Source organism: Nostoc sp. (assembly GCF_036916985.1).
Taxonomy (GTDB): domain Bacteria; phylum Cyanobacteriota; class Cyanobacteriia; order Cyanobacteriales; family Nostocaceae; genus Nostoc.
The window spans coordinates 115,343-230,685 of the sequence record NZ_JBALFD010000079.1 but is presented as its reverse complement, the minus strand read 5'-3'; the positions used below and the strand labels follow the sequence as shown (position 1 = coordinate 230,685).

At 41.7% G+C, this 115,343-nt stretch carries 92 protein-coding genes and 1 pseudogene (2 of these 93 running past the window's edge); 47 read left to right on the top strand and 46 right to left on the bottom strand.

What is annotated here, in order from left to right:
- The 3 genes from V7L07_RS26010 to V7L07_RS26000 form a co-directional block, all read left to right on the top strand.
- On the top strand, window positions 1-4,755 hold the 3' portion of the coding sequence (locus tag V7L07_RS26010; protein WP_335061707.1) for a CHAT domain-containing protein. Its footprint begins 105 nt before the window's first position; the window shows 4,755 of its 4,860 coding nt (coding positions 106-4,860); its start codon lies beyond the left edge, outside the window; the stop codon is at window positions 4,753-4,755.
- A 460-nt stretch (window positions 4,756-5,215) separates the two neighbouring features.
- Entirely contained in the window at window positions 5,216-5,695 is a 480-nt protein-coding gene (locus tag V7L07_RS26005) for a YbjN domain-containing protein (RefSeq protein WP_335061705.1), read from the top strand.
- Between the two features lie 827 nt (window positions 5,696-6,522).
- Window positions 6,523-6,870 carry a hypothetical protein gene (locus tag V7L07_RS26000; protein WP_335061703.1) on the top strand — a complete coding sequence of 116 codons (348 nt, stop codon included), beginning with the start codon at window positions 6,523-6,525 and terminating at the stop codon, window positions 6,868-6,870.
- Window positions 6,871-6,919: 49 nt separating this feature from the next.
- On the opposite strand, the gene V7L07_RS25995 is transcribed toward V7L07_RS26000, so the two are convergent.
- Complete coding sequence (locus V7L07_RS25995; RefSeq protein ID WP_335061701.1) at window positions 6,920-7,930, bottom strand: cyanophycin synthetase; 1,011 nt, start codon at window positions 7,928-7,930, stop codon at window positions 6,920-6,922.
- Between the two features lie 634 nt (window positions 7,931-8,564).
- Between V7L07_RS25995 and V7L07_RS25990 the strand changes: the two genes are divergently transcribed.
- Window positions 8,565-8,801, top strand: a complete 237-nt coding sequence (locus V7L07_RS25990; protein WP_335061699.1) for a hypothetical protein — start codon at window positions 8,565-8,567, stop codon at window positions 8,799-8,801.
- Window positions 8,802-9,666: 865 nt separating this feature from the next.
- On the opposite strand, the gene V7L07_RS25985 is transcribed toward V7L07_RS25990, so the two are convergent.
- Window positions 9,667-9,801 (bottom strand): hypothetical protein, encoded by a 135-nt coding sequence (locus V7L07_RS25985; protein ID WP_335061697.1) that lies wholly within the window; start codon window positions 9,799-9,801, stop codon window positions 9,667-9,669.
- Between the two features lie 48 nt (window positions 9,802-9,849).
- Between V7L07_RS25985 and V7L07_RS25980 the strand changes: the two genes are divergently transcribed.
- From V7L07_RS25980 to V7L07_RS25965, 4 genes are all read left to right on the top strand, one after another.
- Window positions 9,850-14,178 carry a PAS domain S-box protein gene (locus V7L07_RS25980; RefSeq protein WP_335061696.1) on the top strand — a complete coding sequence of 1,443 codons (4,329 nt, stop codon included), beginning with the start codon at window positions 9,850-9,852 and terminating at the stop codon, window positions 14,176-14,178.
- Entirely contained in the window at window positions 14,175-15,143 is a 969-nt protein-coding gene (locus tag V7L07_RS25975; RefSeq protein WP_335061694.1) for a GGDEF domain-containing protein, read from the top strand. Before V7L07_RS25980 ends, V7L07_RS25975 begins: the two co-directional genes overlap by 4 nt.
- 95 nt (window positions 15,144-15,238) lie before the next feature.
- Complete coding sequence (locus V7L07_RS25970) at window positions 15,239-15,640, top strand: transposase (protein WP_335061692.1); 402 nt, start codon at window positions 15,239-15,241, stop codon at window positions 15,638-15,640.
- Window positions 15,594-16,112: a transposase gene (locus V7L07_RS25965; RefSeq protein ID WP_335061690.1), complete on the top strand. Its 519-nt coding sequence runs from the start codon at window positions 15,594-15,596 to the stop codon at window positions 16,110-16,112. Before V7L07_RS25970 ends, V7L07_RS25965 begins: the two co-directional genes overlap by 47 nt.
- A gap of 241 nt (window positions 16,113-16,353) precedes the next feature.
- On the opposite strand, the gene V7L07_RS25960 is transcribed toward V7L07_RS25965, so the two are convergent.
- Window positions 16,354-17,490 (bottom strand): cob(I)yrinic acid a,c-diamide adenosyltransferase, encoded by a 1,137-nt coding sequence (locus V7L07_RS25960; RefSeq protein WP_292846879.1) that lies wholly within the window; start codon window positions 17,488-17,490, stop codon window positions 16,354-16,356.
- A 362-nt stretch (window positions 17,491-17,852) separates the two neighbouring features.
- Between V7L07_RS25960 and fraC the strand changes: the two genes are divergently transcribed.
- The 3 genes from fraC to V7L07_RS25945 all read left to right on the top strand — a co-directional run bounded on the left by fraC (window position 17,853) and on the right by V7L07_RS25945 (window position 20,363).
- Window positions 17,853-18,404: a filament integrity protein FraC gene (gene fraC / locus V7L07_RS25955; protein ID WP_335061688.1), complete on the top strand. Its 552-nt coding sequence runs from the start codon at window positions 17,853-17,855 to the stop codon at window positions 18,402-18,404.
- Between the two features lie 63 nt (window positions 18,405-18,467).
- Complete coding sequence (gene fraD / locus V7L07_RS25950) at window positions 18,468-19,484, top strand: septal junction protein FraD (protein WP_335061686.1); 1,017 nt, start codon at window positions 18,468-18,470, stop codon at window positions 19,482-19,484.
- A gap of 99 nt (window positions 19,485-19,583) precedes the next feature.
- A complete protein-coding gene (locus V7L07_RS25945) occupies window positions 19,584-20,363 on the top strand; it encodes an ABC transporter permease (protein ID WP_335061684.1) in 780 nt (259 codons plus the stop codon).
- A 68-nt stretch (window positions 20,364-20,431) separates the two neighbouring features.
- On the opposite strand, the gene V7L07_RS25940 is transcribed toward V7L07_RS25945, so the two are convergent.
- The 7 genes from V7L07_RS25940 to V7L07_RS25910 form a co-directional block, all read right to left on the bottom strand.
- Window positions 20,432-21,091, bottom strand: coding sequence for a pentapeptide repeat-containing protein (locus V7L07_RS25940; protein ID WP_335061682.1), 660 nt, complete (start codon window positions 21,089-21,091; stop codon window positions 20,432-20,434).
- A 709-nt stretch (window positions 21,092-21,800) separates the two neighbouring features.
- Window positions 21,801-24,593: a beta strand repeat-containing protein gene (locus tag V7L07_RS25935; protein ID WP_335061680.1), complete on the bottom strand. Its 2,793-nt coding sequence runs from the start codon at window positions 24,591-24,593 to the stop codon at window positions 21,801-21,803.
- Between the two features lie 671 nt (window positions 24,594-25,264).
- Window positions 25,265-27,064, bottom strand: a complete 1,800-nt coding sequence (locus V7L07_RS25930; RefSeq protein ID WP_335061679.1) for an asparagine synthetase B family protein — start codon at window positions 27,062-27,064, stop codon at window positions 25,265-25,267.
- An 88-nt stretch (window positions 27,065-27,152) separates the two neighbouring features.
- Window positions 27,153-28,361: a PDDEXK-like family protein gene (locus V7L07_RS25925; protein ID WP_335061677.1), complete on the bottom strand. Its 1,209-nt coding sequence runs from the start codon at window positions 28,359-28,361 to the stop codon at window positions 27,153-27,155.
- 623 nt (window positions 28,362-28,984) lie between these two features.
- The gene (locus tag V7L07_RS25920) at window positions 28,985-29,467 is read right to left on the bottom strand and encodes a DUF3368 domain-containing protein (RefSeq protein ID WP_335061676.1); all 483 of its coding nucleotides are present in this window, start codon (window positions 29,465-29,467) and stop codon (window positions 28,985-28,987) included.
- Window positions 29,464-29,784, bottom strand: a complete 321-nt coding sequence (locus V7L07_RS25915) for a UPF0175 family protein (RefSeq protein WP_335061674.1) — start codon at window positions 29,782-29,784, stop codon at window positions 29,464-29,466. The genes V7L07_RS25920 and V7L07_RS25915 overlap by 4 nt, the downstream gene beginning before the upstream one ends.
- A 176-nt stretch (window positions 29,785-29,960) precedes the next feature.
- A complete protein-coding gene (locus V7L07_RS25910; RefSeq protein ID WP_335061672.1) occupies window positions 29,961-30,923 on the bottom strand; it encodes an orange carotenoid protein N-terminal domain-containing protein in 963 nt (320 codons plus the stop codon).
- A gap of 536 nt (window positions 30,924-31,459) precedes the next feature.
- Between V7L07_RS25910 and V7L07_RS25905 the strand changes: the two genes are divergently transcribed.
- Both V7L07_RS25905 and V7L07_RS25900 read left to right on the top strand, forming a co-directional pair.
- Entirely contained in the window at window positions 31,460-31,672 is a 213-nt protein-coding gene (locus tag V7L07_RS25905) for a high light inducible protein (protein WP_335061670.1), read from the top strand.
- Window positions 31,673-31,737: 65 nt separating this feature from the next.
- A complete protein-coding gene (locus V7L07_RS25900; protein WP_335061668.1) occupies window positions 31,738-31,977 on the top strand; it encodes a hypothetical protein in 240 nt (79 codons plus the stop codon).
- 801 nt (window positions 31,978-32,778) lie between these two features.
- Here V7L07_RS25900 and trpE read toward each other — a convergent pair.
- The 3 genes from trpE to V7L07_RS25885 all read right to left on the bottom strand — a co-directional run bounded on the left by trpE (window position 32,779) and on the right by V7L07_RS25885 (window position 37,138).
- Window positions 32,779-34,308, bottom strand: a complete 1,530-nt coding sequence (gene trpE / locus V7L07_RS25895) for an anthranilate synthase component I (RefSeq protein ID WP_335061802.1) — start codon at window positions 34,306-34,308, stop codon at window positions 32,779-32,781.
- Window positions 34,309-34,554: 246 nt separating this feature from the next.
- Window positions 34,555-34,974, bottom strand: a complete 420-nt coding sequence (locus V7L07_RS25890; protein WP_335061667.1) for a photosystem I reaction center subunit II PsaD — start codon at window positions 34,972-34,974, stop codon at window positions 34,555-34,557.
- A 154-nt stretch (window positions 34,975-35,128) separates the two neighbouring features.
- Window positions 35,129-37,138, bottom strand: coding sequence for a DICT sensory domain-containing protein (locus tag V7L07_RS25885; RefSeq protein ID WP_335061666.1), 2,010 nt, complete (start codon window positions 37,136-37,138; stop codon window positions 35,129-35,131).
- 1,100 nt (window positions 37,139-38,238) lie between these two features.
- Here V7L07_RS25885 and V7L07_RS25880 point away from each other — a divergent pair.
- Window positions 38,239-40,530, top strand: coding sequence for an amylo-alpha-1,6-glucosidase (locus tag V7L07_RS25880; protein ID WP_335061665.1), 2,292 nt, complete (start codon window positions 38,239-38,241; stop codon window positions 40,528-40,530).
- A gap of 179 nt (window positions 40,531-40,709) precedes the next feature.
- Here the strand turns inward: V7L07_RS25880 and V7L07_RS25875 are convergent, their stop codons facing one another.
- The 3 genes from V7L07_RS25875 to V7L07_RS25865 all read right to left on the bottom strand — a co-directional run bounded on the left by V7L07_RS25875 (window position 40,710) and on the right by V7L07_RS25865 (window position 42,694).
- Window positions 40,710-41,381, bottom strand: coding sequence for a DUF1877 family protein (locus tag V7L07_RS25875; RefSeq protein WP_335061664.1), 672 nt, complete (start codon window positions 41,379-41,381; stop codon window positions 40,710-40,712).
- Between the two features lie 340 nt (window positions 41,382-41,721).
- Window positions 41,722-42,051 carry a DUF2973 domain-containing protein gene (locus V7L07_RS25870; protein ID WP_094352259.1) on the bottom strand — a complete coding sequence of 110 codons (330 nt, stop codon included), beginning with the start codon at window positions 42,049-42,051 and terminating at the stop codon, window positions 41,722-41,724.
- Between the two features lie 325 nt (window positions 42,052-42,376).
- A complete protein-coding gene (locus V7L07_RS25865) occupies window positions 42,377-42,694 on the bottom strand; it encodes a DUF2605 domain-containing protein (protein ID WP_335061662.1) in 318 nt (105 codons plus the stop codon).
- A 415-nt stretch (window positions 42,695-43,109) separates the two neighbouring features.
- Here V7L07_RS25865 and thrS point away from each other — a divergent pair, with 415 nt between their 5' ends.
- The gene (gene thrS, locus V7L07_RS25860; protein WP_335061661.1) at window positions 43,110-44,990 is read left to right on the top strand and encodes a threonine--tRNA ligase; all 1,881 of its coding nucleotides are present in this window, start codon (window positions 43,110-43,112) and stop codon (window positions 44,988-44,990) included.
- A gap of 132 nt (window positions 44,991-45,122) precedes the next feature.
- Here the strand turns inward: thrS and V7L07_RS25855 are convergent, their stop codons facing one another.
- Window positions 45,123-45,731, bottom strand: a complete 609-nt coding sequence (locus tag V7L07_RS25855; RefSeq protein ID WP_335061660.1) for a DUF1963 domain-containing protein — start codon at window positions 45,729-45,731, stop codon at window positions 45,123-45,125.
- A gap of 315 nt (window positions 45,732-46,046) precedes the next feature.
- On the opposite strand from V7L07_RS25855, the gene V7L07_RS25850 reads away from it, so the two are divergent.
- A complete protein-coding gene (locus tag V7L07_RS25850) occupies window positions 46,047-46,502 on the top strand; it encodes a hypothetical protein (RefSeq protein WP_335061659.1) in 456 nt (151 codons plus the stop codon).
- Window positions 46,503-46,626: 124 nt separating this feature from the next.
- Here the strand turns inward: V7L07_RS25850 and V7L07_RS25845 are convergent, their stop codons facing one another.
- The 3 genes from V7L07_RS25845 to V7L07_RS25835 all read right to left on the bottom strand — a co-directional run bounded on the left by V7L07_RS25845 (window position 46,627) and on the right by V7L07_RS25835 (window position 51,579).
- Window positions 46,627-47,706: a hybrid sensor histidine kinase/response regulator gene (locus V7L07_RS25845; protein ID WP_335061657.1), complete on the bottom strand. Its 1,080-nt coding sequence runs from the start codon at window positions 47,704-47,706 to the stop codon at window positions 46,627-46,629.
- 12 nt (window positions 47,707-47,718) lie between these two features.
- On the bottom strand, window positions 47,719-51,318 hold the full coding sequence (locus V7L07_RS25840) for a response regulator (protein WP_335061655.1): 3,600 nt from the start codon (window positions 51,316-51,318) through the stop codon (window positions 47,719-47,721).
- A 114-nt stretch (window positions 51,319-51,432) separates the two neighbouring features.
- On the bottom strand, window positions 51,433-51,579 hold the full coding sequence (locus V7L07_RS25835; protein ID WP_335061653.1) for a hypothetical protein: 147 nt from the start codon (window positions 51,577-51,579) through the stop codon (window positions 51,433-51,435).
- Window positions 51,580-52,525: 946 nt separating this feature from the next.
- On the opposite strand from V7L07_RS25835, the gene V7L07_RS25830 reads away from it, so the two are divergent.
- The 3 genes from V7L07_RS25830 (at window position 52,526) to V7L07_RS25820 (ending at window position 58,389) form a co-directional block, all read left to right on the top strand.
- The gene (locus V7L07_RS25830; protein ID WP_335061651.1) at window positions 52,526-55,888 is read left to right on the top strand and encodes a PAS domain S-box protein; all 3,363 of its coding nucleotides are present in this window, start codon (window positions 52,526-52,528) and stop codon (window positions 55,886-55,888) included.
- 133 nt (window positions 55,889-56,021) lie between these two features.
- Entirely contained in the window at window positions 56,022-56,756 is a 735-nt protein-coding gene (locus tag V7L07_RS25825) for a response regulator transcription factor (protein ID WP_335061649.1), read from the top strand.
- Window positions 56,757-57,297: 541 nt separating this feature from the next.
- On the top strand, window positions 57,298-58,389 hold the full coding sequence (locus V7L07_RS25820; RefSeq protein ID WP_335061648.1) for a hybrid sensor histidine kinase/response regulator: 1,092 nt from the start codon (window positions 57,298-57,300) through the stop codon (window positions 58,387-58,389).
- Window positions 58,390-58,520: 131 nt separating this feature from the next.
- Here V7L07_RS25820 and trxB read toward each other — a convergent pair whose 3' ends face one another.
- Complete coding sequence (trxB, locus tag V7L07_RS25815) at window positions 58,521-59,891, bottom strand: thioredoxin-disulfide reductase (RefSeq protein WP_335061646.1); 1,371 nt, start codon at window positions 59,889-59,891, stop codon at window positions 58,521-58,523.
- Window positions 59,892-60,174: 283 nt separating this feature from the next.
- Between trxB and V7L07_RS25810 the strand changes: the two genes are divergently transcribed.
- Both V7L07_RS25810 and V7L07_RS25805 read left to right on the top strand, forming a co-directional pair.
- The gene (locus tag V7L07_RS25810) at window positions 60,175-60,471 is read left to right on the top strand and encodes a hypothetical protein (RefSeq protein ID WP_179067437.1); all 297 of its coding nucleotides are present in this window, start codon (window positions 60,175-60,177) and stop codon (window positions 60,469-60,471) included.
- Between the two features lie 253 nt (window positions 60,472-60,724).
- Window positions 60,725-61,114: a hypothetical protein gene (locus tag V7L07_RS25805; protein WP_335061645.1), complete on the top strand. Its 390-nt coding sequence runs from the start codon at window positions 60,725-60,727 to the stop codon at window positions 61,112-61,114.
- A 180-nt stretch (window positions 61,115-61,294) separates the two neighbouring features.
- Here the strand turns inward: V7L07_RS25805 and V7L07_RS25800 are convergent, their stop codons facing one another.
- Complete coding sequence (locus V7L07_RS25800; protein ID WP_335061644.1) at window positions 61,295-62,050, bottom strand: thioesterase II family protein; 756 nt, start codon at window positions 62,048-62,050, stop codon at window positions 61,295-61,297.
- A gap of 313 nt (window positions 62,051-62,363) precedes the next feature.
- Between V7L07_RS25800 and V7L07_RS25795 the strand changes: the two genes are divergently transcribed.
- The 3 genes from V7L07_RS25795 to V7L07_RS25785 all read left to right on the top strand — a co-directional run bounded on the left by V7L07_RS25795 (window position 62,364) and on the right by V7L07_RS25785 (window position 65,413).
- Window positions 62,364-64,106: a sensor histidine kinase gene (locus V7L07_RS25795; RefSeq protein ID WP_335061643.1), complete on the top strand. Its 1,743-nt coding sequence runs from the start codon at window positions 62,364-62,366 to the stop codon at window positions 64,104-64,106.
- Window positions 64,107-64,227: 121 nt separating this feature from the next.
- Window positions 64,228-64,752, top strand: coding sequence for a DUF937 domain-containing protein (locus tag V7L07_RS25790; RefSeq protein WP_335061642.1), 525 nt, complete (start codon window positions 64,228-64,230; stop codon window positions 64,750-64,752).
- A gap of 106 nt (window positions 64,753-64,858) precedes the next feature.
- Window positions 64,859-65,413 carry a pyridoxamine 5'-phosphate oxidase family protein gene (locus V7L07_RS25785; RefSeq protein WP_334775281.1) on the top strand — a complete coding sequence of 185 codons (555 nt, stop codon included), beginning with the start codon at window positions 64,859-64,861 and terminating at the stop codon, window positions 65,411-65,413.
- Window positions 65,414-65,698: 285 nt separating this feature from the next.
- Here the strand turns inward: V7L07_RS25785 and V7L07_RS25780 are convergent, their stop codons facing one another.
- A complete protein-coding gene (locus V7L07_RS25780; protein ID WP_335061641.1) occupies window positions 65,699-66,355 on the bottom strand; it encodes a glutathione S-transferase family protein in 657 nt (218 codons plus the stop codon).
- Window positions 66,356-66,359: 4 nt separating this feature from the next.
- The gene (locus V7L07_RS25775) at window positions 66,360-66,644 is read right to left on the bottom strand and encodes a hypothetical protein (protein WP_335061640.1); all 285 of its coding nucleotides are present in this window, start codon (window positions 66,642-66,644) and stop codon (window positions 66,360-66,362) included.
- Window positions 66,645-66,821: 177 nt separating this feature from the next.
- Between V7L07_RS25775 and V7L07_RS25770 the strand changes: the two genes are divergently transcribed.
- A complete protein-coding gene (locus tag V7L07_RS25770) occupies window positions 66,822-67,715 on the top strand; it encodes a LysR family transcriptional regulator (RefSeq protein ID WP_335061639.1) in 894 nt (297 codons plus the stop codon).
- An 11-nt stretch (window positions 67,716-67,726) separates the two neighbouring features.
- Here the strand turns inward: V7L07_RS25770 and V7L07_RS25765 are convergent, their stop codons facing one another.
- Window positions 67,727-68,368, bottom strand: a complete 642-nt coding sequence (locus V7L07_RS25765; protein ID WP_335061638.1) for a transaldolase family protein — start codon at window positions 68,366-68,368, stop codon at window positions 67,727-67,729.
- 160 nt (window positions 68,369-68,528) lie between these two features.
- Window positions 68,529-69,059: a Uma2 family endonuclease gene (locus V7L07_RS25760; protein WP_335061637.1), complete on the bottom strand. Its 531-nt coding sequence runs from the start codon at window positions 69,057-69,059 to the stop codon at window positions 68,529-68,531.
- 291 nt (window positions 69,060-69,350) lie between these two features.
- On the opposite strand from V7L07_RS25760, the gene V7L07_RS25755 reads away from it, so the two are divergent.
- From V7L07_RS25755 to V7L07_RS25730, 6 genes are all read left to right on the top strand, one after another.
- A complete protein-coding gene (locus tag V7L07_RS25755; RefSeq protein ID WP_335061636.1) occupies window positions 69,351-71,867 on the top strand; it encodes a sigma 54-interacting transcriptional regulator in 2,517 nt (838 codons plus the stop codon).
- Between the two features lie 141 nt (window positions 71,868-72,008).
- Window positions 72,009-72,347: a hypothetical protein gene (locus tag V7L07_RS25750; protein ID WP_335061635.1), complete on the top strand. Its 339-nt coding sequence runs from the start codon at window positions 72,009-72,011 to the stop codon at window positions 72,345-72,347.
- 317 nt (window positions 72,348-72,664) lie between these two features.
- On the top strand, window positions 72,665-73,561 hold the full coding sequence (locus tag V7L07_RS25745; RefSeq protein WP_179069241.1) for an ABC transporter permease: 897 nt from the start codon (window positions 72,665-72,667) through the stop codon (window positions 73,559-73,561).
- Between the two features lie 80 nt (window positions 73,562-73,641).
- Entirely contained in the window at window positions 73,642-73,851 is a 210-nt protein-coding gene (locus tag V7L07_RS25740; protein ID WP_335061634.1) for a hypothetical protein, read from the top strand.
- Between the two features lie 145 nt (window positions 73,852-73,996).
- Window positions 73,997-74,893, top strand: a complete 897-nt coding sequence (locus V7L07_RS25735) for an ROK family protein (RefSeq protein ID WP_335061633.1) — start codon at window positions 73,997-73,999, stop codon at window positions 74,891-74,893.
- A gap of 3 nt (window positions 74,894-74,896) precedes the next feature.
- Entirely contained in the window at window positions 74,897-75,538 is a 642-nt protein-coding gene (locus V7L07_RS25730) for a type I restriction endonuclease (protein WP_335061632.1), read from the top strand.
- Window positions 75,539-75,559: 21 nt separating this feature from the next.
- On the opposite strand, the gene V7L07_RS25725 is transcribed toward V7L07_RS25730, so the two are convergent.
- The 3 genes from V7L07_RS25725 to V7L07_RS25715 all read right to left on the bottom strand — a co-directional run bounded on the left by V7L07_RS25725 (window position 75,560) and on the right by V7L07_RS25715 (window position 78,426).
- Entirely contained in the window at window positions 75,560-76,123 is a 564-nt protein-coding gene (locus V7L07_RS25725; protein ID WP_179067441.1) for a Uma2 family endonuclease, read from the bottom strand.
- Between the two features lie 79 nt (window positions 76,124-76,202).
- On the bottom strand, window positions 76,203-76,625 hold the full coding sequence (locus tag V7L07_RS25720; protein WP_334958944.1) for a hypothetical protein: 423 nt from the start codon (window positions 76,623-76,625) through the stop codon (window positions 76,203-76,205).
- A 163-nt stretch (window positions 76,626-76,788) separates the two neighbouring features.
- Window positions 76,789-78,426 (bottom strand): CTP synthase, encoded by a 1,638-nt coding sequence (locus V7L07_RS25715; protein ID WP_335061631.1) that lies wholly within the window; start codon window positions 78,424-78,426, stop codon window positions 76,789-76,791.
- A gap of 84 nt (window positions 78,427-78,510) precedes the next feature.
- On the opposite strand from V7L07_RS25715, the gene V7L07_RS25710 reads away from it, so the two are divergent.
- A complete protein-coding gene (locus V7L07_RS25710; protein ID WP_335061630.1) occupies window positions 78,511-80,265 on the top strand; it encodes an N-acetylmuramoyl-L-alanine amidase in 1,755 nt (584 codons plus the stop codon).
- A 60-nt stretch (window positions 80,266-80,325) separates the two neighbouring features.
- On the opposite strand, the gene V7L07_RS25705 is transcribed toward V7L07_RS25710, so the two are convergent.
- Together V7L07_RS25705 and V7L07_RS25700 are read right to left on the bottom strand one after the other, a co-directional pair.
- Entirely contained in the window at window positions 80,326-82,872 is a 2,547-nt protein-coding gene (locus V7L07_RS25705) for a DEAD/DEAH box helicase family protein (RefSeq protein ID WP_335061629.1), read from the bottom strand.
- Between the two features lie 165 nt (window positions 82,873-83,037).
- Window positions 83,038-83,241, bottom strand: coding sequence for a hypothetical protein (locus tag V7L07_RS25700; RefSeq protein WP_335061628.1), 204 nt, complete (start codon window positions 83,239-83,241; stop codon window positions 83,038-83,040).
- Window positions 83,242-83,419: 178 nt separating this feature from the next.
- Here V7L07_RS25700 and V7L07_RS25695 point away from each other — a divergent pair, with 178 nt between their 5' ends.
- Window positions 83,420-83,797 (top strand): hypothetical protein, encoded by a 378-nt coding sequence (locus V7L07_RS25695; protein ID WP_335061627.1) that lies wholly within the window; start codon window positions 83,420-83,422, stop codon window positions 83,795-83,797.
- 115 nt (window positions 83,798-83,912) lie between these two features.
- On the opposite strand, the gene V7L07_RS25690 is transcribed toward V7L07_RS25695, so the two are convergent.
- Entirely contained in the window at window positions 83,913-84,422 is a 510-nt protein-coding gene (locus tag V7L07_RS25690) for a pentapeptide repeat-containing protein (RefSeq protein WP_334780473.1), read from the bottom strand.
- Window positions 84,423-84,509: 87 nt separating this feature from the next.
- On the opposite strand from V7L07_RS25690, the gene V7L07_RS25685 reads away from it, so the two are divergent.
- Window positions 84,510-85,025, top strand: a complete 516-nt coding sequence (locus tag V7L07_RS25685; protein ID WP_334780474.1) for a hypothetical protein — start codon at window positions 84,510-84,512, stop codon at window positions 85,023-85,025.
- Between the two features lie 86 nt (window positions 85,026-85,111).
- A complete protein-coding gene (locus V7L07_RS25680) occupies window positions 85,112-85,600 on the top strand; it encodes a YraN family protein (RefSeq protein WP_335061626.1) in 489 nt (162 codons plus the stop codon).
- Window positions 85,601-85,669: 69 nt separating this feature from the next.
- On the opposite strand, the gene V7L07_RS25675 is transcribed toward V7L07_RS25680, so the two are convergent.
- Complete coding sequence (locus V7L07_RS25675; protein WP_099103349.1) at window positions 85,670-86,059, bottom strand: hypothetical protein; 390 nt, start codon at window positions 86,057-86,059, stop codon at window positions 85,670-85,672.
- A gap of 245 nt (window positions 86,060-86,304) precedes the next feature.
- Here V7L07_RS25675 and queA point away from each other — a divergent pair, with 245 nt between their 5' ends.
- Together queA and V7L07_RS25665 are read left to right on the top strand one after the other, a co-directional pair.
- Window positions 86,305-87,537 (top strand): tRNA preQ1(34) S-adenosylmethionine ribosyltransferase-isomerase QueA, encoded by a 1,233-nt coding sequence (gene queA, locus V7L07_RS25670; protein ID WP_335061800.1) that lies wholly within the window; start codon window positions 86,305-86,307, stop codon window positions 87,535-87,537.
- 140 nt (window positions 87,538-87,677) lie between these two features.
- Window positions 87,678-88,787, top strand: a complete 1,110-nt coding sequence (locus tag V7L07_RS25665) for a tetratricopeptide repeat protein (protein WP_335061625.1) — start codon at window positions 87,678-87,680, stop codon at window positions 88,785-88,787.
- 119 nt (window positions 88,788-88,906) lie between these two features.
- Here the strand turns inward: V7L07_RS25665 and V7L07_RS25660 are convergent, their stop codons facing one another.
- Together V7L07_RS25660 and V7L07_RS25655 are read right to left on the bottom strand one after the other, a co-directional pair.
- Window positions 88,907-89,602 carry a potassium channel family protein gene (locus V7L07_RS25660; protein ID WP_335061624.1) on the bottom strand — a complete coding sequence of 232 codons (696 nt, stop codon included), beginning with the start codon at window positions 89,600-89,602 and terminating at the stop codon, window positions 88,907-88,909.
- 168 nt (window positions 89,603-89,770) lie between these two features.
- Window positions 89,771-91,108 carry a TrkH family potassium uptake protein gene (locus tag V7L07_RS25655; RefSeq protein ID WP_335061623.1) on the bottom strand — a complete coding sequence of 446 codons (1,338 nt, stop codon included), beginning with the start codon at window positions 91,106-91,108 and terminating at the stop codon, window positions 89,771-89,773.
- A gap of 153 nt (window positions 91,109-91,261) precedes the next feature.
- Here V7L07_RS25655 and V7L07_RS25650 point away from each other — a divergent pair, with 153 nt between their 5' ends.
- Window positions 91,262-92,104 (top strand): methyltransferase domain-containing protein, encoded by an 843-nt coding sequence (locus V7L07_RS25650; RefSeq protein ID WP_335061622.1) that lies wholly within the window; start codon window positions 91,262-91,264, stop codon window positions 92,102-92,104.
- A 371-nt stretch (window positions 92,105-92,475) separates the two neighbouring features.
- Here the strand turns inward: V7L07_RS25650 and V7L07_RS25645 are convergent, their stop codons facing one another.
- Window positions 92,476-93,999, bottom strand: coding sequence for a trehalase family glycosidase (locus V7L07_RS25645; protein WP_335061621.1), 1,524 nt, complete (start codon window positions 93,997-93,999; stop codon window positions 92,476-92,478).
- A 55-nt stretch (window positions 94,000-94,054) separates the two neighbouring features.
- Window positions 94,055-96,853 (bottom strand): malto-oligosyltrehalose synthase, encoded by a 2,799-nt coding sequence (gene treY / locus V7L07_RS25640; protein ID WP_335061620.1) that lies wholly within the window; start codon window positions 96,851-96,853, stop codon window positions 94,055-94,057.
- 228 nt (window positions 96,854-97,081) lie between these two features.
- Here treY and V7L07_RS25635 point away from each other — a divergent pair, with 228 nt between their 5' ends.
- Window positions 97,082-97,387, top strand: coding sequence for a hypothetical protein (locus V7L07_RS25635; protein ID WP_335061619.1), 306 nt, complete (start codon window positions 97,082-97,084; stop codon window positions 97,385-97,387).
- 55 nt (window positions 97,388-97,442) lie between these two features.
- Here V7L07_RS25635 and treZ read toward each other — a convergent pair whose 3' ends face one another.
- The 4 genes and pseudogenes from treZ to V7L07_RS25615 all read right to left on the bottom strand — a co-directional run bounded on the left by treZ (window position 97,443) and on the right by V7L07_RS25615 (window position 101,267).
- Window positions 97,443-99,290 carry a malto-oligosyltrehalose trehalohydrolase gene (gene treZ, locus V7L07_RS25630; RefSeq protein ID WP_335061618.1) on the bottom strand — a complete coding sequence of 616 codons (1,848 nt, stop codon included), beginning with the start codon at window positions 99,288-99,290 and terminating at the stop codon, window positions 97,443-97,445.
- A 464-nt stretch (window positions 99,291-99,754) separates the two neighbouring features.
- Window positions 99,755-100,162, bottom strand: coding sequence for a thiol-disulfide oxidoreductase DCC family protein (locus V7L07_RS25625; RefSeq protein WP_335061617.1), 408 nt, complete (start codon window positions 100,160-100,162; stop codon window positions 99,755-99,757).
- A gap of 136 nt (window positions 100,163-100,298) precedes the next feature.
- Window positions 100,299-101,005 (bottom strand): annotated as a pseudogene (locus V7L07_RS25620) (Uma2 family endonuclease).
- Window positions 101,006-101,072: 67 nt separating this feature from the next.
- Window positions 101,073-101,267: a hypothetical protein gene (locus V7L07_RS25615; protein ID WP_335061615.1), complete on the bottom strand. Its 195-nt coding sequence runs from the start codon at window positions 101,265-101,267 to the stop codon at window positions 101,073-101,075.
- Window positions 101,268-101,402: 135 nt separating this feature from the next.
- Here V7L07_RS25615 and V7L07_RS25610 point away from each other — a divergent pair, with 135 nt between their 5' ends.
- The 5 genes from V7L07_RS25610 to V7L07_RS25590 all read left to right on the top strand — a co-directional run bounded on the left by V7L07_RS25610 (window position 101,403) and on the right by V7L07_RS25590 (window position 106,427).
- A complete protein-coding gene (locus tag V7L07_RS25610; RefSeq protein ID WP_335061614.1) occupies window positions 101,403-102,455 on the top strand; it encodes an aldo/keto reductase in 1,053 nt (350 codons plus the stop codon).
- Between the two features lie 115 nt (window positions 102,456-102,570).
- On the top strand, window positions 102,571-103,146 hold the full coding sequence (dps, locus tag V7L07_RS25605; RefSeq protein ID WP_335061613.1) for a DNA starvation/stationary phase protection protein Dps: 576 nt from the start codon (window positions 102,571-102,573) through the stop codon (window positions 103,144-103,146).
- Between the two features lie 545 nt (window positions 103,147-103,691).
- Window positions 103,692-104,408 (top strand): pirin family protein, encoded by a 717-nt coding sequence (locus tag V7L07_RS25600; RefSeq protein ID WP_335061612.1) that lies wholly within the window; start codon window positions 103,692-103,694, stop codon window positions 104,406-104,408.
- Between the two features lie 356 nt (window positions 104,409-104,764).
- A complete protein-coding gene (locus V7L07_RS25595) occupies window positions 104,765-105,469 on the top strand; it encodes a mobilization protein (RefSeq protein ID WP_335061611.1) in 705 nt (234 codons plus the stop codon).
- 235 nt (window positions 105,470-105,704) lie between these two features.
- Complete coding sequence (locus V7L07_RS25590; protein WP_335061610.1) at window positions 105,705-106,427, top strand: class I SAM-dependent methyltransferase; 723 nt, start codon at window positions 105,705-105,707, stop codon at window positions 106,425-106,427.
- Window positions 106,428-106,567: 140 nt separating this feature from the next.
- On the opposite strand, the gene V7L07_RS25585 is transcribed toward V7L07_RS25590, so the two are convergent.
- The 3 genes from V7L07_RS25585 to V7L07_RS25575 all read right to left on the bottom strand — a co-directional run bounded on the left by V7L07_RS25585 (window position 106,568) and on the right by V7L07_RS25575 (window position 108,804).
- Window positions 106,568-106,996 carry a YidH family protein gene (locus tag V7L07_RS25585; RefSeq protein WP_335061609.1) on the bottom strand — a complete coding sequence of 143 codons (429 nt, stop codon included), beginning with the start codon at window positions 106,994-106,996 and terminating at the stop codon, window positions 106,568-106,570.
- 395 nt (window positions 106,997-107,391) lie between these two features.
- Window positions 107,392-108,048: a hypothetical protein gene (locus V7L07_RS25580; RefSeq protein ID WP_335061608.1), complete on the bottom strand. Its 657-nt coding sequence runs from the start codon at window positions 108,046-108,048 to the stop codon at window positions 107,392-107,394.
- A gap of 48 nt (window positions 108,049-108,096) precedes the next feature.
- On the bottom strand, window positions 108,097-108,804 hold the full coding sequence (locus tag V7L07_RS25575; RefSeq protein ID WP_335061607.1) for a cadmium resistance transporter: 708 nt from the start codon (window positions 108,802-108,804) through the stop codon (window positions 108,097-108,099).
- A 255-nt stretch (window positions 108,805-109,059) separates the two neighbouring features.
- On the opposite strand from V7L07_RS25575, the gene V7L07_RS25570 reads away from it, so the two are divergent.
- Entirely contained in the window at window positions 109,060-110,031 is a 972-nt protein-coding gene (locus tag V7L07_RS25570) for a LysR substrate-binding domain-containing protein (protein ID WP_335061606.1), read from the top strand.
- Window positions 110,032-110,463: 432 nt separating this feature from the next.
- On the opposite strand, the gene glpK is transcribed toward V7L07_RS25570, so the two are convergent.
- Entirely contained in the window at window positions 110,464-111,978 is a 1,515-nt protein-coding gene (gene glpK, locus V7L07_RS25565; RefSeq protein ID WP_335061799.1) for a glycerol kinase GlpK, read from the bottom strand.
- Between the two features lie 279 nt (window positions 111,979-112,257).
- Window positions 112,258-113,550, bottom strand: coding sequence for a hypothetical protein (locus V7L07_RS25560; protein WP_335061605.1), 1,293 nt, complete (start codon window positions 113,548-113,550; stop codon window positions 112,258-112,260).
- A gap of 569 nt (window positions 113,551-114,119) precedes the next feature.
- Between V7L07_RS25560 and thrB the strand changes: the two genes are divergently transcribed.
- The gene (gene thrB, locus V7L07_RS25555; RefSeq protein WP_335061604.1) at window positions 114,120-115,034 is read left to right on the top strand and encodes a homoserine kinase; all 915 of its coding nucleotides are present in this window, start codon (window positions 114,120-114,122) and stop codon (window positions 115,032-115,034) included.
- Between the two features lie 42 nt (window positions 115,035-115,076).
- Window positions 115,077-115,343 carry the 5' portion of a hypothetical protein gene (locus tag V7L07_RS25550; RefSeq protein ID WP_335061603.1) on the top strand. 243 nt of this gene lie beyond the right edge of the window, so only the first 267 of its 510 coding nucleotides appear in the window; it begins with the start codon at window positions 115,077-115,079; its stop codon lies off the right edge, out of view.

Genomic DNA, 115,343 nt, shown 5'->3' with positions numbered 1-115,343 from the left:
CTAATTTGGGATAATGGCTCTACAGATAGATCGGTGGCGATCGCTCACGTCTATGCTCAACAAGATGGGCGAGTGCGGGTAGTGGAGGCAGAGAATCAAGGAGTTGCTGCGGCTTGTAAGGCAGCGATCGCCCAAACTAGGGGAACTTACATCGGTATATTAGACAATGATGATATCCTCGCCCCTACCGCCCTTGCCCAAACCGCCACAGTCCTAAACCGCCATCCAGAAGCAGGATTTGTTTACACCGACTATTTAAATATCGATCAAGACGGCAAAGTTATCAGCTACGGTCATCGTTGTAACATTCCTTACTCTCAAGCAGGTCTGTTGGTGAACTTCATGACGTTTCACTTCCGCTTGATGCGGCGATCGATTTACGACCGAGTGGGAGGTGTTAACGAATCATTCTCTTGCAGTGCCTATGATTATGACTTATGTCTGCGACTTTCAGAAGTAGCCCAGGTACGCCGAGTCAAAGAGCCACTCTATTTTTACCGAAATCATTCTCAAAGCATCTCTGTTACTAGACAAAAAGAACAAATACTCTGGTCTAAACGAGCGATCGCACAAGCACTCTGGCGACGCGGATTAGCAGATAAGTTACAAATCGATGTAGAATTCCTTACAGGTCGCTTTATATTACGGCGCAAAAAATCCTTATTGTCTAATATCGCCGCTTCAGTCCTAGTTATTGCCTCGCTGATAAGTCCCAGATTAGCCCAAGCACAACAAATAGTTCCTGCTGCCGATGGGACAAACACAATTGTTACACCTAACGGCAATCGACTTGATATTACTGGCGGCACAACTTCTAGAGATGGTGCAAATCTCTTTCACAGCTTTCAGCAATTTGGAATTTCACCAGAACAAATCGCCAACTTTCAAGCTAGTCCGGCGCTGCAAAATATCCTTGGTCGAATTACAGGCGGGAATGCCTCGGTTATTAATGGCTTAATTCAAGTAACAGGTGGCAATCCTAACCTTTTTTTGATGAATCCAGCCGGATTTATTTTTGGAGCAAACGCCAGTTTAAATGTGCCTGGTGCTTTCACGGTGACAACAGCTAACGGCATTGGTTTTGGCAGCAGTTGGTTTAACGCTATCGGTGTTAATGAATACAGTAATCTAGTTGGAAACCCCAACGGATTTGCCTTTAGTACGAACCAGCCAGGAGCGATCGCCAATGCTGGAAATTTGACAGTAGGTGCTGGACAAAATTTGAATTTATTGGGCGGGACTGTAGTTAACACTGGGCAACTTTCAGCACCGGGAGGACAAATTTCTGTCACATCCGTACCAGGGGAAAATTGGGTGCGTCTTAGTCAGCCAGGAAATCTCTTGAGTCTAGAAATTCAGCCCCTCACCTCTAGTAGCAGCCAACCCAATAACTGGACAATTCCCATTATATCTTTACCCGAATTGCTCACAGTTGGGAACACAGGGTTAACTGCTAATCCTGATGGGACTGTAAAATTAACAGCCTCTAATGTGACAATTCCCACAACTCCAGGGACAACTATTGTTTCCGGCAAAGTGGATGTATCGAGTCAAACAGGCGGTACGGTAACTGCTTTGGGTAAACGAGTCGCGGTGATTAATGCCAACATTAACGCCTCTGGAAGCAATGGCGGCGGTATTGTGCTAATTGGCGGTGATTATCAAGGTAAGGGGACTTTACCCAACGCCGATCAGACTGATGTTAACTCCTACTCCGTCATTAATGCTGATAGTAATTTGAATGGAAACGGCGGACGCGTAATTGTTTGGGGTAACGACACAACCCAATATTATGGCAACATCTCGGCTCGTGGAGGAGCAAATGCCGGCAATGGTGGAAATGTCGAAGTATCAGGCAAAAATTCCTTGACCTTCAACGGTTTGGTAAATACTTCAGCAGTCAATGGTAACTTTGGCACGTTATTGATAGACCCCAGCACACTTACCATTATCGATAGTGCAGCAGGGACAGGTAGTTTTGATGGCACAGCTGGTAATATTGCTTTTGGTGATGCAGATATTGGGGCTAATACCGTTTCTTGGGGTGCGATCGCAGCATCAGGCACAAATATCAACTTACAAGCCATAGGTAATATTACCATCAACGACATCACCGGAGCTACGCCCTTAGTAACTACTCTTGGTGTCGCTACATTAAACTTGGGTAATGGCGGTAGCTTCAACCTGGCTTCACAAAATGGTTCTGTAAACTTTGCCAATCCTGCCAACACAATCAAGACAACCGGGGGAGCCATTACCATATCGGGAGCCAGCCTATTATTGGGAAATTTGGATACAACTGGGTTTGGATATGGTGGTATATCTGCTGGAACAGTGAATTTAAGTGCCACAGGCGACATCATCACAGGTCGAATTAATTCCTCTGCAACTAATGGTACTAACTCAGGTACAGGTGGAAATGTAATCGTAACAACCACAGCAGGCAGTATTACCACAGGGGCCATTAACTCATTTGCATCAAAGACAGTACCAGGTGGAGATTTTACAGCTAAATCTGGTGCAATTAGTTTAACTGCCAGAGATAATATCACTGTGAATGACGGCATTGACGCCTCAGCAACAGCCACTAACGTCGATGGTACTGCAAGCGCCACAGGTGGCAACGTTACTTTACAAACTACCAATCCCTTTGGCAGCACAATTCGCTTTAACAGCATTAACACACAGGCCACAACGGATTTTGGTAATGCCAACACTGTTCAAGGTGGCAATGTCCAAGTGCTGACAAATGGACTAGTGCAAGGAAGAAGCACAGGTACTACCATCGCTACTGGCGGAATTTTGGATTTTGGAGGAGGAGGAACCACTAGCATTGCGGGAGGCACTGTCGCAATTCGACATGATGGTGGTCAAAATAATGTCCCATTTATCGTAGGTGATGCGACGAGTACCAATGGCACAGCCGGAACAATTAATGCGGGAGACACTTCAATCCTCGCTTCTGGCAACTTTCCAGTCTTGCCAAATGGTGGAGATGCTAGTGGCACTCCAACCCGAATCACTATTACATCTGTCAACACCCCGCCGATATTAACGGCAAACTCATCGCTACCCAATACCCAGACTAATCAAGCTGTGACCTTGACGTTCTCTAGTTTGGCTCCACTCGTTAGCGATGCTAATAATGACATCACCTCCATCCAGGTTGATGTAGTGAATACAGGAAATCTGACTGTCAATGGGCTTCCTGTCATCCCTGGTGTAACTACCTTATCTAGCGGCGATACTTTAGTGTATACCCCTCCAACTGATGTGAATGGTTCACTAAATGCCTTTGTAATTAGTGCAAATGACCGCGTTTCGTCTTCTGCACCTGTACAGATAGGAATCAATGTCAGTCAGACTCCTAACACGAACCCTACCCCGAATCCTCCCCCTTGCTCATTCCAATGTACTCCAGGTCAACCGAATGTCCCTGGCCCCAATAATCCCAAGATTGACAACCCCATTATTAATACTGATCCCACACCCGAAGATAAATTCACAGATGATTTTGCCGACCATTTAGGCATACCCATTCCTCAAATCAAAACACTGGATGAGTCCAAAGAAATTGCTCGCAAAATTGAAGAAGCTACTGGCGTTAAACCTGCATTTATCTATATCAGCTTTGTTCCTGTAGAGGTTATACCAGAGGGAAGTTTTGGCAAAGCTCAAAAATCTACTAAACAATTGAATACTCTCGCAGAACAAGATAGCGACCAACTGGAAATAGTCGTAGTAACAGGAAAAGGCGATCCTATCCGCAAGCGCATCCCAGAAACAAGCAGAGCCAAAGTTCTCCAAGTAGCTCAAGAATTTCGTGACCAAATAGTTAGTCCACAAAACCGTCGCCGCACGGGTTACTTGCGTTCATCCCAACAACTTTATCGCTGGATTATTGCACCACTACAAGCAGATTTACAGGCAAGACAAATCAATAATCTGGTTTTTCTACCAGACATTGGCTTACGTTCAACTCCAATGGCAGCGCTTCATGATGGTAAAGGGTTTCTAGTAGAAAAATATAGTATCGGCTTGATGCCGAGTATTAGCTTGACTAACACCCTTTATAAAGACATTAAAAAATCTCAAATTTTAGCTTTGGGGGTTTCTCAGAGTACACAAGGACAAGAGCCTTTACCAGCAGTTCCCTTGGAATTATCAACACTGGTGTCTAAACTCTGGCAGGGCAAATTATTGTTAGACAAGCAAGCCACCTTAGACAATCTCAAAACCATCCGCCGCCAACAACCTTTTGGTATTATTCATATAGCAAGCCATGCCGATTTTGCTACTGGCGCTTTGAGTAATTCCTATATTCAACTGTGGGAAGACAAGTTACGCTTAAATCAACTACGACAGTTGCGGCTGAATGAACCCGAAGTTGAAATGCTGGTGCTGAGTGCTTGTAGAACAGCTTTAGGTGATGAAGAATCCGAACTAGGATTTGCAGGTTTAGCAGTGCTGGCAGGTGTGAAAACTAGTGTTGCTAGTCTTTGGTCGGTTAATGATGCTGGGACAGCAGCGTTGATGACGAAATTTTATGAGAACTTAAAGACAGCCCCGATTAAGGCAGAAGCCCTCAGAGAGGCTCAGGTAGCTATGGCCAAAGGGCAGATTTACGTAAAGGATGGACAAGTGCAAGGTTTGGGAGTAGTCGGGAACTTGCCTTTACCTGCTGACAGTGCTGATGAATCCCTGATGCATCCTTATTACTGGGCTGGATTTACAATGGTTGGTAATCCTTGGTGAAGATCGAGAATAGGGAGTAATCGCTTGCGATCGCTTTCTGGTGATATAGCAGTGACTCTAGTACAACACGGCATAAATAAACCACCGATTCAAAATCAATGAAACGCTTACGCTGTATTCATTTTGAATTTTGAATTTTGTTAGCGCAGCGTAAAGCCTTCTCTACGAGAGGCTCCGCCAACGGCATGGCTTCTCTACGAGACGCTGCGCGAACGCTTAGAGCGAATCTGCGTACCCTTACAGGGAAGCAAGCTACGCTTTTAGCGTCTGTCTGCGACACGCTGCGCGAACGTAGAGAGCGTGATTTTGAATTCTGCCTTGCGGTACTAGTTTCCTTACCGTCACTCCCACCCAAATACTGCTTCCAGACAACATTTACCATTTGCCGCATTCTTTTTTCAAATTGGTATTATCAGATATGTGTAGATAAAATAGCGAGTATGTTGAGAAAAAAATCTGTATGACAAGCTACCCAGAAACCCTAACTAGTAACGAATCCATTAATGGGCTAATTACCGAGACAACCAGCATTAACCATGTGGAGGTAATTGAAAATGTCATCGACTCTTTGGAACAAGATGATAGTGCGATGGTTAGCCACACTCCAGAAGGTGGTTATCTCTGGAAGTTTAAGTACGGAAGTGTAGAAGTCTTTGTCCAACTCAATGGCACAACCGATGAAGACACCATAACGGTTTGGTCTACAGTGCTAAATCTACCTGCTAAAGATGAACCTAGATTGCTGCGTTATCTTTTAGAGTTGAACTGCTCTAGCACTTTTGAAGCACGTTTCGGTATTATTGAAAATCGCGTAGTTGTAATATCGACACGCACCCTAGCAGAATTAGCTCCTGGCGAAGTGTCTCGGATAATTACCATTGTGGCAACGATCGCTGATAATAATGATGAAGCTTTACAGTCGGAATTTGGTGCTACTTAAGGAATTTTGGATTTTGGATTTTGGATTTTAGATTTGGCTATTGCTGCATCGGATGCCGACCTGTTTGTTTCAGTATTTGGTGCAGAATCTTTTACCAACGTGTAGATCGAGCGCGCTTCATACCATGAATGCACCAAGTTTTGCTTTAAGTTTACTGATTATGCAGCAAAGGCTGTATACGATATTTTAAACTTTAGGTGATTATCTCAAAAACTTTTTCTGTATACCAATTAAAAAGCGTCTGGGAGTGTTGCCGTGTTTCCACCCCAGACGCTTTTTATTTTTAACTTGCTCCTCACACAAATAAATCGTATCACTGCTTCAATCAAAAGGCGAGTATGGTAAGTGACACTTTCAGAACTGCACCACCAATTTAAGTAGGTGGATGAGAAAATTTATAACTATGTCATTGCGAATGGAACGAAGTGGAATCAAGCAATCGCAAGGCTTTCACCGTTTTTACTTTTCGTTACATAGTTAGGTTTATTTGTGTCTACCTACTTACACCGCTTTTCAAGTTATATCTTAGGAGTACTTTGTTCGCATTAGCATCTTGCAGACAAGATAGAGACTTACACAAAATATTAAATAATTATTAAAAATATATACATTCCTTGAATTAATGCCTGAAACTCTTTAATAATCAATCAAACTCCTAAATAAATATTAGCACTCAACGGTTGCCAGTGCTAATTTATGACTGAGGTTTAATGCCGATGATCTAAACCAAATCTAAACTTTTTCTAGATGCTTTAGTTCCTTTCCAGATGTGATTTTATAAAAAACTAAATCTTCCCTACAAATAGTTTAAAACTGGGAGTACTAGCATGAAATACACTTTTGATATTGTAGGAGTCTCTCCACTTTTGCAGTTTTTTAATCACCAACAGCAAAGTGGACAAAAATCACACCACCAAGGTGTGGAATATTTGGGAATGCATACATGTACACTAGATACATTTCTAGAATCGGTAGAATCAGTTCCAGCAAAATGGGGTTGGAATCTAGATCAAGTAGTAGATACCGTAATTCAGTTTTGGTTGAACAACTCAGACAGTATTCGTTATTGGAAAGTACGTTTAAGTGATGCTGGTAAGGATAATTTACTAGTCGCAAGATTAGCGGATATAACTGCCTTACAAGCTGAGTTTGAATCCTTACTAGATAAGGAATAGTAAAGAGATAGCTAAAGCGGAGTAAGAGTTACTCCGCCTCCAATTAAAATCAATGCTTTTCTCTATTATTCTCGTTTTCAAGTACTTTAAGAACTTTGAAGTATAAATTTTCTACTCTTTTCGTTTGAACTTCACCAAATGAAGCATAGTGAGTTAAGCTAGGAGCGCCATTTACTTCAATGAGTGTGTAATCTAGCATTGGTGACGTTAGATCATTAGTCAGAATATCCACACCTGCTAATCTCAATTCCATATCTTTTGTAATATTTATTGCTAATTTTTGAAAATCAGGATGTATATTTTCAGTGAAATCTACTGCCTCACCTCCAGTTGATAAATTTGCATTGTCTAAAAGATAGACTATATTGTTCTTGGGTATAACAGTATTAAACTTTAATTTCCGTCTTCGCAAGTTTGTTTTGATTCTATAATCTTCAAAATCTATAATTTCTTTTCTACCATTCTTGATAAAACTTTCCTGTTTTTGTTGCATAAGTTCCAAAACATTAGATTTACCATCTCCTATGATAAATAAAGGAATTCTTTGATATGCTGAAACTACTTCATCATCAAGTACTACAATTCTATAATCATTGCCACTATAGAATCGCTCAACAATAAATCCTGAAGTTTTTCGCAATATTTTCTTGGCTGCTTGATAATATTCTTGCTTGCTATGAACCTTTGTAACAAATGTTCCTTCACTGAGATTAATCGGCTTGACAATTACAGGAAATCCTAACTCTTGAGCATAATAAAATCCGGCATCTATATTTTTTAGATCGGCTATTTCTTCGCATAATTCTTCACAAAAAAATGTTTTTCCTTCAGTAACTTTATAACCAAATTTACTCAGAAAAAAGTTTGAAGCCCCTTTATCTTTAGCGATTGCTACAGAAGCAAAAGAATTAATGCTAAACCTGCTATTACGAAAAAAAGTTTTATTGCCATTCTTAAACGTAATCATTCCTAAAACTGTACATTCTGGGTCTACCAAAACTACTGCTTCCATTTCCTCTGCTAGTTTTTGAATTATTGATGTTACAAATGGTGTTTTCATTATCAAAACTATATTTTTGTCGGGAAAATCTTACCTATTTTATTGCAGTTAGTCAAGATGTTTTAAATTAAATAATTGGAACACATATTTTTCCTACATATATACTACATATATAATAAAATTTTTAGGAAAAATTCATTTTTTTTATATCTAAATAAACTATGAAAATTTAAAGATTCTAAACTAACTATAAAAAACGTAAATGCCCGCAATATAGCTTGACCTTAGGTATCGCACTATAAAAAAATTAAGAGGTTGTCTGCACCTATTAATTCTACGCACGTTATTATTCTTTTTTCAGTGAGTTTCTAATAGTACTTTTTCAGACATTGATGTTCGCTTTACCACTGATGCGGACTTTACTTATGTGTAGGCATACAAATCATGCAAACCCAATAATTGCCAAACTATTTGCTTGAGCATTGTTGTGTGCTGGAAACAATTGCAGATTAAGGATTTGAGATTCCTAACTACCTGAAAATTTCGACTAAGTTGGTCTAAAATATAGCGCTAAGTGTTGACAATTTATTAATAATCGAATAACAAGGTGGCAGCAGCATAAAAAAAGCGTTAGTGCATTCCTAGCTAGAAACTAATTAACGCCCTTCATTAAACTTCATACGGGTAACAAATTATGCCAGAAAATACGGATAACAAAGCTTCTAAATCAGACAATCAGGCTATTGCTTATAAAGAACGCCTCAATTCTTGGGCGATCGCTCGTCTAGTTCCTAATACACAACAGGAAATTGTTGCTCGCTTCCGCAGCCGATCTGATGCTGATGGCTATATGCGACACCTCCCTCAGGAAATACCAAATGCTTCCTATATGGTTATTTTTGATTGTCAACGACAAGAAGCTGTAATTTAAAATATAAGTACAGAAATAGACCTATTTTAAAAAATAGGTAACAGCTTACAGGTGACAATAACCCAATACGCTTGAGTTTACGCTAAAAACTAAAACTGCCGTAATTCAGCACTCAGGAGTCAGAATTTATAAGAACTACAGAATAATTAGCATATTTATTCATCAAATGTTCTTCTTATTCTTTAAGTATTCTAACTCCTGAATTCTGTTCGATAAAATAAGCTAATGTACTTTTAATTTGCATAACTAGAGCGGGCAAGATGCCCACCCCACAAGAGTTTTAATTCCAGGTAATATGCAAGTTAAATCTCCAACAGCTAGCCCTTTCAAGGTGACTCGTAAAATCTCTGTTTTTCTCTCTGTGCCTCTGCGGTTTAAAAGTAATTTATTTAACCACTCCACACGCAGATAACACAGAGTTAAGAGATTAAAGAGGAATTTTTTGAGCAAAATTTTTACTTACCTTGAAAGAGGTAGTACAACACAGCGTAAATAAACCACCCATTTAAAATAGCCAGAAAGCTTACAAAATAGGCATTGTTTCTTTTTACTTTTTACTTTTGCCTTCTTGTACTAGTCTTAATAACTATAAATTATTAAGTTTTTTGCCAAGATTATATACAAATGTTTTAATCAAAAACTCCGTAATTGTACCCTTGACATTGATATTTTAAATTCTTTAGAAGTAAAAGTTAGTGTATTCAGTAGGAAGGAGTAACTCACTTTTAAAAGCGTGGAATTGAAGCAAGACTGGAAGCTTTGTATCAAGACCTATAGCGCGAGATACAATTCTTCTTTTGAAACTGGGTAATAGTCCAGAAATCATTTATAGTTCTTTACTCCTGCAATAGCTGCCTGACGCTCTCTAAGAGATGCTGCGCTGTCTACCTCCTGACTTGAAGGTGCTGGGGGAATTTAGCCCGTGCTGAGGGCTGAGTAAAAATACCAGTCCCCAGTCCCCAGTTATTCTTTCATTCAAGGCTTTTGAAACTTGTTTCATCGGGACTGCCTTCTCTAATAAGCCCTGAAAGTGCTGGAGGGTTAATAAATGGTCAAACAGCACTTATATGACTGGTTTAAAGCTGTGAAATTTTTCCGCAAACAAGAATTACTAGCGCTGTTGCTGGGGATTATCTTTTCAATCTCTGTAGTCCTACTTTGGCAGAGACTTTTAATCCAAACTCCGGGGTTATTCGCACAAATAGTATTGATTGCAGGGTTATTTATTGTTATTACCCTGATATTATCAATCTATTTCACCTTGATGATGAAAGCAAGTAACCAACAGATAAAAGCAATAAATCAGGAATTAAGTCATCGGATTCTTGAACAGAAACAGACAGAAATTGCCCTCCGCACCAGTGAAAATCATTTGCGACAGCTGTTGGAAACTGTCAAAGTCATCCCTTGGGAATTAGATTTGAAGACTTGGCGATTTACTTACGTTGGGCCGCAAGCGGTAGACTTGCTAAATTATGCGATCGCAGAATGGTACAAGGAAAATTTTTGGGTTAATCATCTGCATCCACATGACAAGCAAAAGTCTGTTTGTTTTCGCCAAGAAGCAACTGCTAGGTGCGAAAATCACGAATTAGAATACCGAATGTTAGCAGCCGATGGGCGAGTTATTTGGCTACGCGACATTGTTCGTGTAGTTGAAGAAGCAGGAACTCCTACCATGCTGAGGGGGTTTATGTTTGACATTACTGATTTAAAGATGGTTGAAGAAACCTTGAGACTGAGGGAGAGGGCGCTTGCTGCTACCAGTAATGGAATTATTATTGCCGATGCTAGACTCGCTTACAATCCGGTTATTTACGTCAACCACGCCTTTGAGCAAATAACAGGCTACAGTGCGACTGAGGTGATTGGGCAAAACTGTCGATTTTTGCAACGCACAGATACCCAGCAACCAGTACTCAATGAATTGCGATCATCTCTTCAAGCTGGAACGAGTTGTAAAGTGGTTCTTCGCAACTATCGCAAAGATGGTACTTTGTTTTGGAATGAATTGAGTATTTCTCCGATCTATGATGAAAATGGCAAGTTAAGCCACTTTATTGGAATTCAGACAGATATTAGCGATGTCTACGAGGAGCTGCGCTTACGCAAGCTTGCCGAAGCAAGTCTACGTCGGCAAGCCCTTACTTTTGAAAACATGCATGATAGTGTAATTATCACAGATTTAATCGGCAATATTATTGACTGGAATCCTGCTGCCGAAACTATGTATGGCTATAGCAAAGCAGAGGTTTTAGCTAAAACTCCCAGTATTCTGCAACAGCCGGAAGTAGCCCCAACATTAAGCAGCAAAATTCTCGAAACAATCAACCAGCAGGGACGCTGGTCGGGGGAAATACACTTTATTCGTAAAGATGGTAGTGAGGGAATTTCTGAAACAACCGTAGTTTCCTTACAGGATGAACAGGGAGAAACGATCGCCACTGTTAGCATTAATCACGACATTACCGAAAACAAACGGGCTAAAGAGGCGCTGCAAAGGCAATTGCATCGCACTCTACTACTTGAACAAATTACTCAGGAAATTCGGCAAAGTCTTGATACTAGTAAAATCTTTGAGACGGCTGCTACCCAAATTGGACAAGCCTTTGAAGTTGAACGCTGTCTGATTCATTCTTATATTAGTTACCCTACACCCCGAATTCCATTCGTGGCAGAGTATAATACACTCCCCGATCGCTGCAATATGTTGAAATCGGAAGTTTCCCTGACTAATAATCCCTATGCAGAGCAGATGATGGCACAAGAAAGTGCGATCGCTTCTTGTGATGTGTACGTTGATCCTTTACTCCAGGGGGCTGAAGCGATCTGCCGAAAAATTGGGTTGAAGTCTATGCTGTCAATCCGTACATCCTATCAAGGAGAACCCAATGGTGCGATCGTTTTACATCAGTGCAGCTATTTTCGCCAGTGGACACAAGACGAAATCGAATTACTAGAAGCAGTGGCGGCTCAATTAGGTATTGCTCTAGCACAAGCTCAATTACTGGAACAAGAAACACGCCGACGGGAAGAACTTACCGTGAAAAACTTTGCCTTGGAGCAGGCAAAACGTCACGCAGAAGCCGCAAATCGGGCAAAAAGTGAGTTTTTGGCGATGATGAGCCACGAAATTCGGACTCCAATGAATGCTGTTATTGCTATGACAGGTTTACTGCTGGATACTGACCTCACACCTCAACAGCAAGACTTTGTGGAAACAGTCCGCAGTAGCGGAGATGCTTTACTCACCATCATTAACGACATTTTAGATTTCTCCAAAATTGAGTCGGGCAAACTGGAATTAGAAGAACAGCCTTTTGATTTAAGGGCTTGTGTGGAGCAGGCTATTTCCTTTTTAGCTCCGAAAGCTGCTCAAAAGAATATCGAATTAGTTTACCTGATCCAGCCCCAAGTTCCAACTCAGATTATCAGCGACATGACTCGTCTACGCCAAGTCTTGATGAATCTTCTCAACAATGCCATTAAATTTACTGAACACGGAGAAGTGCTACTCTCTGTGGAACTGGGGACTGGGGATCGGGGATTCGGGATAAAGAGTCATGGGGATTTGGATCAAGAAACTTCTTCCCAATCCTTAGTCCTCAATTTCCAATTTCCAGTCCCCAGTACCCAATCCCCAGTCCCCAATCCCCAGTACCCAATCCCCAGTACCCAGTCCCCAGTCCCCAGTCCCCAATCTCCAATTCCCAATCCCCAATCCCCAGTCCCTAGTACCCAGTCCCCAGTACCCAGTCCCCAGTACCCAGTCCAAATTCAATTTGCTATCAAAGATACAGGTATTGGCATCGCACCAGATAAAATAGAGCGATTATTTCAACCTTTCACTCAGGCTGATGTCTCCATGACTAGACGATATGGCGGCACAGGGCTAGGACTAGTAATCAGCAAGCGGCTTAGTAAGATGATGGGTGGCACTCTTTGGGTAGAAAGCCAGGGATTTGTCGGTGGCAATCCTAGCCCTAGATGGAAAAATGGAAAATTATTATCATCTCCTGATTCTTCCCAAGGTTCAACATTTTACTTCACTATTACAACCAAAATAGCTGCTCAGTCAGAACAACCGGAATTAAGCACTCCGCCAGTGCATCTGGCATCCAAGCGAATCTTGATTGTGGATGACAATCTGACCAACTGCCAAATTCTCTGTTTGCAAGTAGAGTCTTGGAAGATGGAAACTTATGCTGCCAAATCTGCGAAAGAAGCTTTAGCTGAACTTGCTCAGGGAACACAGTTTGATATTGCCATTTTAGATATGCAGATGCCAGAAATGGATGGCATATCCCTAGCTCGTCAAATCCGTAAGCAATCTAGTTATCAAAATCTGCCTTTAGTGATTATGACTTCTTTGGGTAAAGTAGAAACTTTCTCTGACTTTAATGATGTTCAGTTTGCTGCCTCTTTGAGTAAACCCATAAAACAGTCTCAACTCTACGATGTTATTACCCGTCTTTTGGGAAATCAACCGATCCAAGCCAGTGTTTCTCATTTTCCCTTGGTTGATCGGGATTTAGCCCATCGACTGCCACTGCGGATTCTTTTGGCAGAGGATACGGTTGTCAATCAGAAAGTTGCCCTATTGATGCTGCAAAAAATAGGTTATGGAGCAGATGTAGTCACGAATGGGCTAGAAGCGATCGCAGCCTTGCGAAAACAGCCTTATGACGTAGTGTTGATGGATGTCAATATGCCAGAAATGGATGGGTTAGAAGCAACTCGGAGAATCTGTCAAGAATGGGGAGTGGGTTTTCGTCCTTATATCATTGCCATAACTGCTAATGCAGTGCGGGGCGATCGCCAAATTTGTCTTGCTGCTGGTATGGATGACTACATTAGCAAACCGATTCAGCTTCCAGAGTTAGCTCAGGCTCTCAGCAAATGTCCACCTCAAAGAAGTTCTGAATTCACTTCCATAGTCAAACAAGAGAAAGTGATGTACCCAGAATTGCAACCTTCGCCAAATATTCTACAGTCAGGGCAAAACCAGAGATTAAAAAGCGCTAATAATATTGATGCCAAAATCCTCCAATCCTTGCGGAATATGGTCAGAGGAGATCGTTTGGTATTTGCTCAACTAATTGAGTGTTATCTTACAGAAACACCGAGACTAGTTGAAAATATAAACACAGCTATTATAAATCAGGATACCGAAACCCTATGGAAGACAGCCCATCAACTCAAGTCCAGCAGTGCTTCTGTTGGGGCGATCGCCTTGGCGCAGCTTTGCAGGCTGTTAGAAGCACAGGGACGTAGCTGTAAATTAGAAAACATCCTAGAATTATTTTCACAATTATATCAGGAATATGAACAAGTTAAAACTGCCTTAGAAAAAGAACTTGCGAAGGAAGCACCATGAAAGCCACTGCTCAAGAAAGCCAATCTTTAGTTTTAATTGTTGATGATGAACCTTTTATTCGCCTGATACTGCGGCATTTCTTGGAGCGGGAAGGCTATCAAATAGCAGAGGCTCAAAATGGTATAGAGGCTTTAACTGTTTTTAAGCAACTGCACCCTGATATAGTACTCCTTGATGCCATAATGCCGGATCTGGATGGGTTCGAGTGTTGCACTCAGTTACAGCTTTTGGATTATAACAAGCACACTCCAGTTTTAATGATTACAGGACTTGAGGATCAAGAGTCAGTTGACCGTGCATTTGCAGTGGGAGCAATGGATTATGTTACCAAACCGGTTCACTGGCCAGTTTTGCGACAACGGGTCAAACGCTTGATTGAGCAATCTCAGTTACAGCAAAAACTGGAAGCCGTGAATACGGAATTGCAGAGATTAGTTACTATCGATGGATTAACTCAAGTAGCTAATCGCCGACGTTTTGAAGAGTATTTCAACCAAGAATGGCAACGCCTAAAACGCGAACAAAGTCCGCTTTCCTTGATTCTTTGCGATGTTGATTTCTTCAAATTATATAATGATACTTATGGTCATCGGATAGGCGATCGCTGTCTTCAAGAAATTGCTCAAGCCGTCAAAGATATTATTAAACGCCCAGGAGATTTAGTTGCCCGTTATGGCGGCGAAGAATTTGCTGTCATTTTACCTAACACAGACACCGAGGGGGCGACTCATGTTGCCGACAAAATTTGTCATGCTGTCCGAACACTAGCAATTCCTCATAAAAATTCCCAAGTTAGTCCTCATGTAACCATTAGCGTTGGGTTTACGACAGAAATTCCTCAAGCTGATTCTGACTTAGAAGAAATGATTGCCGCAGCGGATCGGGCGTTGTATAAAGCAAAGGCAGCAGGACGCGATCGCTTTGTGCAAAATATTTTACTACCCAGAAGTAAAAATTCCTACTAATACGCAAACTTCATACATTTCCAGCCTGTTTTTAATGTATTGGTTGGTATTAGCGTCTGCTTATTCTATGCTTTGAAAATGAACCTATCCCACTAATGCCAGATTGTAGTAATCTATTTTTTGGCAAGAGGTTGGATGTATTAGTGATGGCTGGACGTTTTGAGGGATTGAGCGACCTAGAATGGAAGCTATTTGAGGATATATTTCCTAAGCAGGCATCCAAACGTGGTAAAGGAATGCCTCATGCACCGTATCGCTATGTATTAAATAGTCTGTTATACATTCTGATAACTGGATGTCGATGGTGTGACCTTCCACGAGGGGATATATGGGCATCGAAAAGCTCATCCCATCGATGGTTAAAGCGATGGCGTTCTGATGGGACATTTGAATATATACAAGGACGTGTATTAGCGATCGCTAATGAGAAGGGGCTTATAAACTGGGACTTTGGGGCTGTTGACGGCTCTTTTTCCCCCTGGAAAGGGAGGAGGTGAAGAAGTTGCGTATGGAGGGAAAGGGAAAGGTGTTCTTATCCATACACTTACCGAAGGTGGTGGAATGCCCTTGGCTAATTGCACTACCCCAGCCAATGGCAACGAGAGAGAACAAGTAATACCTCTACTCGATAAAGTTAAACTTAAAACATTAAAACGTGGCAGACCACGTAAGCGAATCAAAGTACTAGCTGCTGATAAAGGTTACGACTCGAAACAAAAACGCGCTGACCTGCGGAAACGAGGTATTCGTCCTCAAATCCCGAAACGAGTTTGGAAAACCAAGAAAAATAGAGGAAGACCAATCAAAATCTCTGTTCCTAGATTTCAGCAAGAACGGTGTTTTGCTTGGTATCAGCGCAAATACCGCCGTCTCGTTGTTAGATGGGAACGTCAAAAAGTTTACTTCGATGCATTCATTGACCTTGCTACAATCCACATCTGGATTAACAAAATATTATTAGTGGGATAGGTTCATGCAAACCGACCTTTAAACTATTCATCCAAGATGGATCAATTAGATGATCGTGTTGCAGCCGACCCACAACAATAGCCGAATGAATACCGATACGTTCCGCAAAATCAATCACATCAGTTTTAGGTTTAAGCTCCGCTAATTCCCATGCGTTACTAGACTAATACAAGTTTACCAAAATGGTAAACAAATTTGTTATTTTTCCAGATAATCTAGCATATAAACTAATCAGCAAAGCTTAAAAATCTACGCCTCGTTTGAGTTCTACACCTTGATTAGCATAGTGTTTGTGGCAATAAACCTCTGAGTGGACGCTAGCCAAGTCGAAGTAGGCTGGTGGATTTTGACAGCGGCCAGTGATGATGATTTCGGTGTCGCGGGGTTTGCGGAGTAAAGCTTGAACAATGGGTTCAACGGGGAGTAGTTCTAAATCAACGGTGGGATTGAGTTCATCGAGAATAATAGTTTTATACAATCCAGAGGCGATCGCAACTTTCGCAATTTCCCAACCCCGTTCGGCTTCTACATAATCTAATTCTTGCCGGGAATTTCGCCAGACGATGGCATCTCCACCGCAGCGCTGATGATCCACCACTTCTGGATATGACTGCTGCAAAGCGGCGATCGCAGCATCTTCTGTGTAGCCACTACCACCTTTAAGCCACTGCATAATCAATACACGCGTAGACCCTGGATGATTAATTCCTCTACCAATGGCCTGCAAAGCTTTGCCCAAAGCACTAGTAGACTTACCTTTACCAGCACCAGTATAAATTTCAATCCCTTCAAGTAAGAGGGCTTTGGCTGTTGGGTGGTGATGAGGTTTCATTTCTGAGTGCAAATCTGCAATATCAAGCAATTTTTGCGGTGCAGCGCGTCCAGTGGCGATGATTTCTAACTCTTGGGGTTTGGATTTTAATGTCCGTACCACTTCATCTACTGGTAGCAAACCTAAATCCAAAACGGGATTAATTTCATCCAAGACAACAACTGAATATAGGCCGCTAGCGATCGCACCTTTGGCTACATCCCAACCCCGCGTCGCTTCATCTCGATCAAAGATGGTAATTTCATCATGCCCAAAAAATTCGGCTCTCCCCGTGCGAACCTGGTCAATTAAATGAGGAAATCCGCGTTGCAAAGCTGCGATCGCGCCATCTTCGTCATAATCACGTTCTGGCCCTTTTAAAAACCGCAACAGCAAAACGCGGTTAGAATTGCTAGGCGTATTTATCCCCAAGCCAATAGAGCGCAAAACCACCCCTAAAGCCGCTTGGGACTTACCTTTACCCACGCCATCATAGACGTGAATTTGACCAACGAGCCGTTCCTGACGCACTTGCGCCGTGCGAATACCAATACCGTTCCTTGTCATTTCTCGAAAAGTTATAACGTGGCAGTCTTTAATCTTACCTAACGTCTTGTCTTCTCAGGTAGAGAAACTGCCGCTCAAAAGAGTCCGTACAATGGCTCAATTAATGTATTAAAAATATCAAGGGAACTACAAGAAATAAATTATCCAATATTGTGGGGTGGGCGTCTCGCTCGCCCTATGGACTAGGCGCTCATGTTGCCCACCCCACAGGAGCTAATTGGATATTTTTCTATATGGAAGTCCTAATAATGGAATACTCGCACACCAGCATAGTAAAGGACAAAAACAATGAGATAATTTCCCCCATTACCCTCACTATCCCAGTTATACTCTCTACAGTTAACCCTTACCCTTGACGATTTATGCCTGAAAATTGGATGCTTCCGAGGATTTTTCCCATTGGTGGAATCTTGTTTGACCTTTTATTTGTAATGATTGCCATCCCCATCGAAGCTTATGTTTTGCACTCTCGACTCAAATTTGACAAAAAAACCAGTACTTTTTATGCCATTTCTATTAATCTTTTTTCTAGTGTAATTGGTTGGTTCATATTTTTTGTATCGGAACCAATGTTGCCGATACAGATTAAATCAGAATTAATTAACTATATGCTTTTTAATAGTTTTAAATTGCCAAGTACCCAAACTTTAATTATATTAACTGCCTGTATAATTTTCTTCGCTACTTTTTTGATGAAATTTTTTATTTTAAGAGTTTTGCTATTATCATTACATGAACCATCTGCTAAAAAAGAAGCTAAAGAAGAAGAAGAAACTAAAATATCTCAGAGACAGCAAAGGCTCCGTCTGAGCAGCGTTAACTTTCAAAATACCAATTTAGTTACTACTATATTAATAGCAAATTCTCTGAGCTATACTGCTATAACCATTGTTTTATTATTTCGGTCAAAATAGCAATATTTACTTGTTTAATTCAGAGGAAGATGAGCGATCAATTAATCAGGTGTAGAGAGGAATATGAATACGCTATTTAAAGATGTATTTGGGGTTTTTAAATTTGCGGAAGGGCTTTATGCGGGAATTAGAAAAATATTAGTTCCACCGAAAGCTTATTCTTGGCAGACATTTATTTATATGAGTGTTTTTTCTTGGGGAATCTCATATTTTGCCACAGGTTATATTAAAGATATCATTGCCTTTTTTGGTTGGTTATTTTTAATTGCTGGCACAGCTTGGTATACAACTGAAGATCCTTTAAGAGTTCCTGGTACTTTTATGCCAGTTGGTGCAGTCATCACTGGATTCTTAGTAAGTGTTTTTGCTTTTGGAAATCAACAGGATGTAATTACAGCAAGAACAATCGTTTTTTGGCCGACACTTTCAGCACTAATTACGGCAATACCAGAATTTATTGAAGGAAATGACACCGACGCTAAAGCTCGAATTCCTAAACCACAAGACCGCCAAAGAATCATAATTTTGGTTGCTAGTAGTATGCTGCTAAGTTGCTGGATTCAGTTTTATTTTGTGATGGATAATTGGTTACAACAATATCCTAGTTTGCAGGCAGATACTTTTAAACGTAGTACCTTTGTTGTCAGAACAGAAGAACCAGTAAAAATCCCACGAAACGGCGCTATAATTCTAGAGAAACTTCAACCAATAGTAGAAGAAGAAATAGCTAAAAGACCTTGGTCAGAAGTAGAGAAATGGCTGATCCCTCAGAAAGACCGGGAACATCGCGTAGTCACTCTGGGTAGGGAAGTAATTCAAAAAAACCTGGGGAAATATGAAGAAAGGAAACTATGGCGTGTTGAACCGCGTGTAGATAATAATAAGTCTGGATATATATTAGATTTACTAAGTATTTGGATAGGCCCAAGTTCTAACCCACGAGGCTATTACTTGAAAAAATCTTGTCGGATTAAACAACTTCCAGCAACCAGCGATTCCGGCAATAAGATTACAGTTGCAGACATTGAATGCGATGTCGCCAGTAAATTGATTCCTGGTTCACCACTTCCGCAACTGTGAGGAGTGGGGGAGAGGGGCAGGGGGGAGAATAGAATTCCTCTTTCCCCTCCGCTACCTCTTCCCAATAACAAATAACAAATGACAAATGACAAATGACAAATGACTATTAACAGAATTTTTGTATTGGCAAAGAATGTCTTTCAGGAAGTGGTACGCGATCGCATACTATATATTATTGGTTTTTATGCGCTAATACTCGCCATTGCCTTCCGCGCCCTTCCTGAATTTGCAGCTACGACTGAAGGCAAAATGTTTTTAGACTTTGGGATGGCAGCGATGAATGCCATCGGGTTAATTATTACGATATTTATTGGTACAGGATTAGTTAATAAAGAAATTGAAAAGCGCACTATCTTGATGTTGATTGCTAAACCTGTCAGTCGCAGCGAAATTATCGTTGGCAAATACTTGGGTTTATCCGCAGTACTAGCTGTACTGATCGCTATAATGACAGTAATTTATCTGCTATTTCTGCAATTTGGTAATATTCCTCATCCAACGGCGAGTATTTTCATTGCAGCAATTTTCTTATTTTTGCAGTTGTCATTAATCACTGCTGTGGCTATTACCTTCGGTGTTTTTACTGCTTCTCTGTTAGCGACTGTTTTAACCTTTGCGGTATATTTAATCGGCAATATTACTCAAGATTTAGTACAACTTGGTCGTCTTAGCCGCAACCCTGGCATAGAACGTCTAACTCAAGGTTTATTTCTCATCTTGCCAGATTTATCTCGATTAGATTTGAAAAATGATGCCGTTTATGGTCTACAAGCACTACCTGATACAACTACACTGATTCTGAATGCTGGCTATGGTTTACTTTATAGTGCCATATTGTTAGCGATCGCCATTTTTATCTTTTCACAACGCGAATTTTAGGTATGGGGCATGGGGCATTGAAAAGAGACAGAGGGGTAAACAGAAAGTTCTTCCCTCCTGACAAATGACTAATGACAAATGACTATCTGAGGTTGCTCAACCGTGCCATCAGGCATAATAGTATCCCGGAATTTTGCATAAATCAGATTTGTCTTCCAGAGGTTTGCCTTACTCAAGTTTGCCTTGGTTAAATTAGCCCATGTCAAATCTGCACCAGTTAAATTAGCCTCGGTCAAATTAGCTTCTAGTAATTTTGCTCCTGCAAGATTTGCTCCTGCGAGATTTGCAAAACTTAAGTTAGCTTCAATCAGCGATGCTTCAATTAATTTAGCTTCACTTAAGTCTGCTTCTCTCAAATCCACATCACACAAAGAAGCACCCCAAAGATTACTACCTGTAAATTTCACGCGCCATAAAAAAGTTCCGCACAAATTTGCTCCTTTTAAATCAGCATTAGTCAAATTGGCTTCACACAAAGATGCTTCATACAAATTAGCTTCACGTAAGCTAGCTTGCATCAAATTTGCGCCACTTAAATTAGCACGAGTGAGAACACAGCCAGACAAATTTGCACCGCGCAAATCCGCTCCGATAAAGTTAATACCACTTAAATCAATTCCTTTCAGGTCGATTCCACTCAAGTCACATCCACTGAAATCTCGACGCTGAAAATATTTATTTGTAATTTGACTTAATATAAATTCCTGTTGTTGGGCATAATTGTTCATGGTATTCACCTCTGGGTGTAATTTATCTTAAAGGTCGAGTGTGATAGTTACCGTATATTGAGAGTACACCCCAAATGGAGATCGGTTCAGTAAATAATCAAAAATAAATTGACGAGAAATCGCCAATCACCTGAAAATACGCTTTTTCAACAGTTTTTAAAACAAAAAATGCTGACATAAGTCAGGAAATATTCACACAACAGGAGTCACGTCGCTTCTCTACGAGACGCCAAGGGCAAACGCTCCGAATTTAAAATTCAAAATTAATGATCCCCCTAAATTTATTTATGGGCTTGTATCATGAGTCGTTTTCGGTCATACCAATTCTGTATGAAAATGTATAGAAAAAACCCCACCACTTGCGACACTTCTCCTGAGTAAGGAGAGGTTGGGAGGGGTCAAAATAATGTGCAGGTTTACAGAGAATTGGTATCAGGAGTCAAACAGTTTTGGTCGTTTTAGTAGTGACTGTCTTGACTTCTGAACTCACTAATTCTGACTCCTGAATTCTGCTGTAAGTAGTAGTGCAAAATTAAACATACATTTGTCATTGCGAATGAAGCAAAGCGAAATGAAGTAATCGCAAGGGTTTGGGATTGCTTTGCTACATTTCATTTCGTAACCTTCTCTACGAGAGGCTACGCCAACGGGAACGCCAAGGGCGAACGCAATGACATAAATAATTTTGCGTAACCACTTATCATTCCACTCAGGTAACAATTGTGAAGTCAGTCGTTGTCAAGGTGGGAATATTCAGGAGATTGATCAATTCGGCTCCAGTTCCTAAGCCTGCTGTATTGCCATTTTGGTTATAGTAGAGACTGCCACTATTGCGACTGTAAACCAGGAAAGCATTGCTGGTTGCAGCTAAATCATCATCGTCTACAGTAGTAAAATCAGAAACTTGACTCAATCCATTACCGACAATACTACTCAAAGCAGTAAAAGTACTTTTACTGAATACCAGCTTATCGCTTCCAGAAGTAAAATCAGTCAGGATATCGCTACCGAAATCACTACTAGCAAAAGCTCGTCCGCTACTATACAAAAAGCGATCGCTATCTGCTCCACCAGTAAGAATATCATTTCCAGACCCACCGATTAAAGTATCTGCTCCACTTCCACCTGTTAACACATCATTACCAGTCCCCCCATTCAGGGTATTATTGAGGCTATTGCCAATCAAGCGATCGCTACCATTACCACCAATCACATTTTCAATGACATTATTCGCTGATAGGGTCAATTTCAAGTTACTATTGACCGTCTGGGTGGTAGCGATACCTAAATTCACTCGTGTATCTGTGCTAGTACCACTAAAATTTAAAGAATCATTGCCGCCTGTGGTGGTTTCTTGAATGCGATCGCTACCTAGTGGGGTAGAAGCATTGAATGCATAAGTATCATCCCCCGTACCACCTGTCAATATATTATTTCCACTATTACCCGTCAATATATTATTGCCACTATTGCCAGTGCCATTAATATTGCTGGTTCCAGTCAGAGTTAAATTTTCGACACCAGCAGCTAAGGTTGTTGTGGTACTAGCTTGTAAGGTGTCAGTGATGGTGACAGTTCCACTAGCTTTTTGTAAAGCGGCATTGGTAGGGCTAGAAAGGTTAACATTAAAAGTTTCGTTGGCTTCGTTGAGATTATCATTCAGGATAGGAACAGTAATTGTGGCAGTGGTAGTATTCGCCGCAAAAGTCAAAGTACCATTGCGACTGGTATAGTCTGTGTTAGCAGTGGCAGTACCAGGGGTTGTAGCGTAGTTAACTGTGACTGCTTGACTAGATGCACTGCTGAGGGTGACAGTTAAGACAGCTTGCGGGGTTTGCCCTTCGACAACGGTGATGTCATTGATGGAGAGTGTGGGAAGATTGGCATCATCATTGAGTATGGTTCCCAGCCCTTGATTATCGGCAATGGTGGAATTGGTGGCGTTGCTGAGATTGACAAAGAAGGTTTCGTTAGGTTCAAATATTGTATCCCCAGTGACGGCAACAGTGAGGGTTTTACTGGTATTTCCGGGATTGAAGGTTAATGTCCCAGTGGTGGCGGTGTAATCGCTGCCAGCTATAGCTGTGCCGTTAGCGGTAGCATAGTTAACTGTGACAGCAGAGGTACTAGCGGCGGAGAGAGTGACAGTAAAGGTAGCGTTGGTTGTACCTGTATTGCCTTCGGTAACGCTAATATTGTTGATGCTGAGGGTTGGTAAGGCGGCTGCTTGTACTTCAAATGCACCAATATCAACCTTACCGCCAACAACCCGTGCCAAGCCCCGTTCATCGTAGGGAATGGGTTCTGAAGTGTTACCATCGCCGTCAAGGTCTTGTGTATCAACAGGAATCAAGTTGTTGTTGCCGGCGTTAATGGCTGGGCTACCAGTCAGGAGGGCATGGGTAAGGGTGAGTCCGCCATTGTTTTGTAAGGGGCCAAGTCCGGGGTTAGGGTTGATGATATCTGTACCAGTGCCTATAGTTCCACTGGCTCCAGTTAAGCTGCCGATGAGGTTGTTATTATTGCCATTGAATGTGCCAGAGAGATCGGGGTATAACTGAAGCCTGCCATCAAGAGACAAATTTCCAGCTACAATCGTATTCTTGAGATTTACAGTCCCGCTCCTATTACTAACTCCACCGGCATAACCCAGAATGCCGGAAAAAGTGTTATTAGTAACGGTACTGTTCAATAGATTAATTATTCCACCGTCGTTACTTACACCACCAGCACCACCCAAACTCGCACTATTACCACTGACTGTAGTATTGACTAAGGCGGCTGAAGCATTACTAAAATTGTTGTTTATCCCCCCGCCTGTATTAGCAGTATTGCCACTCACCGTTGTATTGATTAAGGTAAGTGTTTTAGAGTTGTATATACCACCACCAAAAGTAGCACCATTATTATTACTAATTGTGGAGTCAATCACAGTCAATGTGCCAGCGTTATTTATACCACCACCACTAGGAACCGTTCCACTGACGCTATTGTTACTAACTGTACTGCCGTTACGCAGGTGGGTATCGCCGGCGTTGTAGATACCCCCTCCATTCTCTGCACTATTGTTACTGACGGTCGTATTGTATAAGTCTAATAAGCCTGTCGAAGCAACTTGAATTCCTCCACCATTTTTACCGGAAATGGCTCCTCCTTTGACTACTAAATTCTGTAAGCTTAATTCTCCTCCAGCCAGTACATCAAAAACGCGATCGCTATTTAATAAATTGGAAGCATCAATAGTTGCTTTTTGTCCACCAACTGCCACAATATAAAGTACATTATTGCGACTTTTAATATCTAAATCTCCAGTGAGGGCATTATCTTCATTAATGCCGTTCGATGTGAGGTTGTAAGTTGCTCCTCCTGTTAACTGGATTTCATAGTCAGTATTCGGGTTTGCATTGGCAATTAAAATCGCATCCCGCAGAGATAACCCATTAGCAGCACTGCCATCATTTTGATCGGCTGTGGTATTGACTGTCAAAATAGTAGGAGGCATTTGAGATTTCCTTGTAGCAAAAGTAGCATTTTATATCATATCCGTTTGATTACTTATTAAACCCAGAGAACTCCACCCCGCCAAAGCTATGCTTTGTTTCCCTTGCCCTTAATAAGGGGTTAGGGGTAGTTTTTTTATGAGTAATTTAGCGGATATGATATTACAACTAATATCATGCCAATCCTAATTATTTATGCGTATCTATAGAGGTTCTCGGCCCCTGTGAGGTACAATAACCCCACCCCTAAACCCTCCCAGCAAGCGAGGCTATGGTGTACACACAAGTCGGAAAAACTTCATCCACCAAAGATTTGCGGTGCTTGACGCTAGGGTGACAAAGCTAAATTGTTGCAATCATGGCGAACGCATTTGTTATTTCGGCGTGTCCATAACGCACCCTAGTGGCGTGGCAAGCTTAAAATAGTGCATTAGATATATGTTGGGTTACGCAAAGCCTCCACCCAACCTACAATTTTTGTAACTTTACCCACGTTTCCTTCTCTACGAGAGGCTGCGCTAACGGAACGCTACGAAAACGTGGGTTGCAAATTCTTTGAGTCCGCGTAGGCGGACTTAGTTTGTGTAGCCGCGATTTCTAATCGCCTGGTATATTTGCAAAGGTGAGATGCTCCCAACACTGATAGCATCAGCGTATTCTTTTGTTACTTTCACTACTGCCCTTTTTGATTTACTTGTAACCAAATTTCTAAACTAGCAAGCAACCACAGCTTTACTCCATAACGACTCCAAGTATCTCCTTGATAGTTTAACCAATTACGAATTGGCAACTGGTTCAAGTAAGGAGTGATAGCTGCATTCGGATTGAGTAATAAATCTCTGGCTTCTTGCTGCCAATATTTGCGAAATCCTAGCTGTACCGGTACCATCATGCCACTTTTAGGACGATGAATAATTGTTTCTGGTAAAATATCTGCGATTGTCGATCGCGCAGCGTCTCCTACAGAAGATGTACTGTATGTAATTGCTTGCTTTAAAACTGCTTTTTCTTCTACTCCAGAAAGCTTATACTTTGGAGGTATTTCCATACTTAAATCTACTATTCGCTGGTCAAACAAGGGAGAACGACCTTGCAAACGAGCAGCTTGAGTCAAGTTACTGACTTTTGTCAGAATTTGGTCAGCGCCTTTAAATTTGATGTTCATTGCCATCAAACGATTAAGATAGTTAGCTTGAGAATATAAGTCTTCTTCAAAAACCCAAGGTGCTGTTTGTATTGCTTGCCAAACTTCTGGTTTTAAAAGTTGCGGTAAGTCAACAGCGCACTTTTGAAAGGAAATTAAATAAGCTTGCAATGCATCTTGATTGGTGACAGAACCATATAAACTATTGATTAACATTGGCTGATTTTTTGGCCCACCAAAACAAGGGTCCCCACCTTCACCATTTAAAACTACTTCTACATTTTCTCTCGCCAGTCGTCCTAGCAGAAGATTGGGAACAGTCAGGGGGTCGCCAATGGGGTCATCTAAATAGGCCATTGTTTCCGGCAAGCGCTCCCACATATCCTTAAAAGTAATTTCTAAAATGTGGTGCTGCGTCTGACAATGGGATGCAACGAGATTGGAAAATTCTAACTCATTGGGAGATTCAGCACCAAAATGAATCGAGAAGGTGTGAACTGGTGCTTTGTGAAATTTTGCCACTAAAGCAGTGATACTGCTAGAATCCAAACCGCCAGAAAGGAAAACACCAACGGGTTCATTTGCCGGTGGTAAATATTCTTGAACAACTTGGTCTAGAAGTTCTCGCAAGCGATCGCCATGCCATGCTAAAGGCTTATCTATTGCTATAATCTTTTCTTGAAGCTGCCAATAAGCTTCAACTTTCTGGCCGGGAAATTCTAAAACGGTTCCAGGTCGCAGTTCTCGCACCTGTTCCCAAAGGGTTCGTTCTCCGGGAACAAAGGCACAACAAAGATAATCTCGCAACGCCACCAAATCTAAATCAGATGAACGATGAGGTGATAAAGTTCTCAACTGAGGTGCAATCCAACGAACCGAACCAGTGGTAGTGTAATAGAGGGTACGAACACCGATGCGATCGCGAACCAACTTTAACACCTGTTTGTCTCTATCCCAAACCACCAGCGCAAACATCCCCACAAGTTGCCTAAGACATTCAAAGCCCTGTCGTTCCCAAAGATTGGCAACTAGTTGCAAATAATTTCCTTGAAAGCTATCCGGTTCAATTCCCAAATTTTGCAGCAATTGCACTTGGTTAGTTAACCAAATATCACCAACAACAACAAATCGTCCTCCAGAACTGATTGCTAATTTCTCCGTCGGAAATTCAGAATTTGTACGTGGTAGAATTACAGAAATTTTATCATCTCGCCAAGCTATATCCTCATAATTTGCATCAACTGTTCCCCATGCTACGCGCCAGCTTGGGTTAGTCTTGATGAATTTGATTTTAGGAGATTTATATTTTTTAAACGCATCAAATAGCATGAGAAATTTCTAACGCATAATCAGTAATTTTAAAGCATTAATGGATTTTTGAGAGATCGCTCTTTGTAAGGTAAGATTGGTGCGATCGCTAAACTTTATCTTCAGGATGAACGGAGATATCTTTACAAATTATCTCATCTATATTTGTATTAATTAAATTCTCGATAGTTACAAAGTCATTTTTAATAAAGTGTCGCCAAAATTCCTGCACTTTATTCATTAATTCCTCAAGATCAGCATCTTCATAATCTTTAGGATTGAGAACAGATTTTTTATAAATAGTTGTCCATTTTGGTGTTAAGGGTTTCTTCTGAAAAGGAGGTATATTTTTCTGGGATATTTTATATATTTTTTCACGGATGGATTTATCCTCATGAGGACAAATTAGCACTTTTATTATTAACCCTTTAGGATAATTTTCAAATTGCAAATGCAGATTTAATTTATTGTCTTCCCATTTTTTAGGGATGATAGCTATGCATGTCTTACCCCAAAAATATACAGATATTTTTTGAGAGTCAATCTCACGAATTACTAATTCGTGAATTCTTGTAGCAATTTCTAATTGTAAGTCTGGACGATGCTCAAAAATTAAATCCAGAGCTTGTTTATGCTTAGTGTATATTTTACGGCAGAGTTCAGCGACTTCTGAATCACTCACAATATGTCTCCTAATTAATGTAGAATAATGAGTCATCAAGGTGTAAACATCTGTACCAAGTGTAGATTTATAACTTATACAAATGCTATCGATTATCTCAGCTATTTTAGAATAGTTATATATTCTCCAATTTTTCTTAGAAGGTGGATCACCTTCTGGTGTTAGATAAATTAAAATTGCTTGACAATCTTTAAATTCTTGCTCAACAGTATTTTGATATTTTATTAATTGATCCATACCTTCTCCAGCGTCAATTTTATTTTCTATGGCACATACTAGTTTATTGCGCGGAGAATGTATGAGAATATCAATGTTTTGCCACTCGCGTCTAACATCTGCATCTGTGAAATCAGCTATATCTATATCAACGGGACTAATTTTTGTATATTTTTCGTCTTTAGGCTCATACTGTTCTAACAGCACTCGCTTAAGAAATCGCTTGAGGAAAATATCATCAAGTCTATGGTTTTCAGATGGATTTAACAGAAATGCTAAAAAATTTGAATGACGTAATTCTTGACGGACTACACCAATCGCTTCAAAAATATTAAATTGAGCGAGTTTTAATTCCAGTTTTTCTAAATCTTCATTATCAACAATCAAACTTTCCAGCAATGCTCGTTCTGTGGGGGGCATTGTCATTACTACTGAATTTTTTACTGGTACGACAGCTGTATTATTCCCATAAATTCAGCAAAAGTTACTCTTGTAGATTAAGAAATAGGCACTCCAATTGGAAAAGTAAAATGAAACTGCTACGCAGTCGCTCATGAGGAAAATCCCCAGGCACTCACAGACTCGTTAACGCCAAGCGATATCAGCAAAATCTAAAATCCAAATAGGAATAAGAATTAAATAACATACAATTTATTTCCCTAACTTACCTCACCCTCAATCCCTCTCCCCGCTTCGGCTACGGTGTACACACAAGTCCTAAAAACCTTGTTTGATACGACTTTTCTCGTTCCCAGTCTCCGACTGGGAATGCCTTCATTGAGTCTCTGACTCAATGTCTGACTGGAGGCAGAGCCTCTAAATCAGGGATTCCTATGCAGAGCATGGGAACGAGAGCAACAAGAGAAGCATTACTTAAGAGAGCTTTCAAATCAATATAGCGGTGTGTAGTTGAATGAGATACAAAGTCCTTGCTGAAATGATATTACAGCAAGGACTCTGGTGTTTTCATCCAATCGATAACCGCTATATGGCGGTTTTGACTTAAGTTCAAATGTACTATCAAAATGTCATTTGTGCGATCGCTATTCTCCCGCCAACAATAAGACTTCTGCATACAATTGTTCACGAATCCAAAAGCCGTTAGCAATCAAATCATCTAATATCGGCTGTACTTGTGACACAAACCCTTGTTGTTTAGCTGCTAGCAAAATGCCCAATAGTCCAGTGACTTGCAGACCAGCCTGAATTGCCTCATTTCTGCCTCTTCGTTCATCGATAATCAGTCGATCGGCATTTAACTCGACAGCAAGGGCGATCGCTTCAGCTTCACCCGGATCTAAGTTAATTTGTAAAGTCTGAAGTAGAACAAGATTTGTAACTGGTATAGTTTGAATCCAATTTAGATTTTTAATTGCCAGTGTACCTGGATCTGTGGCACCAGAGTTAAGAATTTCCTGATAAACTGCCGATGGAATAATCACCTTACCATAGAGTTGCTGCAACAAAGCTAACTGTCCAATGGCAGCGAGGTTGCTGATAGGTGATGTATTGCTGACAACAATCATCGCCAATCGTTAGCTGACAAACTTTTTACATCCTCCTTTAGTTCAGCTATATCGTAGTGCAGAGAAATTTTGCGACTAGCGAGTAACCTCTGAAACTCAAGTTGATTCATCAGAGCAAAATTACTCGCCTGTCCCAATGTAAAACGCTCTTGTTCAAAGAGCATGATTGCAATTTCCTGAAGCAATTCTGTGTCAGACATCTGAATTGTCTGTAAGACTTTATCTGAGATGACAATACTCATAGTCTTAATTAGCTCATTAACGCCTCTAGATTTAGGATAAGCTAAATCGAAGCTTTTAACAGATATATTAGACATCTCCGAAAAAGAACGTAGAGACGTAGCAGTGCTACGTCTCTACAAGGGTTCTGGGTAATGCATATTTAATTTCTGGAGATGTCTATTGCGGCTAAAAAAGCCGTTATCAATTTCTTTTGCTTAAGCGTGGCCAGATGCCCACTCATCCACGCTTAAGCAGCAACTAATCTAGCGCTCTATTTACGTACCAGGTTCAGCAGTTCTTTCGGAGAAGCCAGCAAGTCAATCGCAACAAAGAAGATTTTGCCTTGGGGGTCTAGCAAAAACCGCCATGCAATATTCATTCCCACACTGGCACCGAACCAAGGGGTTTGGACTTTGCCTGTAACTTTAATTTGAGTATAGCCATCTTCCACAGGCTCAGATATACCGCGCTCTGGAATCATCTTCAATCCCTGGCATTCTTCACGCATATAGGCGCGAATTGCATCTTGACCAACAATCGGTCTTTCAAAGGGAGGTTGCAACGCACCTTCAGAGGTAAACAGAGAAACCGCAGCATCAAAGTCATTGGCATTCATGTTGTTGATATAGCCCAACACCGTAGTATTGTTGATGCCCTCGATGTTGACTTTAGTCCGAAACGCTGGTGCAGTCGGAGGAGACACAGGCTCCGAAACTTTTTTGTAACTACCGGGAGCGTTCGGGTCAAATCCCATGCTAATTACGGTATTGCGTAGGATGGTGATTTGTTGACCGGAATCTGCACTGCGGATGGCTTGCAACACATCAGCAGCTTTAGCAGAAAGCTTGTAACCTTCTGGGATTGGAGCAACGATTCCCTGGGCCATCCATTCACCTAACTGATACCAGAAGCCCAATTTGATGTTTACGGTGAAGGATGCATAGGAACGACAGAGAGGAGTGTCAGCACGGTTAGCCAAATCGTACATGACTTGTGTTTGAGCCTCAAAAGGCATCTGCTTAATTTGTTCGAGTAAGCCTTGTGCGAGGATCATATTAGCTGCCCCAGGAGCAGCAACCGTAATACTTCTACCCATCTCGGTATAGGCAAACCAAAGTAATGCTAGTTGATCTTCAGCATTGAGCTTAGAGAATGATTCAACAACGGTTGGAACAACGTCAGCAATTAGGGTGCCGGGAAAAATACTTTGAGCCGACTGGATGGTAAAAGACATAGCAGAAATTCCCAAAAGAAAATTACAGTTCTACCGAATGTGAAAAGATAAGGCGTTTAGCTGTTAATCAAGGCACTCAGCAGTTTTCGCATCACTGGATAGCCCATTGTAGTCATAGCTGTACTAAAGGCATAGCGATGTTGTTGCCGTTGAGTTGAAATACTCGGCAAAGCACATTGCAGGCTCAACTGTATAGTTAGAAAGCCTTGATTAACGGTGCTTTAACGCATTGATGTTGCTCTTGTATCCTTATGTAAAGAAACATAACAACTTCGTTACAAATAAGCAATACTTTCTCAGCCATATATTGATAACTTCTGTTTATATAGCTGGTAAGTTTTACTGAAGTTAAGTTAAACGTAATTGGCGCTTTTATGTGTATTCACTTCCAAGAGCGATCGCATCTCGTACAAATCCGAAATACCGTACTTACTTTGTACGGCTCTCACTACTTTTATTGCCAAGTCAAGTGGTTGCAAAAAATATTTACAATCATTAATATTAGTTCATGGAATAAAACAAACAAAGAATAAAAGATGACAAGTAAAGGTTTTACGATTAACGAACGCGGTCAACTTAACAGATTTGCGATCGAACCTAAGGTTTATGTTGATGAAACCCCGCGAGTAGGCTTCACCAAATATGCCGAAAAACTCAATGGTCGTTTGGCAATGATTGGCTTTGTCTCACTCATCGCTTTAGAAGCTATCACCGGAAATGGTTTAGTTGGATGGCTAACCAGCCTTTAGAGAAGACATTTTGAGATTTATGAATTTTCTTCACTTGACGAATAAACTAATTTAGAGGCAAACTTATGAAAACTGATTTTGATTATCCCAACAAAGATTTGATTGGGGCCGTCGTTTTTAGACCTGATTTCAACAACTTTGAGACTATCAATGCAAATCAAGCTTGGTCATTGTTTTTTACAGCAGGTCAAGATGATAAGGGACTAGGACAAGAAATTGAGTTCGGCAGATTTTTCACTAACCTTTTAATTGCCATTGGAGTAACTGGAATTCTTTGGGCAACGTACTTTAGCCAATTGGGATGAACAAGTTTGTTCATTACTAGTGTGTGGTAAATTTAACAGAGGTCTTGGATTTGGATACCAGGACTTCTTTGCGCTTTTTAATAGCTGTAAAAAACTCTGTTTAGCCTTGGAAAAAGTTTGATGTTAATTGGATTTATAAAGCTTCCTAATTTGTCACGGTATTGTGGATACGTAGGCTTAGAAGTAGCACAAATTGTTTCCAAACATCTTGCAGTTCAAAGTAAAACCTATGTAATTCAAAATAGAAGATTATTGATATATCAACTTTTAAAGTCTGGACTGGATTCTCATACAGCAGATCGAACTGTTACTGTACTTATATCAAGTCCAGTTTTACAATTGAACAACAAAAACCAGTGTGCAATTAATTGTATGCGAAATTGACTATACCAATCCTGAATCATGGTGAGAAACAAGATCCCCGAATTCTTTGAGAAGTCGGGGATCTGCTTGTATATACTAGTACAACACGGCAGAAATAAACCACCCCTGACGCTCGATGACTCGCTAACGCTGCGCTAACGGGTGACGCTCGCAGACTCGCTAACGCTGCGCTAACGGCAGTTCCTCATGGGGGGAACCCCCAAGACCGGACTGCCTCACCATTCCAAATCAATGAAACGCTTAGGTTGTAAGCTGTTTCACATTCAACTTGCATAATTAGGGCGGGCAAGATGCCCACCCCACAAGAGTGATATGAATTTTGGATATGCAAACTAGATGTGGTTTAGCTTATTCATTTTTAATTTTTAATTTTTAATTTTTAATTTTTAATTCCGCCTTGCGGTACTAGTCGCCAGTTCAACGCAAAGAACGAATCGCCTCTAATAGACCTCTAGCTTTATTTAGCGTCTCTTCATATTCTTTCTCTGGCTCAGAGTCGGCCACCAAACCCGCTCCAGCTTGTACGCTTACAGTATTATCATGCACCACCATTGTGCGAATGGCGATCGCAGTATTTAATTGTCCTTCAAAATCGTAATATCCATACACACCAGAATAAACGCCCCGGCGACTAGACTCTAATTCGTGAATAATTTCCATCGCCCTAATCTTAGGTGCGCCGCTTACCGTACCTGCTGGGAAGGAAGCTTTTAGTAAATCCCATGCTGTTTTACCAACTGCTAATTTACCCACAACATTGCTGACAATGTGCATCACATGGGAGTAGCGCTCAACTACCATTAATTCATCGACTTTGACGCTACCACTTTGACAAACACGCCCCAAATCATTCCGCCCTAAATCCACAAGCATGACGTGTTCAGCAACTTCTTTGGGGTCTTGGAGTAAATCCTCAGCGAAGGCTGCGTCTTCCTTCGTGGTTTTACCCCGTGGACGTGTACCTGCAATTGGCCGTACCGTTGCTATGACTCCACCATCTGAATCTATTTCGGCTTTCACCATCACTTCGGGACTGGAACCGATGATTTGCCAATCTTGGAAGTTAAAGTAAGCCATGTAAGGCGAAGGATTTATCTGGCGTAGGGAACGGTAAAGGGCAAAGGGGTCGCCTGTGTATGTTGTTGATAGTCGTTGAGAAATTACTACTTGAAAAATATCGCCTGCTTGAATATGGTCTTTGGCTTTTTGGACGCTGGCACAAAAATCAGGGCGGGTAAAGTTACTCTTATACTCCTCTGCCCCTCTGCTCCCCTGCTCCTCTGCCCCTCTGCTCCCTGGCGGTTTCCATTCTAATTTAGTTTTTTCCGGCGATAGGGGTAGAGATAGCTTTTCGAGCATTTGGGTGACGCGATCGCTCGCTTGTTGATATGCTGCCTGTAAATCTACATTTTCTTCACGTAAATCAGCATAAGCGATCGCCCAAATTTTCCGCTTCACCTGGTCAAAAATCAATAGGTGGTCTACCTGCATCCACAACCCATCAGGGATATTTCGCTCATCTGGTGGATGAATGGGCACACGCGGTTCAATCCAGTTAATCAATTCATAGCCCCAAAACCCAAACAAACCCCCAATTCCTGGCGGTAGCTGTGGTAATTTTACGGGGTGATAAGGTGCTAAACATTCAGCTAAGGCTGTAAAAGGGTCGCCTGCAAAAACCACCTGCGAACCGTCGCGGTTTTTCTGTGTGGTGCGATCGCCCCTGGCTTCCAAAACCCACACCGGATCGCAACCCACTAAACTATAGCGCCCCAGCTTTTCCCCGCCTTCTATGGATTCCAACAAAAAGCTATAGGGCTGACCTGCACACACTTTATACCAAGCAGATACGGGCGTATCTAAATCCGCCACCCATTCTTGATATACCGGGACGAAGTTGCCTTGTAGAGCTAGCTGAGAAAATTCGGAGAAATCGGGGAATACCATAAATTGCTTGGGGATTGGGGATTGGGCATAGGGCATTGGGCAAAACAGTTCCGAGTTCCGAGTTCCGAGTGCTGAGTAAAGAAATGAGATTCCCCACTCAGCACTCAGCACTCATTACTCAGCACTTTTGAGGGGCATTGAAAAGAGGCAGAGGGGCGGGGTGCAGGGGACAGATGGGAAAATTCTTCTCCCTTGCTCCCTGCTCCCTGCTCCCTTGCTTCTTCCCCAGTCCCCAGTCCCTAGTCCTTATGCGTCGTGGGTAGCTTTACCACTGAACTTGAGTTGTGCTGGATTGGGGTTTTGCCCAATGCTGCGAGGTACATAACGTACTTTTTCGCGACCTGCATTCACTTTTTCAGGGAAGACACCATCGGCTGGGTGAATTAAAGTAGTTTCTCCGCTGGGCAAAATCCGATAAATTTTGTAGTCTGTGATTTTGAGTTTGCGGAGTTGACCACCTAAAGCGATGCCTTGTTCTTTGCGGGCTAAATACAGCAAGTTTTCGCCTTTCCGAGCAGTAGCAGCACCACCTGTAGGTAATTCAAATACTTGCTCTTTCGGGCTAGTCCAAGTGATGGCGTACTTTTCTTCCACTTCCGCTTTTCTGAGCAAGCCACCAGTGTTGCCAGCAAATAGCGGGGTTTGTCCAGAGAGTTTTTCTGTCATAGAGTCTGATTCTCTCAACGTTTTTAGGGAATCCTAACACCGCAATCAGGATCATATTGCGATCGCGTTATAGACTGTAACAGTTTTTAGTCTTTTAGTCATTGGTCATTGGTCATTGGTCATTAGTCTTTTGTTAAAAACCAATCCCCAATCCCTATCTAATCTTAACTTTTGTCCGCTTTTCCTCTTGGCTATTCTGAACAATCGGGATGGTGAAGTGAAACTGACTACCCTGATCTTTACCAGTTGACTCTGCCCAAATTTCCCCACCCCAGCCATTAACTATTTGACGGCAAATTGCTAAACCAAGTCCAGTGCCGCCAGTGGTGCGACGTAGCGCTCCCTCTTCTTGATAAAAGCGGTCAAAAACTATTTCTAAACGATTCGGTTCAATGCCGCGTCCAGTGTCAGCCACAGTTACCTCGACCATTTGACGGCTGTTGTAAATCGCTTTAATGGTAATTTCGCCTTGGGGTGGCGTAAATTTACAAGCATTGTCCATGAGTTTTGCCAGTACTTCTACTAGCCAATCACCATCAGCTCTAACCAGAGGTAGGTTTTCAGCTATTTGAGTTTTGATTTGGGGCGGCTTTTCCGTTGAGGAACGCGTGCGATTTCGGCTGAGTGATAAATCTATACACTCTTGTAAGCTGAGTGATTCTGGATGCCATTGCACTCGACCGCTTTCTAGGTTGGAAAGTGTGAGGAAATCTTGCACCAGTTTTCGCATCCGCTCTGAGTCAGAAAGAGCAGTGTTGAGCATGATTTGCTGCAACTCCAAGGGCATATCCGGCTCACTGGCGAGACTTTCTAAGCAGACTTGAATTGTAGATAAGGGGGTACGCAGTTCATGTCCAGTGATGGCTATAAGGTTGCTGCGGGTACGGTCTAGGGCTTCTAGCTGCTGGTTAAGTTCTTCTAGGTTAGCGTAAGCTTCCGCTTGAATGAGAGCGGCTCCTACCTGGGTAGCGATCGCTTCTACCAAATCCAATTCCCCTGGTTGGCACTCGTGCGGTGGCATTCGGCAGTAATGTAACTCCACAATGCCCAATAATCGCCCTTGATAAAATACTGGTTCCATCAACCAAGAGCGAATGGCAAACTTTTTGGCGATCGTGGAAAGTCCTGGCGAATTGATAACGCGAGGATCGCTCAACGTATCGCTCACACAAACGCCTTCACCAAGTTCTACTATGTCTCGAAATAGGGAATTTTTCTCTAACTCCCAGGTTTGCCCAGACACAGATAAAGTACCAGGCGTTAAAAACTCGTGTTCAATTATGGCTTGGCGATCTGCGGCTTGAGCGCGGTAAATTAAACAGCGACAAGCTTCTAAGTGTTGTCCTAATTCTTGTGCCGCCACCTGGAGAACTTCGTGAGGATCGAGCGATCGCCGAATAGCAGTACTAATTGAGTTGACTAATCGCTCTTTTCGTGCTTGGGCAGCAATGGAACGATAGGCTTTGTGCAATTTGTATTGACTCGCTTGCAAATAAGTTACTAATCGCTGCACAAAGGGATCTGTATCAATGTCACAGGCATATTCATTGACCTGTTCTGCTCCAGAGTAGTTTCGTGGCTGCCCGATGCCAAACCTCTGACGTGCCTCCTCAATTTTACTTACTAGTTCTGGTCTGTAAACCAAAATCCTATCTAACAGCAATTCGGCGGCTTTCAGGCTAGCTCCCCTTTCCGATGTCCAAATTCCCTCAAATCTTCGCGCTGTGTCGATATCCAGATTAGGGCTTAGTTCTGGTAGTTGCTTGTTTTTAGCAATAGAACTAAGGTTTTCCCGGCAAACCAGACAAGTAGCGTAATTGTCAGCAATCACTACCAAATGCCACTCGTGACTTAAGCCATCCGTTGGCTCAAAAGCCACTTTTTCGTAGTGTTCCGAACTGTTAGTGAAATCCGTTTCTGGAGCAGATAAAACGTATATTTGATTACTCCGCAAGGCAAGTCGCTGGTAGCGATGAGCTTCTTGGCGGTAGAATCGCTCTCGCTGAAAACTAGCAATTACAAGGGGTTGGGCTAAAGTCCCAGCCAAAACTTGATCTTCCATCGCGTGGGAGAGCGCCGTTAGTGAAGCCTTAAAATATAGCTGGGGCCGCAAGTAGGGTAGGGACTTTAGCAGATCACTCAGCACAGAAGTCGAAATGCTCATGAATTATTGTTAAACGCTCAACCTCGACAAGATTCAAGTCACAGCTGCATTGTACAAATTCCAAGGGACTCTCAAGTTAAATAGACAGTTGCAATATGTAAAGAACGCTAAAAAAGCGCTTTTCGACAAAGCAGGCGCAACACTTCGTTACCAACTAGGAGGGGTACATACAAAACTTAATTGGTTGATTGACAACTTACTACTACAACACGGCGTAAATAAACCACCCTTGACGCTCGATGACTCGCTAACGGCAGTTCCTCATGGGGGGAACCCTCTTTTCTACGAGACGCTCCGCGTTGGCGTCAGCCTCTCGCAGAGAAGGCGCTAGCCTCTCCCTTTAGGAGAAGACCGGACTGCCTCACCATTCAAAATCAATGAAACGCTTACGCTGTATTAATTTTGAATTTTGAATTCCGCCTTGCGGTACTAGTTTGTCAAATTCATTTTGACGGTTAGAGAGACGCGATAAATCGCCGTCTATACAGGGCATTTGTCCATCAATTATTTATTGACAGACTACTACTACGCCCAATATACATTCTTGACCAACTTTAGCTAGTGCCTGCATAGGCAAAATCTTTCAGGAGCTATGATACTAAAATACTAATTATTGTATGGTTTTAAGGATCATTAATTGCATAGCCCACGACTAAGACGGGAAATTAGGGAGTGAGGAGTAGTATATGGCAGTTCTCGCTTGAGTAGAGGTACAAGAACCCACTCCCCGCAAACGAGGAGAGGGCTATGATGTACTTTATATGATTAGAAAACGCTATAGTTCAATTACTTGAAAAAGGCTGTGAGAATAACTGGACTTCCGTACCTTGGTATCTCTCCAGGATACGCTATTATTTGTTTGCACTGTGTATCTCTACACAAATCTTTCTTTTTTCGATCTAAATAAGTTTAGTTGCTCTGTCTCAAAGCAAGAGGGTATTTCTTCTTTCCCCTCTGACTTGAAAGAGTCATTTACTATTTGTCTCCCTTGTCCCTCTTTCATACAAGGCTTTAGAAACTTGTTTCATCGGGACTACCCCTCTGCCTTTTGGTTAAGAGACTTCTACTCAAAAATAGACCCATACACGGAACTTTGACTAATGACACCGGATACACTCATAACCCCGGAAAAAATTTTCCTGGATGGAAAAACTTTTATTCCTGCTGAACAATTACCTATCCCGGAGTGGCCTTGTGTTGTGGCTGAAAGATCGCAACCAACACTGACAGTTAAAGATGATGATTTATTTTTTGTAACAGATACTATCGGGAATATTTCTGGCTGTTCCCTCAACGATGGCAATCCTAGTATGGGACTGTTTTGTTGTGATACGAGATTTCTTAATCGCTTGGAGTTGCAAATTGAAGGGCGATCGCCTGTACTCCTCAGTAGTACTGCTGAGAAAGGTTTTTCACTCTCAGTTTTGTGTACTACTCCCAAAATCGACGAACGCCTGAAAGCTGAGACTATCGGAATTCGCCGAGAAATTGTGCTGAATGGCGCACTATTTGAAGAAATAGAAGTATCTAACTACAGCACAACCACTGTCAGTTTTGAACTAAGCATCAGCTTTGATGCGGATTTTGTTGATTTATTTGAAGTCCGGGGCTATGACAGAGAAAAACGAGGTCGGCTTTTACGCCTAGTAGAACCGACGACTGAGGAAGGAACATTTTCTCAGGTTGATGGCGTTGCGCCAGTACCCAAAGAGCCATCCGCCTTTAGGGAAGAATCCTTAACCCTTGCCTATCAAGGTTTGGATGGCTCGGTGATGGAATCCCGGATTCTATTCCAGCATCGACAACCAGACTCTTTCAAGGGTTATACTGCGGTTTGGCAGCTAGAGTTGGCTTCTCACGAAACTCAAAAGCTGGGCTACCGCGTGAATATGTTGAAAAACAACCAGTCCAGTTCAACCGTCAGCGCCGCTACTACCTTAGGACAGGCGAAAGCTGCTGAGTTGATGGAGGAGCAAAACTGGGTACAACAAATTACCCGCATTAGCTCAGATAAAAGCACCTTCAATCGGGTGATTGAGCGGGCTGAACAAGATATGTATTTGTTGCGCCAATCTTTTGGGAAATATAAAACTGTTTCCGCCGGAGTGCCGTGGTTTTCGACACTATTTGGTCGAGATTCGCTGGTTACAGCTTCTCAAACTCTGATGTTAAACTCGGAAATTGCCAAGGAAACCCTGATATTGCTGGCGACATACCAAGGTAAAATCGATGACGAATGGCGCGAAGAAGAACCGGGTAAAATTTTGCACGAGTTACGTTTGGGAGAAATGGCTCGTTGTCAAGAAATTCCCCATACGCCCTACTACGGGACAGTTGATGCGACTCCCCTGTGGCTGATGCTCTACGCCGAACATTACGCTTGGACTCACGATCAAGAACTTCTAGAGCAACTTTGGCCCAATGCTCTGGCAGCAATGGAGTGGATCGATCGCAATAGCAAACAAACCAGCTACCTCAGTTACTTCCGTAAATCCAAACGCGGTCTTGTTAACCAAGGTTGGAAAGATTCTGGCGACTGTATTGTAGACCACAAGGGAGAATTAGCCAATGGGCCAATTTCCCTCTCTGAGGTGCAAGCTTACGTCTATGCCGCAAAAATGCGCCTAGCAGAAATAGCTAGGATGAAGAAGCGGCTTGATTTAGCAGATCGTTGGCAAGAAGAGGCCAGAAATCTTAAGGTTCGTTTTAATCGAGATTTTTGGGTGGAAAACCAGGATTTCTGCGCTCTGGCTTTGGATGGAGATGGCAAGCCAGTAGATAGTATTACCTCAAACCCCGGCCATTGTCTACATTTGGGACTCTTCACACACGAAAAAGCTCATAGTGTAGCAGAACGGTTGCGGGCACCCGATATGTTTAATGGTTGGGGCGTTCGGACTCTGAGTAGTTTGTCACCTGCTTACAATCCAATGGGTTATCACACTGGTTCGGTTTGGCCCCATGATAACGCTCTGATTGCAATGGGATTGCGATCGCTCGGTCTAATCGATCAAGCCCTAGAAATATTTCAAGGTTTATTCGATATGACTGAGCAGCAACCCTATCAACGTCCTCCAGAACTTTTCTGCGGCTACGAACGGAACGGTGATAATACCCCTGTGCAGTATCCAGTTGCCTGCACTCCCCAAGCTTGGGCTACTGGTAGTATTTTCCAACTACTGCAAATGATGGTGAACTTGGTGCCTGATGCTCAAAATAACTGCTTGCGAATCATCGATCCTGCTTTGCCAGAATCGATTAATCGCCTGTCATTTCATAATTTGCGAGTCGGCCCCACCATCCTTGATTTAGAATTCGAGCGTTCCGGTAGCACTACTGCTTGTCGCGTTGCGAAAAAACGCGGTAATTTACGGGTAGTTATTGAAGCTTAGAAAGAGAGTAGGGAGTAGAGAATTAATCTACTCCTTATTTTATGATTGGTGCTTAGGTGTAGCCCGTCGTAGACATCGCTCGGTGGCATAATGTGAAAATTGAGCCGCCGCAGATAACTTTTGCATCAACTCTAGGGGTTTCCTTCAGTCCGTTTCAACCGAATTGTTAGCCTGCAACATTACTCTGGCATTTCCCACATGAAATCAACTCCGTAAAAACAACCGAGGTAGAGCAGCATACCTCTGGTTTCTTCAGCAGCTATCCTGTAGTACTCTGAAATACACTGAAATATATACCAATATTCATCTACTTCCTCATCCCATAATGTTCTGTAAACATCTGGATTCAGCACACAAGCTTCTTCATATCTCCTAGTAAACTCTTTTTCTGAAATTTGAAGCAGCGCTTCGGAGATTTGCTGAGTTTCTGAGGGAACAAGATATTTTACAGGGCCGAAATCTTTAAAACTACCTTTTGTTCCTTCAATTGAGGTTCTGCCCATCACTGCATTGATTAGCAATCGGTTGTTTTGCTTTTTTCGGCCAACAATAAAAGGTATCTGACATTCTTCCCACGAAGATATATCCTCAGTTAACAAGTAGTGGATTGCATGCCAAGAATCAATCTCTAGTCTTCCAATTCTCCATTGCTCCTCAGCAATAAGAGCGTCCTGGTTATGATTAATTCCTTTTTTTTTAAGTAGTTTTTTTAAGTAGGCAGACAGATGTTGAACTGCTCCGGTTTCTAAAGCTTCTTTTGCATGAAGATACAAGTTCAATACATACAAATCTTGTTTCGCTATCTCTAAAAGAGGTGCGGGTATTTGTTTGAAGTTTCCCTCTATTCCCATACCTTATCTGCTCAAATGAGATGTCATACAGTTTTAATTCAGACCTAAATCTTGATATGTGCCAGAACCTTTTCTTGTTTAACTGCTAACCGCGAACAGAGAATTTAAAACTACCCCCCAGTCGCTTCGCTGAGTGCTTCACGAATTATCTCATCACTCACACCATGCCGATTTAAAATTGTGTCAAGTGGACAATCCAATATTAACTTTTCAGCCTAGCGATGCGATCGCCCCAAATTTCAGGATGGTAATAAATTTCTCCTAAAAAAATTAAGGATGTAAAAATAACAATGATTTACACCCAAATTACTAACAGACGCGATTAATCACGTCTCTACTTTTATGCTTCTTCTGAATTGTCTCTTTTATGTCCTGGGGATGCTTCGTAAAGTGCATCAAGATGTTGACGCGCATCTTCAACGTTAATTGAACGCATTACCAAAAGTGGCTCTTTAATTAAGTTTCCGGCGCTATCTAATAACTCTGGATGGGGTACAAATTGTCTCTTTGAAGAATAATAACCATAGTTACCTTGATTATTCATTGGTGAGGAATTCGTCGGGTAAGTCCGCTCCCGATCAAAACTGAACATAATCAGGTTACGAATTAAGTTGCCAACAGCTATAAATGCAAGGATTGTAAAAGCAAGAATGTAAAGGAGATGTAACATTAGATTTTCCTCCAGGACAGGAATTTTTTAAACTTTATTTTGTAACACTTCGTTTCGCCGATTCTGTGAATCACAGTTTAAGACGAGTAATTTACGCACTTTTCGCGCGCTTACATCTATATGAAGCTATTTGTCAACCGTTATTCTACTTACGGTAGCATAGGATACATTATCTTGTTAATCCAAATAATGTTAAGAAATTGTTAAGATTTTTTTACTATCTCTTTGACGACTGATTTACCATCTTACGTAGACGCTTCTTCGGCAAGTCAATAGATATTGGTAAGTAATCTGCCAAAATTTAGCAGATGCTCATAGGTGATGCTTAGACTTCTCGTCCTTGACGAAAGCGCATTGCGACATTCCAGCATTCTGTTACTAATTGATGCCAAGGTATTAAGGTTGCCATCTCAATCCCGACTTGTTTATCAGTTGCATTAAACAGCATCTTCGCGGTATTTAGTTCATCTTGCGCTTGCTTAATCCGCAAGAGTAAGTCAGATTGCTCTTGGTGACTCATAAATGATAGTTGCTCAGTTTCGAGTAAATGGCGCGATCGCGTAAACCAATGCTGAAAATCTTCTAGCAGGGGTTCTAAAACTGTTTTCAGCAACTCTGTCCCTGGTACATTTGAGTCTGGCATAAATGAGAGGCATATTTCAAACTTGCTTACTAATATTAACGTTATTTACGTTTCTTAACACTTTTCGGCTTTTTCTCATAATTCTGAGATTGTAAAAATATGTAACAAAGAACACAGATTTTATTATATAGTCTTGATATCAGGTTTGTACAGTGCCCTTGGAGAGGCATCTATAGGTATATATGCCATCAAGTTGCAATTCATTAAGATAAATTAGCGATGTCTACGACGGCTACGCCTACGCGTGCAATCCTGAATTGTGACACTCAGGTAAGGAATCAAAAATTTATCTTTATCCCCTATCACAAATTAAGTCAGTAGTTGGAAGATAGAGCTTAACTGGCAAAAATCAAAGTCGTTATAGTTGAATAAGCCTACAGATTCAGATAAATCACCTTTTGTAATCACTTCGCCAATGGTTCAGCAGCCAATGTCGCCAAATTCATCAAATCAGTCACAACAGTCAGAACAAGTTGAAAAAATCTATTTACCGCGCACTAGCGAATCGGAGAACTTAAAAAAGATTCGCCACACTGCTTCCCATGTAATGGCAATGGCAGTACAAAAGCTGTTTCCCAAGGCACAAGTTACAATCGGCCCTTGGATTGAAAACGGTTTTTACTATGACTTCGACAATCCAGAACCATTTAGCGAAAACGATCTCAAAGCCATCAAAAAAGAAATGGTGAAGATTATTAATCGCAAACTGGCAGTAATTCGGGAAGAAGTCAGCCGCGAAGAAGCCGAACGCCGGATTCAGGAAATTAAGGAACCTTACAAGCTAGAAATTCTGGCAGATATCAAAAACGAACCAATTACGATTTACCACCTGGCAAATGAATGGTGGGATTTGTGTGCGGGGCCTCATCTGGAAAATACCAGTGAATTAAACCCGAAAGCAATTGAACTAGAAAGCGTTGCTGGTGCTTATTGGCGTGGGGATGAAACTAAAGCCCAACTACAACGCATCTATGCCACCGCTTGGGAAAGTCCAGAACAACTCGCTGAGTATAAGCGACGCAAAGAAGAAGCGCTGCGACGAGATCATCGCAAACTAGGTAAGGAACTGGGATTATTTATATTTTCTGACCTTGTGGGGCCGGGTTTACCTTTGTGGACTCCCAAAGGAACTTTGTTGCGGAGTCTTTTGGAAGACTTTTTGCAACAGGAACAGCTAAAACGCGGTTATTTACCTGTAGTTACGCCCCATATCGCCAAAGTGGATTTATTTAAAATCTCTGGACATTGGCAGAAGTATAAAGAAGATATGTTCCCCTTAATGGCGGAGGATGAAGCAGCTGCGGCTTTAGAAAATGGCTTTGTGATGAAGCCGATGAATTGTCCTTTTCATATCCAAATATATAAGAGTGAATTGCGTTCCTACCGGGAACTACCAATGCGTTTGGCAGAATTTGGTACAGTTTACCGCTACGAACAATCAGGGGAATTGGGCGGTTTAACCAGGGTGCGTGGTTTTACTGTGGATGATTCTCACATCTTCGTCACCCCCGAACAGCTAGACAGCGAATTCTTGAGTGTCGTGGATTTGATTTTGTCGGTGTTCAATAAACTGCAACTGAAGAACTTTAAAGCCAGACTCAGTTTCCGCGATCGCACTAGCGATAAGTATATCGGTTCTGATGAAGCTTGGGACAAAGCCGAAGGTGCAATTCGCCGTGCTGTCGAAAAGTTGGGAATGGAACATTTTGAAGGAATTGGCGAAGCAGCTTTTTATGGCCCTAAACTCGACTTTATCTTTAAGGATGCCCTAGAAAGAGAATGGCAATTGGGTACTGTGCAAGTAGATTACAACTTGCCATCAGCAGAACGCTTTGATTTAGAGTACGTTGCTGAAGATGGTTCCCGCCAACGTCCGGTGATGATTCACCGTGCGCCTTTTGGTTCGCTAGAACGGCTAATTGGGATTTTAATTGAAGAATATGCAGGTGATTTCCCTTTGTGGTTAGCGCCAGTGCAAGCTAGATTACTGCCGGTGGGTGATACACAGCTAGACTTTGCGAAAGATGTGGTGGCAAAAATGCGTGCGTTGGGCATCCGTGCAGAAGTTGATACCAGTGGCGATCGCTTGGGTAAACAAATTCGCAATGCAGAGAAAGAAAAAATACCCGTGATGGCTGTGGTAGGAGCGAAAGAAGTGGAAACCAACACCTTGAGTATCCGTACCCGCGCCTCTGGAGACTTAGGTAGTATTTCTGTCGATCTAGTTTTGGATAAATTGCAAGAAGCGATCGCTAACTTCGATAACCTTCAGATAGATGTCACAAGTGCAGATTAATTTAAAATAGCAAACAGTCGGCTGGGTAATTCCCAGCCCTAAAATTAACTGAAAAATCAGAATTAATCCCAGCCAAAGACATTTATCGTTGTTTTATATTGATAATTTAAAATAATTTTTTCGATGAGCCATTTAGCAACATTGCCAAAGAAACTTTGCCCGTTGTTGACAGACTAAACACACAAAGCCATATCTAGAACCCGCATCTCCAAACTGGATTTCGGCGCTGTATTCCAACTGAAATACAAACCTCATCCTAGCTCCACAACTACAGATAGGAGTTTCATCCGCTTGAATCCACAATGGTTCACCACCAATTTTGCCGCATACTTGGTTTTGAGATTGGTTTAAAATTTGACAATAAGTGTCAGCCGAATCATCACACTGATCCAGACTTAATAATGTTTCTTCTAACAGAAATTCTTCTTTGTCACAAGGTGCTTCAAGACTTGTCAGGTTAGTTTTAGAAACCAATATTGTTGCATTGCCTCCTAAATCAGCATCCCACTCATCACACAGTCCAGGATTATTAGTACACATAAATATGAGGAGTAACTGTTTGCATTTACTAACCTCTTTTATTGCCGTTTCTTCTAAGTCAATTTGACCAATGAACTGCATCCAGCCACCACATACGCTACAACTTACCCATTGAGTATTTGAAGGCATAAGGGGTTTCCCGCCTATCTTTGTCAACTGATGAAGGGAAATTTGATTAGATTCGCGTATTAACAAAGCCATTAGTTTATCGAGCTAAAAGTTAGCTTCAAATCTAACATTAATAACTGAGATTAAAGCTATTGATGATAAAATAACTACACCGAGATTTAAAAACTCATTAACGGAGTTCAAAGATTCATTTTAATTTTAACTTTTAACGGGATGTGGAACGTCAGAAAGTATCACAGACAACAAAACTTTTCTGAATCACCGCACCTAAGAAAACTTTTCGAGTTATTCAACACTGTTAGGATTGATTTAAGAACTTGTGGAATCTGCTCTTCCTAAACAGACTGGACTTGCATAAATTACTGTCAACAATTTTTGACTCACATCATGAACCGCTTTACCTCTATTTTACTCGCCGGCTTGATAGCATCTGCATCAGCTTTGGCAATTTCTCCAAAAGCTGATGCTAATACACCAGCGTCTTATCTTGCTGAGTTAGATAACTACAGCTATCAACGCAACGATGATGGTAACTACGAACGTCATAGTCGTCACTATAGAAATGGTGACTATGACCGCCAGAACGACCTTCGCAACATTCGTGACGATAATAACCGCCGCTATAACCGCGACGATAGCCGCCGCTATAACCGCGACGATAGCCGCCGCTATGACCGCGACGATAGCCGCCGCTATAACCGCAACGATAATCGCCGCTATGACCGCGATAATCGCCGTTATGACCGCAACGATAATCGCCGCTATGACCGCGATAATAACCTTCGCAACATTTATGACAACAACCGTCGCTACGAACGCGATCGCGACTGGGGTCGTGGTTAATTTCTGTACCTTATCTGTTTCGCCTTAGCTTTTCTATATGACCAGGGCTTAGGCAAAAAGACACTGAAAATCTGATATTTTGTAGGGGCAATGCATGAATTGCCCCTACATTTCTTTAGAGTAATTATTGATTTTTGAGTAATACAGTAAAAATACTACCATAAGGATGATTATCTTCGATGGTAATTGTACCAGAATGTGCCTCGATCGCCATTTTACAGAAAGCCAATCCTAAACCAATTTGTGAAACTTCTGGCATCAGAGTTCCAATTTCATATTTTTCAAAAATGATTTGTCGTAAGTCTTGACTTACTCCCGAACCGGAATCAGCGACTTGCACTTTAGCGCCTCCTGCTGCCAAATACTCTGCCCGTAGGGTGACTTGAGACTTGGATGGGGAGAATTTAATGGCATTGGAAAGCAAATTATCTAGTACTCGACGAAAGATAACCGCATCTACTGCAACAATGCCACCAGGTTCGGGTAAGTAACTAATAAGAGTTAAGTTCTTTTGAGCAGCGATCGCCTCAATATCTGCGATAGCTGACATACACAGGGCACAAAGGTCTATTTCTGTGTAGTTGAGAAGCATTTTTCCAGATTCCAGCTTTGCCATGATCAACAAGCTATCAATTAACGATTGTAGCTGTTGTCCAGCAAGTAAAATTTGATCGACTTTTCCTTGCTGCTGTTTAGGTGACAAACCTGGAAACCGCAGAATTTCTGCGCCTAAGACAATACTGGTAAGTGGATTTCGCAAATCATGTACAATCATATTTACCATGTCTTCTCGCAGTTTGAGCAATACCTGCATACTTTCGTATTGCTGCTTAATCCGCAACATAGAGTGAACTCTAGCTCGTAATTCCACGCCATTGACGGGTTTACTAATAAAGTCATCTGCACCCGTTGCCAGACATCGAGCTAAATCTTCTTTATCGGTTAATGCTGTCACCATGATGATCGGTACTGCTTGCCATTGTGGATCGGCTTTAATGCGTTGGCAGACTTCTATCCCATCGAGACCGGGCATCATCACATCTAATAAAATCAGATCGGGCTGAAAACTATCGAGGCGATTTAGAGCTTGTTGACCACTAGGAGCGTAGTATAGCTGGTAGTTTTCACTATCCAGCAAGGTTTCAACAACATCAAAGTTATCGGGTTCATCATCGATTACTAAAATAGAGGGTTGACTATCCATCGAGAATTTCCACTACCTTCCTAAAAGTTGTTGAATTGTGGCTACAAGCTGTTTAAGTTTTACGGGTTTAGTCAAATATTCGTTTGCTCCGGCTGCTAAACAAGTTTCGCGATCGCCAGGCATAGCTAACGCTGTAAGTGCGATAATCGGAATATTCAAAAATTGCTGCTCGTTACGGATGCAGCGCATTGCTTCCAACCCATCCATTCCCGGCATTTGAATGTCCATTACAATTAAGTCAGGGCGCTGAACTCTCACAAGATCAATAGCTTGTTGTCCATTGTTTGCCAGAATGAGATGATACCCTCGACTTTCAAGATAGCCGGACATAGTATCAATATTTGCTTGATTATCTTCTGTCAGCAAAATCAAAGGAGTGTCCAGAATCACATCGGGGACTACAATTAGATTTGGCAAGTCAGAATGTTGCAGTTCCTCTATAGTTACCTGAAGTTGAGCGCGAGTAATGGGTTTGACCAAGTATTCAAACGCTCCCTGAGCCAGTCCTTTGCTACGCTCATCTACAACTGAAATGATGATTGCTGGAATATCTTTGGTTTTTGGGTTGGCCTTGAGTTGATTTAGCACGTCCCAACCTGATAGATTAGGCAGTTGTAGATCCATAACGATCAGAGCAGGCTGAACGCGCAGTACTTCTTCTATAGCTCCTTCACCTTGGGGATAGATGATGGGCTGCATTCCCATTTCGCGGAAGTAACGAGTAATTTGTTCAGCCGCCGCAACAGAATCTTCGATAATCAAAACTTGAGCATTCTCAGCAGGTAAGCGATATTTGGGCAGAAAAGTAGTTACCTGCGTGGTTAGAACATTATCGCTAGTGCGGTAGGGAATGCGAACAGTAAAACAACTTCCCTTTCCAACTTCACTGCTAACTGAAACTGTTCCTCCATGTAGGGCAATAATCTGTTGTACCAGTGCTAAACCTAAACCAGTACCACTGTACTGGCGGTTGAGACTGCTATCAAGCTGGATGAAGGGCTGAAACAGCTTGCCGATTTCTTCAGCGGCGATACCGATGCCGGTGTCAGTGATATGGAAGCAGAGGGATGAGGGGGATGAGGGGGATGAGGCAGAGGGGCGGGGGGAAGGGTGCAGAGGAGAGGAATTTTCCCCCTGCTCCCTGCTCCCTGCTCCCCCTAAACGGACTTCTAGCTTTACAGAACCCCCTTCTGGCGTGAACTTGACAGCGTTACTCAACAGGTTGATTAGTACCTGACGTAGACGGCGCTCGTCTACCTGGATGGTGTCAATATTCTCAGAAATATGAATATTAAGACGAATATTCTTTTTCAAAGCCATCTGCTTGATAAAAGCAAGGCTGGTATCACAAATGCCTCTGACAGAAACATCACTCAATTGCAATTCCAGTTTGCCAGATTCGATTTTAGATAAGTCTAGAATGTCGTTGATTAGTTCTAGTAAATGTCTGCCACTGCGCTCAATAGTGGCGATCGCTTTTGCTTGTTTTTCATTGATGGAACCAAATACACTTTCTTGTAAGCCTTCTGACATCCCCAAAATAGCATTGAGGGGTGTTCGCAGTTCATGGCTCATGTTGGCGAGAAATTCGTCTTTGAGGCGAGTGGCGCGGGCAAGTTCCACGTTGGTGTTAGCAAGTTGCTCATTAGTTTGCCGCAGTTGTGCTTCGGCTTGTTTGCGTTCTGTAATATCTTCGTGAGATACCAGTATGCCAATCACCTCACCTGCACTATTGGTGAGAGGAACTTTATTTGTTCGCAGCCAGAGTTGTTCGCCATTAGACCCTTCAAATGGCTCCTCATAGCCTAGTTTCGGTATTCTGGTGTTCATCACCATCGTATCGTCTGTATAGTAGAGGGGTGCCCATTTTGCCCAAGGTAATTCAAAGTCGGTCTTGCCGATAATCTCGTTGACTGTCAGTTGAGAATGGCGGATAAATGCTGGATTGCAGCCGATAAACCGCGATTGGCAGTCTTTCCAGAAAACACGTTGGGGAAATGTATCTAGTACTGTTTGCAGCATTTTGCGTGATTCTTCCAGTGCTTGCGCGATTTGTTTGCGATCGCGGATATCAAATAGAGTGGTGCGGCTGTATAAATAGTTCCCATCTACATCCATAACGGCAGTGGCGCTGATCAGCACTGGCAAAACCGTGCCATCTTTACAGAGGATGTCAAACTCCAAATCTTTTATCCAGCCCTGTTGTTTGAAGCGAGGATAGTTTTGCGCGAAGGACAAGCGACTGGCTGGGGTGAAAAAATTCGCCAGGGGTTGGCCAATCATTTCTTCACGGGTATAACCCAACCATTGCAGTTCAGTCTCGTTGATCTTGAGCAATCGGCCTTCGCTGTCGAGGGAATGGTAGCCACAAGGAGCATTATTGTAAAGGTCTTCGACGGCATGGGCATATTTCGCCAGTTTCTCTTGTGCCTGTTTGCGTTCACTGATATCTGTAACCCTTACTAGGTTCATGGTACGTCCCGCAACAGTAATGGGTTTAGCTGCAATGTTTCCCCAGAAAATTTTCCCCTGAAGAGTAACATATTCAATCTCTCGGCTCCAGACACCTTTTAACTGTATATCTATGACGATCGCATCCGTTTCGCTAGGAGTGAATGGCCGCAACTGGAGTGTTTGCCCATTAATATTAATCAATTCAGTTTTATCAACCGCCTCAAACATTTCCACCGCCCGCCGATTGCAATCCAAGGTGAGTAGCGTTTGCGGATCAACTATAAAAATGGCGTCGGCAGATTCGTTAAAAATTGCTTCTCGCAAATCCCGATTGTGGATGAGTTCCTGTTCGGTTTGTTTGCGATCGCTAATATCATAGTTAATCCCAATCATCCGTACAGGTTCACCCTGCTGGGTACATTTGAGAATACCGTAACCTCCCCATCCTTTTCCTGATACCCAGTGAATACTGCCATCTTGCCAGACAACTCGGTATTCCACAGCGTAATCGGTTTGTGTGGCGATCGCCTGCCTCAAATCCTGCTCAACCCATTCTCGATCCTCTGGATGTAACTGATTGAGCCATTTTTCATAAGTCCAGTTTTCATCACTCACATCAAAACCAAAACAGCGAATTGCATTTTCACTAGCAAATATTTGATTGGTGATTGGGTTCCACTCCCAATAGCCAATACCAGCAAAATTCAGGGTTAACTTGAGCTTTTCTTCACGTTCCCGACTTTGTTTTAATTGTCGAATTAGATGCATCCGTTCAACAGCATGATGAATTGCGCCTTGAAGAACTTCAGCCGTGAGTTTATCTTTAACTAGATAATCTTGAACAGCGCTTTTCATCGCTTGGATAGTGATAATTTCATCCCCTTGTCCTGTCAGCATAATTACAGCAGTTTGGGTATGGCTATGGCATTCCCGAAATTGCTGAATAAGCTTCAGTCCATCCTCATCAGGCAACGCAAAATCCAGCACAATCACATCTGGTATCTCCTGCTGACACCATTTCAGTGCTGGCGTTGCTGTCTCAAACTCCAAAATACGATAGGTATACAGACTATCTTGCTGCAAGAACTGATAATATGCTTCCCGATCTTGAGCGCAATCATCAATCAGCAGGATCGTGAGGCAACAAGGATGACTCATAAGCTAAAAATACAAACGCGATCGCGCTTCCAAAAAATTATATCTCGATTAGCATCAAGCTATTAGCTTGATGCTAATCGAGTAATTAATACCAAAGCTATCTCTCTCACCCCTTCAAGGGATGGAATCATCGCCGGTTTTGAGATCCCGGAATAGACAAAATGCTGAGATATCTCTATATTGCCCTTTAGTATGATGCGATCGCCAAATCCCAGAAAAATTTTTGCCTCCGTGTTCAGTATGAATAAAATTCGTAATCATACCTAAAAATCCCCTGAAAGCTTTCAGTAAATTTGCTGCTAGTAAAATTCATTTTTCAATAGTCAGACTAGCAGCGTCAAAACCTTTGTTTTAGCACAATGTCTAGGTTGGGCTGCGCCTACGCAGTGATTTTTATCATCAACCAGATTGCCATTAAAGTTTTAGATCGTCGATTTCATTGGAAGTCGGCGGGAAACTCCATCCCCTTGTGGATGGAGTTTTTTATCGTAAATTAAAGGGTTTAAGAACCTGCAATCTACATGTAGTACCCATTTCAGTCGGGGGTTTAAATCCTCTTATGTAATGTGTTTAATTTTGAATTTTGAATTGTTAATGGCTTGTTCTCCAGCATCCTTCTATAAAATCTCCTCGGTTCTACGGATGATCTAGAGTAATGCCTCAGTATTTCTTCTCAAAATTCAAAATATCCCTTCTAGTAAATACTCTCAATTTAATCAAAAAAAATTACTGTTTTTCCTCGATTACTTTTTCGTTTAAATCCTGAATAATAAACCTATCAGTTACCAATCCGACATCAATTCTCTGGATTGAGAATAACTCTGACTGTCAAAATAGTAATAGAAAATGGCGTGATGATAAGTGTTAAGATTATGAATATAGTCCGATGTTTTAAAGCTTAGTAATTTACTCAAATCATAGTTATTCCTTAGTTTCAATACCTGGTATTATAGTTAAACCGCATCTACCTAGAAAACATAGTTTTTAAATAAAAAATCTGATAAATCAAGCCAATATCCAATAACACAATTGTTAGAAAAACCATGTTTTTAACATATACAAACTTTATTTAAAAAATATAAAATTTATGTAAAAAATTAGAATAGAATTAATCCTAGAAAACACTGATGCTTTTCAAAAAAATATAAGTAAAAATATTGCTTACATCTATAAAGAAAGATAATCTATTTCAGGGCATCTATACATAATGTTTATTAACTCTCTCAGTTCTGATAATTTACAACAGACTATCATTCTTCACCCGCTCATTGTTAACTGTGAGATACTACTTCCTGATGTGATTGCACTGATTAATGAAGCACAAGGTAATTGTCATAGCTTACCAAACAAAAATAGCAATTATTTGACAAACTCAAGTAGAGATATAGACAGTGCTGCATCTCAAGCTGCCAGTTGTGTTTTAGTTATGGAAAACTCGCAGTTGGTAGGGATAATTACACAACGAGATTTAATTAAACTGACAGCACAAGGAAAGAATCTAGAGGAAATCAGCGTTTCCCAAGTGATGACAAGGGAGTTAATAACACTGAAGTTAAAAGATTTTAAAGATGTTTTTACTGCATTACATTTGCTAAGGCAACATCGGATTTGCCATCTGCCCATTGTTGGCGAGCAAGGAGAATTAATTGGATTGGTTACTCCTACAAGTTTGCTGGCAGTTTCTATTCTACAAGCAGAACTCTACAATTATACACGAGTTAAACTTGTAGAACGCCAGAGAATTGAGGCAGAACTGCGATTGGAGCGTAATTTTGTTTCTACCGTTTTAAATCTAGCAGATGCTTTAGTTATTGTACTAGATTCTCAGGGAAGAATTATTCGCTTCAATCATACTTGCGAACAAGCTACAGGTTATGCATTTGATGAAATTAAAGGAAAATTTGTTTGGGATGTGTTACTGTTACCTGAAACAACAGCATGTATCAAAGATATTTTTCAAAATTTAGCAACCAAAGAATTTCCTCAACGTTATGAAACTTCTTTAGTTACTAAGGATAGCGATCGCCGCTTAATCTCCTGGTCAAATAAAGTCTTACTTAATCGAGATAATCAAGTTGAGTATATCGTCTGTACAGGCATTGATATCACTGAAAGCCGAAAAGTACAAGAGGAACTCCAGCAGACTCGCAATTTTTTACAATCAATGATTAATAATTTACCTGTGGCCGTCTTTGTTAAAGATGCCAAACCAGAAAGTTTTGGGAAATTCAAGCTCTGGAATCATACTTGCGAAAATATTTTTGGTGTTACCGCAGAACAAGCTATTGGCAAAACAGATTACGAATTATTCCCAAAAGAACAAGCAGACTCTTTCTACCAAAAAGACCTAGAAACTTTTGCTAGCGGTGTACCTCAAGATATTTCTGAAGAAACTATTGATAGTCACAGTTTTGGCAGAAGAATTTTACACACGACGAAAATTCCTTTGTATGATAAAGACCAACAGCCCGAATACCTGTTATGTATTTCTGAGGACATTACAGAATACAAACGAGCAGAAAAAAATCTGCATCAAGCAAAAGAGCATTTACAAACAGTTTTAGATGCAGTGCCAGGGTTTGTTTCTTGGGTAAATAATGATGGGTATTATTTAGGAGTTAATCGCCATTTAGCTGAAAGTTTTAACCTGACTACCGATGCTTTTGTTGGTCAAGAATTGGGCTTTATGGAAAACAGCCCACACTTTACAGAATTTATGCGTGAATTTTTAGATAGGGAGGATGTAGCAGATTCTCAGGTTATTGATGTCCAAATAAACGACAAAACACACAATTACTTACTCGTCGCTCAAAAATATCAACAAAACACAGCTGCGGTTGCAATCGGAATTGATATTACAAAACGAAAACAAGCTGAAATAGCCTTACAAAGTTTGATAGAAAGTACAGCTTCTACAACTGGGTGTGATTTTTTTCCAGCATTAGTTGAGCATATTTCTTCTACTTTAGATGTTCGTAACACTTTGGTAACTGAATTAATTGATGGGCAAGTTAACACTTTAGGATTATGGTCTGATGGGCAGTTACAACTCAATATTTCCTACGATCCAAAATCAACTCCTTGTGAAATTTTGCTCAAGCAAGGATTTTATTACTGTGGATCAGGAATTCAGCAAATATTTCCTAATGCTGAAATATTGACTGCAATGAAAGCCGAAAGTTTTATGGGAGTTATTTTAAGTGATGATTTTGGTCAACCGATTGGCTCACTATGCATCATAGATGAAAAATCTATACCTGACCAACAAAAATTTGAAGGAATTCTCAAAGTATTTGCAGCCAGGGCATCTGCTGAACTGCAAAGACAACGAGCGCAAGAAGCTCTACAAAAACTTAATCAAGATTTAGAAGTCAGGGTTAAGCAGCGCACTTTAGACTTACAAAAAAGTGAGGCAGAACTTAGTGCTATTTTTAATCAAGCAGCCGTGGGAATTAAACTAGAAACTTTAGATGGTTGTTTTCTGAAAGTTAATCAAAAGTTGTGTGAAATTATTGGCTATAACCAAGCAGAAATTCTGAATAAAAGTTTTACTGACATCACACATCCAGAGGATATACAAGCCCATCTAAATAAGTTGCAACAATTAATAGCAGGAAAGGTAGAAACATTTTCCATAGAGAAGCGCTATTTACATAAAAAGGGTGATGCAATTTGGATAAATCTAACGGTTTCTCTAATTCGAGATCCTATTGGTAAACCTATTTATATAATTGGAGTAGTTAAAGATATACGCGAACGCAAACAAGCTGAAGAAAATATTTGTAAGGCTTTAGAAAAAGAAAAAGAACTCAGTGAGTTAAAATCTCGTTTCATTTCTATGACTTCCCATGAGTTCCGAACCCCTTTAGCTGTAATTACTTCATCTGCCGGCATTTTAAAAAGTTTTAGCCATAAACTAGATGAACAACAAAAGCAGAAACATCTCCAGTGCATTCAGACTTATGTTCAACACACTACTCAACTTTTAGATGATATTTTGCTAATTAATAAAGCTGAAGCTGGAAAATTAGCATTTGAACCAACTTGTATTAATTTAGTTGATTTCTGCCGCTCTTTAGTAGAAGAAATTCAACTCAGTTCTCCCAGGCATACTCTAGCTTTCTATCCCCAGTACTTGGGTAATTCATCAACAGATGATCGCTTTATGGTTTGTATCGACAAGAAACTTTTGCGACAAATACTGAGCAATTTGCTTTCAAATGCTGTTAAATACTCACCAGACAGCAATAATATTCAAATTGATCTATTAGTTCAAGATCAAAGCGCAGTTTTTCTAATTAAAGATGAAGGTATTGGTATTTTACCAGAGGAACAGCAGAACTTATTTGAACCATTTTACCGAGCTAGTAATGTTGGTAATACCCCAGGAACAGGATTAGGCTTGGCAATAGTCAATAATTGTATAGATATTCATAGAGGAAGAATTAGCTTTGCTAGTCAAGTCGGAGTCGGTACGACATTTAGGGTAGAATTGCCACTAGCCATAACCAATGTCATCCAGGAAAAATATCTCAATATGTTATTAGTAAATAATTTTAGGGAACAATAAAGTAAGGCCTATTAGTTGGTATATCATATAGTTTACCAAATCGTTAATCTGGAGAATCTGTTTTAGTAACTACATCTACTGTGTCTATACAGATAACAAAATTGCCTAGTCAAAATCACTATTTAAAGAAACAATGAATGAGAAAATATTAGTAATTGAAGATGAAATTCAAATTTCTATAAATATCCAACAGATTTTAAGTTTTTCAGATTTTAATGCGATTACTGCAAATAATGGTTTAGAAGGATTAGAACTTGCTAAAACAGAAAAACCAGACCTGATATGTTGTGATATTATGATGCCTGAACTTGATGGTTATAGTGTACTGACAGCCTTACGCCAAGATCCATTAACTGAATCTATTCCAGTAATTTTTCTAACTGCAAAAGCAGATCGTGATGGCTTACGCCAAGGTATGGAGTTAGGAGCCGATGATTACCTGACAAAACCTTTCTCTCCAGAAGAACTTTTGAAGGCAATTAAGATTAGATTGGCTCGGATAGAAAAACCAACTTTAATCAAACAACAATATGAACAAGTACATCAAGAAAATGCCAATCTGAAGCAGCAGATAGAAGTAAATTCACAAAAATTACAAGAAAGTCAACACCTAGCAGAAATATGCAATGAGGTTTTACAAAAACTTTTACAAGACTTAGGTAATCCGCTTTCAAATATCAATATGGCAATCTATATGCTGAAGAAAGCTCAATCGGATTTTGAGCGCGATCGCTATTTGAATATCCTACAACAAGAGTATGCTAGAGAAATGCTGCTTTTGAATGAAATGAAGAATTTACAAACATTATTAACCCCAGAAAATGCCAAAATAATGCAAAAGTTCCATTTGCTGAACCATAGTAAATAGTAGATAATTCTGGCTCTCCCAGAGTTGGGTTGATAAAATAGCACTAAAAAACGGCTAAAACGATTGACATAACAGGGTTTGTCTAAAATAGAATCAAAAATTTAATAAAATTTAACTTTGTTCCTCTTGAATCCCTAACTATGTAAGGATTTAACCTAATATCAAGTATTAATTTGTTATAACTAGTACAGCATGGCGCAAATAAACCACCCCTGATGCTCGATGACTCGCTAACGGCAGTTCCTCATGGGGGGAACCCCCTTCTCTACGAGACGCTCCCTTTGGGAGAAGACCGGACTGCCTCACCATTCAAAATGAATGAAACGCTTACGTTGTATTCATTTTGAATTTTTAATTTTTAATTACGCCTTGCGGTACTAGTCTAGGAAAACTATAATTCTACAATGATTAGATGGCAATACTTTGGCCATGAATGGAATTATAAAAGTTAATTTTTCTTTTTAAGAAAGGTAAACTTTATATATATTTTCAGATCATTCTAGACCAATGAAAATAATATTTTTATTTTTACTAATCGTAGATGAATACAATTTTAGTCATAGAAGATGAACCCCAAGTCAGAGTAAACATTCAGGAAATTTTACAACTTTCTGATTTTGAAACTTTGATAGCTGCAAACGGTAAAATTGGCTTAGAAATTGCTCAAGCAAAATTACCAGATTTAATTATCTGTGATATTATGATGCCTGAGTTAGACGGCTATAGCGTGCTTTCTGCTCTGCGTCAGAATGAAGCAACTACCAATATTCCTTTAATATTTGTTACAGCTAAAGCAGAGCGTTCAGATTTTCGCCAAGGGATGGATTTTGGCGCTGATGATTATTTAACTAAACCATTTACTCCTGAAGAACTACTCAGTGCGATCGCTTCTCGTCTTGATAAGCACGCTTCGACTGAACGCCAAGCTCAAGCCAAACTAGACGAACTCAGAATGAATATTGCTCATTCATTACCTCATGAACTAAATACTCCCCTAAATGGTATTCTTGGGATGTCACAATTGTTAATAGAAAATTGTGGCATCATGCCTGGCTCTGAAGAAGTCGAAATTGCAGAATTAATTTACACCTCTGCTAATCGCTTGAATGAATTAGTTAAAAGATTTTTACTATATAGTAATCTGGAATTAATCGCTAAAAATCCTGAAAAAATACGTCAAATTCAAGAACAAAGAGATAAATGTCTTGTTGAGAGAATTATTAGTGAAGTCGCTCTCAAAAAAGCTACAGACAACTGTAGGCAAAAAGATTTAACTCTAGATATCCAAGAATCTACAGTACAACTGCCAGAAGAAAATTTAAGTATTCTTATTGAAGAATTACTTGAGAATTCTTTTAAATTTTCTTTCCCAAGTAGCGAAGTTAAAGTTAAGAGTACAGTGGAAGATAATAAATTTAATTTATATGTCATTGATAATGGTAAAGGGATGACAATTGAAGAAATTGATAAAATTGGAGCTTTTGTACAATTTAATCGAAAGTCATGGGAACAACAAGGCTCTGGCTTAGGGTTGGCTATTGTTCAGCATATTGTGAAATTATATGGTGGGGAATTTACAATTGATAGCATTCCTGAAAAAAGAACTATTGTAAATGTTTGTTTGCCCTGCTAGGATACGCTGGCAATCCGATTTGATAAAAAGAAAGGCAGGGGGCAGGGGGCGGAGGAGAAAACTCTGCTCCCTTGCTTCTTTCCGACTCCCTCATCCCCATGCCCTATGCCTCATTCCCCATTCCCCATTCCCTAAAGATTACTTTCAATCAACTGGCGGTATTCGCTCTTTTGCTTCACGCCTTTGACTTCCTTCACCAGTTCCTTATTTTTGAACAATTGAACTGTTGGCGTTCCTGTCACACCAGCATTTTCAGCAATATCTCGGTCTTTGTCGATATCAATTTCTACAAAGTGAATTTTGCTGTCAAATTCATCCACCACTTTATTTAAAATTGGCTTCAGGGTATGACAAGGGCCACAACCAGGAGAGACATATTTAACAAGGAGTAAGCGATCGCTTTCATGGAACAATTTCCGTAAAGCATAACCTCCCTCATGGCGTGTCCCATCTAAGTTAAATCCCGCTTCTTCCTCGGCTTCAGTCTTTTTAGCTGGCTGATGTTCTAATTCGTTATCTGCTGTTTCTGGCTGTTGATGGAATTCTTGAATCAAGCCACTGGAAGATAACCAGCGTTCTGCTAACATCGCCGCCATACAACCAGTACCCGCAGCCGTAATTGCTTGCCGAAACTCATGATCTTGTACGTCGCCAGCAGCAAAAACGCCTTCTACACTAGTTTCCACAGTACCGTGTTTGGTGACAACGTAACCTACCTCATCCAGTTCTAATTGCCCTTTAAATAAAGAGGTATTGGGAGTGTGACCAACGGCGTAGAATAAACCCTTAGCGTGCAGTTGGCTCTCTTCACCAGTTTTAGTATTGCGAATTTTCACCCCTTCCATGTGGCCGTTACCGAAGATATCCACGGCTTCTGTATTCCAATGCACTTGGATTTTTGGGTTGCTCAAAACCCTATCTTGCATGGCTTTAGAAGCCCGCATTTTATCGGTGCGTACTAACATATTTACCTTAGAACCGTATTTGGTGAGGTAAATTGACTCTTCCGCCGCCGAGTCGCCAGCACCAATCACAGCTAATTCTGCACCATGAAAAATTGGTGTTGCACCATCGCAAATTGCACAAGCGGAAATACCCCGACTCCAAAATTCATGTTCGCTGGGTAAACCTAAACGCTTTGCTGTTGCACCAGTAGCAATGACAATGCTGTTGGTTTTTATTTCCCTTTCTTGCGATCGCACTGTAAATGGACGCTGACTCAAGTCAACTGATATAACATCTTCAGTATATAGTTCAGCCCCCCAGCGCTCCGCCTGCGCCTTCATCTGATCCATCAATTCCGGCCCAGTAATCCCTTGGGGAAATCCTGGAAAGTTCTCAACTTCCGTCGTTGTCATTAATTGCCCACCAGGTAAACCCCCGGCTTGGAAACCTTCAAATACAACAGGTTTCAGGTTAGCGCGTCCGGCATAGATGGCGGCTGTGTAGCCTGCTGGCCCAGAACCGATAATTACTAAGTTTTCTACAGTTGGGTTAGTCATGAAAATATCCGAACTCATAACGACTACGCTTAATATAGCATAAGAATTCACGATTGGCTACGTCAGATGGTAAGCGATCGCCAAATGCCCACGATACTATAGGAATCCGATTTGATTACTGAACTTACTTGCGTAGGGAGAATAGGGAATAGGGAATACATGTGTACTGAGTTTTTTCATGTAATCAAATACAAGTCTTATATGCGCTCAACACTTGCCAAGTACTTAAAACTTACTTTTAATCTAAAAATCTAAAATCTAAAATCTAAAATCTAAAATTGCTATGCGAGCCAGAATTGAAAATAAAATACTTTTGATCCACCACGAAGATTTACCAGAGTTTAAGAAGGGTGGTTCGGTAGTGCGGAACTCTTATTTTTGGGCGCTACGTTCAATTGCTGGTCAAGCTTCGCGTTATCGTGATTGGGAATATGAACCGGAAGTTTGGCTAGCGCTGTCACGAATGCTTTTGTCGTTTGCGGAATCTGGGTATTTGGGTCTTAGAGAAACCTTACTAGAGTTTCCTATATCTCAAGGGGAAATTCCGAATTTGCTGCGAGATGTGTCTACTTTTGAATAGGGTTAAGTAGATGGCCGTCAATATTTGTCATTGGGATAAGGCAGGGAGCAGGGAGCAGGAGTTATTTCTCCTTCATCTCCATCACTCGCTACTCAGCACTCAGCACTGAGTATGGTGCTTGCACTCATTGGGCACTCGAATGACTTTCAATGCGTCACGATTAGCCATCACAAAACCTATTTAACAGCAATCCTCAAGCAAAGATAGTTGTGAGAAAACAATTAAGATGTACCAGTTAGTGGAGGAGAAGAACGTGAAAACAGCGGTTATTACTAAAATATTACTTACATCCATCAGTTTGTTAGCTTTATTTGCTCCAGGTAAAGCATCGGCTCAACTCATACCACAACCTTGGGTTTCAGTGGGTGGAAAAGATGGTGATATAACTTATGCTGTAGGAGCTAGAGCTTTAAATTTTGGGGTTGAAGTAGGAACTGGCCCTGATGGTGCTACAGGAGTAGATGTTTTAAAATTTATCAGTTTGCCTGTAATTTCACCCTATGTAGGAGTTGGACTTTATTCTGAGGATAAAGGTGTTGCAGTTTCAGGCGGCGTTCAGGTAGGTGCTACAGATAACGTTTTTGTTGGTGCTGGTTACAATTCTATTCGTGGCTTTAACGGGCAACTGGGAATAAGATTTTAACTAATTACAGCTGTATAAAAAGTTTAGAGAGTCAAAAAAATTCTCTATTCTGACTCCCATAGCGTTTCCCGACCTAGTAAAGTACACCCGTAGGGGCAGGCATGCCCCTACACCTTGCGATGTAATGTTGTACCTCATCTGAATGGGAACCCCTATAACTGTTTCTTCGTATGATGTCTACTACGAGCTACGCTGACGCATTTGTAATTCTTGAGATATAAGTTTCAATAATAATTGTTGATGTGAATGGATAAAAAAGTGATCGCTGTTGAACTCATGTAACGAGAAAGCAGCGATTGTTTGCTCTCGCCATGCTTGCAGAGCCTCATGACTAACTTCTTGATCTTGCAAACCACCAAAAACAGTAATAGGACATTCCAATGGCTGTTTTTGAGTATAAATATAAGTTTCCAGAATGGCAAAATCTGCCCGTAAAATCGGGAGGAAAATTTCCATCAGTTCTGCGCTCTCTAGTACTGCTTTGGGTGTACCGTTCAGCTTGCGTAGTTCGTCCTGCAAATCATGGTCTGATAGGAGGTGGAGAAGTGGTTTTGTGAATTGGATTTGTGGGGCGCGACGAGCAGATATGAAGAGGTGAAAAGGAGCAAGACTATACTGAGAGCGAAGTAGATGAGTTAACTCGAAGCTAACTAATCCGCCCATACTATAACCGAAAAAGGCGAATGGCTTATCTAAATATGGGATGAGAACTGGAGCGATCGCTTCAACAAGAAGTTCTAATCGCGTAAATGGTGCTGAATTAATCTGTTTTCCCCGTCCTGGATATTCCACAGCACAGACTTCAACGTTACTAGGTAGATTATTAGGCCATGTACGAAAAATTGCCGAGCTACCACCAGCATAAGGGAAGCAGAATAAACGCAAGTTGGCTTGAGGATTTGTTTGGGGACGGATAACCCAGGAATTAAAGGTCATTTTTTACTAGAAATTTGTTGTTTCTCTACTATCTAAATCTATAAATCTGGTTTGATGATGGAAAATGTTTTACAGCAATCTACGCGATCGCTGAGAGCGAGTCATCTGCCAAAGAGAGACGCAGCGAGTCAATTCAGTAAGTAGATACTTGTAATCTTCATAAATTCAGTATTTTTCGCTAGGGTAGAAAAAAGCAACTTTTGATAAACTAAGAGCGCATTTTGTATCAGATGTGTTCTCACTGACTTGCGGCTGGATTTCTTGTTTTTGATGAAAAAACACCGACTGAAAAAATTCAACAGCGAGTTTTACCATGATTGCGACACCTGAATTAAGATACTTTAACTGGGTTAAACAAAAATTCCACCGGCTTAGTATTCGGCAAAAAATTTTCTGTGGGTACGGGCTAGCTTTGGGAATTGCAGTTTTAGGAACAACGGCGGGGTTGGTAATAGGCGATCGCTATTTTCAACAAGCTAGACAACAGATGAACTTGGTAGACGAAGAAGGAAGCTTGTTAAGTGGTCTGCAAGGCAAACTGTTGGAAATACAGATCCACAAACAAGAAATAGTGTCTTTTTTGCAGCAGCCGCAAGCTTTGCAAAGGGGAGTTTCTAATTTTAAAAGCGATCTAGCGGAAGCTGAAACGTTGCTTTCTCAAGTACAGGAATTTAGTCAAACTAATTCGCAAAGAGATTTACAAGCTCTCCTCACAAAACATAACAGCCCAATAACTGAATATTTTGAACAACTCAGGGGGCTGATTCGGAAAATTTTGCCATTAAGTTTACAGCCAGAGGGAGCGATAAAAGCACAGCAATTAATCTCGACATTCAGCCAAAGTCAGGATGCTCTCAAGTTTTATCAGTTTGCCCATGAGTTAGCCGACTTTGCTAAAACACTTCAAAAACGCCAAGGGCAGGCTGATCTAGCCCAAAAAAAGGCTGCGTTGATTCAAACTCAGATTATTATTGCTAGTATGCTGATGTCAGTGGCGCTCGCAGCTATCTTAGCTTTCTACACAAGTAAAATCATCGCCTATCCCATCAATGCGGTGACAAATATTGCCCAAAAAGTTACCCAAGAAGCTAATTTTGACTTGCAAGCACCTGTAATTACACAAGATGAAGTAGGGGCTTTAACTAGCTCCCTTAATCAACTTATCCAACAGGTGAAGCACCTTTTAGAAGAACAGCAAGCCGAGTCCCAAATCAGACTGATTCAAAGTGAAAAAATGTCTAGTTTAGGAAGGATGCTTGCTGGTGTGGCCCACGAAATTAATAATCCGATAAATTTCATTTCTGGCAACCTTGTACACGCAAAAATCTATACTGACGACCTATTAACCTTACTGCAAACATATAAAACCGAAGTTCCTCACCCTTCCGCAACTATACAAACACTAGCAGAAGAAATTGATTTGGAGTTTTTGGAAGGAGATTTACCAAAACTCTTCAACTCAATGAAAGTTGGCGCTGACCGCACACGAGAAATTGTGCGGAGTTTGAAAGATTTCTCTCGTTTAGATGATGGTGAAGCGCAGTTAGTAGACCTACATGCTTGTTTAGATAGTACACTGTTGATTCTCAATAATCGCCTGAAGAATGGGATTAACCTGATTCGCAACTATGGAGAGATTCCAGCGATTCCAGGCTATACAGGTTTACTTTATCAGGTATTTATGAATCTTCTTAGCAATGCCATTGATGCCTTAGAGGAAAAATTGGCTGAGAATCCCGAATTTTTAGCTGAAATTGCTATTATTACAGAATGCTGTCAGGATGATTTAGCGATCGTGCGAATAGCAGACAACGGCTCTGGTATTTCACCAGAAAATCAGAAAAAGATATTTGAAACATTTTTTACAACCAAACCGCGAGGCATTGGTACCGGTTTGGGGCTAGCGATCGCATATCAAATTGTGGTAGAAAAACATCAGGGTAAAATTACCTGCCAATCTGAGTTAAATCGAGGAACAGAGTTTGCGGTGGCTTTGCCCACCGTAGGTATCACTTTACCCACCGCAAGTATCGCTTTACCGATTTCTCATCCTTGAGCTAGTAGCTTTTGAAATTTTAAGTGTTCTAATCTTTTAGTATACTCATAAAAGTCAGTGTACATAAAAAACTCCAAACCAGTTTTGGCAAGGTTTTTGAGAACAAAGAGAGAAACAACTTATGGGACTTTTCGATCAAATTCTTGGTGCTGTCACTAATCCCAATCAACAGGGCAGTTTAGGTCAACTGGGAAGTATTATTAATACTGTACAGCAATTGAGCCAAAGCACAGGTGCAGACCCTTCTACCATCCAATCAGTTTTGTCAATCGTCGGTGGTCAAGTGCGTTCTACTCTACAAGACAAGCAAGCTACAGATGGTAATGAAGCCGCACAAAATCTAGTGAGTCAATATGCTGGTACTTTTCCCAACCCCGAAGCCGTCGATTCGCTATTTTCTCCTCAGATACAACAGCAGGTAGCTGAAGTTGCTGCCCAACGCACTGGATTAGATGCTGGTATAGTTCAACAATTGCTGCCTTTAGCCGTACCTTTGGTACTAAATTTTCTACAATCAGGTGCTAATACCCAGAATCCCCAAGCTAGCGGAAATCCTGTATTGAATTCCTTCTTGGATGCTGATGGCGATGGTGATGTCGATATCGCTGATGCGATCCAAATGGCTAGTCGATACATCAGACAATAACACTTTTCCCCATTCCCCACACATCGACAATTAGTCCTTGCTAGATTCTTAGCTAAGACATAGGCTGAGAACATGAGAAATTTGTAAATATAAATTCAGGCAGTCTATGTCTAAATTGTTTGACTGTATCACTAAGGAACTACAAGACTTTATTGCTGCCCAACACCTTTTTTTTGTTGGTTCTGCACCTTTGAGTCCTACAGGTCATGTTAACCTTTCCCCTAAAGGTTTTAACTGCTTTCGCATCCTCTCTCCCAACCGAGTAGGTTACTTAGACCTTACAGGCAGTGGTAACGAAACATCAGCCCATTTGCAAGAAAATGGGCGGATAACCTTCATGTTTTGTGCTTTTCAAGAACCTCCGTGTATCCTGCGTCTTTATGGTCAAGGAACCACGATTTTACCGAGTTCTCCAGACTGGGACTCGCTGTATTCTCTTTTTTTGCCGATACCTGGAACTCGTCAAATTATCGTCGCTGACATTGAAAAAATCCAGACCTCCTGTGGTTTTGGTATACCACTCTATGAATATCAAGGTCAACGCCAAACTTTAGTAAACTGGGCTAGTAAAAAAGGCGAAGAGGGAGTTCGAGAATATCAACAGCAAAAAAATCTTGTCAGCATTGACGGTTTAGCAACACCACTGAGTAGATTACCCTAACTTTTGGTTTATATAAACGATGTGGTTTTGAAGTCGTCCGTGGCAGTGAGATAATCAACCGAGTGGGCGGAATCTCTCTCAAGATGAAAATTGATTTTTAAACTGAGAGTTCTTTTCTTACAGGCTGAGTATTGTCATGCCAACCCGACTGTAATGCCTGAACATCCAAGCGACATAATTTTACTTTATTGATGATCTTCGTCCATAATTGTAGGAATATCTCTTTTATTTACATCTCGAATTAAAATATTCTTACCCTTCATCTTCTCGCGATTTACTATTTTACTAAAACTCGTATTGGGGAATAATTTCTATTTCATTCTTGGCTGCATTTATCCACTCTTGTATTGCTGGAAGTGCCAAAACTGCCTCAAGATAATCTCTAGAAACAGTATCTAACTGCACATCATAGGCTAAAAACCGCAGAACAACTGGAGCAAAAAACGCATCAGCAATGGTGAACTCGCCAAACAAAAAATTGCCACCAGCCCCAAATTTTTGACGTGATTCTTGCCAGATACTCGTAATGCGGTCAATGTCTTGTTGCACACCTAATGCTAAACCTTTCCCAGGGTATTTAGTACGACAATTCATTGGCATATTCTGACGCAAATTTTGAAACCCTGAGTGCATTTCTGCACTAATGGAACGGGCTAATGCTCTTGCAGACTTATTTTCTGGCCACCATTGCAGAGTCGGAAAGGTTTCAGCTAGATATTCACAAATAGCGAGAGAATCCCACACCGATTGTGTATCGTGCAATAACACAGGTACTTTTCCTGATGACGAGTATTGCCGAATTTTCGATGAAAAATCTGGGTTTTTGTAGAGAGGAATCCGAATTTCATTGAATTCCAAACCGAATTGTTTCATCGCTAACCAAGGACGGAGCGACCAAGATGAATAATTTTTGTTGCCGATTACCAAAGTAAGTTTCGTCATATTTTTAATACCTATAAAGCTGTTCAATCCACATAGACACATCAGTTTCAGAACCCGAAGAAAAAGATTTTCCGGTTACAGGATCGTAAGCTTGCCAATAGATATTACCTTGGCGATCAACCTTTTGCCAAACTTGTAATTCATTAGGATTTGATAGAAGTTTTTCGACAAATTTTTCCCAAATCAAATGCAGAGATTTCCATAAGTTTGAGTGATTTTTTTTCTGTAATGATGGACTACAATTTATTTCTATATCTTCTGTTGATAGACACCTAATATCATTGTTCATAAAATTATTCCTGAAAGTTGCTCAGTAAGTAAAACAGTAACAACATCTCAGTTAGGAATCAAATCATGGCTTGTATAGGTTCTATAAATCCCATTTATAGATATGAGAAATCACTAATACAACCTTTTTGCCACAATAAAGTCAGGATGTGTATACCCTTGTTCTTATCAATTGCCTATGAAACTCTCCCAACTCCGAGCCATAGTTGCAGTAGCAGATCGTGGTAACTTTAGTGAGGCAGCCTTAGAATTGCAGCTTTCCCAGCCTGCAATTAGTCATGCGATCGCCACTCTAGAAGAAGAATTAGGTGTGCCTTTATTTGCCAGAGGTCGTCACGGTGCTGTGCTGACACCTGCTGGAGAGCGCATTTTATATCATGCACGTCAAGCAATGCAGCATCTAGAAATGATGCAGCACGAAGCAAACCTACATAAAGGTTTACACGGTGGTCATGTGCGAATTGCGGCTTTTCGGAGTGTCGCCACCCATCTATTGCCAAAAGCGATCGCCCAATTTCACAATCAATTCCCAGAGATTGCTGTCACAATCATAGAGTGTGCTGCTTTCACAGATGTAGAACAGTGTTTGCATGATGGGCGTGCCGATATTGGTATTACCTGTCTGCCAACTGGTGAAGAATTTGACACCTGGGAAATTTTTCGGGATGAATATGTAGCTTTACTACCACCACATACCAAAATTACCAGTCCGAAAATTACTTGGGAAGACATAGCAGCCTATCCGCCAGTTTTGCTTCCTTGTACACCTTGCGGACGCATTCTTCACAACCACCTGAAGACTTTAGTAATTCCAATCCATACTGCTACCGACATTCAAGAAGATTCCACAGTCGTTAGTATGGTGAATCAAGGATTGAGAGCAGCTATTATGCCTCGTTTAGCCGCTGTACCCATTCCTCCAAAGGTGCAAGTATACAGTTTACCTGCACCACTTGAAAGAGTCATTGCAACTGCAATTTTATCTAATGCCCTGCAAGTACCTGCGGTGTTCACATTTCTGGAGATGTTGAGTAAATTTGATTTTTATAGTTTAGCTAAATTCACTTATTGAACACATCCGAATTACGAATTACTTAAACCAATGCCTCCTTTAGCGAATTCTTCAACAGTTTTTTGTGAGAATTCATGAGTTGCGATCGCCTGCAACATTGCCAATGGTAAAGTCAGATGATGCGCCCCGGCTTGCAATGAGGCGGCTGCTTCTTCAGGAGATTTGATACTAGCTGCCAAGATTTCCGTATCACTACCTTTGAGTATGCTAGCCATATCCCGCACCAAAGCAATACCGTCGCCTAACAATCGGGTAGCGCGATTTACATAAGCGATCGCAATTTTAGCACCTGCTTCCCGTGCTACTGCTGCTTGTGCTGCACTATAAATCGCTGTCACCGAACAGGTAATTTCTGGTGATAGACTCGCCACCACTTCAAAACCTAACGGTGTTGCGGGAATTTTCAAAATTGTTTGTGAACCAATAATCTCGAAAGCTTTTCTACCTTCAGCTATCATCCCAGCTTTATCAGATGCCACAAGTTGATAGTATAACGGGCCATTTGTCAAGGCGACCAATTTTTTGAGCGTGGTTTCTGGTGGGGTATCGCTTTGAGACAACAGCGTGGGATTTGTGGTAATGCCTTTCACCCATCCCCAAAGCTTAACAACTTCAGCTTCCGATGCGATCGCTGAGTCTAGATATAGTGCCATAATTTGTCCCCTTAATGCTCTTACCGAACAAGGCAAAAGTAAAAAGTTAAAAGGCAAAAGAAAGAATAAGAAAAATGGTCTAAAGCCCCTAAATTTATTTATGAGGATTATCTTTTTACTTTTTACTTTTTACTTTTTACTTCTTAATATAACTCTGTATTTACCTGCGAGTCATAGCCATTACCGCGTTAACCGTAAGCTCCGGTAAATCCCCCAAGGTTGGTAAAATATCTTCTGTGGAACAAACCAGTGGTAGATCATCTCCAAGCCATACCCAAATCTGTTGGCGAGTTATATCTATTAGCCAAGCTAATTCTGTTCCGTTGCTGAGACAGTGGAGAATTTTGTTTTGCAAGTCTAGGGTGCTTTGATCAGGAGAGCGAATTTCAATTAACCAGTCAGGCGCTCCCTCTAGAGGGTCATCTTTATCGTCAAGGCGATCGCAAGCTATAACGGAAATATCTGGTACTGGGGAGTAGGGAGGTATAATACAACGCAGTTCTTGTACAGCTTCAAACTGCTCGGTATGACTATTTATGTAGTTTACTAAATTACGTTGTAGCCGCGAGTGGAAAAGGGTTGGCATTGGTTTTTCCAGCACTTGCCCGTTAATTAACTCCCATGCGGGGGAAGCCTCAATGTTAGGTTGAGAGAGAAACTCGGCTAAAGGGGTCGTTGCAACTGACTTCATCACTTATGAGAGCATAGATTCTTGCCGCACTTTTATATTAAACTACTTCCAACTCAAGAATAGTATGTAGGGAACCGGATTAACAATTCAAAATTCAAAATGACGCTCGATGACTCGCTCTAAGCGAAGCCATGCCGAAGGCTTTACGCTGCGCTAACAAAATTCAAAAAGTCCCCCAATTTATTGGAGGATTTAGAGGGATCTCCAACTTTTAATACCGATAAGCGGACTTTTAAAACATCTTCTCAGGGATAATCCTTGTTATACAGCAGCCTACACGGAGAATTTAAGATGACATCTCCAGAAACGGTCTTATGGCTACAAGAACGCACCAGTTTAGGGATTCTCTCACCTGAAGTGTTAAATGCGATCGCCCAAGTAATTGAAGAACAAGTAGTGAGTGCCGAAACTGACTTAGTTAGCGAAGGCACTCCTCCAGAAGCCCTTTATATTCTCGTGGAAGGTCAACTCGAAAGCAATAGCACTAATCCAGCCTTAGCTTGTGGATTCCTCCCCGGATCAGTGATTGAACTCAAACAATTACTGCTGGAAGAATTAACTCCATTCACAATTACTACGGTGACAGAATGTCATTTATGGGTTATACCTGCTGCTAAATTTCGTGCTTTAGTCACCCAATACCCCGAAATTGCTCAGGCTTTTTCTCGCCAATTGGTTCAAGAATTAGCTCAAGTAACATCTGCACTTAGCTATGAGCAAGAACGTTCCGTAGCTTTGCGACCCTATTTAGTTACCAAAGCGCAACGGGGAATTGTCGGTACAAGTCGCTATGCTATGCGGCTACGGGAGCAAATTCGCGAAGCGGCGGCTGACCGCAAATCTGTGGATATTTTCGGAGAACCAGGGTTAGAAAAAGACAATATAGCAGCTCTCATCCACTTTGGTTCGCCAAAACGGCGAGAACCAATTATTAAAGTCAATTGTGGGATTCTTCAAACTAGCGGTGCAGATTTATTCGGTCGCGCTGGCGGTAAAGCAGGATTGTTGGAATGGTTGGGGGAAGGTACTCTTGTTCTCAACAACATCCAAGAATTGCCCGAAGAATTATTACCTCCGGTGACGCAGTTGCTCAAAACTGGGACATATACCCCCGCAAGTCGTTCTGGAGAGCCAGCCGCCCAACCTCGCCCCAGTAAAGCCAGAATTCTGATTGTTTCAGAAAAAACTCAGCCAACGATTGAACGTTCTGTTGGTCACATTATTAAAGTCCCACCGCTACGGGTGCGGAAAGCTGATATTCAGGTACAGGTAGAATATTATACTAGTCTCTACACTCGATCTAGAGGCGTTTCTAAACCGCATATTACACCCGAAGCCTTGCGTCGCCTACAATCTTATGATTTTCCTGGCAACCTCAAGGAATTAAAAAATCTCGTAGAAAGAGCGATCGTGCAAGCGGAGGGTGCTAATGAATTAACAGAAGAAATTTTCTGGCCAGCCGAAACAAAGAAAAAACGATTTCGATTGAATCTGTTAAATGCCTATCCGCCTTTACGGCGGTTTTTACGTAGTCCTTGGTGGCCCGATCGCATTAACTATGGTTTGACTGCAACGGTTTTTGCGATTATTGTTGCAGTGTTATTTATTGGGCCACAAACCCGCGATCGCAATTTCGTATTAAATCTATTTTGGGCTTGGTGGTGGCCTTTCTTCTTATTTCTCTTTCCCTTTTTGGGTCGTATCTGGTGTTCTGTTTGTCCTTTCATGATTTACGGAGAAATTACCCAAAAGCTATCTTTATGGTTGTGGCCTCGAAAACTCAAGCGCTGGCCGAGAGAGCAAGCTGAGAAATGGGGCGGATGGTTCATGTTTGGGTTATTCTCCCTAATTTTCTTATGGGAAGAACTCTGGCATTTAGAAAATACTGCCTACCTTAGCGCTTGTTTGCTGCTGTTGATTACCGCCGGGGCGATGATTTTCTCGGCTCTTTTTGAGCGGCGGTTTTGGTGTCGTTATCTCTGTCCCATCGGCGGGATGAATGGTTTATTTGCCAAACTTTCCATGACGGAACTCCGGGCACAGCAAGGTATTTGTTCTGCCAGTTGCACCACCTATCAGTGCTATAAAGGTGGCCCGCAAAAGGGCGAAGGGCTGGAAACGAATGGATGTCCCTTATACTCTCACCCAGCGCAGTTAGAAGATAACCGAGATTGCGTACTGTGCATGACTTGCCTCAAAGCCTGTCCCCATCGTTCTGTTGAATTCAACTTGCGTCCTCCTGGAATTGAACTGTGGACAACTCATGTACCCCGCACCTATGAAGTAGCATTACTATTTTTGCTGTTGGGTGGTATATATCTGCATCGCTTGCCAGAATTGCTGTCTTGGTTGGGGTTACAAGTGGATTTAACTCAGTTTTGGCAGCATTTGGGATTATCGTTGCTAGTGTTAATTATCCCAGCGATTTTTACCTTTGCCGCCTATGGCTTGCTCCAAGTGTTAAATTTTAACCGTAAGCCTCGAAAATTTGTAGAACTTGCTTATGGCTACTTACCATTGGTATTGGGGGGAAACTTGGCTCACTATCTGCGCTTGGGCTTAGGCGAAGGCGGGCGAATTTTACCTGTTACCTTTGCTACCTTTGGTATGGGTGGTGAACAACTGCCAATATTGGTTGCTCATCCAGCAGTAATTGCCTTTTTGCAAGGTACAACGATCATTTTCTCAGTGTTAATGACTATATTATTAACGCAAAAAATTGCAAAGCAACCAGCAAAAGCGCTCCTTTGGCAACACCTAGCAGCGATTGGGTTGGGAGTTAGTATGTGGGCAATTATCGTCTTTTGAGTTTCGCATCTTCCACCAGGCGGTTTCTAATCGCCTGGCTAGGTGCAAAATGTAAGTTAAGAACATTCTTCCCTACGAACGTGATAGAAAATACTTATATCATTTATGATTTTTGACTCAATAGTATAAGGATTACAGATAATGCACGTTCTAAAAAGATCCATCAAACCAGCAACCTATATATCGTTTCTCTACATTTACCAAACTACTTGGGGGACTGCGGGTGATATTTGTTTAATCCGTGAATCTGTAGCTAATGATAGTACAGCGAAGTTTATCGGGCACAAAATCGAACTCGCAATTCCAAGAGGGTTGGAGCGCGATCGCATCGCCAACTGTCCGATAATCAAAGTTGCAGGCAATGTTGGCGACGGACATCCTAAAGAACACCCCTTGGAATGGGAAGCTTATGAAGGTGTAGATCCAGAACTAGCTCTAGCAGCTCTCAAACCTTGGGGCTTCAAGTTAATTGAACTCTAATGTGGTGATTTGATTATTAACATTTTTGTCGTAAGTAGGTGGGTGTCAATATTTGTCGTTGGGATAAGGCAGGAGGCAGGAGGGTTTCAGTCTCGTTCATTTTTGCCCACAACAAGGCACAAGGTTTGTACCTTTCTTCTTCCTGCCACATAATTATTGTATGAAAAATATCACTCAAAAACCCACAAAGTCAACAGCCTAGTCTAGCTCTGTATTTATCGTAAATTAGTCGGACTTTTATTGAGGATGTTTACGCAATCCCCGATCTAATATGTAAAATGGTCAGCGTATCAAGCTTTGCTCCAGGCGATCGCTTTATGGCCATTACAAAACGGCGACTACCGACATTTTTAGAGTTTGGCAAAAGTCCCAATCTTTCCCAAAAACTCATGCTCATCGGGTTAGCCATTACCCTATTTTTCATCTTCCTGGCATTCTTCGCTCCCGTATTGCAGGCTTGGGGATGGCTGCAAAACCCGAAAGATTTTCTCTCTAATCCAATTCACGAGCCACCCTCAGCTAAACATTGGTTTGGTACTAGTCGCCTGGGTTATGATGTGTTCTCCCGGACATTGTTCGGCGCTCAAGCTGCTTTGCAGGTGGTGATTTTGGCAACGGCGCTGAGTATGATTATCGGTGTGCCTTTGGGGATGCTGAGTGGTTATCTTGGCGGGAAATTGGATAAAGTGTTGCTGTTCATTATGGATAGCATCTACACTCTACCAGGGCTACTGCTGTCTGTGACACTGGCGTTTGTGGTGGGGCGTGGGATATTAAATGCAGCGATCGCTATTAGCATTGCCTACATCCCCCAATATTACCGCGTTGTTCGCAACCACACCGTCAGCGTGAAAACGGAAGTATTCATCGAAGCTGCTCAAGCAATGGGCGCTTCTACTTGGGTTGTGCTTTCTCGTTATCTGTTTTTCAACGTCATTCAAAGCGTACCCGTTCTATTTACACTCAACGCCGCTGATGCGATTTTGGTGTTGGGCGGTTTGGGCTTTTTGGGGCTAGGGCTTCCCGAAGAGGTGGCAGAATGGGGACATGATTTAAAACAAGCCCTAGAAGCTCTACCTACTGGCATTTGGTGGACTACACTTTTCCCTGGTTTGACGATGACATTTATGGTGGTAGGGTTATCACTACTTGGTGAGGGGTTAAATGAATTTGTCAATCCCCGATTACGAAGAGAAAATAGAATCCGAAAGTAGTCATTGGTCATTAGTCATTAGTCATTAGCAAAAGACAAATGACAACGGACAAAGGACAAATAAACAATAGAGAGATTTGTATGAAAGATAATCTAACGTTAATTGCTGCCGCTACTGGCGGGTTTATCCTTTCCGTTGCTCTTGCTGGTATCTTAAGAGGTGCGCCCATTACAGCTTGGCAGGAGCAATCGAGTTTTCGTACCACAACTGTTGCTAATCTACAAAGAGTGGAGTTGAAAACCCAGCGTCTTAATATCGGTGGTGAAAACGACTCGCACTCAATAGAATAGAAAATTTAGATTAGAATTTTTTGGCGCTAAGAGGCTAAGTACAGACTTGCGGAAAATAATGGCGAATTGAGGGGTGAAATTTAAACGCAGAGGGGCGCAGAGGTAAGCGCAGAGGGTACGCAAAGGCTTGGTGTGAGGTTTTAAAGTGGTGAGTTCTCAAGTAATTGGCATTGATGTCGGGGGAACAGCAATTAAGCTGGGGCGTTTTGCAGATGATGGTACTTGTCTCTTATCTTTGACTGTGGCATCTCCCCAGCCGACAACGCCGGAGGCGGTGCTGGCGGTGATGGTAGATGCGATCGCACAAATTGATCCAGATAATCAAGCTGTTGCGATTGGTGTTGGTACTCCTGGCCCATCAGATGCCGCAGGACGTATTGCTAAAATCGCCATTAACTTGCCTGGATGGATCGACGTGCCTTTAGCAGATTGGTTAGAAGCTAAAATTGGCAAACCGACGGCGATCGCTAACGATGCTAATTGCGCTCTTTTGGGAGAAGCTTGGCTGGGAGCCGGTCGCCACTTTCAAAATCTGATTCTGCTAACTTTAGGTACTGGGGTTGGTGGCGCAATTATCCTCGATGGCAAACTATTTATTGGACATCAAGGAGCCGCCGGCGAATTGGGTTTAATTTCATTAAATCCTGATGGCCCAATCTGTAATAGTGGCAATCACGGCTCTTTGGAACAATATGCCTGTGCGACTGCAATTCGCCGTCGCACTCTTAAAGAACCCATTGAATTAGGTTTTCTTGCCCAACAAGGAGATGGTACAGCATTGACTTTTTGGCAAGAGTATGGTAAATACTTGGGAATTGGTTTGACCAGTTTGATTTATGTACTCACACCGCAAGCGATCGTGATTGGTGGCGGTATCAGTGGTAGCTTTGAGTTTTTCTTACCAGGTGTAAAGGCAGAAATTGAGAAGCGAGTGCAGCCTTTATCACGAGTGGATTTACAAATATTGCCAGCGGAGTTAGGCAATTTTGCAGGGATGGTAGGTGCAGCAAAGTTGGCATGGCAACGCTATTCGGAATGTTAGATTATGGTTCAAACAATCCCAGCGAGAGATATAAGTCTTTACGAATTAGAAGAAAAATTTGGTTTGCAACTTGCCACAGATATTAATTTCTTTCCAGAATGGACAGAAAATTTACCAACTCTGGCAGATAGTGAAAAGCAAGCAATCGCACGAGTCAAAAGCAACTATTTAAACTTGAATAAGCACCGTCTGATGTCAGAAGAGGCGGTAAAGATGGTAGTGCTATCTCCTCTACTCGATTTAGCTGGGTTTTATCAACCTCCTTTTGAGATTGAAACCGAGACTTCTGTGGAGATTTCTGCCGAAGACGAAAGCTTTCTCGTTAAAGGAAACATTGATGTTCTTGTTATCCAAAAACGTTTTTGGGTACTTGTCATCGAATCTAAAAGCAGTAAATTTGATGTGATGACAGCCCTACCTCAAGCACTCGCTTATATGCTTGATCGGCCAAATCCTGCACAACCAACTTTTGGTTTACTAATCAACGGGAGAGAATTTGTTTTTGTCAAATTTACTCAACAAGAACATCCTTGGTATGCCCGATCTGATGCGCTATCAATTGAACGTGATTCAGAACTGCACCAAGTACTCACTATATTGAAGCGCCTTGGAGAATTAATTGTGCTTTTACCCACTGAGAATTAGGGATTGAGGCTTATCATCTACCTATACTTGCAACTCAAATCCAGGTAATATATCTTCTCCAGAAAGAATCGCCGGCATTTGCATAACTTCTACAGCTTTTTCGAGTCGGTAAATTTCCACTTGCTTATCTTGAGGATTAATTAGCCAACCCAAACGCAAACCATTTTCTATGTATTCCTGCATTTTCGCTTGGATAGGTGCAAGCCGATCTGTCTCGGAACGTAATTCAATTGCAAAATCGGGTACAAGTGGCGGAAATTTTTTTCGTTGTTCTAGTGTTAAAGCTTCCCACCGTTCTAACTTTACCCAAGCCGCATCAGGAGAACGTTTTGCACCATTTGGAAGTATAAAGATAGTTGAAGAACTAAAAACTTTCCCTAATTTGGCTTGACGATTCCAGATTTCTAAATCGGTAATTAGTCCAGCTTCTTGGTTTCCGCTTTCTCCTCCTACTGGTGGCATAATAATTAATTCTCCGGCTGCATTCATTTCCAGGCTTAAATCGCTATTGGCAACACACAATTGATAAAACTGCTCATCGGTTAAATGAGCAATCGGTTCTAGATTCAGAACAACAGTATTCATTGAATCTTTCCTCGTGCCTTTATTGCTAACTTCGTTATCTTTAGTTAAAAGTTTAGCAAGAGTAAGTTCTTCGTTCACACTAAGACAAAGAATATCCTGTTGCTTTCTGAACGTATTTCACGACTTTTTCATAAGATTCAGGATTACTCACAGGGTTGATGATGATGGGAATAGTGCCATCTGGCAACCAAAAAGTTATCCTACCGTTCGGTTCATGACAAAAGGAACTGATACAGTTGAGATTAATTACATATTCATTTTTTTCGTAATTTATTCTTACCCAGTGGGCATGATCTAATTCTAATCCTGTCACACATTCTAAATAATCAAAAATCTTTTGATAATCTTCCAAATTACTTTGCGGGTTAATCACTATAGGAATGGCACTATCGGGTAGCCAAAAAGTCACCCTGCCATTGAGTTCATAACAAAAAGCATGGACACGCTCAAAATTCACCACATATTCTTTCCTCTCGTAAAGGATTTTCACCCAGTACGCCACAACATCTCCTCAAGTCCGAAATTTACGAATGATGCACCCTGGATGTCCAAATCTACTGAAGCCCTAAGTTAATGTTGCAATTAATTTTGTTAGCGCAGCGTAAAGCCTTCGGCATGGCTTCGCTTAGAGCGAGTCTGCGAGCGTCATTTTGAATTTTGAATTTTTATGACACCTCCAATGGTGTTGGTGTACCAGATGTAGAAAGAGAAAGAGCGATCGCTGTTTGAATGAATCCTTTAAATAAGGGATGAGGGGTACTGGGGCGTGATTGAAATTCTGGATGAAATTGACAAGCAAGAAAGAATGGGTGCTTGGGTAATTCCACAATTTCAACTAAGCGTCCATCAGGAGAAGTACCACTAATCACATAGCCGGACTTTAACAACAAATCGCGGTAATCATTGTTGAACTCATATCGATGTCGATGTCGTTCATAAATCACATCTTCTTGATAGAGCTTGAAAGCTAAAGTATCAGGGAGAACACGACAAGGGTATAGTCCTAAGCGCATTGTACCCCCTAAATCCACTACTTCTTGCTGTCCTGGCAATAAATTAATTACGGGATCAATTGTATAGGGGTCAAATTCAGCACTGTTTGCACCTGTTAATTCCCCTACGTTTCTGGCCCATTCAATCACAGAACATTGCATACCCAGGCATAAACCCAAAAAGGGGATTTGGCGATCGCGCGCGTATTTAATGGCGGCAATTTTGCCATCGACTCCCCGAACCCCGAAACCTCCTGGCACAACTATGCCATCGACACCCTGAAGATGAGTTTCAGCTGATTCAGTTTCCAAATCTTCTGAATTTATCCAACGCAGACGCAGTTTGCCATAAGTGGAGATTGCCGCATGGTTCAGGGCTTCTACTACAGATAGGTAGGCATCACTTAACTGTACATATTTCCCAACAATGGCAATTTCTACCTCGTGCTTGGGACTATGTAAACGTTGTACCAGGGTTTGCCACTGCGTCAAATCTGGTTTACGTTGTTCCATTTGCAGCAAGTTCAGCACTTGTTCTGCCATTCCTTCGCGTTCTAGATTTAGCGGTACTTCATAGATACTTTTGGCATCTTGGGAAGTGATGACGCATTCTTCCGGGACATCGCAAGATCCCGACAATTTCTGTTTTAATCCTTTGGGTAAAGGGCGATCGCTCCGACAAACTAAAATATCTGGTTGAATACCAATGGATCTCAGTTCTTTAACTGAATGTTGTGTCGGCTTAGTTTTCATCTCACCCGCTGAGGCAATCCACGGTACCAGCGTTACATGCATATACAGCACATTCTGCCGTCCCACCTCTTTACGGAACTGGCGAATTGCTTCCAAAAACGGTAGTGATTCAATATCTCCCACCGTCCCGCCGATTTCTGTAATTACTACAGAGGGATTTGTACTTTTAGCAACTCGTAGAATCCGGTCTTTAATTTCATTGGTAATATGAGGAATTACCTGGACAGTACCGCCATTGTAGTCTCCGCGCCGCTCTTTATTGATGACTGCCTGGTAAATTGAGCCAGTAGTGACACAGTTCAACCGCGACATTGAGGTATCGGTAAAGCGTTCGTAATGACCCAAGTCTAAATCTGTCTCAGCCCCATCCTGGGTAACGAATACTTCCCCATGTTGAAAGGGACTCATCGTACCAGGATCGATATTAATATAAGGGTCGAGTTTGAGAATCGACACCGAATATTCGCGCGACTTGAGCAAACGCCCTAGACTTGCTGCTACAATGCCCTTACCAATACTGGAAACAACGCCTCCAGTAACAAAGATAAACTTAGTCATAGTAGTTTGAATTTCTAACAACTTCTAAAAATACATCCCGTCATTGTGCCACAGTTATTGTGGTGTAATCTTCTGTGATTTGCTGTGAAAAACCTTCTAGGATTAGTAATATTAGGCTTTATTCTCTCCTCCTCAATAGCATTGGCACAGCCATCTCTTATAGTTATTTTTCCCCAGACAAACTACCAGACAAGTGCCCAAAAAATCTTCTTTCTGGGCACTGCACCACCAGATGGTCAGGTTTTGATCAATAGTAAGCCAATTACCCGCAGCAAAGCTGGTCATTTTTCCCCTAGTTTCCCCTTGCAGTTGGGGGAGAATCTTTTTACTGTGCGTCGCCAGAATCAAGAACTTAAAATTAAAGTGATCAGGCTTAACGCTAGCCCGGAACTACCACAGGGGGTAGCCTTTGCGAAAGATTCCCTGACTCCCGCAGTTGACATTGCCAGATTACCAGGAGAAGTAATTTGTTTTAGTGCGATCGCACCCCCTAATGCTAATGTCTCTGTAACCCTGGCTAATCAAACTATTGCTCTTTTACCGCAACCTCAACAGGCACAACTACCAAGTAATTTGGCAGCTTTGACAGGGCAAAATCAGCCTCATGCCCAGTCTAGCGTAGGCAACTATCAAGGTTGCACCACAGTGGCAACAGCCGCCGATCTGGGAAAACCTCAATTTCAACTGACCCTTGATGGCAAGACGATAACTCAACCCGGATCTGGTAAGATTGAAATCCTCTCAAGATCGCAGTTGCCAATTTCTGAAGTTACAGTAGAGTCAGGCGTTGCTCGTACTGGCCCTAGCACCGATTATTCTCGACTTACACCACTGCCCAAAGGCACACGCGCAACGGTTACAGGTAGGGAAGGTGAATGGTTGCGCCTAGATTATGGCGCTTGGATTAATAGTAAAGAAACCCGCATTTTACCTGGTGCAGTTCCGCCACAAACAATAATTCGCAGTGTCGGATACCGTCAACTCCCTAGTGCGACAGAGATAGTTTTCCCTTTGCAAGTTCCCGTACCCGTGAGCGTACAACAAAGTGAGCAAACTCTCGCTCTCACTCTCTACAATACCACTGCCCAAACAGACATAATTCGCCTGGATGACAACCCCCTAATTTATCGCCTAGACTGGCAACAGGAAGCCCCAGGACAAGTAAAATACACCTTTAACCTCAAAAAAGCTCAACAGTGGGGATATAAGCTGAGATACGACGGTACAACCCTGGTTTTGGCTTTGCGTCATCCACCTAAAATCGGGAACACAAGACGCAGGCCTTTAGCTAATTTCAAGATTGTACTAGATCCAGGGCATGGAGGTAAAGAAACTGGTGCCAGTGGCCCAACTGGATATTTAGAAAAAGATGTAAATTTGGTGGTATCTAGGTTGCTGCGCGACGATTTGGTGAAGCGAGGAGCAACAGTAGTGATGACGCGAGAAGACGATCGCGAAGTTTCTTTAGTAGAACGTCAGGCAATTATCAGTCGAGAAGAACCTGCGATCGCACTTTCCATACATCACAATTCTCTACCCGATGATGGCGATGCCGAAAAAACCAAGGGATTCGGCGCTTTTTGGTATCAACCCCAAGCCCACAATCTCGCAATATTTTTACAGAAATATGTAGTCAAGAAACTCGGTAGACCTTCCTATGGTGTTTTTTGGGATAACCTGGCGCTGACACGTCCGACAGCTGCGCCATCGGTGTTACTGGAATTGGGTTTTATGAGCAATCCCGATGAATTTGAGCAGGTGGTAAACCCAGAGGAACAGAAGAAAATGGCAAAAGCGATCGCTCAGGGGATTACTGAGTGGCTTAAGAGTGTGCAGTAAATTTGGGGGTACTTTACCCTCATTGTATTTGGTGGAGTGCGATCGCTCCTTTCGCTACATTTATTTCTTTGTAGTAACTTTAATATCGTAAGCCTGACGACCAAGCCTATCTTGGACATACTTGAGAAGTTCCACTTTATGTTTAAGTAACCATTTACAATTATTGTCGGGGTGTAAATATATACTATAGCCACGAATGGAGCCGTCCCATTCTATTTTGTCAACTGCTTTGCAATGGTAAAATAAATTAACTATTCTTGTTAGAGTCCTCACAGAATATTGACTTTCTGTTCTAAATGATAAATCCAGATTTTTGGGAATACTCAATTTTGTTGTCTTGCACTGAAAATCAATTTCATTCCTGCCCTTACATCTATTGCAAATAACACACAGAGTTTGTGAGTTCTTTATAGATGTTTCTCCACCCATAGAAAACGGTTTAATATGGTCGATTTGTAATTTACCTTCGGCCTTGACTCCACAACATAGGCAAGCATAACCGTCTCGCTCTTTTACTTGTTCTTTTTCTTCTTCCGTGAGTTCCCTCGGTGGTTGATGTTTACGCTTAGATGTAGATGTAGATGCTTTATTACCATCTCCATCAGTCATTATTTTATTGATAACCAACTGAAGGGCTGTTAGAAGACGATTTGGTGTTTTATAGAAAGTTTCCCACAACATTCCAGCTTTTGAAAACTCTTGTTTGACATAGTTGTTTAGTTCTGGATTTGAAAAATTAATTAGTCTCTGAGCAATTTTATCTAAGTCATAGATTTCTCTTTCCTCAAAGGAGTGATACGGAGGTGTAGAATGTAGATCATCTTGAGCAATGTGACGAACAATCTTAATTAAATCTGAATTAAGTCTTCTGCCAATGTCATCAGTTTTATCGTCAAAATACTTATCTATCCATTCTTCAACTTGAGGCTGCATCCATTTATCATCAAGATACTCTTTAGACCATTCATCTAGTAACTTTGGATCAGTAATAGAGCTAATAAAAGCCTCAAACTTGGATTGTGTATGTTCATAGACCATGACAAATTCGGTAAATGCTTCCATTGAGTCATTGTTATTATCAGAGTCAGCATATACAATTTCAGTTTTATACCATCCAACAGGAAATATTTTCTTGTATTCTATTTGATAAACTCCAATCTCAATTGACTTCGATAATTCTTTGATTAGACGAATTGATATATATTCGAGTGGATAATGTTCTCCTTTTTCAGGCTTTTCATCATCAAGTTTAGTACCGCCATCTTCTGGGTCGACCCAATCAATTAAACGTTTCCAGTCATCGAAGAATAAAATAACATTTGCCTCACTGCTGCTCCCTCCTGCTTTTTTCCCACGTAAAGCTCTACCAATCATTTGAGTCATTAGAATTGAGCTTGTTGTTTGGCGAGTAATAAATACAGTTTTAACATTGGGAACATCAACCCCTTCTGTTAACATTCTTACATTGATTAAAACATCAAGTTTATCACTTTTGAAATCATCTAAAATTCTTTTATTGTCATCTTCTTTACGTTTATTTCTTGCATCTGCCGAATCTGGATCAGCATCTATACGCGAATAAATTGCATCTGCTTTAATGCCTTCATCAACAAGTTTATTCTTTATATATTCACATTGAAACCAACGGTCAGCAAAAATAATAGTTTTACCATAAGTATCTTTTTTAGATACATAACTATTTACTATGAAATTGTTTCTATGTTTATCTTTTGCAAGAATTTCGATAATTGATTCAGGAAGGTCTTTATGTTGTTTAACTAATCGGTCATATAATCTATCATCAACTTCCATCTCCGTGCCAGTTGACACTTGAATGTAATTAGGTCTAGCTAAAATACCTTGTGCTATTAAAGTTTCTTTATCAGCTTGATAAATAACTCCATTATCTTCATTTTGAAATATTTTCCGTAGCCAACCTCTTTTGGACTTATCTGTATAAGTTGGTGTAGCTGTTAAACCAAGTATATTGGAATTGGGTACTAGCTCTCGAAGTCCTTTTTCACCAATCAATAAATTTCTGCAACCATAAGCCGGTGAATGGTGAGCTTCATCAACTATTACAAAAAGTCCTGTTTCTTTAGAATCCTCAATAAATTTTCTAAAAGCTGTCTTAGCTTTATTACCCAAACCGTCTAGAGCATCAGGGTGTAAATTACTGATAGCTGTTTGTATTGTCATAATGACAATATCATCGGTTATTTTGATAGATGATGCGTTGGCATGAGAAGGATTGCTGGAAACGCGCCTAATATTCAATGTTTTTTTAGAATGTGAAATATCTCTGGCATTTTCACAAAAAGTAGAGAATGCTTGATCCAGTAGATAAAACGAAGGAGCTAACCAAAGGATTTTAATATTTTTAGGGATTACATGGTCACATGACCACTTAACAGCTGTAAATGTTTTGCCTGCACCTGTTGGAAGTACTAATAGTCCACTCCTCGGTTCTTTATTGTCAAGCTTAAATGTACTACTGAGTTTTTTAAACGCCTCGACTTGATGCTGAAAGGGAGGCTTAGGGGAAAAGTGAGTATCTTTTTTTCTCAGTTGCTCAAGATTGAACGATTCATACTCTTTATACTCCATAAATATTATCTTTTTTTGGAACGCAAGTTTTTGTGGATGAATACAATTTGTATTTCAAACTTATAATTCCCACAATTTTGTGTAAGGTATCACTGCGCCGAATCGGGAAAATTGTACATTAAGAAATTTACCGCGCAAGAAGGGTGCTGTGCTAGAGAATGGCGCTCAAAACCATTGATATAGCTTGCTTATGCTAAATAAAGTAAGAAATTTTGTGCAGTTGGTTCCCATTTTGGCATCAGATGCGTAGGCGTAGCCCGTCGTAGACATCGCCCCACTACCAAACCCAAAAGATGGAGCCATGCAGAAGATAGCAAAAACAGCCCTCAAGTTATTGAAAGGTGCGTTGGCGTAGCCCGTCGTAGACATCGCTGATTTACCTACTACGGTGAAGCTAGTTGAAGTCTGTGGTAAGTTTTTGCCTGTAATTACTAAGTTTTTCGGTTTGCCATAACTCCTTGCTTTGTCTTGATTTCAGTGCTTTTACCCTGCCAGAACCCCTTTGATTGCGGATAGAAATATATGAAATCTTATATTTTGAAACTGTATGTATTTTAAAATAGGCGGGATAGTGGGAGCGATCGCTATTTTATTGAGTAATGGTAGTGCAATAGCCCAAGATACACAAAGATATATCACTGTAGGGCACGATCAATTAGGAAACAGTGTAGCTCTGGACACAAAAACTATTCAGGGCACTACATATAAGCTTTACGGAATCTATGGAGATGGCATCTTTGAAACTACCTTTGATGCTTCGTGCAAAGAATCGCGGCTTTTTCGGAATCGTATTGCCATTTATAGCTCAGATGGACAGCTACTTCAAGACGATCAGCAGAAAGGAGAAATACCTTTTGTAGCCGATTCTTCACCAGGCAAAGGAATGCAAATTGTTTGTCAAAAGATTGGTGTCCGTGGTTGGTAGGTTAAGTAGGGAATGAGAAGCAGGGAGCAGGGAGAAGAATTTTCCCCTCTGCCCCCCGCACCCTGCCCCTCTGCCTCTTTTCAATGCCCCATTTCCAATACCCAGATATAAAATACTAAGGACAAAACAACGTGTCACGCGTATCTCGTCCTGTAACAGGATTAGTCCCTTTGGCAAGTTTGCACAATTTTTTTTGCTCATCGGGACGTAGCAGCGTATCAGTAAAATCTGCCCCGTCAATGATTGCACCATCAAATCTAGCGTTAGCAGCAAAAGCACCCTCCAACAGTGCATTTGTCAGATTTGCTCTGACTAAACGAGCCGAGTCTAAAGTGGCATTTCTTAAATCAGAACCCTCCAAATTCGCAGACTCTAAATTTGCTGCAAAGAAGCTGACACCGTTCAAATTAGCGTGGCTAAAGTTGCTTTGGCGAAGATTAGCTTTAGTAAAGCTAGAGTCTGTTAAATCACGTCCAGAGAAATCAGCCTCAACCAAAATTTCCTTATTATATTCCAGTGCCAAAGCTGTTGGAGCAAAACCGACTATTGCGGTGATGCCAACTATTCCCCACAGGAATAAGCTGAGTATGCTTGCCCAAATTCGGGCGCTTAACTTAGAATTCATACTATTTTTAGCCAATGGCGAACCCTCCTCCATCTCATTATCCTTGAGTCAGAGATGTTAGCGCAAAAATCCTTTAAAAATATTTTTATGAATACTAATTCAAGTTCATACGATGATTTGAACATTGCCTTGGCACGACTTCAGGCTATTCAGTGGGATACGTTGGGAATGGGGGAGAAAGACGAAAAACTTACAGAACTGATGTTAGAATTTCTGTCGCGGGTCAGACAATGGGCAAAGTTTTTGCAGAGTAAACAGAAGCATATTTTTGAAAATCTTGCTCTCCAGATTCGCCCTGACATTGAACTCCCGTTTTCCCTAATGCAATGGCTGGAGGAGTTATACAACAGCGACCGGATACCAACTAGGCGTGGTAGTGTCTATGTTCTGCTAGGGGTACGTAACTACTTATTTTGGTGTCGTCTACGGGAATTTGGTGCAGTTCCGGCGAATGGTCTTCCTGATCCTTATGAGCCTTTCATCAACTTTCTGGAATGCGGTGGTGGCATATATGTCGAGCATCACCAATTTATGGATATTTACCCCAATTATGTTTACTTCAATTTGACTGTTGGGAATGCCACGCCAGCAAGTGAAGAATAAGCACATCATGGGAGTATGATTTCAGGGAACTACTAGAAACTCTTATTTTCCTGTTGAATTAAATAACCGAGAATACTAAAGTTTATATGCATTGTCCAAATAGTGGTCAATTAGGAGAAGACCTAGTAGCCCAATGGTTGCAATCTACAGGTTGGGTAATTCTCCATCGTCGCTTTTCTAGCCGGTGGGGGGAAATTGATATCATCGCTGAATATGCTAGAAAAGCAGAGGGAACATCAGGAGAACTCAGGACTCAGAACTCATTACTGGCATTCGTTGAAGTCAAAACCCGCAGTTCAGGTAGCTGGGATGCAGGGGGAAGAAACGCAATTACCCTACAAAAGCAAGCAAAAATCTGTCATACAGCTGAAATATTCTTAGCCCAGCACGCTGATAAGGTAGATTATTCTTGTCGATTTGATGTTGCTATTGTCTACTGTCAAAGGATACCAAAAAATGTGATTGGAGTTACAGCAAACCAGGAAGCTCTAGCGACTTCATCAGTACACGGATATAAGTTTAAGCTGCTAGAATACATTCCGGCAGCTTTCGACTCTTTAATTGATAATGGCTAATCGGTAATGGATAAAATATCTTGATTACCAATAACCAACTATTTTGTAGTGGCGTTACAACCAAAAGTGTCACGCCAAAGTTTCTGGACAGTAGCCTAAGCCTCGGACAAACTGTTGTCGAAATGCTTCAATTTCGTCTCTCTCTGGGCTACCATGAGAAACGATCGCCACTTGATAGCGACGCATCACATCCACAGGGCACTGTCCCGCTTCCAAACTCCAAAGTGCCATTTGCACCCTCATTGGCGGTTCGTAGCTAATTCCTAATTCATTTAGAAAAGCCCGAAAGTCGCCATCTTCTTGGGCCGAGACTTGACCTTTGAGTTTGATCCTAACCACCCAGCCATCAATTTGATGAATTACGGTGACGAACGAAACTGGTGTCTGGGGTCTAGCGTGGAGGTGTTGAACGACCCTCAGGGTTAGACTGGCATTTGCCAGATAGTACAAGTATTCCATGTTTGTTGGTGCTTGGGATCAAAGCCAATCCTACATATCTATATTCGTCAATCAGTGCCCCTTCCCGGTAGGGTAAAAGCCCCCGTTTTTAGATGGGGAGGTTTACCCAATTTTTATGTTAAGTTTTCCGTGTTACTTAATAGTAACAATCTTATAGCCTTGCGGCAAAACTGAGCCAAGATCCCTTAAAGTTCCTTTAGAAGGGAAAGCTTAAACTAGCTTTTTTGAGAGAGTATAAATACTAAATAAAGCAAAAACTAGTACAAGGTAATTTGAAAGATACATCTCGTCCACAAGCAAAAGATTTTGCATTAGATTGCTCGGTAGCTGGCTATGACTACGAACTACCTCCAGAACTCATTGCCCAAAATCCAGCAGTTCCTAGAGATAGTTCGCGGTTACTGGTAGTTGATTCTCCCACTACAGGCATCGAAGCAGCATCCCTACACCATATTTTCCATGATTTGCCTGGACTGCTACGCTCTGGTGATTTGTTGATTATGAACAATACAAGAGTCATTCCAGCGCGGCTTTATGGTCATAAATCCACTGGTGCGAAAATCCAAGTGTTGCTGTTGGAAGAACGGCAGCATAACTGTTGGCTAGCTTTAGTTAAGCCAGGAAAAAGCTTCAAACTGGGAGCGAAGATTATTTTTGAACCCAGACAATTAGGGACTGAGGATTATAAAGATTCTTCCCCAATCCCCAATCCCCAATTCCCAGTCTCCAGTCCCCAGTCCCCAATCCCCAGCCCCCAACTCACCGCTACGGTTCTAGAAACAGATGCAGCAACCGGAGGGCGTTTGTTGCAATTTGATGTGCCAGAGGGAAAAACTTTGGTGCAACTGTTAGAGGTATTTGGTGAAGTACCGCTACCACCGTATATCACGACCTCTGAAGCTGCGGATGAGCAGTATCAAACAGTTTATGCTAAACAACCAGGAGCGATCGCAGCTCCGACGGCAGGATTACACTTTACCCCAGAATTATTACAACAGTTGCGCGATCGCCAAATCAATCAAGCTTTTGTAACGCTACATGTTGGTGTAGGTACATTTCGCCCTGTGGAAGTGGAAGACGTAACTACCCATAAAATGCATGAAGAATGGATTGAAGTTCCTGCTGCCACAGTAGAGCAAATTCGCGCTACTCAAGCTGCTGGCGGTCGGATTATTGCTGTAGGAACAACAGCAGTACGGGCTTTGGAAGGGGCAGCTAAATCTGGGAACTTACAACCATATTGTGGTAAAACAGACTTGTTTATTTATCCCGGCTACCAATGGCGGGTAGTGGATGGTTTGATTACGAATTTTCACTTACCGCGTTCTAGTTTATTGATGCTGGTAAGTGCGCTAATTGGCAGACAACGGCTATTGAATATATACAACGAAGCGATCGCTTTTAGATATCGCTTTTATTCCTTCGGCGATGCCATGTTAATTTTGCCCTCAGCTGTGGGAGTAGGGAGTAGGGAGTAGGGAATTATGCAATTTGAGATTTTTCTTTCAATCCAAAATCTCAAATTTGCAGAGTTAAAAGTTGGGAATTTGGAATTTTTTCTTTCATGGTGGGTACTCTGACTTATGAGGAGTTAAAAATAAGTACAGGTCTGTTATTCATGTCTGAAAAATACCTATTTTCTCAGGGCTTAAATTTATTTTGCCAGGTGACACTTGTTGGGTGTTCTGCGTTTTTGGTCTTGGCTGCACCGGCAATTACTAATTTCCCAGTTAGCAAGTTGCTGGCAGAAACCGCAATTTCTCAGGATTTGGAAGCGGCGAGCTTTTTCCAGCAGGGAGTGACGCGCTATAACCGCAAAGACTTACAGGGTGCGGAATATGCCTTTCGCCAAGCGTTGCAACATGACCCCAACCTGGGGGCAGCGCGAAATTATCTAGGTAATATATTTTTGGAGCAAAATCGCCTGGATATAGCTTTACAAGAATATACAGAGGCGATTAGGATTAATCCCAATTTTAGCGAAGCTTATTACAACTTAGGGTTAGTCTTGCACCGACAAGGAGAAAAAGAAGCTGCGATTACGGCTTATCGCCAGAGCTTGGTGATAGATTCTACAAGGGTGGCAGCGCTGTATAATCTGGGTGTGGCACTGTATGAACAAGGACAGGTTGAGGATGCGATCGCAGCATACCAGCAGGCAATTACTTTAGATAGAACCAATGCCAATGCTTATTTTAACCTAGCGATCGCCTTGCAACAACAAGGAAAAATAGAAGCTGCGATCGCTTCTTATCGCCAAGCTTTGAAGCTAGATCCTAAAAATGCCACAGCCTACAGCAATATGGCAAATTTGCTAGCAATGCATGGTCAAGCTTCTGAGGCTATCTCTGTTTATCGGCAAGCTATTCGCCTAAATCCGAAAAATGCCTCAGCTTACTATAACTTGGGACTTACTTTATATAATCAGGGCGACATCAAGAAAGCCAGTGGAGTCTTGCAACGCGCTCATAATGAGTATCGTGAGCAAGGCAACATTGAACAAGCCCAGAAAATTGAGCAGCTAATCCAGCAAATTGCCCAGAAAAGTAAGCAACAGCAACCTCAAACCAGTCAAACAGCTACTCCTTCTCAGAGTTCAGATTCTACAAGTAATGTAGTACAAACACCTGAGCCACAGACGCCAAATCAATCAGAAACGCCAGCAAAGCCTAGCAATGTGCCTGTATCAGCTGAACAACTGTCTAATTCCACGAATACCGGACAATAAAAAACTCAGAGTTAGAAAGAACTTAATAACTTCTAACTCTGCCAATTTTAGATTTTGAGTTACACCTTTGGTGAGCTTACAGCGCAACTTGGATTTTGGATTGAATCACTCCTAAGTTTTTAAATTGGCAAACGATTGATATCTTTATTACAACCAATAACGACCATTGCTGAACCACGCTCTAAACGCTTGATGGGGTCAGGATTAATTTGAAATTTCCCATCCTGACTTACTGCTAGCAAATTTAAACCGTAGCGGTTACGAAGTTGAAGTTCAGTGATGGTTTTACCGTGAAATTCATCAGGTACAATCAACTCTACAATACTATTATCTGGGTCGAGGTCAAACCGATCTAGAATTGCTGGTTTAGTAAGAGTACGCGCTAGGGCACAACCTGCTTCATACTCAGGAAAAACAACATGATCTGCTCCTACTCGTCGTAACAGCTTACGGTGAACTTCACTAGAAGCTTTAGCAACTACATGAGGCACACCAGCCTCTTTCACATTTAGGGTGGTGATGATACTTTCTTGAACGTAGTTGCCAATGGCGACAATTACAGTATCAAATTCAAAAATTCCAGCTTCTTTGAGTGCGGCTGGTTCTGTAGAGTCTAGTTGCAAAGCATGACCAACGATTCCCTCAGTTAATGCTTCTGAAACTCGTTTTTCATCAATATCTGTTGCCAGCACTTGATAACCAAAATTGTGCAATGTAGAACAGACAGACCTACCAAAACGACCTAACCCAATTACAGCAAATTGGTGGTTATCTTTACGTAAACTGCGAAAAAAACTTAATGATGACAGATTCACCCTTGTTATCCTTATTATGGCTCCCTGTATTTAGGGCAAAAAACGGTTCTACGCTGGAGTTAAAATTTTTATTTTTTGCCTTACCATGTATATTTTATCAGTTTAGTTGTTAGTCATTAGTCAATAATAATTCTCCACTATTCTCTATTTCCTGCTCTGTCTCCCTAATTATCCAACGAGTAAATTTTCTTCAGGATAGTGAATTCTAGTAGGGCGGGGATCTCCTAGTACGGCAGACATCAGCAGCAAAATACCTACTCTGCCAACGTACATCGTGACAATTAAGATCAGCTTTGCTGCTGTAGAGATAGTTCCTGTAATGCCTGTAGAAAGTCCCACTGTGGCGAAAGCTGATACCACTTCAAACAAAATTTGAATAAAATCTAATTTTGGATCTGTGAGACTAATTAAGATAGTAGCTAAAATCACTGTTGCCACTGAACCGACCAACACACCTACAGCTTTCAAAATTAAATTTATTGCTATCTTGCGATCGTACAATAAAACTTCTTCTTTTCCCCGGAGAATCGCTTTAGTACAACTAGTCAAGACTCTCAGAGTTGTTGTTTTCATACCTCCCCCTGTACCCCCTGGGCTTGCACCAATAAACATTAGTGCAATCGTAATAAATAGACCAGCAGTTGTCATTTTGCTAATATCGATGGTGTTAAAACCCGCAGTTCTGGAAGTAACTGATTGAAACCAAGCGACTAATATCTGGTCACGCAAATTCAGAGAACCAAATGTTTCAGGGTTTCTAATTTCTATACAGAAAAAGGCTATTGTTCCTATTACTAATAATATAATAGTTGTACTAGTTGCGACTTTAAAATCAAGTGACAACAATTGTTTTTTAAGAGATTGTTGGAAAATGCGATCGCGCAACCAAAGATACATTTCCAAAATCACTTGATAGCCAATTCCCCCAAAGATAATCAACATAGTGATAGTGAAGACAACTAAGAATGATGACTGATAGCCAATTAAGTTATCTTTAAACAAACTAAAACCACCATTATTCCAAGCGTTGATGCTATGGAAAATCGCTAACCAAAGTCCTTTAGTCCACCCATAGTCTGGGACAAAAGCTGGTAGAAGTAAAAATACTCCGGTAATTTCAAAAATTAAAGTTGTGGCAATAATTGAACGGATCACTTGAGAGCTACCACTCATCCCTGGTCGATCTAAAGCTTGTTGAATGGCGATTTTTTGCCGCATATCAAACTTACGACCAATGAGCAAAATCAGAAATGTGGTAGTTGTCATGTAACCCAATCCACCAATTTGAGCTAAGAGCGCAATAAATAACTGACCCCAAAAGGAAAAATAAGTACCAGGATCAACTACTGATAAACCGGTGACACAAACTGCGGATGTGGAAGTAAATAGTGCCACAATCAGGTTATTCCATGTACCATTGCTAGTTGAAAAAGGCATCATCAACAAGATAGTACCGATAGCAATGACAGCCAGAAACCCCAAACAAATTGTGCGAGCAACAGTCATATTAAGGTAAAATTTATAAACTTTTTTCCAAGGAAGATAAACCAGAGTTTAACCTCCCTAGAAACAAAAACACCTTATTTAATTAAAAACATACATGGTAGCCTACCTATATGTTTTTTTTGAATTCTACTTCGTCTCAATACTACTTTTTTCATGAGTGCAACACTTTACCAGCAAATTCAACAGTTCTACGATGCTTCTTCTGGTCTGTGGGAACAGATTTGGGGGGAACACATGCACCACGGCTATTACGGGGCTGATGGCAGTCAGAAAAAAGACCGTCGTCAAGCTCAAATTGATTTAATCGAAGAACTGCTCAATTGGGCAGGGGTACAATCAGCAGAAAATATCCTCGATGTGGGTTGTGGCATTGGTGGCAGTTCTTTATACCTGGCTGAAAAGTTTCATGCTAAGGCTACAGGAATTACTTTGAGTCCTGTACAAGCTGCCAGAGCAACGGAACGTGCAACGGAAGCGAATTTGAGTCTGAGAACTCAGTTTCAGGTGGCCAATGCTCAAGCAATGCCTTTTGCTGATAATTCTTTTGATTTGGTCTGGTCGCTGGAAAGTGGCGAACACATGCCAGATAAAACGAAGTTTCTCCAGGAGTGCTATCGAGTCTTGAAACCTGGTGGCAAGTTAATCATGGTGACTTGGTGTCATCGACCGACTGATAAATTACCACTGACGGCAGATGAAGAAAAGCATTTGCAGGATATTTATCGGGTGTATTGTTTGCCTTATGTGATTTCTTTACCAGACTATGAAGGTATAGCCCGTCAACTTCCACTAAATAATATTCGCACCGCCGATTGGTCAACCGCCGTTGCCCCCTTTTGGAATGTAGTCATTGATTCGGCGTTCACTCCCCAAGCGCTTTGGGGCTTACTAAATGCCGGTTGGACTACCATTCAAGGGGCGTTATCACTAGGGTTGATGCGTCGCGGTTATGAGCGCGGGTTAGTTCGGTTTGGCTTATTGTGTGGGAATAAGTAGTTTAAGCTCTGGCGGTTAGAAACTGCGGCCAATACTGTTCGGTGAAGACAAGAGATGCGATGAATCGCCGTCTTTACAATCGTCAGCAATACACAATAGGGCACAGCATTGCTCATTGATGTCAACTTAAGCTGAAACTCCTTTAAAACCTCGTTTCCAGCCGGAGGCTGGAAATGCTGTTACTGGTGGCTCTGCCGCCAGTAAAGAGAGACGGAGCCTCAAGACAAGCATTCCCAGTCGGAGACTGGGAACGAGGTAATCTAAAAGCTAGTTCTAGACTTGCTTTTACGTTAAGTTGACACCAATGAGCATTGCTGTGCCCCTACAAATGGTCTGTATTCTATGCAATTAAGAACCTTCTAACCGCCGATTTAAGTAGGAACTTTTTTCCCACCGGCTGCTAAAAGTTCCAGAATGACTCCATTTGTCCAGCCGAAACCGACTTCGTTAGAACTATATCCAAAGGAAATATCGTCGGAAACGTTGGCAGAACAGCGCTCAACATCATATTTTTCAACTAGGGTATTGTGACGCTCAAATTCTTTAACTACCATAGCTAGGAATTTGTTGGCAATACGATCGCCTTCTGTATGAAACCCATAACGGTGAAGTCCCTGGACGGCAATTAACGTCAATGGTGCCCAGCCAAAGGGGGCATCCCACTGGTTGCCGGTGACATGAGTACTGGTCAAAATTCCGCCTGGGGCTTCAAATAAAGAGAGATTTTCCATGACGCGCTGGGCTTGGGCTTGAGAAGCAATTCCCAGCCACAGGGGATAGAACGTGGTAGCAAATTCGTAGCGGCGGCGTTTTCCACTCTGGAAGTGGTAGTCGAAATAGAGTCCTCGTTCTTCATTCCAGAGAAATTTATCGATCCGATCGCGGCGGATATCTGCACGATCGCGCCATTGTTTTTCCAGTTCTTCGTTCCCCAAAATAGCGTTAATTTGTGCCAAGTCTTGTTCTACCTGATACAGGAAACTGTTGAGGCACACAGGAGCGTAGTGGAGGATATCAGCACTGAAGGGGCCAAATCGGTTGGTGATATCAAAACCGGACTCGCGCATGGTGCGATCGCCCTTATAAAATAGACTGGTCAGTTCGTCATTTTCCCGGTTGTAGTAAAGATTGACATCATAATCTTCAACCTCAAAGGTTTGGTAATATTCCTTGACGCGATCGTAGTGGCTTTTTCCCTCCTCATCTCGCTCGGAGAACACAACTTCTGGCGCGGGGCCTTCCCCAAAGGCATAAAATCTGGATAAGCCGGTTGCAGGATTTAGGTGAGGCGGTACTACCCAGTAATAGTAAAATTGCTCTAACAACGGGACGGTTGCTTTCAACCACTCTTCATCTTTGGTGTGTTGGAATAACGCCAAAACCATCATACTGAGGACTGGAGGCTGCGATCGCGACAGCATATAAGTCCGGTTGGCATTGAGGATAGTACCGTAATGCTTTACCTGGTACAATAATTGGTCTACCTGGCTTTGCGCTAGATCCCATTCTTCATCGTGCAAAAGTCCCAGTAATATAAAGTAGCTGTCCCAGCCATACATTTCGTTAAATCGACCACCTGGTACGACATAAGGGCCTGGTAGGTATAGTAAGCCATGCTCTTTAATCGCTTCCACTTCTGACGGCAAAGTGCGAATTTGTAGCTGTTGCATATCTTTGGGATATAGCGATCGCTCTAACACACGCTGAATGTTGGGATAATCTTCTAAGGGGGAAATGTAGACAATCCAGGGAGTGTCGGTTTTGTGGTCTAGTTTGGTATCTTTGGCAGATTGTAATAGGTGTTCGTGCGATCGCGTTAAGGTTTTCCACGTTTTTTTGATATGGAAGCGCACTTTGTTTATCTGCGTGGCGGTAAGTGTTGGGGGAGTGGTCATTATTTTTTTAAACGCAAAGGAACGCGAAGGGAACCGCAGAGGTACGCAGAGGTTTTTACTCGGCGCTGCTAACTAATAAAGCAACTGGGAAATGAGCGAGAGCCGATCCGATAGATAGGGTTTCTGTGGACTGTAAGGGTTCCTGAGTTATGACGTTTTTCCAGGTGTGGGGGGTTCCAGGGGGTAGTTGGAGATGGGTATCTTGCCAAACTGACTCGCCTAAGGGGTTGTCTCCTGGTTGGATGAGGCTGGTTAAAAAGCGAGGTGCGATCGCGATCGCTGTTTGATTCCCCTCCCGCCGGGCGAAGGCGATAAGATGATTGGCGTAGGTTCCTTGAAGTTCTAATGGTAAATAGTCGCCATCCTGGAATAATGAGACAAAGTTTGTTCTCGCTTGGAGTAATTGAGCCGTTAAAAACAGTTTGATTCTGCCGTCGGTTTTGTGGTTTAGTAACTCCTGAATTAATCCGAGAATGTCTGCTTTTGCTTGTTCGCGGATGGTGCTTAAGTAATTTCGTCGCTGTTTAAAATCTACGGGACGGCGATTGTCTGGATCGACTAGGCTTAGTTCCCAAAGTTCGGTTCCCTGGTAAAAGTCGGGTACGCCGGGGGCGGAAATCTTCAGGAGAGTTTGGGAAAGGGAATTGAATATGCCATAGTCGGCAATTCGCTGTTGAAAGGGACGAAAGGCTTCTAGAAATTCCCCAGAGATGGCAGGATCGAGTACTTTCTCAATAAAGGAGGTACAAGCTTCTTCATACTCGCTATCAGGTCGCAACCAGGCTGTATGCACTTTTGCTTCTCTAATTGCCTTAATTATATAGTCCTTTACCCGTTCCACGAAGGATGCATGTTCGTGTTCGGCAAAGGGAAACGCCCCTACCAGGGTTTGATAGAGAAAATACTCGTCGTTGCGATCGGGTATGGCGAACCCTTGGCGATGGCTACGATGTCCTCGATTAATAGCACTCCAAGTATTTACCTGCTGATCCCACTCATCGGGAATTTCTGAGAGGACATTCAATCTGGCCCGCACATCTTCGCCGCGTTTGGTGTCGTGGGTGGCGGTGGTGTTCATTGTGTGGGGCCAAGTTGCTTGGTGCTGTTTGTTAAAACTGTGGAAGTCAGCTACAGAAATCCCAAAATGACCGGGATTACCCCCGACTTCATTCAGCGACAGCAACCGATTGTAAACATATAATGTGGTGTCTTCTACGCCTTTGGCCATGAGCGGGCCGCTGTATTGCTGCATCCGCAAGACAAAATATATCCACTGTTCGCGTTCTGTTTGAGTTAGAGAATTATCAAACTCTAGGAGCATTAACTTTTCAATAAAGGTTAACTCATGTTGTAACAGAGGCGTTTGTTCTTTGGCTTGGTGAATTACTTTCTCAATCGTAGCGCGATCGCTATCTCCAATTCCATCGGGCGTAATGTAGGTACGGTAAATTGGGAATAGTGTCAAAACTTCGGCGATCGCTCTTTTGAGTCCATTCAGTGTAAAATCATTACCATAGCGATATTTACTGGAAATGTTCTTTAGTAAAAGAGCCAAATTGTCAATATCACCAGCTAAATTCTTTTCCAGTATTAGGTGTTTTTTATCCTTCACCACCGAGGCATAATCTACCCGTGAGCCAATAAAGTTCTGGTAAACTTTATCTAGCTGTGATTGATTTTCTGTTTGACAAAATACGCCATTTACGTAGTTTAAAAAGTCATATCCCGATGTACCTTCAATTTCCCAATCTTCCGGTAATTCTTCGGTGAGTTCTAAAATCTTCTCAACGGTGATATAAACATCACCCATTTTTTCCCGCAGCCTTTCAAGATACTGAATTGGGTTATAAAGTCCATCAATGTGGTCAATGCGTAAACCTGTAAACTTGCCCTCCTCAACCAGCTTTTGAATTAAGCTGTGGGTATTATTAAAAACTCGCAGTTCTTCAACTTTCACAGAAATCAATTCGTTGACAGTAAAGAAACGGCGGTAGTTCATTTCTTCCGCGCCAACCTTCCAGAAGGCGAGACGATAAAACTGATCCTTCAGTAATTCATCTAGGAGGTTAAAGCTTTCGGAATTACCAGGCTCTCCGTTGAAAGTTTCGATATTTTCGTCAATGAACTCGCGGATGGCATCATTTGTGGTGTAGAGTTCCCAAACCAAGCCTTTAATAAATGCAATCTGGTCTTGTCGCTGTTTCCCCGCCACCTCTGAAGGCACATTTTTGAGAATATAAAGAATCCCCAACAGCTTAATAAAATCGGGGTGATTGCGTCCCAGTGTACGGGTGAGTTTCCCTAAATTATGGGTGATAAATTTTGTGTAAGATTCTAAGCGGAGTGGCAGTTTTAAGCTGTAATAGTTGACAGTTAAACCGTTTTCTTCATATTGCAGTTGGATGTGTCCGTTTTCCAGGGATGCACCATAGAAATCTCCCAGTAACGGCGCGAGAATTCGTTCTTGGCGATCGCCAAAGGGAGCATTCCAAGAAAGGTCGAAGTAGTCGGTATAGCTGGAATCTGGCCCGTGTTCCAATATATCCATTAAGTAAAGGTTTTCGCTGGTATAGGCCATGTGGTTAGGCACAATATCTTGTAACCAGCCCATACCAAGGGATTGAACTTCAGCAACTAAGGCATCAAAGGATTCATTAGTTCCCAATTCTGGGTTAAGTTGAGTCGCATCGACTATATCGTAGCCGTGCGTACTCCCAGATCGGGCTTTAAAAATGGGGGAAGCGTATAAATCGGAAATACCTAAATCTGCTAAATAAGCTGCGATCGCTTTAGCGTTGTCAAAGCCGAACTGGGGTGTAAACTGAATTCGATAAGTGGCGGTAGGAATTCGCATATTTTTTTGTTTCTAGTGAGAAGTAAGAGGGATGAAGAAGAGTAGTTTGAGGTTTTCCTCGTTTCCTCGTTCCTATGCTCCGCATGGGAATGCATTCATTGAGTCTCTGACTCAATATCTGACTGGAGGTAGTAGCCTTTAATCATCCATTTCCATGCAGAACATAGGAACTAAAGATGAGGGAGAGACAAGGGAGGTGGGGAAGTGGAGGAGTTTGGAGTTTTGAGGGTGAACGTTGCACCTTTGAGAGTGAACGTTGAACCTTTGAACCTGAACGTTGAGCCTTTGAACCTGAACGTTGAGCCTTTGAGACTGAACGTTGCACCTTTGAACCTAAACGTTGAGCCTTTGAACCTGAACGTTGCACCTTTGAACCTGAACGTTGCACTTTTGAGCCTGGAAGTTGCACCTTTGAACCTGAACGTTGCACCTTTGAGCCTGAACGTTGCACCTTTGAGCCTGAACGTTGCACCTTTGAACCTGGAAGTTGCACCTTTGAGCTTGAAAGTTGCACCTTTGAGCCTGAAACTTTAAGTTCTAACTTTCCCCCTTATCTCCTTTATTTATAAATTTTGAATTATTAACTCCCTCATCCCCCTTCATACAGAACTAGACTAGTAGCTTTTACAGTCAGTTCTTGTCCCGCAGACAGATGTTCCGCAGCTTCAGAACCAGGGCCAGACCATGAAGTATCTGCTGAGTCTAATATTTTATGAACATCGTGTTGACTCGGCAAAGTCAGCGTCACGGGAGACGAATTGAAATTCATCGCAAATATTAATTCACTCGATTCACACCAACGCCGCACAATCACCAACTGTTTATCTTCATCGCTAGTAGCTTGAATGAAATTGCGGTCTTGATTGAGAAGTGCTGGATGCGTCTTCCGTAAATTAATTAACTGGCGATACCAATCCCACAGAACTTTGTGCTGTCCTTCATTGCGTAATTCCCAATTCAGTTTAGAACTTAAAAAAGTTTCTACCGATTCGGGATCTGGGGGATCATCTGCGTAGTGAAATGCTTCAAATTCTTCTTTGCGTCCGGCTCGAACCATTTGAATCAAATCAGGATCGGAGTGACTGACAAAGTAAATAAAGGGTGCTGTTTCGCCGTATTCCTCTCCCATGAATAACAGAGGTAAGTAGGGCGATAGTAACACAGCGCCAGCAGCTAACTTTAATCCTTCAAAAGAGATCCGCTGACTGAGGCGTTCTCCTTTCATTTGATTGCCGATTTGATCGTGATTCTGAATGCAGACTGTAAACTGTGATAAAGAGCGATCGCGGCAAGATACACCGTGAAATCGTTTGCGATCGGGCGAGTATTTCCAATCGTAGATAAAAGTATCATTGTAAGCTTTTGCCAAATCAGCAAACTGCCCAAAATCTTGATAATATCCTTGGCGATCGCCTGTCAACAGTGTGTGCAGTGCATGGTGAAAATCATCACTCCATTGAGCATCAATTCCATATCCACCCAATTCTGCTGGACGAATGATTTGCGGATTATTTAAATCACTTTCAGCAATTAAATGGCGTTTCCATTTTTGCCCTTGTTGTGAAAAATGATGAATTGCTTCCCCCAATTCCCATAAAAAATGCTTGGCTCCCAAGTCGTAAATTGCTTGAATAGCATCCAGCCGCAATGCATCAATGTGGAACTCGCCCAACCAGTAAAGCGCATTTTGGATAAAATAATTTCGCACACCCTGACTATGGGCGTCATCAAAATTCAGCGCTTCACCCCACGGCGTTTTATAGGTTTTAGTAAAGTAGGGTGCGAACTGACTCATATAATTGCCTTCTGGGCCAAAGTGGTTATACACCACATCCAGCACAACGGCGATATTATTTTGGTGACAAGCATTTACCAGTTGCTTAAGCTCGGCTGGGCTACCGTAGGAATTTTGAACAGCAAAAGGATAAACGCCATCATAACCCCAGTTGCGATATGTCAGAGCAGCCTCAACATGAGTGTCTCCCGGAAACTGGGAGATAGGCATAATTTCAATCGCATTAATTCCCAGTTCTCTCAGTTCTGGTAAACGGGGAATGATGGCGGTGAAAGTTCCTTCAGGCGTGAATGTGCCAACATGAAGTTCATAAAAAATCATCGACTCCACAGGAATACCCGCCCATCCTTCATCAGTCCATTCAAAGTGATGATCGACAATTTGAGACGGCCCGTGTACCCCTTCCGGTTGATACTGCGATGCGGGATCGGCAAAAGTATCTTGACCATTTAAGACATACCGATAAAGCGTACCCGGATACACATCGTTGACCTTTGTGTGCCAGTATCCCTCAGACTGAGGCTTGAGGGGAATTAACTGCGGTTCTGGCGTCAAAACTTGTACCGTAACGCTATCTAATAGCGGAGACCAAACTGTAAATTCACACTCTCCGTTCCCCAAGTAGTTAGCACCAATTCTCACGCAGTATCCTCCCGTCAGATTCTATGTTGTGGCGAATTGCGGCGCGATGGCGTACCCGCCTCGCAAATGTCATTGATTCCACAATGTTTACAAACACGCCAGATAGCATAATGGTTGTTCTTGCAGACTTTTTGCTAGCACCTGGAGGGGGATTTTTGACTAGAAAAAATTCTATCTAATGACAAATTCAGTAGCCCTGGCGAATGGAATTCGCGGCTATACAAACAAAGTCCACCTCCGTGGACTAAGAGAAAATCAAGTTTTTAGAAACCCAAGGAGGTGGGTAAAGCCTGGTGTAGCTGCGGTTTCTAAGGCAATACAGTTCAGTTAAACTTCTCTTCCTTCTCTTACTTTGCGTCCTACCCTGCGGGAAGCCACTTCGTGTCTATGCGTCCTTTGCGGTTCGTTAAAAAAAGGATTTTAGCCTTAACTGAACCGTATTGGTTTCAAAGGGACTATTTAACTTAAGTTAGCTTGCAGCTACCATCCACGCAATATGACGATTCATAAGTACTGGAACGCTTACCAAATATGGTGTAGCGATTATCGCGGATTTGTTCGTAAAAGCGATCGCCTGTCCATTTCATCCCCGGTAATGCTCGATAAGCGTCTACAAATATACTTCCGGCTGGCAATAACCACCCAATTTTTTCTATTGCATTGCTACCTTGCCAACGTCTCTGAGGTTCATTAGCATCAATTAAAATCACCCCCTGTTCGCAATCTTGGGCTGTAATTCCCCATCCTAAAAGTGTCTGCTCATCTTGCATGGGAACGTAGCGAAATAACTTTCCCTTGTCTAAGGTTTCTAGCGATCGCACTAGGGTAACGCAGAGATTACAATTCCCGTCGTAGATTACGTAGTAATTCATTAAAATAACGGCTCTTTGGCAATGACAAATTAGATGTGTCTAAACACAACTTTGGTATTCTAGCTTAGAAAATCGCTGAATTTAGATCCCCGAATTCTTAAATAAGTCGGGGATCTGGACAGCAAAATTTTATTTATCAAATATGTATAATGTCGTCTAGCTTAAGTTGTAAATTTGGGAAGAGATCAGACGAAATAGTATCTCCTAAGCGATATCGTTTTTGCTCGTACACACCGTTTACTAACTGGCAAACAGTGAAGGTAGGTTGTTTAGGATTGCCAATAAACTGCAAACCACCCAAACCACGAAAGTCCACAATCCAATATTCTGGGATATTAAGAAAGGCGTATTCTTCTACCTTTCTGGCATAATCATCTTGCCAATTAGTACTCACAACTTCAGCAACAAGTTTGATTGTATTGCCGTTACAAATAATCGGTTCTTTTTGCCAGAGTGGTTCTTTACTAAGTTCTGCTTTATCTAAAACAATTACATCAGGACGCAGTACTGTGGCTTCAGCCGCAGGTGGTTTAATCAGGCAAGTTTTTGGAACTAGCCAGTTGAAATTAGAATTAAAAATTTCGACATAGATTCTACCAGCAATACTACCTGCAACAGCTTTATGTGTCCCTGTAGGTTCCATGTCTCTTAGTTGTCCATCAATTAATTCATAGCGTGTATTAAGCTCAAAAACATCTAATTTGCATAATCGAATTAAACATAACTCTTGTGGGGTTGGCATCTTGCCCGCCCAGCTTATGCAATTTAAATATGGAACAGCTTATCACCATATTGGGCGATAAATTCCTTAAAGATAAGTAGTTTGGGTGAAGTGTAGGTCATTATGTCTTGTTTTGACTTGACGTAGGCTTATTGTAGCGACTGCCATTGCAAAGTATAGAAAAGTGGGTTAATTTTTGGAAGCGATCGCATTCACAATGCAAGCCCTCGCATTCACAATGCAAGCGATCGCATTCACAATGCAAACCATCGCATTCACAATGCAAACCATCGCATTCACAATGCAAGCCCTCGCATTCACAATGCAAGCGATCGCATTCACAATGCAAACCATCGCATTGGCAATGCAAGTCGCCGCATTCACAATGCAAGTTATCGTATTTAAATAGCACGGCAATACAGATATTAAAAAGCTTGTCCTCAAATATCCCCTTGATTTCCAGTTATCATGCCTTTGGAACGATATTTGCTTAGTTTTTTCATTAATGAGAAAATATTCATGAAATACAAACTCCTGGGCAAAAGCGGGTTAAGAGTCTCGGAACTCTCCTTAGGAACCATGACCTTTGGTGAAGACTGGGGCTGGGGTGCATCTGTTGACGAAAGTCGGAAAATCTTTGATAGCTATGTAGAAGCAGGAGGAAATTTCATTGACACCGCCAACGGTTATACCGATGGTAGCAGTGAAAAAATTGTCGGTGAGTTGATTGCTAAAGAACGAGAACGCTTTGTAGTTGCGACAAAATATTCCTTTCCCTTGCGGATGAATGACAAAAAGGGCGACCCTAACGCCAGTGGAAACCATCGCAAGAATTTAATTCAGTCTTTAGAAGGTAGCCTGAAACGGCTGAATACCGATTACATTGATTTATTCTGGTTGCACGCTTGGGATTTCACCACACCGATTGAAGAAGTCTTGCGATCGCTTGATGATGTAGTTCGTCAAGGTAAAGTACTTTATATCGGTATTTCTGATACTCCTGCTTGGATCGTTTCTCAAGCAAATACCATCGCTCATTACCAAGGATGGACGCAGTTTGTCGCCCTGCAAATTGAGTATAGTTTAATTCAGCGGACACCAGAACGAGACTTGCTACCACTGGCCAAAGCCTTCGATTTAGCTGTAACACCGTGGTCGCCTTTAGGTCGTGGTGTGCTGACAGGTAAGTATAATCAGCCTCCTCAAGAGGGTAGCGAACAGGGACGATTAGCAAATCCAGCTTTAGGAAGTATTTCAGAACGAAATTTAGCGATCGCTCAAGTTGTCAGTGAAGTTGCAGCAGAAATTGGCCATACACCCTCACAGGTTGCATTAGCTTGGTTAAACGCTCAAAGTGGTGTGATTATTCCGATTATTGGGGCACGTAAATTAACGCAGGTTCAAGACAACTTAGCTTCTTTAGAAGTCCGCCTCTCCCCAGAACATCTGCAACGCTTAGATGAAGTGAGTAAAATTGAATTGGGTTTCCCCCATGACTTTTTGCAGAATGATTCAATTCGCGATCGGCTTTTTGGTGGTACATTTAACACCATAGAAAACCATCGCAGTTAACCTACTATTCATTGATAGTAACACATTCAGGCGTTAATATAATCTGTCGCCAGAGAGTTTCGCACAGCCACCCAAAATCTGTAAAGTTACATATAAAAGGCATTAAGTTAGAACTATGACCGACAACACCATTTCATCACGTCTGTACCCTACCCGCATTGACATTCCCGCCGAAGCGCGAGTGCAAATCGTGGTACTCCTCAACCAAACCTTAGCAGCCACTTCGGATCTAAAAACCCAAACCAAGCAAGCGCACTGGAATGTTAAAGGGACTGACTTCTATCAGCTACACCTATTATTTGATGAAATTGCTGGGGAATTGGAAGAGTTCATCGATCTAGTAGCTGAACGCATCACAGCTTTAGGCGGATACGCTTTTGGAACAGTTCGTGCCGCAGCTAGTAATTCAATTTTGCCAGAATATCCCTTAGATATTTTGGATGGTAAAGACCATGTGACAGCCTTGGCAGATCGCTTTGCATCCTATGGTAAACATCTCCGGGAAGCGATCGATAAAACTGATGAATTAGGCGACCTAGATACTGCCGACCTTTACACCGAAATTTCCCGCACCATTGACAAACGACTCTGGTTCTTAGAAGCTCATCTACAAATAGTAGAAATTAAGGCAGAGAATGGCAAAGCAGCGGCTACTACTAAAACTCAAAAGACACCTGCTGCTGTCAAATAAGCACTTTTGAGAAATACTAGATTTAGTAGTAGTCTGTCAATTCAATAATTGATGGGTAAATTGCTTGTAGAGACGGCGATTTATCGCGTCTCTCTAACCATCAAAATGAATTTGACAGACTAGTGGCGCATCAAGCAAAAAAATAGTGCATTAGACGTAGGTTGGGTGGAGCGGAGCGCAACCCAATACATATCAGGATGTTTGGTTACGCAAAGCCTCCAACGCCACTTGCTACAACGCTTTTAACCCGTGCAACGCAGTGGCTCCCCTTTTTTTGCCCTATTTTATTTAACCTTGCCACACCACTAGCAACTAATCTTGTTGTTCAAAAATTGAAATTGCAGTAATTTAGTTTTCAAAGAGTGTATCTCATTCAATTGAAAACTCTGTTAAATCTCACAGTATCTTTTTAGTAAGTACGCCACTTTTAAGTGCGTACTTTTCATTTTATATGTATATAATCTACTATTTAAATAGTTACAAATCAGGTCTAATCAATCAAAATTCTAAATTCTTCTAAAAACAATTAACAACGAGGTAAACTTATGTCTCAAAATACAATTACCCACTTAATTCACGATCGCAATGCCCGTGGTCACGCGAAAATGGGCTGGCTCGATAGTTATCACACATTTTCCTTCGGTAGTTTTTACGATCCCAACCGCATGGGATTTCGTTCTCTGCGCGTGATCAATGACGATCGCGTTGCTCCTGGTGCTGGATTCCCTACCCACAGTCATCGTGACATGGAAATCCTCACTTATGTCTTAGAAGGTGCTGTAGAGCATAAAGACAGCTTGGGTACTGGTTCAGTAATTCGCCCCGGTGATGCCCAAATTATGAGCGCTGGAACTGGGATCAGCCACAGTGAATTTAATCCTTCACCAACTGAACCACTGCACTTGTTACAAATCTGGATTCTCCCCGATCGAGAAGGAATAACGCCAAGATATGAACAAAAAGCTTTTCCTCTCGAAGAAAAGCGCGGTAAACTCCGCTTAATCGCTGCTAAAGATGGGCGCGATGGTGCTGTGACAATTCACCAAGATGTTGAGTTATATACATCTGTTTTAGAGTCAGGTGATGTTGTTAATTATCAAGTCAAAAGCGATCGCTACGCCTGGTTACAAATAGCGCGAGGCATAGTCAACTTAAATGGCGAAGAACTCAGAGCCGGCGATGGTGTACAAATCAACGGCGAAGAACAGCTAGAAATTAGCACCAACATCGGCGGCGAAATCTTGCTTTTCGATTTAGGCTAATTTTAAGTCTGTTTGCTGAAAAGCTAATTGGTAGGGTGGACATTCTCACAATGTCCACCCTACTATCGTTTGTGGGAGAAATTGTATGTATCCCTTTGATAGTAAAAAAGTACTACTGTGAAAATCATTTTACTCCAACAAAAGCAATCAATTTGCTTGCAAACCATACCTATAGCGAAATTCAAACGTCTGTAGCAAAATATCCGAAGACTTCAGAGCAAGCATTATTAAAACTATATCTAAATCACGGTTATACTTTCTCATAAAACCAACAAAACAACTGGGCGGCAATGTCCAAAAAGTTCTTAGTTTGGGAAAGATGTATCAGACTTTAATAATTATTAGAGGTGGCTGTAATGCCGACGATTCATTTTGTGGATGGAGAAAAAGGCGGGGTAGGAAAATCTCTCTTTACCAGGACAATGATTCAGTATTGCCTGGATAAGAAAATCCCGTTCGTACCAGTGGAGACAGATAGATCGAATCCAGATGTTGCGGGAGTATATAAGGAGATATGTAAGTATGCCGTTTTTAGTGAAAATGAACGACAGTCAAATAAGGCAGATAGAATATTTGAGTGGGCGATAGAGAAGCCAGTAATTGTGAATTTAGCTGCACAATCCCATAGAGCAGTACAAGGATGGATTGAATCTAATCAATTAATTGAACTAGGAAGTTCGCAGGGAGTGACGTTTTGCAAATGGTTTGTATCCACAGGAGGATATGACAGCATCAACCTATTTACTCAGTCAGTGAATACCTACGGTGAGAAAATACCCCATATTCTGGTGAGGAATTTAGGGCTGTGTGATGATTGGGAGCATCTAGAGTCAGACTCCAACTTTCAGAACATAGTCAATAAATATCAGATAAGAGTTATGGATTTTCCGAAGTTAGCATATAGAGAAAGAAACATAATTGACCAAAATCGCCTAACGTTTGCAGAAGCTAGAGAGTATAAAGAATTTGGGATAATTGGAAAACAGAGAGTGGTGAATTTTCTGAAGCTTGCTTATGGTGCTTTTGAGAAAGTAGGTATCTGGTATGAAAAACTTGAATAGTTTTGTCGTCAGCTTGTGTTGGTAGGTTTTTGATATCAGTGAAAAAGCAAGGGGACAGGTTTGGATAAGCAAGGGAGGCAAGAGAATTATTGTTCAGTAATTCTTCTCTCCCCATACTTCTCTTCTACCCCTGCCTCCCCTGCGTGCCTCAACCAAAAAATTCCTTAACCGAAGGGTATTGCCCTGTCTCTTGTGAATTTGACTACAATCCTTAGAAAGATTAGTAAAAACCTAAATGTCTAAAAAGTCCGATTCTCAGTTCCAAAATCTCTTTAGTTCACCCAAATCAAGCAACTGGGACGAAAGATTAGCCCAAATAGCCTATCGCTTTAACCGCGAGTATCAACGTGAAACCTTTGAACTCCCAGAAGAAGTACAAGCGATGCCGATATTCCGCGAGTGGATTGCTGGGAGTTTTTCAGGGAGAATTGCTTCACCTTTCTGGGAAATTGCTAAACCTCAAAAAAACCAGCACTGTATAGATATTGGCTGTGGGATCAGCTTTTTAATTTATCCTTGGCGGGATTGGCAAGCATTTTTTCATGGGCAAGAAATCAGTAATGTGGCACGGGATACCCTTAATTCTCGTGGGCCGCAGTTGAATTCTAAGCTGTTCAAAGGTGTTGAGTTGGGGGCAGCCCATCAGTTAAACTACTCACCAGAGCAATTTGACATTGCGATCGCCACAGGATTTAGCTGCTATTATCCACTCGAATATTGGGATGCTGTACTAGCAGAAGTCAAGCGGGTATTAAAACCAGGTGGACATTTTGTGTTTGACGTTCTCAATCCAGAACAGCCTTTAGCAGAAGATTGGGCAGTTCTGGAAACCTATTTGGGTGCTGAAGTGTTTTTAGAGCCTTTGGCTAAGTGGGAAAAAACCATTAAAGCGGCTGGTGCTAAAATAGTGACGCAGAAATCAGGGGAATTATTTGAGTTGTATAAAATCCGATTTTAAAAATCTTACAGCAGATTTCAAATTGGTGAGGTACACAAGCTAAGTCTATTACCCAAGTATAAAGCGTGTTTTACTCTTGAATTCTTTTAGCCGAGGGGGGCGTAGCCCATTCAGAATTCAGAATTCAGAATTCTGCTGTATTACTCAGGGATAAGTGGACTCATGGGATCTAAAGAAGTTGTAAAAACAAAATAGATGACCCCAGTTCCGAGAATCATCACAGCCAGACTGAACAGCAACACCCAACGGTCTGTTGGTTCATAAGTATCTTCTTCGATATCACGACGGACAGCGAAATAGTGTGACGTTGAGAGCCAGACTGTGATTAAACCCACTAGCGAGAAGACTAAACCTAACTTCCAGCCATTACCCGGACGGGGTACTAAAGGTACTTGGAAGGCACGCAAACGCACGATGACCACGCCAAAACCTAAAAGAGCGATCCCTGTCCGCATCCAAGCGAGGTAGGTACGCTCATTTGCCAAATGATCTCGCACTCTGGACGGATTTAGTCGTCCTAGCTTTTTTTTCTCTTTATCTTCTTCTGTAGGTTTCAATTTTAACTGCATCAATAACACCCTTATCCCCAAAGCGGCTCTTATCAAAAAAATGCGAAGGTAGTAGGAAATCTCTTTCCAAATGACTCGCAAAGAGCGCAATATTTGCGCTACTGAAATATGCCTGTTGTGATTGTACATTTTTTTCAAAATTTATTTTAATGCAGATATCGAAAGAAAACAAGCCTGACTGAATAATTCGGAATTTGTAATTGATGGTACAGACAAACTGTCAGCAATCAGGGGTCATAAAAAAACAGCCAAGATCAGAGAGATTTTTCACCAGTGCATGTCCTGTTTTTTCTCTGAAATTGGCTGTTACCCTGTTGAAATTGAGAACAATCTATAAACAGTTATCAGTCTAAATTCCTTATCACACGCCTAGTAACTGTTTAGTGTTCAATGATTTAAGACTTCATGGTAGGCGCATTGGGAACGCGTGTATCTATTAGAGCTTGTGATACATTTGGGATAAACCAGTTAACTTCGTTAGCTTTGACAATTTGAGCATTAGGAACGTTGATTTCAATTGCAGCATTATCTGGATTAGTCTGAATCGCTAACTTACTGCCATCAGGTATCTTGATCGCTACTGGCTCTGTAAATTCTTGAGCTTGTCCGTCTGTGGTTAAACCTGCAATTGTGACATCATTTGGGAGATAGAAACCATCACAATCCCAGTTATTTTTAGTGGACTGACCATCAGCTAAAAAATATAAACCGTTGTCGTATACGGCATCTTCATTCTCTTCGCCGTTCGGTACTTTACCATATACTGCTACAGTATTACCTGTTTTGTTTTCACATTGACCCCAGTTGATTCCCGTCTCTAAAGCATATTTTTGGAATGCTAAATCATCAATTTTCTGCTGAATTTCTTCCGGGGTGACACCTTCTACTTGAGTTTGGGCTTCTTTTGCCTGAGTCAAGTCATTAATTGCTTTCGTGACTTCGATGTAATCAGGGTTTTTGCTAAATTTTGGTCTATCAGCAAAAGAAGGTTGAGCAAAGGCAAGATTGGCGATAATTATTAAGAGAATAAGCAGAGATTTCCAGATTTTCATGTTTTGATTCCTGTTGATGGCTAAGATATTTTGCAGTTTTAGATTCATTTATACACTTAACTTTTCTTGTTCTTCACTCGACTGTTGAGTATTGAAGCCTAAAATCAATGAGAATATATAACTAGAAACTACAGATAAAAGAGTCCAAGTAACATTTTCGGTGACAATAAACACGCCCAAACCAATCAAGATACAAGGTACAAAAGTGTTACCATTTTCGGTTAAAAAGTTGGCGATCGCAGGCAAGTAGGTTAACTTATAAGCGGTATAACACCATACACCCACCATTGTAAAAAATACACCTAGTATCACCAGCAGACTATCTAATTCCGAGTTGGCAAACAAAGGCACATAGACGCTGATATTATCACTGCCATTAGCAAAGGCGATCGCAGCGACATTGCAAGTTTGTGGAGAGAGAAAATTTCTAATTATAGAGGGACAAGACGGTTCAGTTTCTTCGGCTTCCTCTTGTGAATCCTCTTCGCGTTTTAGTAAACTGCTCACACCAATGATTATGGGCATTAAGCCAAGTAGTCTAATCCAGTCCTGCGGTATGATCATTCCACCAAAGAAACCGGGAAGGCTAGCAACGATCAATGCTGCAAAACCGAGATACTGACCAGCCAGGATATGACGACTACGGAACGTTTTACTTATTTGTGAAAAAAGCAACGTCAGAATGACAATATCATCGATGTTGGTGGCAGTGAATGCGGTAATCCCTGTGGTAATTGCAGTTACTAAATCGCTCATTTTTGGAAGTCCTTATTTTCATGCTTGGGCATTGGGCAGTTCAATTTTGGATTTTGGATTGAGGATTTCGGATTAAATTTCAATCTAAAATCTAAAATTCTTGCTCCTCTGCTCTCTACTTGGCCGTTTGAGTCCGTGCCGAAGCCTTGATTTATACTTTAGTCAAATTAACCGATAGAATCAAATGCTTTTATTTGTCAAAATGATAAATGAAAGTGATTAAAATTTTGACATCAAGTTGTAGGGATACCATAAATGGCAGGAATGACGCTTGAGCAGCTAAAAATCTTTCTGGCTGTGGCGCAGCACTTACACTTTACTCGTGCAGCTGAGGAGCTTTATATTACACAACCTGCTGTCAGTGCAGCAATTCACAACTTAGAGCAAGAATACGGTGTGAAACTATTCCATCGGATTGGTCGCCACATCGAGATTGCTGAGGCAGGTAAATTACTGCAAGTGGAAGCGCAGAAAATTCTCGATCAAGTTTCCTTGACTGAAAGGGGATTGCGAGAATTGAACAATCTGCAACGGGGTGAATTGAAATTAGGGTCGAGTCTGACAATTGGCAACTACTGGCTACCAAGTAAGATTAGTGAGTTTAAGAGCCAATATCCTGGTATCCAGATTGACTGCACCCTTGCCAATGCTGAAACGATTTGTGTTGGTACAGCGATGGGACAGTTTGATTTAGGCTTGGTGGAAGGAGATGTGAAGCCAGCGCTTCAGAATACTCTAGAATACGAAATAGTGGGGAGCGATCGCTTGCAAATTGTGGTTGGTCAAAAACACCCTTGGTTTGAGTGGGGAGAAGTTGATTTAAGCCAACTAACTCAAACTCCTTGGGTAATGCGGGTGCGGGAATCGGGAACACAGCAAAGATTTGAGGAAGCCTTGCAAAATTGGGGGATCAACCTCAGTGAACTGAATGTAATTTTAGTATTTACCAGTGGCGAGATGGCAAAAGCCGCAATTGAAAATGGCGTGGGTGCAACTGGAATTTCTGAGTTGATGGTAAAAAAAGAAATCCAGTTGGGAACTCTGCGGGCAATTCGAGTTATTGATAATAGAGAAGGCAATGGTGCGATTGCAGAAATAGTCCGACCTTTTTTTAAACTCAAGCATCGTCAGCGTTTTCAAACTGCTCTTTCTAAAGTCTTTGAGCAAATGTTGATATCGTCTATGTTAGATGGCTCATATCAGCATTTATCAAAATCAGTTATTTAACGTTTTACAGCTATTTTCACGTAAATAGACCACGCGGTAAGGGCACAGCAATGCTCATTGGTGTCAACTTAACGCGAAACCGCTTGTCCGCCGGGAATTGAAATTCCCGTATAATAGCTAAAGTCATCTGAAGATGACTAAATATCGCCAAAAATCTCCAGTCTACTTCAGTAGACTTAAGCTATTAGCCCGGAAATTTATTTCCGGGCGGGCATGTCAGCCAACAGATAAGCTATTTCCACTTAAGTTGACACCTATGAGCATTGCTGTGTCCTTACAACAGATGTAGTTCAAATACATAAAAACTGCTGTAACAAAAAAGAATTCAGAAATCAGCAGCCATAATTCCGAATTGAATTCTGTGTGACTGGTGGACTTCGGCGTGAGTGCTAGCGCTATACGAGAGGCTGTACCAACGACATTAATTCTAGGCTAATCTTCCCAAGCGAGAGTACGTTTGACTGCCTTTTGCCAAGTGGCAAAGTTGTATAAGGGAAAATCGCTTTTTGGCTCAAATACATACTCAATCTGCCGTTGTCTCACCAGTTCTTCATAGCTCTCCCAAAATCCTACAGCTAAACCTGCTGCAAATGCTGCACCCTGAACGGTCGTATCACGCATGATCGGACGTTCGACTGGAATACCTAACACATCAGCCTGAAACTGCATCAGAAAATTATTCTCGCAAGCACCACCATCTACGGTTAATCGCCCAACTGGAGTACTGCTAGATGCATTTATCGCTTGCACCACCTCCAGAACTTGATAGGCGATCGCTTCCAGCACGGCGCGAACTAGATGCTCTGGTTGTACGCTGGCGGTAATGCCAAAAAAGGCTCCCCTTGCGCTCATATCCCAGTAGGGCGCACCCAATCCACTAAATGCAGGCACAAAATAGACTCCGCCATTATCTTTTACCTGATTTGCCATTGCTTCAGTTTCAGCAGCAGTTTTAATCAGCCTGAGGCGATCGCGCAACCATTGAATACACGCTCCACTGGTAAACATACTGCCTTCTAGGGCATAGCCTACATCTAAGTCTCCGTTTGGTTTTCTTTGTGTCCAGGCAATAGTAGAAATAAGTTGATGGTGCGATCGCACAATTTGATTGCCTGTGTGAGCAACCAAAAAGCTACCAGTGCCGTAAGTACATTTCATCAAACCGGGGCGATCGCAGCCATGACCAAATAGAGCAGCTTGCTGATCTCCCAAAATGGCAGCAATGGGAATTTCAACGCCCAACAAGTTACTATCAGTGACTCCAAATACTCCTAAACTGGGATGAATCTGGGGCAAAATATGAATCGGAATTTGAAACAGATCCAACAAAACTTCATCCCATTCACAGGTTTTGAGATTCATTAGCATTGTACGGCTGGCGTTGCTGTGGTCAGTCGCATGGACTTTCCCACCTGTGAGGTTCCACAACACCCAGGTATCAATAGTGCCAGCTAAGACATTGTTCAGGTCAACATCAGTAAATTTGTCTAAGAGCCATCTGAGCTTGGTAGCAGAAAAATAAGCATCGATAATTAATCCAGTGCGATCGTAAATTTCTTCGCCGTAGCCTTGCTCTTGTAACTGGTGGCAAAGGGGAGCAGTGCGGCGATCTTGCCAGACGATCGCTCTATGGAGTGGTTTACCAGTAGTTTTGTCCCAAATCAAACAGGTTTCGCGCTGTACAGTTAGTCCCAAAGCTGCGATCGCTGATGGAGCAATCTGGGCATTCTCAATTGCAGTTTGCATTACCCAACAGGTATCATGCCAGATTTGTTGAGGGTCATGTTCTAACCATCCAGGCTGAGGATAATGCTGAGTTAGTTCTTTGTATGCCTGCCCAACAATCTTGCCGTCTGCGTTAAATACAAAGGCGCGGTTGCCTGTAGTACCTAAGTCCAGTGCTAAGATGTAGCCCGATGATGGAGTTATGTTGCCAAGTGTGTACATAGCCGCTTTGAATGCTGCGTAGGCGTAGCCCGTCGTAGGCAATGCGTTCAATCAGATATACATTATTTTGGGTACATTTTGAATTCCTTATTTTTTGTATAACATTGCGCTTAAATTACGTTCCTATACATTAGACATATCCAGAAATTAAAGATGCGTTACCCAGAACCCCTGTAGAGACGTAGCACTGCTACGTCTCTACATTCTTTTTCGGAGATGTCTATTTATATTGAGTAAGGCAGTTATTGCCCCCTGCCTCCCCTGCTTCCCCTGCCTTCTTCAACGAATGCCATCATTATCAATAGCGCTGTAGCTGTCGCTGGGGAAAAGCCCCAACCAAGGGTCAGAACTAGGAGTTAAAAATAGTTGGGCGTATACTTGATCATTGAGTGCTTCCACACTCCTTGTTTGCCTACCCTGTATAAACCATTGATGAATTTGGCTGTGCAGCATGTATTCATTTCTGACCGTATCTAAAGCCATTGTGGCTTCAAATTTTTTGACTATTATCGGTAAGTTATCTTCCTGAGTCTTGGCAGATTGAGACTTTTTAGCTCTAATTAGAGAAATGCTGTTCTGATCTAGCTTGACATCAGCGGCATAGAGTTGAGCAATTTTGTCCCACACTTTTTGATCGGTTATTTCCGCTAAGGCGTTTTGATTCCGTTCTGCATCAGACTGTAAAGCAGTCAGCATTGGTGTTTCAACTCTCATTTTAGAAACGGCTAGAGAGCTTGCTATTGCTGCTGTTGGTGGCTGAGTGGGATTTTTCGGAATTTCCACCAACTTGGGGGGAGATTGGATACCCAGACGATATAAATCTGCAACCCATTGACCTTGGATTGAATTCAGGCGATCGCTATGGTATTTTCTTAAAAAAGACTCGCGATCGCTTGGCGGAAGTTTACTGTAACTTTTCACTGCTACTTCAGCCTGATGTAACTGGCGCAAAAATTCTTTGGGACTATATAACCCTGGAATTGCATCGATTGGACGACCTGATGCATCTAATATGTAATGAATGCTATTGCCTGTAATCGTTCGCTCTAACTTGCGTCCGTCGCCAAAATCAATAGTTACTTTGGGTACAGGGCGCACTGATTGCCAGTGCAAAATGAAGCGGTCTTGAAGCAGTTTAGAAATTTCAACATTCGGATACAGTGCGACTCTGAAGAACCTACTATTCGCACAACTCAAATCTTGATCCAGTCTGCCCAATAACCGTAGAGATAAAATGGGTTTACCACTAGTTCTAGCAGCAGCTTTAGCTTGTTCTATATCAGTGTACCAGTACAGACGAGAGGCGTAACAGTCTCGTTGCTGGCAGAGTTCATCTAAAGCTACACGGAGTACAGAGGAAGGTAGAACTGTACCTGAAGAATCGCTATTTAAGTTATTGGCATGAGATTTAAGAAATACTTGTAATCCTGTTGGGCCTTGTTTCCGAAGTACAGAAACTTCTTGAGATAGCTTGGATATTTCAGCTACAGGAGTTTGAGCATCAGCTGTCTGCAAAAAACTGAAGCTGATTAACATGAGTGCAAAAGGATATTGGAAGGTTCTAAATTTCATATATTTTCAGAGTTTACTAATATTTGATATGTGTGCTAATGGTTTTTATGAATCACTTTCAAGACCTTTATTAAAACCTTGTAAATTACAAATTCTGCAAATTATATTTTTTGGAACTTGTAATTTTTTATAGTGTATCTGTACTATAACAGTCCTAAATCATTCATGGCAATTAGAGAGAGATAGAATTTTTACTGAGCCACAACTACTGCAACTCAAGGCTTGAAAGATGGATTAAGGAACAACACATCAAGGTATCGTTAATAACGACCAAAAACTAGTAGTGTGTATCATTAAATTTGAGGGTTAAGAGAACGAACCGCAAAGGACGCAAAGAGCGCAAAGTAAGAAGGAAAGAAGAGAAATTGAAATTTGATTTACCTATCAGAATTAATAGGACAGACCACTAGTACAAGAAGGCAAGAGTAAATAAACCACCCATTCAAAATCAATGAAACGCTTACGCTGTATGAATTTTGAATTTTGAATTTTGAATTCCGCCTTGCGGTACTAGCCTCAAAGTGCTACCAATACATGGGATGCTGGTTGAGGATTAGTGAGTTTTACCAATGTCTGTTGTTTCTAGTATCACTGTTACTGTTCCGGCCACAACTGCTAACTTGGGGCCTGGTTTTGATTGCATCGGTGTAGCTTTAAAGCTATACAACCAATTCAAGTTCACTCGTCAAGAAGAGGGTGGGCTAACTATTCATGTTACTGGTACGGAAGCTGAACGAGTCCAAACTGATGAGAACAATCTCCTCTACCAAGCATTTGTCAAGTTCTATCAACATATAGAGCAAACACCACCCATTGTAAAAATAGAAATTAAGTTAGGTGTTCCGTTAGCAAGGGGTTTGGGTAGTTCGGCCACAGCAATTGTTGCTGGGTTGGTTGCTGCTAATCAACTTGAGGGTACGCCGATCAGTCAGTCACAGGTAATGGAATTAGCGATCGCAATGGAAGGACATCCTGATAATGTAGTTCCAGCTTTGTTGGGAGGATGTCGTCTCGCTGCTACCAGTGGCACAGCTTGGGAAATTTGTGATGTTCCCTGGCATAAAGATGTTGTCGCAGTTGTGGCTATTCCTGATTTTGAACTTTCCACTTCCGAGGCGCGGGGTGTTCTCCCAACAGAAGTAAGTCGTGCTGATGCGATTTTCAATACGGCGCATTTGGGGTTATTGTTGCGCGGCTTGGAAACTGGTAACGGACAATGGTTAAAGACAGCTTTACAAGATAGATTGCATCAACCTTATCGCAAAGCTTTGATTCCTGGTTATGATGCTCTTAACATCGCAGCTGTTAGCGCTGGTGCTTATGGTATGGTGATTAGTGGTGCGGGGCCAACACTGTTAGCTTTGGCAGATAACTTACACTCAGAGGCAGTGGAGGCGGCGATGTTAGCTGCTTGGCAAGAAGAAGGAATTAAAGCCGAGGTGCGATCACTTTCTCTCGATACCCAAGGCGCAAAAATATTTTAAAAAACCAGATGACTATTTTACTCAGCACTTAAAAGTCGATTTATGGAGCAAATTCAGGCTGAAATGGCGGCGCTTAACTCCCAAATACAGATTCTTTTAGAAGAACGCGCTGCACTCACTATTAATAATGTCATCTCTGGCGAGAATGATTCACCACAGGCAATGGTGGAAGCGTACCGCCGTCAAGCCAGAGAAAATGCCCAATTATCAGTTGAACTCCAAGGCATCGATGCAGCGATCGCCGCCTTGGAAGGCAAGATCAAACAAAAACAAGGTAAGTTAGTGCGATCGCAAGGTGAATCAAAGCAA

What these genes read in the sequence shown, in the direction of transcription:
- V7L07_RS26005 (WP_335061705.1), top strand. Translation starts at nt 5,216, where the DNA reads ATGACAAGCTACCCAGAAACCCTAACTAGTAACGAATCCATTAATGGG.
- V7L07_RS26000 (WP_335061703.1), top strand. Translation starts at nt 6,523, where the DNA reads ATGAAATACACTTTTGATATTGTAGGAGTCTCTCCACTTTTGCAGTTT.
- V7L07_RS25995 (WP_335061701.1), bottom strand. Translation starts at nt 7,930, where the DNA reads ATGAAAACACCATTTGTAACATCAATAATTCAAAAACTAGCAGAGGAA.
- V7L07_RS25990 (WP_335061699.1), top strand. Translation starts at nt 8,565, where the DNA reads ATGCCAGAAAATACGGATAACAAAGCTTCTAAATCAGACAATCAGGCT.
- V7L07_RS25985 (WP_335061697.1), bottom strand. Translation starts at nt 9,801, where the DNA reads ATGAAACAAGTTTCAAAAGCCTTGAATGAAAGAATAACTGGGGACTGG.
- V7L07_RS25980 (WP_335061696.1), top strand. Translation starts at nt 9,850, where the DNA reads ATGGTCAAACAGCACTTATATGACTGGTTTAAAGCTGTGAAATTTTTC.
- V7L07_RS25975 (WP_335061694.1), top strand. Translation starts at nt 14,175, where the DNA reads ATGAAAGCCACTGCTCAAGAAAGCCAATCTTTAGTTTTAATTGTTGAT.
- V7L07_RS25970 (WP_335061692.1), top strand. Translation starts at nt 15,239, where the DNA reads ATGCCAGATTGTAGTAATCTATTTTTTGGCAAGAGGTTGGATGTATTA.
- V7L07_RS25960 (WP_292846879.1), bottom strand. Translation starts at nt 17,490, where the DNA reads ATGACAAGGAACGGTATTGGTATTCGCACGGCGCAAGTGCGTCAGGAA.
- fraC (WP_335061688.1), top strand. Translation starts at nt 17,853, where the DNA reads ATGCCTGAAAATTGGATGCTTCCGAGGATTTTTCCCATTGGTGGAATC.
- fraD (WP_335061686.1), top strand. Translation starts at nt 18,468, where the DNA reads ATGAATACGCTATTTAAAGATGTATTTGGGGTTTTTAAATTTGCGGAA.
- V7L07_RS25945 (WP_335061684.1), top strand. Translation starts at nt 19,584, where the DNA reads ATGACTATTAACAGAATTTTTGTATTGGCAAAGAATGTCTTTCAGGAA.
- V7L07_RS25940 (WP_335061682.1), bottom strand. Translation starts at nt 21,091, where the DNA reads ATGAACAATTATGCCCAACAACAGGAATTTATATTAAGTCAAATTACA.
- V7L07_RS25935 (WP_335061680.1), bottom strand. Translation starts at nt 24,593, where the DNA reads ATGCCTCCTACTATTTTGACAGTCAATACCACAGCCGATCAAAATGAT.
- V7L07_RS25930 (WP_335061679.1), bottom strand. Translation starts at nt 27,064, where the DNA reads ATGCTATTTGATGCGTTTAAAAAATATAAATCTCCTAAAATCAAATTC.
- V7L07_RS25925 (WP_335061677.1), bottom strand. Translation starts at nt 28,361, where the DNA reads ATGCCCCCCACAGAACGAGCATTGCTGGAAAGTTTGATTGTTGATAAT.
- V7L07_RS25920 (WP_335061676.1), bottom strand. Translation starts at nt 29,467, where the DNA reads ATGATTGTTGTCAGCAATACATCACCTATCAGCAACCTCGCTGCCATT.
- V7L07_RS25915 (WP_335061674.1), bottom strand. Translation starts at nt 29,784, where the DNA reads ATGTCTAATATATCTGTTAAAAGCTTCGATTTAGCTTATCCTAAATCT.
- V7L07_RS25910 (WP_335061672.1), bottom strand. Translation starts at nt 30,923, where the DNA reads ATGTCTTTTACCATCCAGTCGGCTCAAAGTATTTTTCCCGGCACCCTA.
- V7L07_RS25905 (WP_335061670.1), top strand. Translation starts at nt 31,460, where the DNA reads ATGACAAGTAAAGGTTTTACGATTAACGAACGCGGTCAACTTAACAGA.
- V7L07_RS25900 (WP_335061668.1), top strand. Translation starts at nt 31,738, where the DNA reads ATGAAAACTGATTTTGATTATCCCAACAAAGATTTGATTGGGGCCGTC.
- trpE (WP_335061802.1), bottom strand. Translation starts at nt 34,308, where the DNA reads ATGGTATTCCCCGATTTCTCCGAATTTTCTCAGCTAGCTCTACAAGGC.
- V7L07_RS25890 (WP_335061667.1), bottom strand. Translation starts at nt 34,974, where the DNA reads ATGACAGAAAAACTCTCTGGACAAACCCCGCTATTTGCTGGCAACACT.
- V7L07_RS25885 (WP_335061666.1), bottom strand. Translation starts at nt 37,138, where the DNA reads ATGAGCATTTCGACTTCTGTGCTGAGTGATCTGCTAAAGTCCCTACCC.
- V7L07_RS25880 (WP_335061665.1), top strand. Translation starts at nt 38,239, where the DNA reads ATGACACCGGATACACTCATAACCCCGGAAAAAATTTTCCTGGATGGA.
- V7L07_RS25875 (WP_335061664.1), bottom strand. Translation starts at nt 41,381, where the DNA reads ATGGGAATAGAGGGAAACTTCAAACAAATACCCGCACCTCTTTTAGAG.
- V7L07_RS25870 (WP_094352259.1), bottom strand. Translation starts at nt 42,051, where the DNA reads ATGTTACATCTCCTTTACATTCTTGCTTTTACAATCCTTGCATTTATA.
- V7L07_RS25865 (WP_335061662.1), bottom strand. Translation starts at nt 42,694, where the DNA reads ATGCCAGACTCAAATGTACCAGGGACAGAGTTGCTGAAAACAGTTTTA.
- thrS (WP_335061661.1), top strand. Translation starts at nt 43,110, where the DNA reads ATGGTTCAGCAGCCAATGTCGCCAAATTCATCAAATCAGTCACAACAG.
- V7L07_RS25855 (WP_335061660.1), bottom strand. Translation starts at nt 45,731, where the DNA reads ATGGCTTTGTTAATACGCGAATCTAATCAAATTTCCCTTCATCAGTTG.
- V7L07_RS25850 (WP_335061659.1), top strand. Translation starts at nt 46,047, where the DNA reads ATGAACCGCTTTACCTCTATTTTACTCGCCGGCTTGATAGCATCTGCA.
- V7L07_RS25845 (WP_335061657.1), bottom strand. Translation starts at nt 47,706, where the DNA reads ATGGATAGTCAACCCTCTATTTTAGTAATCGATGATGAACCCGATAAC.
- V7L07_RS25840 (WP_335061655.1), bottom strand. Translation starts at nt 51,318, where the DNA reads ATGAGTCATCCTTGTTGCCTCACGATCCTGCTGATTGATGATTGCGCT.
- V7L07_RS25835 (WP_335061653.1), bottom strand. Translation starts at nt 51,579, where the DNA reads ATGATTACGAATTTTATTCATACTGAACACGGAGGCAAAAATTTTTCT.
- V7L07_RS25830 (WP_335061651.1), top strand. Translation starts at nt 52,526, where the DNA reads ATGTTTATTAACTCTCTCAGTTCTGATAATTTACAACAGACTATCATT.
- V7L07_RS25825 (WP_335061649.1), top strand. Translation starts at nt 56,022, where the DNA reads ATGAATGAGAAAATATTAGTAATTGAAGATGAAATTCAAATTTCTATA.
- V7L07_RS25820 (WP_335061648.1), top strand. Translation starts at nt 57,298, where the DNA reads ATGAATACAATTTTAGTCATAGAAGATGAACCCCAAGTCAGAGTAAAC.
- trxB (WP_335061646.1), bottom strand. Translation starts at nt 59,891, where the DNA reads ATGACTAACCCAACTGTAGAAAACTTAGTAATTATCGGTTCTGGGCCA.
- V7L07_RS25810 (WP_179067437.1), top strand. Translation starts at nt 60,175, where the DNA reads ATGCGAGCCAGAATTGAAAATAAAATACTTTTGATCCACCACGAAGAT.
- V7L07_RS25800 (WP_335061644.1), bottom strand. Translation starts at nt 62,050, where the DNA reads ATGACCTTTAATTCCTGGGTTATCCGTCCCCAAACAAATCCTCAAGCC.
- V7L07_RS25795 (WP_335061643.1), top strand. Translation starts at nt 62,364, where the DNA reads ATGATTGCGACACCTGAATTAAGATACTTTAACTGGGTTAAACAAAAA.
- V7L07_RS25790 (WP_335061642.1), top strand. Translation starts at nt 64,228, where the DNA reads ATGGGACTTTTCGATCAAATTCTTGGTGCTGTCACTAATCCCAATCAA.
- V7L07_RS25785 (WP_334775281.1), top strand. Translation starts at nt 64,859, where the DNA reads ATGTCTAAATTGTTTGACTGTATCACTAAGGAACTACAAGACTTTATT.
- V7L07_RS25780 (WP_335061641.1), bottom strand. Translation starts at nt 66,355, where the DNA reads ATGACGAAACTTACTTTGGTAATCGGCAACAAAAATTATTCATCTTGG.
- V7L07_RS25775 (WP_335061640.1), bottom strand. Translation starts at nt 66,644, where the DNA reads ATGAACAATGATATTAGGTGTCTATCAACAGAAGATATAGAAATAAAT.
- V7L07_RS25770 (WP_335061639.1), top strand. Translation starts at nt 66,822, where the DNA reads ATGAAACTCTCCCAACTCCGAGCCATAGTTGCAGTAGCAGATCGTGGT.
- V7L07_RS25765 (WP_335061638.1), bottom strand. Translation starts at nt 68,368, where the DNA reads ATGGCACTATATCTAGACTCAGCGATCGCATCGGAAGCTGAAGTTGTT.
- V7L07_RS25760 (WP_335061637.1), bottom strand. Translation starts at nt 69,059, where the DNA reads ATGAAGTCAGTTGCAACGACCCCTTTAGCCGAGTTTCTCTCTCAACCT.
- V7L07_RS25755 (WP_335061636.1), top strand. Translation starts at nt 69,351, where the DNA reads ATGACATCTCCAGAAACGGTCTTATGGCTACAAGAACGCACCAGTTTA.
- V7L07_RS25750 (WP_335061635.1), top strand. Translation starts at nt 72,009, where the DNA reads ATGCACGTTCTAAAAAGATCCATCAAACCAGCAACCTATATATCGTTT.
- V7L07_RS25745 (WP_179069241.1), top strand. Translation starts at nt 72,665, where the DNA reads ATGGCCATTACAAAACGGCGACTACCGACATTTTTAGAGTTTGGCAAA.
- V7L07_RS25740 (WP_335061634.1), top strand. Translation starts at nt 73,642, where the DNA reads ATGAAAGATAATCTAACGTTAATTGCTGCCGCTACTGGCGGGTTTATC.
- V7L07_RS25730 (WP_335061632.1), top strand. Translation starts at nt 74,897, where the DNA reads ATGGTTCAAACAATCCCAGCGAGAGATATAAGTCTTTACGAATTAGAA.
- V7L07_RS25725 (WP_179067441.1), bottom strand. Translation starts at nt 76,123, where the DNA reads ATGAATACTGTTGTTCTGAATCTAGAACCGATTGCTCATTTAACCGAT.
- V7L07_RS25715 (WP_335061631.1), bottom strand. Translation starts at nt 78,426, where the DNA reads ATGACTAAGTTTATCTTTGTTACTGGAGGCGTTGTTTCCAGTATTGGT.
- V7L07_RS25705 (WP_335061629.1), bottom strand. Translation starts at nt 82,872, where the DNA reads ATGGAGTATAAAGAGTATGAATCGTTCAATCTTGAGCAACTGAGAAAA.
- V7L07_RS25700 (WP_335061628.1), bottom strand. Translation starts at nt 83,241, where the DNA reads ATGTCTACGACGGGCTACGCCAACGCACCTTTCAATAACTTGAGGGCT.
- V7L07_RS25695 (WP_335061627.1), top strand. Translation starts at nt 83,420, where the DNA reads ATGTATTTTAAAATAGGCGGGATAGTGGGAGCGATCGCTATTTTATTG.
- V7L07_RS25690 (WP_334780473.1), bottom strand. Translation starts at nt 84,422, where the DNA reads ATGAATTCTAAGTTAAGCGCCCGAATTTGGGCAAGCATACTCAGCTTA.
- V7L07_RS25685 (WP_334780474.1), top strand. Translation starts at nt 84,510, where the DNA reads ATGAATACTAATTCAAGTTCATACGATGATTTGAACATTGCCTTGGCA.
- V7L07_RS25680 (WP_335061626.1), top strand. Translation starts at nt 85,112, where the DNA reads ATGCATTGTCCAAATAGTGGTCAATTAGGAGAAGACCTAGTAGCCCAA.
- V7L07_RS25675 (WP_099103349.1), bottom strand. Translation starts at nt 86,059, where the DNA reads ATGGAATACTTGTACTATCTGGCAAATGCCAGTCTAACCCTGAGGGTC.
- V7L07_RS25665 (WP_335061625.1), top strand. Translation starts at nt 87,678, where the DNA reads ATGTCTGAAAAATACCTATTTTCTCAGGGCTTAAATTTATTTTGCCAG.
- V7L07_RS25655 (WP_335061623.1), bottom strand. Translation starts at nt 91,108, where the DNA reads ATGACTGTTGCTCGCACAATTTGTTTGGGGTTTCTGGCTGTCATTGCT.
- V7L07_RS25650 (WP_335061622.1), top strand. Translation starts at nt 91,262, where the DNA reads ATGAGTGCAACACTTTACCAGCAAATTCAACAGTTCTACGATGCTTCT.
- V7L07_RS25645 (WP_335061621.1), bottom strand. Translation starts at nt 93,999, where the DNA reads ATGACCACTCCCCCAACACTTACCGCCACGCAGATAAACAAAGTGCGC.
- treY (WP_335061620.1), bottom strand. Translation starts at nt 96,853, where the DNA reads ATGCGAATTCCTACCGCCACTTATCGAATTCAGTTTACACCCCAGTTC.
- V7L07_RS25625 (WP_335061617.1), bottom strand. Translation starts at nt 100,162, where the DNA reads ATGAATTACTACGTAATCTACGACGGGAATTGTAATCTCTGCGTTACC.
- V7L07_RS25610 (WP_335061614.1), top strand. Translation starts at nt 101,403, where the DNA reads ATGAAATACAAACTCCTGGGCAAAAGCGGGTTAAGAGTCTCGGAACTC.
- dps (WP_335061613.1), top strand. Translation starts at nt 102,571, where the DNA reads ATGACCGACAACACCATTTCATCACGTCTGTACCCTACCCGCATTGAC.
- V7L07_RS25600 (WP_335061612.1), top strand. Translation starts at nt 103,692, where the DNA reads ATGTCTCAAAATACAATTACCCACTTAATTCACGATCGCAATGCCCGT.
- V7L07_RS25595 (WP_335061611.1), top strand. Translation starts at nt 104,765, where the DNA reads ATGCCGACGATTCATTTTGTGGATGGAGAAAAAGGCGGGGTAGGAAAA.
- V7L07_RS25590 (WP_335061610.1), top strand. Translation starts at nt 105,705, where the DNA reads ATGTCTAAAAAGTCCGATTCTCAGTTCCAAAATCTCTTTAGTTCACCC.
- V7L07_RS25585 (WP_335061609.1), bottom strand. Translation starts at nt 106,996, where the DNA reads ATGCAGTTAAAATTGAAACCTACAGAAGAAGATAAAGAGAAAAAAAAG.
- V7L07_RS25580 (WP_335061608.1), bottom strand. Translation starts at nt 108,048, where the DNA reads ATGAAAATCTGGAAATCTCTGCTTATTCTCTTAATAATTATCGCCAAT.
- V7L07_RS25575 (WP_335061607.1), bottom strand. Translation starts at nt 108,804, where the DNA reads ATGAGCGATTTAGTAACTGCAATTACCACAGGGATTACCGCATTCACT.
- V7L07_RS25570 (WP_335061606.1), top strand. Translation starts at nt 109,060, where the DNA reads ATGGCAGGAATGACGCTTGAGCAGCTAAAAATCTTTCTGGCTGTGGCG.
- glpK (WP_335061799.1), bottom strand. Translation starts at nt 111,978, where the DNA reads ATGTACACACTTGGCAACATAACTCCATCATCGGGCTACATCTTAGCA.
- V7L07_RS25560 (WP_335061605.1), bottom strand. Translation starts at nt 113,550, where the DNA reads ATGAAATTTAGAACCTTCCAATATCCTTTTGCACTCATGTTAATCAGC.
- thrB (WP_335061604.1), top strand. Translation starts at nt 114,120, where the DNA reads ATGTCTGTTGTTTCTAGTATCACTGTTACTGTTCCGGCCACAACTGCT.